This window comes from Pseudomonas sp. BF-R-24 (assembly GCF_019947335.1).
In the GTDB taxonomy this organism is placed as follows: Bacteria; Pseudomonadota; Gammaproteobacteria; order Pseudomonadales; family Pseudomonadaceae; genus Aquipseudomonas; species Aquipseudomonas jessenii.
Map to the genome: position 1 here is coordinate 1 of NZ_JAGYGG010000021.1, position 109,212 is coordinate 109,212.

General features: G+C 60.5%; 112 protein-coding genes and 1 pseudogene. 80 read left to right on the forward strand and 33 right to left on the reverse strand.

What is annotated here, in order from left to right:
* Positions 1 to 150: 150 nt before the first annotated feature.
* The 4 genes from lapD to KGA98_RS17340 form a co-directional block, all read right to left on the reverse strand.
* Entirely contained in the window at positions 151 to 2,097 is a 1,947-nt protein-coding gene (gene lapD, locus KGA98_RS17325) for a cyclic di-GMP receptor LapD (RefSeq protein ID WP_223502905.1), read from the reverse strand.
* Between the two features lie 22 nt (positions 2,098 to 2,119).
* Positions 2,120 to 2,827: a cysteine protease LapG gene (gene lapG, locus KGA98_RS17330; protein WP_218497002.1), complete on the reverse strand. Its 708-nt coding sequence runs from the start codon at positions 2,825 to 2,827 to the stop codon at positions 2,120 to 2,122.
* A 271-nt stretch (positions 2,828 to 3,098) separates the two neighbouring features.
* On the reverse strand, positions 3,099 to 3,494 hold the full coding sequence (locus KGA98_RS17335; RefSeq protein ID WP_223502906.1) for a YbaN family protein: 396 nt from the start codon (positions 3,492 to 3,494) through the stop codon (positions 3,099 to 3,101).
* Positions 3,495 to 3,504: 10 nt separating this feature from the next.
* Positions 3,505 to 4,092, reverse strand: coding sequence for a YecA family protein (locus tag KGA98_RS17340; RefSeq protein WP_057715949.1), 588 nt, complete (start codon positions 4,090 to 4,092; stop codon positions 3,505 to 3,507).
* A gap of 427 nt (positions 4,093 to 4,519) precedes the next feature.
* Here KGA98_RS17340 and recQ point away from each other — a divergent pair, with 427 nt between their 5' ends.
* From recQ to KGA98_RS17360, 4 genes are all read left to right on the forward strand, one after another.
* Entirely contained in the window at positions 4,520 to 6,646 is a 2,127-nt protein-coding gene (recQ, locus tag KGA98_RS17345) for a DNA helicase RecQ (protein WP_057715948.1), read from the forward strand.
* A gap of 119 nt (positions 6,647 to 6,765) precedes the next feature.
* Positions 6,766 to 7,200 (forward strand): MarR family transcriptional regulator, encoded by a 435-nt coding sequence (locus tag KGA98_RS17350; protein WP_007984163.1) that lies wholly within the window; start codon positions 6,766 to 6,768, stop codon positions 7,198 to 7,200.
* Between the two features lie 127 nt (positions 7,201 to 7,327).
* Positions 7,328 to 8,575 (forward strand): FimV family protein, encoded by a 1,248-nt coding sequence (locus KGA98_RS17355; protein ID WP_223502907.1) that lies wholly within the window; start codon positions 7,328 to 7,330, stop codon positions 8,573 to 8,575.
* A gap of 33 nt (positions 8,576 to 8,608) precedes the next feature.
* Entirely contained in the window at positions 8,609 to 8,896 is a 288-nt protein-coding gene (locus KGA98_RS17360; RefSeq protein ID WP_223502908.1) for a SelT/SelW/SelH family protein, read from the forward strand.
* On the opposite strand, the gene KGA98_RS17365 is transcribed toward KGA98_RS17360, so the two are convergent.
* Positions 8,890 to 9,783: a DMT family transporter gene (locus KGA98_RS17365; RefSeq protein ID WP_223502909.1), complete on the reverse strand. Its 894-nt coding sequence runs from the start codon at positions 9,781 to 9,783 to the stop codon at positions 8,890 to 8,892. The genes KGA98_RS17360 and KGA98_RS17365 overlap by 7 nt on opposite strands.
* A gap of 77 nt (positions 9,784 to 9,860) precedes the next feature.
* Positions 9,861 to 10,619: a helix-turn-helix transcriptional regulator gene (locus KGA98_RS17370; RefSeq protein WP_090453771.1), complete on the reverse strand. Its 759-nt coding sequence runs from the start codon at positions 10,617 to 10,619 to the stop codon at positions 9,861 to 9,863.
* Between the two features lie 134 nt (positions 10,620 to 10,753).
* Here KGA98_RS17370 and KGA98_RS17375 point away from each other — a divergent pair, with 134 nt between their 5' ends.
* A complete protein-coding gene (locus KGA98_RS17375; RefSeq protein WP_223502910.1) occupies positions 10,754 to 11,569 on the forward strand; it encodes a UDP-2,3-diacylglucosamine diphosphatase in 816 nt (271 codons plus the stop codon).
* A 147-nt stretch (positions 11,570 to 11,716) separates the two neighbouring features.
* Here the strand turns inward: KGA98_RS17375 and KGA98_RS17380 are convergent, their stop codons facing one another.
* On the reverse strand, positions 11,717 to 12,307 hold the full coding sequence (locus KGA98_RS17380) for an HD domain-containing protein (protein ID WP_223502911.1): 591 nt from the start codon (positions 12,305 to 12,307) through the stop codon (positions 11,717 to 11,719).
* Positions 12,308 to 12,334: 27 nt separating this feature from the next.
* Complete coding sequence (locus KGA98_RS17385; RefSeq protein ID WP_057715941.1) at positions 12,335 to 12,646, reverse strand: DUF962 domain-containing protein; 312 nt, start codon at positions 12,644 to 12,646, stop codon at positions 12,335 to 12,337.
* 159 nt (positions 12,647 to 12,805) lie between these two features.
* Here KGA98_RS17385 and KGA98_RS17390 point away from each other — a divergent pair, with 159 nt between their 5' ends.
* Entirely contained in the window at positions 12,806 to 13,867 is a 1,062-nt protein-coding gene (locus tag KGA98_RS17390) for an AraC family transcriptional regulator (RefSeq protein WP_079246791.1), read from the forward strand.
* Here the strand turns inward: KGA98_RS17390 and KGA98_RS17395 are convergent.
* Positions 13,824 to 15,278, reverse strand: coding sequence for a TrkH family potassium uptake protein (locus KGA98_RS17395; RefSeq protein ID WP_057715939.1), 1,455 nt, complete (start codon positions 15,276 to 15,278; stop codon positions 13,824 to 13,826). The genes KGA98_RS17390 and KGA98_RS17395 overlap by 44 nt on opposite strands.
* Positions 15,279 to 15,399: 121 nt before the next feature.
* Here KGA98_RS17395 and KGA98_RS17400 point away from each other — a divergent pair, with 121 nt between their 5' ends.
* Positions 15,400 to 15,966, forward strand: a complete 567-nt coding sequence (locus KGA98_RS17400; RefSeq protein ID WP_090453776.1) for an NAD(P)H nitroreductase — start codon at positions 15,400 to 15,402, stop codon at positions 15,964 to 15,966.
* Positions 15,967 to 16,104: 138 nt separating this feature from the next.
* Here the strand turns inward: KGA98_RS17400 and KGA98_RS17405 are convergent, their stop codons facing one another.
* The 6 genes from KGA98_RS17405 to KGA98_RS17430 all read right to left on the reverse strand — a co-directional run bounded on the left by KGA98_RS17405 (position 16,105) and on the right by KGA98_RS17430 (position 20,456).
* Positions 16,105 to 17,448 carry a sensor histidine kinase gene (locus KGA98_RS17405; protein ID WP_057715937.1) on the reverse strand — a complete coding sequence of 448 codons (1,344 nt, stop codon included), beginning with the start codon at positions 17,446 to 17,448 and terminating at the stop codon, positions 16,105 to 16,107.
* A 187-nt stretch (positions 17,449 to 17,635) separates the two neighbouring features.
* Positions 17,636 to 18,094 carry a Spy/CpxP family protein refolding chaperone gene (locus KGA98_RS17410; protein ID WP_223502912.1) on the reverse strand — a complete coding sequence of 153 codons (459 nt, stop codon included), beginning with the start codon at positions 18,092 to 18,094 and terminating at the stop codon, positions 17,636 to 17,638.
* Between the two features lie 244 nt (positions 18,095 to 18,338).
* Positions 18,339 to 19,016, reverse strand: coding sequence for a response regulator transcription factor (locus tag KGA98_RS17415; RefSeq protein ID WP_007984138.1), 678 nt, complete (start codon positions 19,014 to 19,016; stop codon positions 18,339 to 18,341).
* Positions 19,017 to 19,023: 7 nt separating this feature from the next.
* Positions 19,024 to 19,437: a hypothetical protein gene (locus KGA98_RS17420; protein WP_057715935.1), complete on the reverse strand. Its 414-nt coding sequence runs from the start codon at positions 19,435 to 19,437 to the stop codon at positions 19,024 to 19,026.
* A gap of 121 nt (positions 19,438 to 19,558) precedes the next feature.
* Positions 19,559 to 19,858 carry a YciI family protein gene (locus KGA98_RS17425; RefSeq protein ID WP_057715934.1) on the reverse strand — a complete coding sequence of 100 codons (300 nt, stop codon included), beginning with the start codon at positions 19,856 to 19,858 and terminating at the stop codon, positions 19,559 to 19,561.
* 1 nt (position 19,859) lies between these two features.
* Positions 19,860 to 20,456 (reverse strand): septation protein A, encoded by a 597-nt coding sequence (locus tag KGA98_RS17430; RefSeq protein WP_090453780.1) that lies wholly within the window; start codon positions 20,454 to 20,456, stop codon positions 19,860 to 19,862.
* Between the two features lie 87 nt (positions 20,457 to 20,543).
* Here KGA98_RS17430 and KGA98_RS17435 point away from each other — a divergent pair, with 87 nt between their 5' ends.
* The 7 genes from KGA98_RS17435 (at position 20,544) to arfB (ending at position 28,226) form a co-directional block, all read left to right on the forward strand.
* The gene (locus KGA98_RS17435) at positions 20,544 to 21,407 is read left to right on the forward strand and encodes a PHP domain-containing protein (RefSeq protein ID WP_057715932.1); all 864 of its coding nucleotides are present in this window, start codon (positions 20,544 to 20,546) and stop codon (positions 21,405 to 21,407) included.
* A gap of 13 nt (positions 21,408 to 21,420) precedes the next feature.
* Positions 21,421 to 22,050 carry an L-threonylcarbamoyladenylate synthase gene (locus KGA98_RS17440; protein ID WP_223502913.1) on the forward strand — a complete coding sequence of 210 codons (630 nt, stop codon included), beginning with the start codon at positions 21,421 to 21,423 and terminating at the stop codon, positions 22,048 to 22,050.
* Positions 22,051 to 22,110: 60 nt separating this feature from the next.
* Positions 22,111 to 22,869, forward strand: coding sequence for a segregation and condensation protein A (locus KGA98_RS17445; RefSeq protein ID WP_223502933.1), 759 nt, complete (start codon positions 22,111 to 22,113; stop codon positions 22,867 to 22,869).
* A gap of 11 nt (positions 22,870 to 22,880) precedes the next feature.
* Entirely contained in the window at positions 22,881 to 23,852 is a 972-nt protein-coding gene (scpB, locus tag KGA98_RS17450) for an SMC-Scp complex subunit ScpB (protein ID WP_223502914.1), read from the forward strand.
* A gap of 296 nt (positions 23,853 to 24,148) precedes the next feature.
* Positions 24,149 to 25,369: a 23S rRNA pseudouridine(2605) synthase RluB gene (rluB, locus tag KGA98_RS17455; RefSeq protein ID WP_057715929.1), complete on the forward strand. Its 1,221-nt coding sequence runs from the start codon at positions 24,149 to 24,151 to the stop codon at positions 25,367 to 25,369.
* 863 nt (positions 25,370 to 26,232) lie between these two features.
* Positions 26,233 to 27,654, forward strand: a complete 1,422-nt coding sequence (locus tag KGA98_RS17460; protein WP_223502915.1) for an amino acid permease — start codon at positions 26,233 to 26,235, stop codon at positions 27,652 to 27,654.
* A 158-nt stretch (positions 27,655 to 27,812) separates the two neighbouring features.
* A complete protein-coding gene (gene arfB / locus KGA98_RS17465) occupies positions 27,813 to 28,226 on the forward strand; it encodes an alternative ribosome rescue aminoacyl-tRNA hydrolase ArfB (RefSeq protein WP_057715927.1) in 414 nt (137 codons plus the stop codon).
* Here the strand turns inward: arfB and KGA98_RS17470 are convergent.
* From KGA98_RS17470 to phhA, 5 genes are all read right to left on the reverse strand, one after another.
* A complete protein-coding gene (locus KGA98_RS17470; RefSeq protein ID WP_223502916.1) occupies positions 28,223 to 29,422 on the reverse strand; it encodes an MFS transporter in 1,200 nt (399 codons plus the stop codon). The genes arfB and KGA98_RS17470 overlap by 4 nt on opposite strands.
* A 99-nt stretch (positions 29,423 to 29,521) precedes the next feature.
* Positions 29,522 to 29,707 carry a hypothetical protein gene (locus KGA98_RS17475; RefSeq protein WP_057715925.1) on the reverse strand — a complete coding sequence of 62 codons (186 nt, stop codon included), beginning with the start codon at positions 29,705 to 29,707 and terminating at the stop codon, positions 29,522 to 29,524.
* A 474-nt stretch (positions 29,708 to 30,181) separates the two neighbouring features.
* Positions 30,182 to 31,375 carry an amino acid aminotransferase gene (locus KGA98_RS17480; protein WP_223502917.1) on the reverse strand — a complete coding sequence of 398 codons (1,194 nt, stop codon included), beginning with the start codon at positions 31,373 to 31,375 and terminating at the stop codon, positions 30,182 to 30,184.
* On the reverse strand, positions 31,375 to 31,731 hold the full coding sequence (locus tag KGA98_RS17485; protein WP_007938547.1) for a 4a-hydroxytetrahydrobiopterin dehydratase: 357 nt from the start codon (positions 31,729 to 31,731) through the stop codon (positions 31,375 to 31,377). The genes KGA98_RS17480 and KGA98_RS17485 overlap by 1 nt, the downstream gene beginning before the upstream one ends.
* Positions 31,732 to 31,836: 105 nt before the next feature.
* A complete protein-coding gene (gene phhA / locus KGA98_RS17490; protein WP_057715923.1) occupies positions 31,837 to 32,622 on the reverse strand; it encodes a phenylalanine 4-monooxygenase in 786 nt (261 codons plus the stop codon).
* Positions 32,623 to 32,929: 307 nt separating this feature from the next.
* On the opposite strand from phhA, the gene KGA98_RS17495 reads away from it, so the two are divergent.
* The 54 genes from KGA98_RS17495 to KGA98_RS17760 all read left to right on the forward strand — a co-directional run bounded on the left by KGA98_RS17495 (position 32,930) and on the right by KGA98_RS17760 (position 87,575).
* Positions 32,930 to 34,489 (forward strand): sigma-54-dependent transcriptional regulator, encoded by a 1,560-nt coding sequence (locus tag KGA98_RS17495; RefSeq protein WP_223502918.1) that lies wholly within the window; start codon positions 32,930 to 32,932, stop codon positions 34,487 to 34,489.
* 157 nt (positions 34,490 to 34,646) lie between these two features.
* A complete protein-coding gene (locus KGA98_RS17500; protein WP_173677902.1) occupies positions 34,647 to 34,814 on the forward strand; it encodes a periplasmic nitrate reductase, NapE protein in 168 nt (55 codons plus the stop codon).
* Between the two features lie 37 nt (positions 34,815 to 34,851).
* Complete coding sequence (locus KGA98_RS17505) at positions 34,852 to 35,118, forward strand: chaperone NapD (protein WP_223502919.1); 267 nt, start codon at positions 34,852 to 34,854, stop codon at positions 35,116 to 35,118.
* Complete coding sequence (gene napA, locus KGA98_RS17510) at positions 35,109 to 37,613, forward strand: nitrate reductase catalytic subunit NapA (protein ID WP_090453787.1); 2,505 nt, start codon at positions 35,109 to 35,111, stop codon at positions 37,611 to 37,613. The genes KGA98_RS17505 and napA overlap by 10 nt, the downstream gene beginning before the upstream one ends.
* 41 nt (positions 37,614 to 37,654) lie before the next feature.
* Entirely contained in the window at positions 37,655 to 38,116 is a 462-nt protein-coding gene (locus KGA98_RS17515; RefSeq protein ID WP_371318478.1) for a nitrate reductase cytochrome c-type subunit, read from the forward strand.
* Positions 38,117 to 38,125: 9 nt separating this feature from the next.
* Positions 38,126 to 38,722 carry a cytochrome c3 family protein gene (locus tag KGA98_RS17520; RefSeq protein ID WP_085723386.1) on the forward strand — a complete coding sequence of 199 codons (597 nt, stop codon included), beginning with the start codon at positions 38,126 to 38,128 and terminating at the stop codon, positions 38,720 to 38,722.
* A 203-nt stretch (positions 38,723 to 38,925) separates the two neighbouring features.
* Entirely contained in the window at positions 38,926 to 39,666 is a 741-nt protein-coding gene (locus KGA98_RS17525) for a flagellar basal body rod protein FlgF (protein ID WP_223502920.1), read from the forward strand.
* A gap of 45 nt (positions 39,667 to 39,711) precedes the next feature.
* Entirely contained in the window at positions 39,712 to 40,497 is a 786-nt protein-coding gene (gene flgG / locus KGA98_RS17530; RefSeq protein ID WP_056721513.1) for a flagellar basal-body rod protein FlgG, read from the forward strand.
* 52 nt (positions 40,498 to 40,549) lie between these two features.
* The gene (flgH, locus tag KGA98_RS17535) at positions 40,550 to 41,245 is read left to right on the forward strand and encodes a flagellar basal body L-ring protein FlgH (protein WP_057715915.1); all 696 of its coding nucleotides are present in this window, start codon (positions 40,550 to 40,552) and stop codon (positions 41,243 to 41,245) included.
* Positions 41,246 to 41,272: 27 nt separating this feature from the next.
* On the forward strand, positions 41,273 to 42,361 hold the full coding sequence (locus KGA98_RS17540; protein ID WP_057715914.1) for a flagellar basal body P-ring protein FlgI: 1,089 nt from the start codon (positions 41,273 to 41,275) through the stop codon (positions 42,359 to 42,361).
* A gap of 11 nt (positions 42,362 to 42,372) precedes the next feature.
* Positions 42,373 to 43,656, forward strand: a complete 1,284-nt coding sequence (gene flgJ, locus KGA98_RS17545) for a flagellar assembly peptidoglycan hydrolase FlgJ (protein ID WP_223502921.1) — start codon at positions 42,373 to 42,375, stop codon at positions 43,654 to 43,656.
* A gap of 10 nt (positions 43,657 to 43,666) precedes the next feature.
* Positions 43,667 to 45,679, forward strand: coding sequence for a flagellar hook-associated protein FlgK (gene flgK, locus KGA98_RS17550; protein WP_223502922.1), 2,013 nt, complete (start codon positions 43,667 to 43,669; stop codon positions 45,677 to 45,679).
* 13 nt (positions 45,680 to 45,692) lie between these two features.
* Positions 45,693 to 47,282 carry a flagellar hook-associated protein 3 gene (locus KGA98_RS17555; protein ID WP_223502923.1) on the forward strand — a complete coding sequence of 530 codons (1,590 nt, stop codon included), beginning with the start codon at positions 45,693 to 45,695 and terminating at the stop codon, positions 47,280 to 47,282.
* Positions 47,283 to 47,582: 300 nt separating this feature from the next.
* On the forward strand, positions 47,583 to 48,512 hold the full coding sequence (locus KGA98_RS17560; RefSeq protein ID WP_223502924.1) for a ketoacyl-ACP synthase III: 930 nt from the start codon (positions 47,583 to 47,585) through the stop codon (positions 48,510 to 48,512).
* A gap of 249 nt (positions 48,513 to 48,761) precedes the next feature.
* Positions 48,762 to 50,171 (forward strand): flagellin, encoded by a 1,410-nt coding sequence (locus tag KGA98_RS17565; protein ID WP_223502925.1) that lies wholly within the window; start codon positions 48,762 to 48,764, stop codon positions 50,169 to 50,171.
* A gap of 73 nt (positions 50,172 to 50,244) precedes the next feature.
* Positions 50,245 to 50,595 (forward strand): flagellar protein FlaG, encoded by a 351-nt coding sequence (locus KGA98_RS17570; RefSeq protein WP_223502926.1) that lies wholly within the window; start codon positions 50,245 to 50,247, stop codon positions 50,593 to 50,595.
* A gap of 81 nt (positions 50,596 to 50,676) precedes the next feature.
* Positions 50,677 to 52,065 (forward strand): flagellar filament capping protein FliD, encoded by a 1,389-nt coding sequence (gene fliD, locus KGA98_RS17575; RefSeq protein WP_223502934.1) that lies wholly within the window; start codon positions 50,677 to 50,679, stop codon positions 52,063 to 52,065.
* Positions 52,066 to 52,220: 155 nt separating this feature from the next.
* Positions 52,221 to 52,610, forward strand: a complete 390-nt coding sequence (fliS, locus tag KGA98_RS17580; protein ID WP_154910930.1) for a flagellar export chaperone FliS — start codon at positions 52,221 to 52,223, stop codon at positions 52,608 to 52,610.
* 24 nt (positions 52,611 to 52,634) lie between these two features.
* Complete coding sequence (gene fliT, locus KGA98_RS17585) at positions 52,635 to 52,931, forward strand: flagellar protein FliT (RefSeq protein WP_154910931.1); 297 nt, start codon at positions 52,635 to 52,637, stop codon at positions 52,929 to 52,931.
* Positions 52,932 to 53,102: 171 nt separating this feature from the next.
* Positions 53,103 to 54,578 (forward strand): sigma-54 dependent transcriptional regulator, encoded by a 1,476-nt coding sequence (locus KGA98_RS17590; RefSeq protein ID WP_150813413.1) that lies wholly within the window; start codon positions 53,103 to 53,105, stop codon positions 54,576 to 54,578.
* Between the two features lie 128 nt (positions 54,579 to 54,706).
* The gene (locus KGA98_RS17595) at positions 54,707 to 55,900 is read left to right on the forward strand and encodes a sensor histidine kinase (RefSeq protein ID WP_223502935.1); all 1,194 of its coding nucleotides are present in this window, start codon (positions 54,707 to 54,709) and stop codon (positions 55,898 to 55,900) included.
* 5 nt (positions 55,901 to 55,905) lie between these two features.
* Entirely contained in the window at positions 55,906 to 57,291 is a 1,386-nt protein-coding gene (locus KGA98_RS17600) for a sigma-54-dependent transcriptional regulator (protein ID WP_223502927.1), read from the forward strand.
* Positions 57,292 to 57,525: 234 nt separating this feature from the next.
* On the forward strand, positions 57,526 to 57,852 hold the full coding sequence (gene fliE / locus KGA98_RS17605; RefSeq protein ID WP_057715889.1) for a flagellar hook-basal body complex protein FliE: 327 nt from the start codon (positions 57,526 to 57,528) through the stop codon (positions 57,850 to 57,852).
* A gap of 16 nt (positions 57,853 to 57,868) precedes the next feature.
* Positions 57,869 to 59,656 (forward strand): flagellar basal-body MS-ring/collar protein FliF, encoded by a 1,788-nt coding sequence (fliF, locus tag KGA98_RS17610; RefSeq protein ID WP_154910934.1) that lies wholly within the window; start codon positions 57,869 to 57,871, stop codon positions 59,654 to 59,656.
* Positions 59,649 to 60,668 carry a flagellar motor switch protein FliG gene (gene fliG / locus KGA98_RS17615; protein ID WP_150813417.1) on the forward strand — a complete coding sequence of 340 codons (1,020 nt, stop codon included), beginning with the start codon at positions 59,649 to 59,651 and terminating at the stop codon, positions 60,666 to 60,668. Before fliF ends, fliG begins: the two co-directional genes overlap by 8 nt.
* A 4-nt stretch (positions 60,669 to 60,672) precedes the next feature.
* A complete protein-coding gene (fliH, locus tag KGA98_RS17620; protein WP_154860756.1) occupies positions 60,673 to 61,470 on the forward strand; it encodes a flagellar assembly protein FliH in 798 nt (265 codons plus the stop codon).
* Positions 61,460 to 62,818 (forward strand): flagellar protein export ATPase FliI, encoded by a 1,359-nt coding sequence (gene fliI / locus KGA98_RS17625; RefSeq protein ID WP_057715886.1) that lies wholly within the window; start codon positions 61,460 to 61,462, stop codon positions 62,816 to 62,818. Before fliH ends, fliI begins: the two co-directional genes overlap by 11 nt.
* Before the next feature lie 6 nt (positions 62,819 to 62,824).
* Positions 62,825 to 63,274 carry a flagellar export protein FliJ gene (gene fliJ, locus KGA98_RS17630; protein ID WP_057715885.1) on the forward strand — a complete coding sequence of 150 codons (450 nt, stop codon included), beginning with the start codon at positions 62,825 to 62,827 and terminating at the stop codon, positions 63,272 to 63,274.
* A 157-nt stretch (positions 63,275 to 63,431) separates the two neighbouring features.
* Complete coding sequence (locus KGA98_RS17635) at positions 63,432 to 63,731, forward strand: STAS domain-containing protein (RefSeq protein ID WP_150813419.1); 300 nt, start codon at positions 63,432 to 63,434, stop codon at positions 63,729 to 63,731.
* Positions 63,732 to 63,736: 5 nt separating this feature from the next.
* Entirely contained in the window at positions 63,737 to 65,443 is a 1,707-nt protein-coding gene (locus tag KGA98_RS17640) for a fused response regulator/phosphatase (protein WP_223502928.1), read from the forward strand.
* 30 nt (positions 65,444 to 65,473) lie between these two features.
* Positions 65,474 to 65,824, forward strand: coding sequence for an Hpt domain-containing protein (locus KGA98_RS17645; protein WP_223502929.1), 351 nt, complete (start codon positions 65,474 to 65,476; stop codon positions 65,822 to 65,824).
* 100 nt (positions 65,825 to 65,924) lie between these two features.
* Positions 65,925 to 67,253 (forward strand): flagellar hook-length control protein FliK, encoded by a 1,329-nt coding sequence (locus KGA98_RS17650; protein ID WP_223502930.1) that lies wholly within the window; start codon positions 65,925 to 65,927, stop codon positions 67,251 to 67,253.
* A gap of 229 nt (positions 67,254 to 67,482) precedes the next feature.
* Complete coding sequence (gene fliL, locus KGA98_RS17655) at positions 67,483 to 67,986, forward strand: flagellar basal body-associated protein FliL (protein ID WP_150813423.1); 504 nt, start codon at positions 67,483 to 67,485, stop codon at positions 67,984 to 67,986.
* Between the two features lie 9 nt (positions 67,987 to 67,995).
* A complete protein-coding gene (gene fliM / locus KGA98_RS17660; RefSeq protein ID WP_046037701.1) occupies positions 67,996 to 68,964 on the forward strand; it encodes a flagellar motor switch protein FliM in 969 nt (322 codons plus the stop codon).
* A gap of 65 nt (positions 68,965 to 69,029) precedes the next feature.
* A complete protein-coding gene (fliN, locus tag KGA98_RS17665; RefSeq protein WP_150813424.1) occupies positions 69,030 to 69,476 on the forward strand; it encodes a flagellar motor switch protein FliN in 447 nt (148 codons plus the stop codon).
* A gap of 30 nt (positions 69,477 to 69,506) precedes the next feature.
* The gene (fliO, locus tag KGA98_RS17670; RefSeq protein ID WP_223502945.1) at positions 69,507 to 69,920 is read left to right on the forward strand and encodes a flagellar biosynthetic protein FliO; all 414 of its coding nucleotides are present in this window, start codon (positions 69,507 to 69,509) and stop codon (positions 69,918 to 69,920) included.
* Positions 69,920 to 70,678, forward strand: a complete 759-nt coding sequence (gene fliP / locus KGA98_RS17675; RefSeq protein ID WP_150813425.1) for a flagellar type III secretion system pore protein FliP — start codon at positions 69,920 to 69,922, stop codon at positions 70,676 to 70,678. The genes fliO and fliP overlap by 1 nt, the downstream gene beginning before the upstream one ends.
* Positions 70,675 to 70,944, forward strand: a complete 270-nt coding sequence (gene fliQ / locus KGA98_RS17680; RefSeq protein ID WP_008058625.1) for a flagellar biosynthesis protein FliQ — start codon at positions 70,675 to 70,677, stop codon at positions 70,942 to 70,944. Before fliP ends, fliQ begins: the two co-directional genes overlap by 4 nt.
* A 3-nt stretch (positions 70,945 to 70,947) precedes the next feature.
* Positions 70,948 to 71,733: a flagellar biosynthetic protein FliR gene (gene fliR, locus KGA98_RS17685; RefSeq protein WP_150734894.1), complete on the forward strand. Its 786-nt coding sequence runs from the start codon at positions 70,948 to 70,950 to the stop codon at positions 71,731 to 71,733.
* 3 nt (positions 71,734 to 71,736) lie between these two features.
* Positions 71,737 to 72,876, forward strand: coding sequence for a flagellar biosynthesis protein FlhB (flhB, locus tag KGA98_RS17690; RefSeq protein WP_223502931.1), 1,140 nt, complete (start codon positions 71,737 to 71,739; stop codon positions 72,874 to 72,876).
* Between the two features lie 225 nt (positions 72,877 to 73,101).
* Positions 73,102 to 75,231: a flagellar biosynthesis protein FlhA gene (flhA, locus tag KGA98_RS17695; protein ID WP_102669722.1), complete on the forward strand. Its 2,130-nt coding sequence runs from the start codon at positions 73,102 to 73,104 to the stop codon at positions 75,229 to 75,231.
* Between the two features lie 11 nt (positions 75,232 to 75,242).
* Positions 75,243 to 76,571 (forward strand): flagellar biosynthesis protein FlhF, encoded by a 1,329-nt coding sequence (gene flhF, locus KGA98_RS17700; RefSeq protein ID WP_150813429.1) that lies wholly within the window; start codon positions 75,243 to 75,245, stop codon positions 76,569 to 76,571.
* 116 nt (positions 76,572 to 76,687) lie between these two features.
* Entirely contained in the window at positions 76,688 to 77,518 is an 831-nt protein-coding gene (gene fleN / locus KGA98_RS17705; RefSeq protein ID WP_008001746.1) for a flagellar synthesis regulator FleN, read from the forward strand.
* Positions 77,515 to 78,255 carry an RNA polymerase sigma factor FliA gene (gene fliA, locus KGA98_RS17710; RefSeq protein WP_150813430.1) on the forward strand — a complete coding sequence of 247 codons (741 nt, stop codon included), beginning with the start codon at positions 77,515 to 77,517 and terminating at the stop codon, positions 78,253 to 78,255. The genes fleN and fliA overlap by 4 nt, the downstream gene beginning before the upstream one ends.
* Positions 78,256 to 78,422: 167 nt before the next feature.
* Positions 78,423 to 78,794, forward strand: a complete 372-nt coding sequence (locus KGA98_RS17715) for a chemotaxis response regulator CheY (RefSeq protein WP_003183998.1) — start codon at positions 78,423 to 78,425, stop codon at positions 78,792 to 78,794.
* Positions 78,795 to 78,815: 21 nt separating this feature from the next.
* Positions 78,816 to 79,604 (forward strand): protein phosphatase CheZ, encoded by a 789-nt coding sequence (locus tag KGA98_RS17720; RefSeq protein ID WP_150813431.1) that lies wholly within the window; start codon positions 78,816 to 78,818, stop codon positions 79,602 to 79,604.
* Positions 79,605 to 79,650: 46 nt separating this feature from the next.
* Complete coding sequence (locus KGA98_RS17725) at positions 79,651 to 81,915, forward strand: chemotaxis protein CheA (protein ID WP_218542772.1); 2,265 nt, start codon at positions 79,651 to 79,653, stop codon at positions 81,913 to 81,915.
* A gap of 48 nt (positions 81,916 to 81,963) precedes the next feature.
* Positions 81,964 to 83,088, forward strand: a complete 1,125-nt coding sequence (locus KGA98_RS17730; RefSeq protein ID WP_154860752.1) for a chemotaxis response regulator protein-glutamate methylesterase — start codon at positions 81,964 to 81,966, stop codon at positions 83,086 to 83,088.
* The gene (locus tag KGA98_RS17735; protein ID WP_057715870.1) at positions 83,088 to 83,828 is read left to right on the forward strand and encodes a flagellar motor protein; all 741 of its coding nucleotides are present in this window, start codon (positions 83,088 to 83,090) and stop codon (positions 83,826 to 83,828) included. Before KGA98_RS17730 ends, KGA98_RS17735 begins: the two co-directional genes overlap by 1 nt.
* A 12-nt stretch (positions 83,829 to 83,840) precedes the next feature.
* Positions 83,841 to 84,731: a flagellar motor protein MotD gene (motD, locus tag KGA98_RS17740; protein WP_154910943.1), complete on the forward strand. Its 891-nt coding sequence runs from the start codon at positions 83,841 to 83,843 to the stop codon at positions 84,729 to 84,731.
* 43 nt (positions 84,732 to 84,774) lie between these two features.
* Entirely contained in the window at positions 84,775 to 85,563 is a 789-nt protein-coding gene (locus KGA98_RS17745) for a ParA family protein (RefSeq protein WP_008000390.1), read from the forward strand.
* 126 nt (positions 85,564 to 85,689) lie between these two features.
* Positions 85,690 to 86,619, forward strand: coding sequence for a CheW domain-containing protein (locus KGA98_RS17750; protein ID WP_154947179.1), 930 nt, complete (start codon positions 85,690 to 85,692; stop codon positions 86,617 to 86,619).
* 77 nt (positions 86,620 to 86,696) lie between these two features.
* Positions 86,697 to 87,182 carry a chemotaxis protein CheW gene (locus KGA98_RS17755; protein ID WP_007980742.1) on the forward strand — a complete coding sequence of 162 codons (486 nt, stop codon included), beginning with the start codon at positions 86,697 to 86,699 and terminating at the stop codon, positions 87,180 to 87,182.
* On the forward strand, positions 87,183 to 87,575 hold the full coding sequence (locus tag KGA98_RS17760) for a DUF2802 domain-containing protein (RefSeq protein WP_150813436.1): 393 nt from the start codon (positions 87,183 to 87,185) through the stop codon (positions 87,573 to 87,575).
* A gap of 314 nt (positions 87,576 to 87,889) precedes the next feature.
* Here the strand turns inward: KGA98_RS17760 and KGA98_RS17765 are convergent, their stop codons facing one another.
* Positions 87,890 to 88,219: an EscU/YscU/HrcU family type III secretion system export apparatus switch protein gene (locus KGA98_RS17765; protein WP_218542774.1), complete on the reverse strand. Its 330-nt coding sequence runs from the start codon at positions 88,217 to 88,219 to the stop codon at positions 87,890 to 87,892.
* Positions 88,216 to 89,790, reverse strand: coding sequence for a flagellar hook-length control protein FliK (locus KGA98_RS17770; RefSeq protein WP_218542775.1), 1,575 nt, complete (start codon positions 89,788 to 89,790; stop codon positions 88,216 to 88,218). Before KGA98_RS17770 ends, KGA98_RS17765 begins: the two co-directional genes overlap by 4 nt.
* 199 nt (positions 89,791 to 89,989) lie before the next feature.
* Between KGA98_RS17770 and ccmA the strand changes: the two genes are divergently transcribed.
* From ccmA to phnN, 11 genes are all read left to right on the forward strand, one after another.
* Positions 89,990 to 90,625, forward strand: coding sequence for a cytochrome c biogenesis heme-transporting ATPase CcmA (ccmA, locus tag KGA98_RS17775; protein ID WP_057715865.1), 636 nt, complete (start codon positions 89,990 to 89,992; stop codon positions 90,623 to 90,625).
* A complete protein-coding gene (ccmB, locus tag KGA98_RS17780) occupies positions 90,622 to 91,290 on the forward strand; it encodes a heme exporter protein CcmB (RefSeq protein WP_007983326.1) in 669 nt (222 codons plus the stop codon). Before ccmA ends, ccmB begins: the two co-directional genes overlap by 4 nt.
* A 73-nt stretch (positions 91,291 to 91,363) precedes the next feature.
* Positions 91,364 to 92,119, forward strand: coding sequence for a heme ABC transporter permease (locus KGA98_RS17785; protein WP_102669713.1), 756 nt, complete (start codon positions 91,364 to 91,366; stop codon positions 92,117 to 92,119).
* Entirely contained in the window at positions 92,116 to 92,292 is a 177-nt protein-coding gene (ccmD, locus tag KGA98_RS17790) for a heme exporter protein CcmD (protein WP_057715863.1), read from the forward strand. The genes KGA98_RS17785 and ccmD overlap by 4 nt, the downstream gene beginning before the upstream one ends.
* Positions 92,289 to 92,744 carry a cytochrome c maturation protein CcmE gene (ccmE, locus tag KGA98_RS17795; protein WP_008052305.1) on the forward strand — a complete coding sequence of 152 codons (456 nt, stop codon included), beginning with the start codon at positions 92,289 to 92,291 and terminating at the stop codon, positions 92,742 to 92,744. Before ccmD ends, ccmE begins: the two co-directional genes overlap by 4 nt.
* A gap of 3 nt (positions 92,745 to 92,747) precedes the next feature.
* A complete protein-coding gene (locus KGA98_RS17800; protein WP_218542776.1) occupies positions 92,748 to 94,736 on the forward strand; it encodes a heme lyase CcmF/NrfE family subunit in 1,989 nt (662 codons plus the stop codon).
* Positions 94,733 to 95,269 (forward strand): DsbE family thiol:disulfide interchange protein, encoded by a 537-nt coding sequence (locus KGA98_RS17805; RefSeq protein WP_218542777.1) that lies wholly within the window; start codon positions 94,733 to 94,735, stop codon positions 95,267 to 95,269. The genes KGA98_RS17800 and KGA98_RS17805 overlap by 4 nt, the downstream gene beginning before the upstream one ends.
* Entirely contained in the window at positions 95,266 to 95,739 is a 474-nt protein-coding gene (locus tag KGA98_RS17810) for a cytochrome c-type biogenesis protein (protein WP_102669711.1), read from the forward strand. The genes KGA98_RS17805 and KGA98_RS17810 overlap by 4 nt, the downstream gene beginning before the upstream one ends.
* A complete protein-coding gene (ccmI, locus tag KGA98_RS17815) occupies positions 95,732 to 96,934 on the forward strand; it encodes a c-type cytochrome biogenesis protein CcmI (RefSeq protein ID WP_218542778.1) in 1,203 nt (400 codons plus the stop codon). The genes KGA98_RS17810 and ccmI overlap by 8 nt, the downstream gene beginning before the upstream one ends.
* Positions 96,935 to 96,948: 14 nt before the next feature.
* On the forward strand, positions 96,949 to 97,356 hold the full coding sequence (locus tag KGA98_RS17820; RefSeq protein WP_218542780.1) for a hypothetical protein: 408 nt from the start codon (positions 96,949 to 96,951) through the stop codon (positions 97,354 to 97,356).
* 523 nt (positions 97,357 to 97,879) lie between these two features.
* Positions 97,880 to 98,431 carry a phosphonate metabolism protein/1,5-bisphosphokinase (PRPP-forming) PhnN gene (gene phnN, locus KGA98_RS17825; protein WP_154910955.1) on the forward strand — a complete coding sequence of 184 codons (552 nt, stop codon included), beginning with the start codon at positions 97,880 to 97,882 and terminating at the stop codon, positions 98,429 to 98,431.
* Positions 98,432 to 98,445: 14 nt separating this feature from the next.
* Here the strand turns inward: phnN and KGA98_RS17830 are convergent.
* The 3 genes and pseudogenes from KGA98_RS17830 to KGA98_RS17840 all read right to left on the reverse strand — a co-directional run.
* Positions 98,446 to 98,640 (reverse strand): annotated as a pseudogene (locus tag KGA98_RS17830) (LysR substrate-binding domain-containing protein); the annotation flags it as partial.
* Positions 98,628 to 98,744, reverse strand: a complete 117-nt coding sequence (locus tag KGA98_RS17835; RefSeq protein ID WP_218542783.1) for a LysR family transcriptional regulator — start codon at positions 98,742 to 98,744, stop codon at positions 98,628 to 98,630. The pseudogene KGA98_RS17830 and the gene KGA98_RS17835, both read right to left, overlap by 13 nt.
* A 421-nt stretch (positions 98,745 to 99,165) precedes the next feature.
* Positions 99,166 to 100,371 carry an MFS transporter gene (locus tag KGA98_RS17840; RefSeq protein ID WP_150813444.1) on the reverse strand — a complete coding sequence of 402 codons (1,206 nt, stop codon included), beginning with the start codon at positions 100,369 to 100,371 and terminating at the stop codon, positions 99,166 to 99,168.
* Between the two features lie 139 nt (positions 100,372 to 100,510).
* Between KGA98_RS17840 and KGA98_RS28450 the strand changes: the two genes are divergently transcribed.
* Positions 100,511 to 100,636, forward strand: a complete 126-nt coding sequence (locus KGA98_RS28450; RefSeq protein ID WP_256355609.1) for a hypothetical protein — start codon at positions 100,511 to 100,513, stop codon at positions 100,634 to 100,636.
* A 129-nt stretch (positions 100,637 to 100,765) separates the two neighbouring features.
* Here the strand turns inward: KGA98_RS28450 and KGA98_RS17845 are convergent, their stop codons facing one another.
* The 8 genes from KGA98_RS17845 to KGA98_RS17880 all read right to left on the reverse strand — a co-directional run.
* Positions 100,766 to 101,764, reverse strand: a complete 999-nt coding sequence (locus tag KGA98_RS17845) for a sulfate ABC transporter substrate-binding protein (protein WP_150813445.1) — start codon at positions 101,762 to 101,764, stop codon at positions 100,766 to 100,768.
* A gap of 91 nt (positions 101,765 to 101,855) precedes the next feature.
* Positions 101,856 to 102,680 carry an ion transporter gene (locus KGA98_RS17850; RefSeq protein ID WP_150813446.1) on the reverse strand — a complete coding sequence of 275 codons (825 nt, stop codon included), beginning with the start codon at positions 102,678 to 102,680 and terminating at the stop codon, positions 101,856 to 101,858.
* Positions 102,681 to 102,701: 21 nt separating this feature from the next.
* A complete protein-coding gene (locus tag KGA98_RS17855; protein WP_090457776.1) occupies positions 102,702 to 103,616 on the reverse strand; it encodes an urea transporter in 915 nt (304 codons plus the stop codon).
* 150 nt (positions 103,617 to 103,766) lie between these two features.
* On the reverse strand, positions 103,767 to 105,182 hold the full coding sequence (gene pyk / locus KGA98_RS17860) for a pyruvate kinase (RefSeq protein WP_090453871.1): 1,416 nt from the start codon (positions 105,180 to 105,182) through the stop codon (positions 103,767 to 103,769).
* A complete protein-coding gene (locus KGA98_RS17865; protein WP_223502932.1) occupies positions 105,172 to 106,452 on the reverse strand; it encodes a glycerate kinase in 1,281 nt (426 codons plus the stop codon). Before KGA98_RS17865 ends, pyk begins: the two co-directional genes overlap by 11 nt.
* A gap of 158 nt (positions 106,453 to 106,610) precedes the next feature.
* Positions 106,611 to 107,504 carry a 2-hydroxy-3-oxopropionate reductase gene (locus KGA98_RS17870; protein ID WP_057715850.1) on the reverse strand — a complete coding sequence of 298 codons (894 nt, stop codon included), beginning with the start codon at positions 107,502 to 107,504 and terminating at the stop codon, positions 106,611 to 106,613.
* Positions 107,505 to 107,660: 156 nt separating this feature from the next.
* A complete protein-coding gene (gene hyi, locus KGA98_RS17875) occupies positions 107,661 to 108,443 on the reverse strand; it encodes a hydroxypyruvate isomerase (RefSeq protein ID WP_090453874.1) in 783 nt (260 codons plus the stop codon).
* A 48-nt stretch (positions 108,444 to 108,491) separates the two neighbouring features.
* Positions 108,492 to 109,212, reverse strand: a 721-nt coding sequence (locus KGA98_RS17880) for a thiamine pyrophosphate-dependent enzyme (protein ID WP_263287886.1), incomplete at its 5' end; no start/stop codon positions are given.

A 109,212-nucleotide genomic window follows, 5' to 3' on the forward strand; every position in this document is an offset into this window, starting at 1 on the left:
GGGCATGACACGGGGACCATTATCAACGGCATGCTCAACGATCATTCGTTGAAGGTGGATACCGTGTGACCTGAAACCCGCTAAAAAACCCGCCATCCCTGTGAAGGGGAGGCGGGTTCTTTGTTGCCCGGGACAATGGTCGATGCCCGGTCAGTGGTTAGAAAACCTGGGCGCCCCGATCAATCGACCCATGGCCCCGAATATTCCCAGCTCCCTGATTACCTCCAGCTCCCCACGCGTCTCGACCATTTCCGCAATCAGCGGCAAATCTATGCTGTGGGTCGCCCGAAAGATCGCGTCGATGAACAGCCGTTTGTCAGGCTGCTCGTCGATGTTGCGAATGTAGGCTCCATCGATTTTCAGGTACGCCAAGCCCAATTGGGTCAGGTTGCCGATCTGGCTGAAGCGCCCGCCAAAGTGTTGCAGGCCGACTCGATAACCGGTCTTGAGCAATGTGCTGCAAAGGTTCTGCAGCACTTCGGGAGATGGCAACTGGCGTTCGTCGATTTCCAGGGTCAACAGCGGCGCCAGTTCGGGAAGGGATTCGAGCAGGTCGAGAATTGTTCTCCATTGCACCGGATCGCGCAGGGTGCTCCCGGACAGGCTCAATGCCAAGGGGCTGCGGTTGACCACCAGCTCGTCCAGCGTGGCTTCGAGCATCGCCAGGTCGAACCGTCCCGACCAGCCGAGACGTTCGATCCACGGCAGGAAATGCCCCGCGGCAATCGCTTCGCCCTGCGGGTCGAGCAGGCGTGCGAGCACTTTGTGATGCAGCATCTGGCGGGTGTCGGCGCATTGCACGACGGGCTGAAAGTACAGCTGCACATTGCCATGGGTCAGGGCGTCGTCGATCCAGGTGCGCCAGTCGTGCTGGGAGTGATTGGGTGCCGTGTCACGATGGCTCAAATGAACCCAGGGGCGTTCGGGATGCTGCCGGGACTCCGTCAGCGCCTGATCAAGGCGCAGGAGAACGGTGCTGATCGGCTCACCGGGGCGGTAGGCGACAACGCCCAGATGAGCGACCGGCATGCAATCGCTGGCGCCGGTCAGGCGCAGGTTCTCCAGGCTGACGCTGACATCGGTGGCCAGGCGCGCGGCACTTTCAGCATCCAGACCCGGTGTCAGCAGGCTGAATTCGCCGCCACGATTGCGCGCCGCCAGCCAGGTTCGACGCTCCGGCAATTGAGTCAGGCGCTTGAGCAATTCGCCGACGGCAGTGATCAGCGCATCAGTCCGTTGGCCACCCAGGCGCTGGTTGAGGCCGTTCAGGTCGTTGATTCGCAACATCAGCAAATGGCCATCACGGCTCTGTTCGCACACGCGTAAATGGTCGGCCAGTTGCTCGTCGAGCAGGCGTCGGTTGGCCAGGCCGGTGAGGCTGTCCAGATAGGATTCGGCCCGCAGTTTTTCGCTGCGTGCAGCCTCCTCGACGAACAGTGCCTTGAGCTTCTCGACCATCTGGTTCATCGCCAGCACGACCCGTTTCAATTCCGGTGTGCGCGGCAGTTTGGGCAGACTGAGAAATTCGCGTTTGCTGATGGCCTCGGCTTGTCGGACCATGCTGTCGAGTGGGCGAAATTGCCGGCGCAGCATCCATCCTCCAATCACGGCGCTGAACAGCCCGCACAGTAGCAGCCAGATCAGGCTGCCAAGGGTGCTTTCCCAGAGCTTGGCCAGGGCGAATTGCGGATTGCTCAGCACTTCGACCCGTGCCAGTTGTTCCCAGCCGCGCATGATCAGCGCATCGCCGCCTTCCGGGCGCAGGTCGACCAGGTTGACGAACCAGTCAGGTACACCGTCGATTTTTGTCGGTGCGGAGCGTTGCACCAGGGTTTGCTGATCCTTGAGCCTGATGACGCGGATGCTGCTGAAATAGCCGCTGTCGAAAATCGAACTGACCATCAGTTCCATCATTGCCGGGTCATCGACCTGTGCGGTCAGCGACAGCCCCAGCGCGGTGGCCGCGTCCTGGGCGTGGGCGCGCAGTTGGCTGAGCGTTTGTTCGCGGGAGCTTTCCAGGCTGGCAAAAAAACTGCCGCTGAACGCCACCAGCAGGAACAGGCAGATTGCCAGGAACAACTGTTTACGCAGTGTCATGCTTTGCTCCTTGCCAAGGCGGTTAGCCGTCGCCGATGTCGAACCCTTCGGCCTGCATCTTTTTCAACACGTCCTGCCAGCGCGACAGCTTTTTCGAGTCGCTGCTGCGCTGGCCGCCGTTTTTGCCCGGCAGGTACAGGCCTTCGGCATTGAAGGCGTACACCGGCAGCAAGTCTTTGCGTTGGGAGGCGGGGCGGATATCGCCGATCAGGTTGTCCAGCACCAGTGGTTCGCTCGTGGGGGTGCTGTAGAACGTCAACACCATGTGCGCCTGGTTCTGGCTCAAGGCCTTGACGTAGGTGATGCGCAGTTTTTCGCTGGGAATACCAAGCCGGCGCAGGCTGAAATACTTCGCCAGAGCATAGTCCTCGCAATCGGCGGCGCCCTTGATCAGGGCTTCGACGGGGGTGGCCCAGTAATCGGTCTGTTGCCAGATGCGCGTGTCGTCCTGGAAGTTCAGCTGTTGATCGAAGAAGCGGTTCACCGCGTTGAGCTGCTCGCGTTCGGGGGCGCCGCGTGCACTTTGCAGCATTTGACTCCAGGCCTCGATCCGACCTCGCGCCGGTCCAAGGGGGCCGTAGCGTTTTTCAACGGTTTGCAGGATCTGCGCAAAATCCCAGTCGGCCCGGACCCCGTTGCATACAGTCAGTACCAAACCAGCCAGCAGCAACCAGCCGCCGAGCCGAAGTCGGAGCGTTGGCCATCCTGGACTACGCAGACTGCGGGCCATGTCTGGCTGCTCGAGTGTAGGTTTGTGAAGTTTAGGTGGAGTTTTGGGCGCGGTAGGTCAGGTCGTCGGCCGAAGGACGCTCGCTGAGTTTTTTGTGGCGAGGGGGCTTGTCGGAACGCCGCACCGCCCCGTTCGGTGGCGAAGCCGCCGTGAACCTGTGAGCGCGATCTATCTGGTGATCTGCGGTGAATGGCTTTAGGGCTGCTGCGCAACCCAACGGGGCGGTGCGGCGTTCCGACAAGCCCCCTCGCCACCATGGTCGCGGGAAATTTCAGAATTTGCGCAGGGTTTTCTGCTTGAGGATGTAAATCGTCACCAGCACCGCACTAGTCAGCATGAAACACCGTGCCCAGTACAGCGGCACCAGGTAGCAGGAGAACAGGATACTCGGCCACATCAGGCCAATGGCGTAGACCTTGCCCTTGAGCGGAATGCCGTTGCCGTTGAGGTAATCGCGAATCCACGGGCCAAGCCGTGGATGCTCGACCAGCCATTGATAAAAGCGCGGCGAACTGCGGGCGAAGCAGGCGGCCGCCAGCAGCAGGAAAGGGGTGGTGGGCAATACCGGCAGGAAAATCCCGATCACCCCCAGCGCCACGCTCAGCCAGCCGATGGCCAGCAGCACATAGCGCAACATCAGGGGGCGGTTGCCTATGGGGTTGTCCATAGGCAGAACCTTAGTGGTGGCGGGGCTTGAGAATCGCCGGTTTTTCGTCTGGCGCGTTGCACAGCAGGTACAGCGCGGTCAGGGCTTCCGGGATCTGTACGATCATGTCGTCCATCAGGTTGGCATCTTTGGCGATGTCTTCGAACTCCGGCTGCTCGTCGAACAGGCCCGAACCGACCATGATCGGCAGCAGCATTTCGCTGACTTCGTCTTCGGCGCTTTCGAACCAGGCCGCTTCGCGCAGGAATACGCCTTCCATGAAGCCGATGCACCAGCCGCGCAGGTCGGAATCGTCCGGCTCGTCGCCCAGGTCCAGGTCGCATGGCAGTTCGAATTCTTCATCGGAGGCCAGCTGGCGAGCGATGTGGGCCTTGAGGCCGATCAGGGTGGCTTCGATCTCTTCGCGCTGGGCTTCGCTGCTGTAATGCGGCTCCTCGGCGAAAAGTGCATCGATCCACTCACGATCAGGAACGACTTCGGAACAGATCGACAGCGCGGTGAGGTAGCCGTGGGCGGCCACGTAGTCCAGCGCCTCGTCATGCAGTTCATCAGCGTCGAGGAAGACTTGCAGGCGGGTTAGTTGCTCAGCGAAGGACATTAAAGGACTACCTTGGGGAATGTTCGATGCGGGAATTCTAGGCCTTCTTGAGCACTTGGGCCAGCCGCACGGCATATTTGCCCGTTTGTGGGAGCTGCTCCCCTTACGGTTCGGTCAAGCACTACCCCTGTGGGAGCGAGCTTGCTCGCGATAGCGATGGTTCAGGCGAAATCAATGTTGACTGTGATGGCCTCATCGCGAGCAAGCTCGCTCCCACAGTTTTTATGTACATCGGGTTTGCCGGTGTCTTCTCAGCGGTGCCCTTTGCCGGACGGGGCTCGGGTATACTCGCGCGTTTTGTGATGCCCTGCTGGCGTCACGGCTGAAATGTGAAGCGTCATGCAATGCGCACTTACGATTTATCGGTGCAGCGTCGCGGGTTCTGAACCAGCCTTGCAGGGATGTTTCGGTGATTTTTGGAGTTTTTATGCTCGAACAGGCTCAACGCGTCCTCAAGGACATCTTCGGCTACGACAGTTTCCGTGGCCGCCAGGGTGCAATCATTGAGCGCGTGGCCAGCGGCGGCGATGCCCTGGTCCTGATGCCTACCGGCGGCGGCAAGTCCCTGTGCTTCCAGGTTCCGGCGCTGTTGCGCGAAGGCCTGGCCGTGGTGGTCTCGCCGCTGATCGCACTGATGGACGATCAGGTCGCTACCCTCGAAGAACTGGGTGTGGCCGCCGCCGCGTTGAACTCCACCCTCAGTGCCGAGCAGCAACGCGACCTCGCCGCCCGTATCCGCCGCGGTGAAGTGAAAATGCTCTATCTGGCGCCGGAACGCCTGGTCCAGCCGCGTATGTTGTCCTTCCTGCAGGGCCTGGACATCTCCCTGTTCGCCATCGACGAAGCGCACTGCGTGTCGCAATGGGGCCACGATTTCCGCCCGGAATACCTGCAACTGGGCCAGTTGGCGGAAATGTTCCCCGACGTGCCGCGCATCGCCCTGACCGCCACGGCCGACAAGCGCACCCGGGAAGAAATCGTCACCCGGCTGCACCTGCAAGACGCCGAGCGCTTCCTGTCGAGCTTCGACCGACCGAACATCTTTTATCGCATCGTGCCCAAGGAACAGCCGCGCAAGCAGTTGCTGGCGTTCCTCGCCGAGCGCCGTAGCGATGCGGGCATCGTGTATTGCCTGTCGCGCAAGAAAGTCGAGGAAGTCGCCGCGTTCCTCAGCGAGCAAGGCTTCCCGGCGTTGCCGTACCACGCCGGGCTACCCAATGATCTGCGGGCCTACCATCAGAAGCGCTTCCTCAATGAGGAAGGCCTGATCATGGTCGCGACGGTGGCGTTCGGCATGGGCATCGACAAGCCCAACGTGCGTTTTGTCGCGCACCTCGATTTGCCGAAATCCCTTGAGGCCTATTACCAGGAAACCGGTCGTGGTGGCCGTGACGGTCTGCCGGCGGATGCCTGGATGGCCTACGGCCTGCAAGACGTGGTGATGCTCAAGCAGATGCTGCAGAACTCCGAAGGCGACGAACGCCACAAGCGTCTGGAGCAGCACAAGCTCGACGCCATGCTCTCGCTCTGTGAAGAAACCCGCTGCCGTCGGCAAACGCTGCTGGCCTACTTCGACGAAGACATGCCCGAGCCCTGCGGTCATTGCGACAACTGCGTCGACGGCGTGCAGACCTGGGATGCCACGGAGCCTGCGCGTCAGGCGCTGTCGGCGATCTACCGCACCGGTCAGCGCTACGGCGTCGGGCACCTGGTGGATGTATTGCTGGGCAAGGACAACGAGAAGGTCCGCAGCTTCGGCCATCAGCACCTGTCGGTGTATGGTGTTGGCAAGACGATGGCGGAGGGCGAATGGCGTTCGTTGTTCCGCCAACTGGTGGCCCGTGGTCTGGCGGACATCGACCTCGAAGGCTACGGTGGCCTGCGCCTGAGCGACAGCTGCCGGCCGCTGCTCAAGGGTGAAGTGACCCTGGAACTGCGCCGCGATCTCAAGGCGCAAACCGTGGCGAAAAGCAGCAAGAGCCAGGCGAGCCAGCTGGTCCGTGGCGAGGAGCGCGAACAATGGGAAGCCTTGCGCGCCCTGCGTCGCAAGCTCGCCGAAGAACATGGCGTGCCGCCGTATGTCATCTTCCCCGACTCGACCTTGCTGGAGATGCTGCGCAGCCAGCCGACCTCGCTGGCGGAAATGGCCACGGTCAGCGGCGTCGGCGCGCGCAAGCTGGAGCGTTACGGCGAGGCCTTCCTCGAAGTGCTCGGCGGCCAGGTCGAGGCGCCGAAACCGGTGGCCGACGTACGTCACGAACTGATCACGCTGGCGCGGGCCGGGATGACGCCGGTGCAGATCGCCGGTCAGTTGCAGTGCTCGGAAAAGAACGTCTACACCATGCTGGCCGAAGCGATCGGCAAGCAGCAGTTGTCGTTGGAGCAGGCGCTGGATCTGCCTGAAGACCTGATGGGTGAAGTCCAGGACGCCTTCCTTGACGGCGAAGGCGAGTTGCCGCCGGTTTCCGAGATCGCCGCGCTGTTCGCGGGCCGGGTGCCGGAAGGGGTGTTGTACTGCGTTCGCGCTGCCTTGCAGTCGGAGTTTGAGATTTGAGACATCCGTAGTGCTGATGTAACGATTCACTACAGATCAAGCCTTGCCTCAAGTCGAGGCTCATGCTTAGCTGACTAATAATTAGTTTTTATTTATTTCAGTCTAATCATGAGTGTTTTATGCCGTTAACCGATCAACACCGCTTTGGCATGCAATTGGCCCAGATGTCCCGTGGCTGGCGTGCCGAACTGGACCGCCGACTGGCGGGCATGGGCTTGTCCCAGGCGCGCTGGCTGGTGCTGCTGCACCTGGCCCGTTTCGAAGAAGCACCGACCCAGCGTGAGCTGGCACAAAGCGTCGGCGTCGAAGGTCCGACCCTGGCCCGTTTACTCGACAGCCTGGAAAGCCAGGGCCTGGTGCAACGCCAGGCAGTGCTGGAAGACCGTCGGGCGAAGAAAATCGTGCTCTGCGCGCCAGCGCGTCCCCTGATCGAACAAATTGAAACCATTGCCACGCAACTGCGTCACGAACTGTTCGAAGGCGTCGATGAGGCGGATTTGAAGGTGTGCATGCGGGTTCACGGGCACATCCTGGGCAACCTTGAAAAGTCTTGAGGCATAACCGAACGCCAGGTTTTTGAGAGACCGCATTGGACAGACTATAAGAACTACTCGGCAATATCGTGTTCGTAACGGATGTACGAACCCGTGCGGATGGTTTCTGTAGATCTCAAGGATGCTCATGCTCAAGTGTTGGCGATTGGTTTTACGCGGTGGTTTTCTGTGGTTGCTGACCGGGGCCGCGGTCACTTATTCGGCATGGGCGGCTGCGCTGGGCTTGGGTGAAATCACCCTGCATTCGGCGCTGAATCAACCGCTGCGTGCCGATATCGCACTGGTGGATGCTGCTGGCGTGGAGGAAGACCAGCTGTCGGTGAGCCTGGCAACGGCAGACGAGTTCAGCCGTGCCGGGGTCGACCGGGCGTTTTTCCTCAGCAACCTGAAGTTCACCCCGGTGTTGCGCGGTAATCGCAGCGTGATCCAGGTGACCTCCAACAAACCGGTGAGTGAGCCGTTCCTGAATTTCCTCGTGCAGCTCAATCAGCCTAATGGGCGATTGCTGCGTGAGTACACGTTACTGATCGATCCGCCGGGTGCGCATGGGGTTGTTCCCGCTGCTGATGAAGCGGCATCCGGTTCCCCGGTGTCCGCATTCCCCCGTGTTAAACCGGTCGTGGCGCCGTCACCCGTGGCCAGGACGACGCCAGAAACGGACGTCGCAATGGTTGATCCCGATGTCGAACAACTGGCCGCCAGCGCCCTGCAAAACCACCAGTTGCAAACCACTGTCGATGAGCTCAACGCGAAGCTTCAAGACCAGGATGAGCTGATCGCCGGCCAGAAAAAACATTTGGCCGAACTGCAAACCCAACTCGCGGAGCTCAAGAAGGTAAAGGCCCAACCGGTTGCTTCCGACGTGGCGACGCCAGCCCCCGTTATTGCTGAAAACCCCGGGATTGGCTGGCTGCCGATTGCCGGTTTGTCGGCGCTGATAGCGTTGCTGGCGCTGGGCTGGTTTGTTCGCCGCCAGCAGCATCAAGCCACAGCGTCAGAGACGCTGCCGTCGCAGCATGAACCGCTGACTGAGCTCTTTACCGAGCCAGTGATGTGGCCCTCCGTCATGCAACCATCCACTGTGCATCGCGACGGGGTATCGGCCAACGATGAGCTTGAGCGGGTCGATAGCCATCATTCCATCCCGGTTGCTGTTGCCATGGCGGTGGTTCCGGGTTTGGCGATATCCGGCGAATCCGCTACTGACGATGAGTACCGGCTCAACCTGGAGGAGCTGTCCATGGCGTCGAGTTGGGACGTGATCAGTCTGACCGAGAACCCGCAGCCGGCGGCTCTGGCCATGATCGAGCCTGAGTACGAGTTGGAGATGCAACCCGTTGCGCCGTCTCGACAGCCTCCGGTCGGGCTATCATAGCGGCGTCGTCAAACTCTGGAGTCAGGTCCCATCATGACCGTCAGCAAACCGGAAATCATCATCACCTACTGCACGCAATGCCAATGGCTGTTGCGTGCGGCCTGGCTGGCCCAGGAACTGCTCAGCACCTTTGGTGATGACCTGGGCAAAGTCTCCCTGGTGCCGGGCACCGGCGGGGTCTTTCAAATCTACTGTGACGCCGTGCAGATCTGGGAGCGCAAGGCGGACGGTGGCTTCCCCGAGGCCAAAGTGCTCAAGCAGCGGGTCCGCGACCAGATCGACCCGGACCGCGACCTGGGGCACAACGACCGCACTCAGTGAGATGTGGCCTCGGCTGCAACGGCCTTCTTGCTCGTGCCACTTGAGAACCGGCTGGAGACCACAATCGCCACAATGATCAGCGCACCCCCCAGCAACATGCGCAGGGTCGGGTTTTCGTTGAACAGCAGCCAGGCGACGGTGATGCCGTAGACCGGCTCCAGGGCGAACACCACGGCGGCAGTGCGTGCTTTGATCACCGCGAGGCTGGCGACGAACAGGCTGTGGGCGACACCGGTACAGAACACACCGAGCAGACCGATCCACAGCCAGTCGATGGCGCGCACTTCGCTCAATTGAGGCGCCGCCACCGGCAGCAGGCACAGGGCAACCACCACGTTCTGGCACAGCGCCGCCTGTACCGGCGGAACTCGCCCGGAGCTGGCACGGTTGGTCAGTGACAGCAGGGCGAACAGCAATCCGGAACCCACGGCCCACAGCAGGCCGGTGGTGGCGCCGCTGGCGAGGTCAAAATCGGGCGTGACCAGCACCAGGCCGACACTCACCAGCAGCACCAGCACGATCTCATTGGCGCGGATGCGCTCGCGGAAGATCAACCCTTCGAGGATCACGGTAAAGGCCGGGAAACTGGCGAAACCGAGCGTCGCAATCGCCACGCCTGCGACTTTCACCGCAATGAAGAAGCTCACCCAGTGTCCGGCCAGCAACAAGCCGCTGAGCAACAGGCGACGCCAGTCCATGGCCTCGAGTTTCTGCCAGCGCGTCTGGCTGGCGAACCGTGCAAAAAACGCCAGCGCGAGTACGGCGAAAGCGGCACGGCCGAAAACGATGATCGCCGGGGACGCAGCGGCCAGTTTGCCGAACACACCGGTCAGGCCGAACATCAATGCGCCTATATGCAAGGCGCCAAGGGCGGTACGGGGAGTCATTGCAATCCTTAACGACAAACGAACAGAGGCCTCATTGAAGCGCGTAATGGCCCATCAAGTCTGTCGGCAAACTCGCGTTATTTGTCGCCAGCCTCGCGCCGCAGTTTTCCGGGGGATGCCCCGAACTCGCGCAGCACCGCCGCCGCAAAGGCACTCTGGGAGCTGTAGCCGACGCGGCTGGCAATCTCGCCGATGGGCAACGCCGAATTGCGCAGCAAGCCCACCGCGATGTGCAGGCGTCGGCTGCGGATGTAGTCCATCGGCGTCTGCCCGCATTCGGCCACGAACCGCGCATGCAAACGGGCACTGGAAAGGCCGGCGACCCGGGCCAGGTCAGCCACTTGCAACGGGTACGCCGCGTACTGATCGATGTGTGCGTTCAGCGCTGCATAGGGCAGGCGCCGACCGCCGACGGCCTCGGGCCTGGCGTTGTTGAGACTGGCCAGCAAAAGCACCGCGCCTTGTTGAGCGATCAGCGGATCATCGACCGGACTGTTCGCCAGCCAACTGACCAATTGGCTTTGCCCGGCGTCCAGAGGCAGGCGCCCGGCGTTGTCGAGCAGGCGTCGGCTGGAGTCGGCGTGATCGCCCAACGACTGGGCAACCCATTGTTCGCTGGGGACATCCAGCACCAGGCAACGGCTGCCATTGGTGCTGCCACACGCGTGATGCGCTCCGGAGGGCACCACCACGAAACTCTGCTGGACCACCTGGCTGCCACGGCCGTCGACCTCGAAATCCAGGGCGCCCGAGAGCCCGAACACCAGTTGCGCGTGTTCGTGGCTATGGACGATCAGGTCGTGGCTGTATTGGCGAAGCGTGAGGATCGGTCTCATCGCGGGTCTCCCGGTTCAGGGCGTCAGTCTACACCGAGCGGGCCGACAAGCGCTGTCACAGGACTGACTTGACGCTGTCATGGACCATTAACCGGGCCGGGGCAGACTTGGCAAAACTTGTCAGAGGGTTGCCCATGACCAGCGCCGAGCTCGCCAAACCCACCCGTAAGCAACGCGTACGGACTTTATGGATTTCCGACGTGCATTTGGGCACCCGGGATTGCCAGGCTGAACACCTGTCGCAGTTTCTCAAGAGCTACCACGCAGACAAGATCTACCTGGTCGGCGACATCATCGACGGCTGGAAACTGCGCGGCGGCATGTATTGGCCACAAGCGCATACCAACGTGATCCGGCGCCTGTTGACCATGAGCAAGCGTGGCACCGAGGTGATCTACGTCACCGGCAACCACGACGAATTCCTGCGCCGCTATTCGAAGCTTATCCTGGGCAACATCCAGTTGGTCGACGAAGCCGTGCACGTCACCGCCGACGGCCGGCACCTGCTGGTGATACACGGCGACCAGTTCGATGTGATCACCCGTTACCATCGCTGGCTGGCGTTTCTCGGTGACTCGGCCTACGAATTCACCCTGACCCTCAACCGCTGGCTCAATCATTGGCGCGCGCGATATGGCTACGGCTACTGGTCGCTGTCGGCCTACCTCAAGCACAAGGTGAAAACCGCGGTCAGCTTCATCAGCGACTTCGAAGAAGCCATCGCCCATGAATGCGTCAAGCGCGAGCTGCACGGAGTGGTGTGCGGGCACATTCACCATGCCGAGATTCGCAAGGTCGGCGAGGTGGACTACCTCAATTGCGGCGACTGGGTGGAATCGTGCACCGCGCTGATCGAGCACTGGGATGGCTCGATCGAGTTGTATCGCCTGGCGGATGCCCAGGCGCGCGAGGCACAGATGAAGGCGGCCAGGGTTGCGGAGTTGGTCTGATAATCATTCGGTGTTTGTACTGGCCTCTTCGCGGGCAAGCCCGCTCCCACAGGGTTAACTGGCGGTCACAAGTGCTGCGTTCACCTTCGCCCATTGTGGGAGCGGGCTTGCCCGCGAATGGAGCGCGAAGCGGTCCCGCTGGATCTGTCAGGTTGGCGAATGTTCTTCCATCGCCGCCTTGTAGATCGAATTCCTGGGGTGCGCAAACAGGCGCTCCATCATCGGCTCGAAAAAGCTCAACGGCAGCGTGTCGTACGCCGGATCAAACGCTGCGGCATCGTATTTGGCGCAGAACTCGACGGTCGCCTGGTACTGCGGATGGTCCTTGAATTGCTCGCGCAAGTGCCGATCCATACCCAAGTGATGGAAGAAGTAGTAGCCTTGGAAAATCCCGTGCTTTTCCACCATCCACAAGTTCTCGGCGCTGACGAACGGCTTGAGGATCGCCGCCGCGATGTCCGGGTGATTGTAGGTGCCCAGGGTGTCGCCGATATCGTGGAGCAGGGCGCAGACCACGTACTCTTCGTCGCGACCATCACGCCAGGCGCGGCTGGCGGTTTGCAGGGAGTGGGTCAGGCGATCCACCGGGAACCCGCCAAAATCCCCCTCCAGCAACTTCAGGTGCGCCACGATCCTTGTCGGCAATTGTCGCGCGTAGGCACTGAAGTCCGCGGCGATGATCGCCCAGTCTTCCTGTGTGCCGTCCTTCATGTGGGTGAAGCGGGCATTGGCATTCATCGGTAACTCTCTTGTGACGCAAGTCAGCTAGAACGGAACGCGCCCCAGGACCATGTCCCGGTACATGACAAAATCGCCGAGCAGGCTATAGAAGGGGTGTTGGAACGTTGCCGGGCGGTTTTTCTCGAAGAAGAAATGCCCGACCCAGGCAAAGCTGTAGCCTGCCAGTGGCAGGGTCCACAACAGCATCCAGGCTCCGCGACCAATGGTCAGCGTCAGAATCAAGATAACCAGGGTCGTGCCGATAAAGTGTAAACGGCGGCAGGTACTGTTGCTGTGCTCACTGAGGTAGTAAGGATAGAACTCAGCGAAGCTGTTGAATCGTTTGACGTTTTCCACGACAGCGATCTCTGTGGTTATTGTTCTTGCTGCAAGTTGTTCTGCGGGTAGCTTATTTGAGTCTAGAGTGATCAATGGCATCAGCCACTGACAATAGGCGCCACTTTAGTATCCTTCGGTCAATAGCCGTAGCATGCGGCCACCATGTAAGAAAACGCCATGAGCGAACGAACGACTTCTGCAAGCTGGGCGATGGGGATTGTCAAAGCGCTGGAGATGGACGGCCTGGATTGCCGGGCTCTGTTCAAGCAGTTGGGGCTCGACTACGCGGCACTGGATGATCCGGACGCACGCTTCCCCCAAGATTCCATGACCCGGTTGTGGCAACGCGCGGTCGAGCTGTCCGGGAACCCGGCCATCGGCCTGAACATGGGCAAGGTGCTGCGACCGGCTCAGTTTCATGTGGCCGGTTACGCCTTGATGTCCAGCCGGACCCTGGCCGAAGGCTTTCAGCGCCTGGTGCGCTATCAGCGGATCATCGCCGAAAGTGCCGACCTGAGTTTCCAGCTGCTGGAAGAAGGCTACGGGCTGATTCTGACGGTGCATGGCGATCATCTGCCGCCGACCCGGCAAAGCGCCGAAGCTTCAATGGCCTGTGCCTTGGCGCTGTGTGGCTGGTTGACCGGGCGTACATTGCAACCGCGCAAAGTGTTGTTGCAAGGTACCGAGCCGGTCAATCTGGAACCCTATAAACAAGCTTTCCATGCACCGCTGGTGTTCAACGCACCTTACGATGCACTGATTTTCGAACCCGCCGATATGGAAGCGCCGCTGCCGACGGCCAACGAGGCCATGGCGTTGCTGCATGACCGCTTTGCCGGCGAGTACCTGGCGCGTTTTTCCGAAAGCCGCGTGACCCACAAGGCGCGGCAGGTGTTGTGCCGCCTGTTGCCCCAAGGCGAACCCAAGCGCGATACCGTGGCGCAGACGCTGCATCTGTCCCAGCGCACCTTGCAGCGGCGCTTGCAGGAAGAGGGTACGAGTTTTCAGGCGCTGCTGGACGATACCCGGCGCGAACTGGCCGAACAGTACCTGGCACGACCGAACATGACCTTGCTGGAAATTGCCTACTTGCTGGGGTTTGCCGATCCGAGCAACTTCTTCCGTGCTTTCCGGCGCTGGTTCGATGCCACACCCGGCGAGTACCGGATGCGGCTGATGCAAGCACCTGACGCGGTCAATGACGCCAAAATGCCGGAATACACAGCACAAACACCGTAATGATCTCCAACCGGCCCAACAGCATGCCGAACGAGAGAATCCACTTGGCGGCATCCGGCAGGGTGGCGAAGTTGCCCGCCGGGCCGATGGTTTCGCCGAGCCCCGGGCCGACACCGGACACGGTGCTGGCCGCGCCGGTGAGCGCGGTCATCCAGTCCACGCCGAGCAGCGACAGCAGCAGCGCGATCACACAGATGGTGATTGCAAAGAAGAACGAAAAGGTCAGGATCGACCGCACGATTTCTTCGTCGAGGCGGTGACCGTTGTACTTCTGCTTGATCACCGCCCGCGGGTGAATCAGTTGGTTAAGGTTGGCCTTGAGCAGGATATAGGCCACCTGGAAGCGGAAAATCTTGATCCCGCCCGCGGTCGAGCCGGAACAACCGCCGATAAACCCCAGGTAGAAGAACAGCATCAGCGAGAAATTGCCCCAGAGGCTGTAGTCCCCCAGCGCGAAACCGGTCGTCGTCACCACCGATGTCACGTTCAGCGCCACATGCCGCAACGCCTCCAGCCAATGCAGCTGGGTAGTCCACCAATACCAGGTGCCGAGCACCAGCCAGGTCACCAGCAGCATGCCGAGCAGGCCTTGAACCTGTTCGTCCTTGATCAGTGCCCGACGGTTTCCACGCAACGTGGCCACATACAGGGTGAACGGCAGGGCACCGAGAATCATGATGACGATCGCTACCCAATGCACCGCCGGTTGCGGCCACTTGGCCAAAGACTGGTCGGAGGTCGAGAAGCCGCCGGTGGAAATGGCCGACATCGCATGGTTGATGGCGTCGAACGGGCTCATCCCGGCCCACCAGAACGCCAGGCTGCCGACAATGGTAATGCCGACGTAGGCCGCCACGATCAGCCGCGCCACCATGTGTGAGCGGGGCATGACCTTTTCCGAGCGGTCCGACGATTCGGTCTGGAACAGCCGCATGCCGCCGATGCGCAACAGCGGCAGGATCGCCACCGCCATGCCGATGAAGCCGATGCCGCCGATCCAGTGCAGCAACGAGCGCCACATCAGGATGCCGGGGGACATGTTGTCCAGGCCGTTGAGCACGGTTGCGCCAGTGGCCGTGATGCCGGACATGCTTTCGAAGAATGAATCGGTGTAGCTGATGTGCTGGGTCAGCAGGAATGGCAGCGCGGCGAAGATGCACACCACCAGCCAACTGCTGACGGTCAGCAGGTACATGTCCCGGGGGCGCAGGTGAACATGTTCGGGGCGCCCTGGAATCACCAGCGCCAAACCGGCGACAAAGGTGATCATGCTGGCCCAGAGGAACGACGGCAGATCGCTGGTGCGCTCGAAAATGACCAGCGTGGCCATGGGCACGACCATGGAGATCGCCAGCGTGATCAGGAAGATGCCGATGATGAAACCAATGATCCGTAAGGTCGGCAACGCCATGAGGTCCGCTCGGCTGATAGTGGAAAGGGCGCCATTCTACCTGCGGGGCAGGGCATGTAAACCGGCACTGCTGCGACAGTTACAGCTAGAATAGCCGCACAAATTTTTCAGGAGGTGGCCGATGCAGGCTCTCGACGCTTTGCTCAACCGTGTTTCCGTTCCACGACTGATTGACCCTGCACCCACTGCCGAGCAGCGCGAGGTGCTGTTTGGCGCCGCCATGCGCGCTCCGGATCACGGTCACTTGCAGCCTTGGCGTTTCCTGACGGTGGAAGGCGCAGCGCGTGAGCAGATGGGCGAGTTGCTGGCCGAGGCGGCGAAACTGCAAGACAGCGAAGTCGGCGAAGCGGCCATCGACAAGGCGCGCAATAATCCACTGCGTGCACCACTGGTGGTGGTGGTGATTGCGCGGTTGCAGGATCACGTCAAGTATCCGAAGTCAGAGCAGTTGCTCGCGGCGGGCTGTGCAGCCCACGGGATTTTGCTGGCGGCGTATGCGCAGGGCATTGGTGCGGTGTGGCGTACCGGTGACCTGGCCTACTCGCCGCATGTGGCTAAGGGTTTGGGCCTGGCGGAGGGGGAAGAGGTGATTGCTTTCCTGTATCTGGGCACACCGCAGAAAGAACCGCGCGTGGCCGAGAAAGTTGACCTGGCCGAGTTCGTCAGCGCCTGGCCTGGCAAGGTCTGACACCGCAAAACCTGTGGGAGCGAGCTTGCTCGCGATAGCGGCCGGTCAGTCAATTTGATTGTTGAGAGTGCCGCCGTCATCGCGAGCAAGCTCGCTCCCACAGTAGATCCAGGTAGCTCATATCGAAGGGTGTCCGTTTCAGGGCTGTACGACAGCCCCCGGCACCAACGGCAATTCCAGGCTGGCAATGAACCCGCCTTCCGGGTGATTGGCCAGCACCAGGCTGCCGCCATGTCGCTCCGCCGCGCGCCGGGCGATGGCCAGGCCCAGGCCGTGTCCGGCCGCAGTCTGCCCCGGCGCCCGATAGAACGGCTCACCGAGCTGGCTCATGTATTCGGCACTGACCCCGGGCCCATGATCGCGCACAGTCACGACGATCCGCTCACCCTGACGCAGCGCCTGCATTTCGATCGGTAGGCCACCCACCGGATTGAAACGCTGTGCGTTGCGCAGCAGATTGTCGACGGCCCGTTCGATCATGGTCGGCCAGCCCTTCAGATTCAGTTGCGATTCGGCTTCGAGGTGGACCAGTTGCTCGGGTGAACCGAGTTGCGCATCCTTTTGCAGGGTATTGAGCAAGGCGTTCAGGTCCACCTCTTCCGCACTGGCGTTATCGGAGTCGACCCGCGCCAGTACCAGGATTTCGCTGATCAGCGCTTCCAGTCGGTCGCACTCGCGGGTCAGGCGCGGCCACAGCTGTTCCCGTTCTTGCGGGGTGGCCCGTTCGGCCAGTGCCAGCGCGATACGCAGGCGGGCGAGGGGCGAGCGCAGTTCATGGGACACATCCCGCAGCAGTTGCCGCTGACTGCCAATCAGGCTTTGCAGGCGCGCGCCCATGCGGTTGAAGTCGTTGGCCAGGACGCCGAACTCATCGCGACGGTTGGCCAGCTTGACCAGGCTGTTCTGTTGATACGTGGTTTGTCCCAGGTCATGCACCGCGCCGCGCAGACGGCTGAGCGGGCGAGTGATGGAGAAGGTCACCAGCAGGCTGAACAGGGTCAGCACCACCAGGGCGATCCCCAGCGCACTGAGCGGCCAGAGCAGGCTCTCGCGGTGCCAGGCGTCCAGTTCCGGGTGCGCGATGCGGTAGATGAACAGGTAGGTGTCACCGGTTTTTTCGCTGGTGAACTCATCGGTCAGACGCCGCCACGGCAGGCGCCGGTCCTCATTGTTCTGGCGCGCCTCAAAGGCCGCCGCACGTTTGGGGAAAGTGCCGCGCACTAGCGGATCGCCGCTTTCGTTAAGCACCTGAACGTCGATGTGATACTGGCGTTTGCGTTGCTGGAGAATGTCCTGGGCGGCGTCTTCACCCTGGCTTTCGTAGGTTTGCGTCCACTCTTCGGCCAGCGTGTTGAGGCCCGGGTGGCGGCTGAGAATCCATGCGTCCTGGTTGAGCATGTGCCCGAGCAGGATGGAAAGCCCTGCAACCAGGGCGATGGCCAGCCAGAAGCTGGCCAGGATACGCCAGAACAATGAACGCACAGGAAATCCTCAAACAAACACAGAATCCCATGTAGGAGCGAGCTTGCTCGCGAAAAACGCATAGATAACACGGGCTGCCTGATGCCGCGCGTTATCGTTGACGTCCATCGCGAGCAGGCTCGCTCCTACAGTAGATCAAAAGCATCAGACCCAACGGTGTTCAGCCGTCGGGTCCGGGGTCAGCGCATTATTGCGCCTTTTGCGGTTGTTGCGCTTTCCAGGCCTTGAACTCGGCCCACTCGGCGCGACGTTCAGCCTGTTTTTTCTGGATCTCGTCGAATTTCTTCTGTTGATCCGGTTTCAGCAAGGCGCGCACATCCGCTTCCGCTTTCTTGTGGTTGGCGGCCATCTCGTCCTCCATGGCTTTCTGGTCGGCTGGCGAGAGTTTCTCCAGGTACTTGTCGACCAGTTGCTTACGCTCGTGCATCTGCTCGCCCATGATCTTGCGGATCTGCTCGCGCTGTTCGCGGCTCAGGTCCAGTTCACTGTACGGGCCTTTGCCGTGCATGCCGTGCATGCCGTGCATCTGACCGCCGTGGCGCGAGCCGTCCATCGACCCACCCATGGGGCCCGTGCCTTCAGGCATGGCCATGGCAACGGTCGGCAGGGCAGCAGCGAACATCAGAGCGATAAGAGTCTTGCGCATGGTGTATCTCCTTGTCTCGTTCCCGGTACGTTCCGGATGAGTACAGATTACGCAGATCAAAGTCAGCGGCGGTCAGCGGTACGTAAAGCTTGGGTAAAGATGATTTTGCGCCGACCTGACAAAACGTCCAGGTGCCTTGCTGTAGGAGCGAGCTCGCGATGGAGTTGAACGATTACGCGTGCTGTCTGGAAAAGCGCGTTGACTGTGAGACCATCGCGAGCAATCGAGCGTCGACCGGCTGCTCCTACAGGCTGTAGTAGTAACCGCGGCTGCGCAGGGCCACGATGCGCGGTCGACCATCGGGGTGTGGGCCGATCTTCTTGCGCAGGTTGCTGACGTGCATGTCCAGGCTGCGGTCGTACAGGGTCAGCTTGCGGCCGAGGGCGATCTGCGCCAGTTCCTGTTTGTCCAGGGGCTCGCCCGGTTGCTTGAGCAAGGCTTCCAGCAGGCGGCTTTCGGAGACGGTGAGGGTGAATTCCTGTTCGTCGATGCTGACCACGCCGCGCACCGGGCTGAAACACAGGTCGCCCAGTTCCATCTGGCTGGACACCGCCGCCGGGTGGCTACGGCGCAGGACTGCGCGCAAGCGGGCGGTCAGTTCCCGTGGGTCGCAGGGCTTGGCCAGGTAATCGTCGGCGCCGAGTTCCAGGCCGAGGATACGGTCCAGCGGTTCGCCCCGGGCCGAGAGCATCAGTACGGGCAAATCCGGGTGATCGCTGCGCAACTGCTTGAGCAGTTCCAGGCCGCTGCCATCGGGCAACATCACATCCAGCACCACGGCCGCCGGGGCGGTTTCAGCCAGCGCGCGGCGTGCGCTCTGGCCGTCGTGACAGGCCCGAACCTGAAACCCTTCCTGGCTCAGCCAACTGCTCAGGAGCTCACACAGCTCCTGGTCATCATCAATAAGTAACAGCTCGCTCATGACTCACTCAATTTAGCCATTGTCGACGTTTTCGACTTGCTCCACTGGCGAAGATACCGCAGAGCAGAGCCAATAGCGCTACCCCGGCGCCAATGACGAACCATTGTTGCTGGTCGGTCAGCAGGCGCGGCAGCGGACTGCTGGCCTGGGCTTCCTTGAGTTGCAGCTTCAAACGCTGGTTCTCCTGGCGCAACCGGGCCAGGAGCGGGCTTTCGCGTTCGCCATCGGCAGTTTGCAATTGTTTGTTCAGTTCTTCCCGTTGCCGTTCGCTTTCTTTCAAGCGTTGCTGCAGCTCGGTGATCTGGCTTCCGGCGCTCAAGGAAAGCGGCGTCGAGTTGCCCCCCTCGGCGTTTTCTTCACCGTGGGCGGGCGCCACGATCGACAACGTGACCAACATCAGGCACAACGGACCCTTGCGCATGGCGACTCCTGGTTCCAATACGAGTATTGGGAAAGTTGTCGGCCGGCAAACGAGAATAATGAGCGATTGAGAACGCGATGAACCGATATGGTTCACCGCGTGGGGCATTGCGAGAAGAAAGTTACGGCAGGACTTGCTTGAACGGCTTCACCAGAACGTTGGCGTAGACGCCTGCGGCGATGTACGGATCAGCGTCGGCCCAGGCCTGGGCGGCGCTCAGGGAGTCGAATTCGGCGACGATCAGGCTGCCGGTGAAACCCGCCGCGCCCGGATCATTGCTGTCGATCGCCGGATGTGGGCCGGCCAGTACGATGCGACCTTCGCCCTTGAGCACTTGCAGGCGCTCGAGGTGTGCAGGCCGAGCGGCCAGGCGGGCTTCCAGGGAGTTGGCGACGTCTGTGGCAATGATTGCGTAAAGCATGTCAGTCCTCGGTTTTTGGCGTTGTGGTGTCGGCATCGTGCAGATGACGGGACAGGTAGATGCCCTGGCCGATCAGGAACAGCAAAGTCATGCCCAGGCTGCCGAAGACCTTGAAGTCGACCCAGTAGCTCTGGAAGGTAAACGCGACAAAGAGGTTGGCGGCACCGCAAAACAGGAAGAAGGCGATCCAGGCGATGTTCAGGCGCGTCCAGACCGGCTCCGGCAAGCTCAGCGCATGGCCCATGATGCGTTTGATCAGCAGGCTGTCACCGACGAAGTGGCTGCCGATGAACGCAAGGGCGAACAGCCAGTTGACCACCGGGGCTTTCCACTTAAGGAACGTCTCGCTGTGGAACGCGAGCGTCAGGCTGCCGAAGACCAGGCAGGCGATCAGGGTCAGCCACTGGCTCTTCTCCAGCTTGCGCTGCTTGATGAACAGTGTGCCGTAGACCACCAGGGAACTGACGATCAGCATCGCGGTGGCGCTGTAAATACCGCCTACAGTGATCTCATGACCGGCGATGTCGACGACCTGTGGGTCGATTTTGAAGACGATGAAAAACAGCAGTAGCGGGATGAAATCGATGAATTGTTTCACAGTGGCAGCCAGAAGCAGGATGTGGCGGCATAATAACAAACATATGGGCGCGCGATAGCGCCAGCTTATTTGAGGTTACAAAGCCCTGTGAATGTTGATTTGCACTGCCATAGCACGGCCTCCGATGGCGCCCTGGCGCCTGCGGTTCTGGTGGCGCGGGCGTTCGAGAAAGGCGTGCGAGTCCTGGCCTTGACCGATCACGACACCCTCGAGGGCCTCGACGAGGCCCGGCACGCGGCTACCGCGCTGGGGATGCAACTGGTCAACGGCGTCGAATTGTCCTGCACCTGGGGCGGCGCGACCATTCATATCCTGGGCTACGGTTTTGACGTCAACGCCGCGCCGTTGGTCGAGGCCATCGCCAGATTGCATGATGGCCGCTGGCTACGCTCCGAGGAAATCAGCCGCAAACTGGCGCTCAAAGGCATGCCGGGGGCGCTTGAAGGCGCCCGGGAGATCCAGCAGGAGCTGGGCGACAGCGGTAACGCGCCGGCCCGCCCGCATTTCGCCGACTGGATGGTGCGTGAAGGTTTCGTCAAGGATCGCGCCGAGGCGTTCCGCAAATGGCTGGGCGCCGGCAAGCTGGGCGACGTCAAGCAACACTGGCCGACCCTGGAGGAAACCGTCGAAACCCTGCGCGCGGCCAAGGCCTGGGTGAGTCTGGCACACCCCTGGCACTACGAATTCACGCGCAGCAAGCGACGTCGCCTGATTGCCGACTATATTCAAGCAGGGGGCCACGCCATCGAAGTGGTCAATGGTTACCAGCCTGCCGAGCAAGTGGGCAGCCTGGCCATTCTGGCCCGCGAGTTCGGTCTGCTGGTCAGTGCCGGCAGTGATTTTCATGGCCCCGGAGGCTGGTCGGAGATCGGTGAATACCGGCCACTCCCGGAGGATCTGCCACCGCTATGGTGTCGATTCAAACATGACCCAATTATTGCCGCCGTCTGAACAGGTAGAGAATGTGAGTCAATTTTTCCAGATTCATCCGGAAAACCCGCAAGCGCGCCTGATCAAACAGGCGGTCGAGATCATCCGCAAGGGCGGGGTGGTGATTTATCCCACGGACTCTTCCTACGCCATAGGTTGCCAGATCGGCGACAAGGTAGCCGTGGAGCGCGTTCGGCGTCTGCGGCAGCTGGATGAAAAGCACAACTTCGCGCTGATTTGCAGCGACCTGTCGCAACTGGGGCTGTTCGCCAAGATCGACACCGGCACTTTCCGCATTCTCAAGGCCCATCTGCCGGGGCCGTATACCTTCATTCTCAACGCCACCCGCGAAGTGCCGCGGCTGTTGTTGCACCCGAAGAAACGCACCATCGGCCTGCGTGTGCCTAGCCACCCGATTGCCCTGGCGCTGCTGGCTGAACTGGGCGAGCCGTTGATGAGCGTAACCCTGATCATGCCAGGCGATGACGATCCGTTGAGCGATCCGCACGAAATGCGCCAGTTGCTCGAACATCAGGTCGATCTGATCATCGACGGCGGTTTCGGCGGGATCAAGGCGTCCACCGTGATCAGCCTCGCCGACGGCGAGCCGGAAGTCATTCGCGTTGGTTGCGGCGATCCTGCGCCGTTCATGGTCGAGGCCTAGATGTCCGCAGTAGAACCCGTCGACAGTCAGGCCGGAGCCCAGCAGGAACTGCCCTTCGCCATGGTCTATGGCCAGGCGGTCATGGAAATGCCGCTGGACCTGTACATCCCGCCGGATGCCCTCGAAGTCTTTCTCGAGGCGTTCGAAGGCCCGCTCGACCTGCTGCTGTACCTGATCCGCAAACAGAACATCAACATCCTCGACATCCCGGTGGCGGAAATCACTCGCCAGTACATGGGCTACGTCGAGTTGATGCAGTCGGTGCGCCTCGAGCTGGCCGCCGAATACCTGGTGATGGCCGCGATGCTGGCCGAGATCAAGTCGCGGATGCTGCTGCCACGGGCCGAAACCGTCGAAGACGAAGAGGAAGATCCGCGCGCCGAACTGATCCGCCGCTTGCAGGAATACGAGCGTTTCAAGGCTGCCGCCGAAGGCATCGACGGCCTGAGTCGCGTCGGTCGCGACGTGGTGGTGCCCAAGCTTGATGCCCCGGAGGCCCGGGCGCGCAAGCTGTTGCCGGATGTGCGCTTGTCAGAGCTGCTGTTGTCCATGGCCGAGGTGTTGCGTCGTGGCGACATGTTCGAAAGCCATCAGGTCAGCCGCGAAGCGCTGTCGACCCGCGAACGCATGAGCGATGTGCTGGAGCGCCTCAAGGGCGGCGGTTTCGTACCGTTTATCGAGCTGTTCACCGCTGAAGAAGGGCGCCTGGGGGTGGTGGTGACCTTCATGGCGATCCTTGAATTGGTCAAGGAATCCCTGGTCGAGCTGGTGCAGAATGAGCCATTTGCCGCGATCCACGTGCGAGCCCGAGCCGAATAACGAGTCGAAACATGAACCTGACTGAACCCCGTGATCTGGCACCCTTGCTTGAAGCCTTTCTGTTGGCCTCGGGAAAGCCGCAATCTTTGGAAAGCCTGTTCGAACTCTTCGAGGAAGGCGAACGCCCGGAACCACCGGTCTTCAAGAAGGCCCTGACGATTCTCGCCAAGTCCTGCGATGGCCGCGCGTTTGAACTCAAGGAAGTGGCCTCGGGATATCGCCTGCAAATTCGCGAGAAATTTGCGCCTTGGGTCGGGCGTCTGTGGGAAGAGCGCCCGCAGCGTTACTCCCGGGCCATGCTGGAAACCATGGCGCTGATTGCCTATCGCCAGCCGATCACCCGCGGTGAAATCGAAGACGTGCGGGGCGTGGCGGTCAACAGCAATATCGTCAAGACCTTGATGGAGCGCGAGTGGATCCGCATCGTCGGCTACCGCGACGTGCCCGGCAAGCCGGCGATGTTCGCCACCACCAAGGCGTTCCTCGATCACTTCAACCTGAAGAACCTCGACGACCTGCCACCGCTGGCGGAACTGCGCGAGCTGGAACCGGATCCGGTGCTCGACTTCGATGATGCCCCGGTACCGGCAGCCCTGCAGGAACTGGCCGACGCCAGTGCCGAACCGGAAGAACCCAAGGAAGAAACCAGTTTCCACACGCTGCTGCTGGAACTGGACAGCATGGAGGAGGGGATCAAGACCGATTTCGACGATTTGCTGCGTGATGGGGCGTCGTCTGAACTCGATCCGGAACAGTCGGTCATCGAGCCAGAAGTCGAAGCGGCACAGCCCGAGCCTGAACCGGAAATTGAACCGGAGCAAGAAGAAGACATCCTCGGTGTCGCCGAAGCCCGGGAAAAGCTCCTGGCCGCCGTTGCCGCTCTCGAACAACCGAAACCCGAGCCCGAACTGTCGGACGAAGAAGCCGAAGCCCAAGCCCTGGCCGAAGCCATCGAGGCCGAACGCCGCCAGTTCGAGGACTGATGCGATTTTTGAGAACTGTGGAGATCCATTGTGGGAGCGGGCTTGCTCGCGAAGAGGGCGTGTCAGTCGACATCTTTGTTGGCTGACCTGACGCATTCGCGAGCAAGCCCGCTCCCACAGGGGGAATTGTGTTCCCCGGAAAGCTGCGAGCCACCGGTCGGCGGAAAAACAAATAACCTTGCCTTGATCAGCTAGTCTCTGATGCGCAAACGCCCTCATGCGCGTATGATTCGCGACCCTTCGGCGATCCCTTCGCCCAAGTACCCAGTTTTCAGACCACACCGGGAGGTGCCCAGATGAGTATCAAAGACCAGCAAGACGACCAGCCAATCGGCCCAGCAGGCGAAAAACTGCAGAAAGTCCTCGCCCGTATCGGCGTCGGCTCGCGCCGTGACGTGGAAGCCTGGATCAGCCACGGCCGCATCAAGGTCAACGGCAAAGACGCCACCCTTGGCCAGCGTGTCGACATGCACGACGCCATCACCATCGATGGCAAGGTGATCAAGCGCGAAGAGGCTGCCGAGTCGGTGCGCCGCGTAATCATGTACAACAAGCCCGACGGCGAGATCTGCACCCGTGTCGACCCGGAAGGCCGTCCGACCGTGTTCGACAAGATGCCGCGCCCGAAAGAAGGCCGCTGGATCAACATCGGTCGTCTGGACATCAACACCACCGGTCTGCTGATGTTCACCACCGACGGTGAACTGGCCAACCGCCTGATGCACCCTTCCTACGAAATGGACCGTGAATATGCGGTACGTGTGCGTGGCGAAGTCGATGACGAGATGATCGAGCGTCTGAAGGCTGGCGTTGTCCTTGAAGACGGCCCGGCCAAGTTCACCGACATCAAGCAGGCGCCAGGCGGTGAAGGTTTCAACCACTGGTATCACTGCGTGGTGATGGAAGGTCGTAACCGCGAAGTTCGTCGCCTGTGGGAATCCCAGGGCCTGGTGGTCAGCCGTCTGAAGCGCGTGCGTTTCGGTCCGGTGTTCCTCAACTCCGATCTGCCGATGGGCCGCTGGCGCGAAATGAGCCAGTACGAAGTCGACATCCTGAGTGCCGAGGTCGGCCTGACGCCGGTCGCGATGCCGCAGATGAACGCCAAGAGCAAGGACAAGCTTGACCGGATGCAGCGCAAGTCGTCGCGTCCGATGGCCAAGACCGAGCGCGTTCGTACCCTGCGTCCAGCCACTGGTGCAGCCGCCGCACCTGCCGCGCCTCGTGCCAGCCGCGAGCCGCAGATCGAAGGCGAGCGTCCAGGGCGCAAGCCTGCTGCCCGTCAGGACGGCGAACGCGGTCCACGTACGCCACGTCCGGCCAACGGCCGTACCGAGCGTGGCGAAGGTCGTGGTACGCCGGTAGCCGATCGCCCGGCTGACACCAAGCGCCCGGCCAAGCCTGCGCCGAAGCGTCCGGGGATCAAACTGGTCGACGGTGACACGCCATCGGGCAAGCGCCGTGGTGCACCGGCCGGTTCCGGTCAGCGTCCAGGCTTCGGTCGTCGCAAGCCGGAGTGAGGCAGCGGTAAGCTGTTAGCGGCAAGTGAAAAACGCCAACCTTCGGGTTGGCGTTTTTTTTTGCCTGGCTTTATGTCCGTATTGTTTTTGAGGGCGCCATCGCGAGCAAGCTCGCTCCCACAGGGTGATGAGTTTGCTCGGAGAATCGCGATTAAAATGTGGGAGCGAGCTTGCTCGCGATGGCGTCAGTCGTCGCGCTGAGACCTCCAATATGGAAACCATGGTTTACGCCATGTAAAGAAATCCTGACAAAAACCACGGATTAACCCCGTGGATTCGCCATTCCCTGGATACCGTAAGAAAACGCTTACGCTTCAGCGTCTTCCTTCCTCCTTCCGACCCTCTGGCCCGCTTGTTTCACCGCTCCATGCAGGGTGTTATGCGCGCCATGCCTGTCGTGCAGGTGCATAACAAAAAGGAGGCGCAATGAACGCCGCAATCCGTTTTCATCTCTCCGCGAGTGGCGTGTTTGGCGCCGTCTGCGTCGATGATCCGCAAGGATCTGCCCCATTTTTTGCAGCCGCCCGAGCCTCTCGGGGCGGACACAGGCAATCCCGGCCATAGACACGCTTGTCCAGCGGGTCTGGCAGCAGGGGGTTACAGGTGTACAATGCGCCGCGTTTTACCTGTGACCTCCTGCGCATCTGCGCAAACCTCAAGGCTATCCGCCTTGTTCACTCCGTCGCGTCACGAGCGTGTCGGGTTCGATTTCGTCACAGATAAAAACAAACAGGTGACGCATGACCGTTGTAATTACGCTGAACTCCTGGTGCCTGCGCTGGGGTTTGATCGGTGCCGCTTAACGCCTTTCTTGAGCAGCAACGTCTACTGAACATCATCAAACCTTGCGTGAGACCCTTTTCATGAGTGGACAAAACCCGCAATCAGGCGAGCTGAAACGCGGCCTGAAAAATCGCCACATTCAATTGATCGCCCTCGGTGGCGCGATCGGTACCGGCTTGTTCCTCGGCTCGGCCGGGGTGCTGAAATCCGCCGGCCCGTCGATGATCCTCGGCTACGCCATCTGCGGCTTCATCGCCTTCATGATCATGCGCCAACTGGGCGAAATGATCGTCGAAGATCCGGTGGCCGGCTCCTTCAGCCACTTCGCGCACAAGTACTGGGGCGGCTTTGCCGGCTTCCTGTCGGGCTGGAACTGCTGGATTCTGTACATTCTGGTGGGTATGTCCGAGCTGACCGCGGTCGGCAAATACATCCACTACTGGGCGCCGGACATCCCGACCTGGGCCTCCGCAGCTGCCTTCTTCGTGCTGATCAACGCCATCAACCTGGCCAACGTCAAAGTCTTTGGCGAGGCCGAGTTCTGGTTTGCGATCATCAAGGTCGTGGCGATCGTCGGCATGATTGCTCTGGGCAGCTACCTGCTGGTCAGTGGCAATGGCGGCCCGCAAGCTGCGGTCAGCAACCTGTGGTCCCACGGTGGCTTCTTCCCGAACGGTGTCACGGGTCTGGTGATGGCCATGGCTTTCATCATGTTTTCCTTCGGTGGCCTGGAAATGCTCGGTTTCACCGCTGCCGAAGCCGACAAGCCGAAAACCGTGATTCCGAAAGCGATCAACCAGGTGATCTACCGGATCCTGATTTTCTACATCGGTGCATTGGTGATCCTGCTGTCGTTGACGCCGTGGGACAGCTTGCTGACCACCCTGAACGCTTCCGGTGATTCCTATAGCGGCAGCCCGTTCGTGCAAGTGTTCTCGATGCTGGGCAGCAATACCGCTGCGCACATCCTCAACTTCGTGGTCCTGACCGCTGCGCTGTCGGTGTACAACAGCGGCACCTACTGCAACAGCCGCATGCTGCTGGGCATGGCCGAGCAAGGCGATGCGCCAAAGGCATTGGCGAAGATCGACAAGCGCGGTGTGCCGGTGCGCTCGATCCTGGCCTCGGCCGCCGTGACTCTGATCGCGGTACTGCTGAACTACCTGATTCCGCACAGCGCGCTGGAACTGCTGATGTCGCTGGTGGTGGCCACCCTGGTGATCAACTGGGCGATGATCAGCTACTCGCACTTCAAGTTCCGCCAGCACATGACCAAGACAAAACAGACGCCGCTGTTCAAGGCCTTGTGGTATCCGTACGGCAACTACATCTGCCTGGCGTTCGTGTTGTTCATCCTTGGTGTGATGTTGTTGATTCCGGGGATCCAGACATCGGTGTACGCGATTCCGGTGTGGCTCGTGTTCATGTGGGTCTGCTACGGCATCAAGAACAAGCGCAGTGCGCAACATGCACTGCAGGTTGCCGGCTCTACGGCGAAGTAAACGCAGAGCGCAGAAACAACGAACCCGGCCATGTGCCGGGTTTGTTGTTTTTGGGGTTCACATAAATCCCTTTGTGGGAGCAAGCTCGCTCCCACAAGGTCCGGATTCCTCCCATCTATTCGCGGTATCCTGCACACTCTGAATACGGACGCTTTTCCATGCTGGTGATTTCCAACAACGTGCAGCTGCCGGATGCCGAGATCGAGTTGACGGCCATTCGCGCCCAGGGCGCGGGTGGGCAGAACGTCAACAAGGTTTCCAGCGCCGTGCACCTGCGCTTCGACATTCCGGCGTCGTCCTTGCCCGAGTTCTACAAGGAGCGGCTGCTGGCGCTGCGCGACAGTCGCATCACCAGCGACGGTGTGTTGATCATCAAGGCCCAGCAGTACCGGACGCAGGAGCAGAACCGCGCCGATGCGCTGTTGCGGTTGACCGAGTTGATCCTCAGCGCCACCAAGGTCGAGAAAAAGCGCCGTCCGACCAAGCCGACCCTCGGCTCGAAGACCCGTCGCCTCGAATCCAAGAGCAAGCGCGGTAACATCAAGGCCGGGCGCGGTAAGGTCGACTTCTAGCGGGTGTCCCGTGCTTCGCGTTGCTTCGGCGCCTGCCGGTACAGGTATAGGCTCAGCATCAAACCGCTGAGCGCGGCGAGGGCGGCGAACAGGAAGATCGAAGCGAACCCGAACCCGGCAGCAATCGCCCCTGCCAGCGGCCCGGTGATCCCCAGCGACAAGTCGATGAACAGCGAATAGGCGCCGACCGCTGCACCACGGCTGGAGGCCGGGACCAGGTTGACCGCCTCCACGCCCAGTGCCGGAAACACCAGCGAAAAGCCGAACCCGCTCAGCGCCGCACCCGCCAGTGCCCAATGAGCATCCGGTGCCAGCCACAGCAAGAGCAATCCCAGGGTTTCCACTGACAGGCAGGCAATGGCCACGCGAAAGCCGCCGAGGCGGTTGATCAGGTTGCCGAACAGCAAGCGCGCGCCGATGAAGCTGGTGCCGAACAGGCTTAGGCACAGCACCGCGTTGTCCCAGTGTTGCGTGGCGTAATACAAGGTGATGAAGGTGGCGATGGTGCCGAAGCCGATGGAGCCCAGGGCCAGGCCGCAACCGTGGGGGAAGACTCGCCCCAGCACATGCATGAACGGCAGGCGCTCACCGGCAACAATCGGTGCGGCGGTTTTCGGCCAGGCCAGCAGCAGGCCGAGAACGGCCAGCAATACAATGCTCACCCCCATGCTCCACAAGCCCAGTTGATGGACGAGCAGCACGCCCAGGGGCGCGCCGACAGCCAGTGCGCCATAGCTGGCGATACCGTTCCAGGAGATGACCTTGGCGGTGTTCGCCGCACCGACCCGGCCGATGCCCCAGCCAATCGAGCCCGAGCCCACCAGGCTTTCGGCGCTGCCGAGCACCAGACGGCCGATCAACAGGCTGATCAGGCTCAAGGTCGGCAGGCTCTGGGTCCAGGCCGAGACCAGCATGAACACACCGCTCAAGCCGCAACCGGCCAGGCCATACATCACAGCCAGTTTGCTGCCCTTGTTGTCGATGATCTTCCCGGCATAGGGGCGGCTGAGCAGGGTGGCCAGGTATTGCACGCTGATCACCAGACCCGCGATCACCGCGCCGAAGCCCAGGTCGCTGTGGACGTAACCGGGCAATACGGCCAGGGGGATGCCGATGTTCAGGTAGCCAATGAAGGTGAAAAGGACGATGGAAACGACTTGCAGCGTGACCGCCAGGGGGCGCTGGTTTTCAGGCATGGGTTAAGGTCCACGGTAAAGCAGGATAGATAGGCTGCTTATGATAGCGGTGTGGACGGTCGGCGGTTGTGAAAAAGTAAAACTATTTACCGGGCGGTGTCATTCAGCTTTGACGGGGGCGACCAGTTGCGTGGTGACCAGGGCGGCCAGCGCATTTTCCTGGGTGCCGAAGCGGGCGAGCAAAGCGGCTTGTTTCTCGGGAGAGAGGCGATTCCAGATCTCGATCATTTTCTCGGCGGTGCCGATCAGGACGCTGGCCTGCGCTTCGCTGAATTCATCGGTCATGGAAAGTCTCGTTTCAGGCAGTGTGGAAAGCGCATGGTAGCGCTTTCCACACGGTCTGTACGGCGGGTGTTTCAGTCTTCTCTGTCAGCCTGGCGGCTGTCAGTGGCTTCTTTCGGCTCGGGCTGTTGGGCTCCGGCTTGCTGCGTGGTCGTCTGCTCAGGTACGTGCAGGCTTGGGAAGGGGAGATTAGGAATCTCGTGCATGGTTGCGCTCCTCGCTAAGTCTGTTGATAGATCTGGTAGATCCGCGCTTTAAAAAAAGCCTGGGCAGGATACAGCACTGAAAATGACAAACGGACTTTTATATCCATTTGTTTCGACGGATGGGGTTGTCTAGACAGGTTGAAACAACTGTAGGAGCGAGCTTGCTCGCGAAAAACGTCAACGATAACGCAGGGGTGCTTGACACCCCGCGGTGTTCTGGCGTCCATCGCGAGCAAGCTCGCTCCTACAGGGGGTTTGCAGTGTTTGTGAGTTATTTGCAGACCTTGGCAATCGCCTTGGCCAGCAAATCCAGGCGCGTGGCATCAATGCCGGCCACGTTGGCCCGGCCCGAGCTGACCATGTAAACGCTGTGATGATCACGCAGGTTCTTCACTTGCTCAGGCGACAGGCCGGTGTAGGAAAACATCCCGCGTTGCACGCCAATATGGGCAAAGCGCTCGCGCAAACCGTGAGGCTCCAGCGCTTCCACCAAACCGCTGCGCAGTTGGGCGATACGCAGGCGCATCGCTTCAACTTCGTCGGCCCACAGACGTTTCAGCTCTGGATCACCGAGGATGGTCGCTACAACGGCAGCGCCATGATCCGGCGGCGTCGACCACAGGTTGCGGGCGATGTTGGCCAGTTGGCTGCGGATATCCACCAGCTTGTCGGCGGTTTTCGCGCAGACAATCAGCGCGCCGGTGCGGTCGCGGTAGAGGCCGAAGTTCTTTGAGCAGGAACTGGTGATCAGCAGTTCCGGCAACTCGGCGGCGAACAGCCGGGTCGACCAGGCATCCTGTTCCAGCCCATCGCCGAATCCTTGATACGCGAAGTCGATCAGCGGCAGCAGTTCGCGACGGCGCACCACGTCCAGCACCCGTTGCCAGTCATCCTGGGACAGGTCGAAACCTGTCGGGTTGTGGCAGCAGGCGTGCAGCAAGACCACGTCACCCTTGGGCGCTTCGTTGAGCGCCGCCAGCATGCCGTCGACGTCGAGACGGTTGTCGCTGCCCACGTACGGGTAGTGGCTGACCTTGACCTTGGCTGCCGCAAAAATCGTTTCGTGGATCGGCCAGGTCGGGTTGCTCAACCACACGCCACGCCCTGGCAGGCACTGGGCGATGAAGTCCGCGCTCAGGCGCAACGCCCCGGTGCCGCCCGGAGTCTGGGTGGCGCCGGCGCGTTGTGCGCTGATCAGCTTCGAGTCGGCACCCAGCACCAGCTCATTGATCGCTTTGCCGAACGCCGGCTCGCCGTGACCACCGATGTAGGTCTTGGTGGACTGGTGATCCACCAGGCGCTGCTCGGCTAGCTTCACCGACTCGAGAATCGGCGTCAGGCCCTGGGCGTCCTTGTAGACACCCACGCCCAAATCGAATTTGCGCGGGTTCGGGTCCTGCGCGTAGGCCTCCATCAGGCCCAGAATCGGGTCGCCAGGCACTCGACCGATGGCGTCGAAATGCATTACTTGCGCCCCTCAGCGTCCTTCGCCACTTCGTCAGTGCGCGCGGCCATGATGAAATCGTTGCGGTGCAGGCCCTTGATCGAGTGGCTCCACCAGGTCACGGTCACTTTGCCCCACTCGGTCAGCAGGCCCGGGTGATGGCCTTCGGCCTCGGAGATTTCGCCGACGGCGTTGGTGAACGCCAGGGCGTGCTTGAAGTTCTTGAACAGGAAGACCTTTTCCAGCTGCATGACGCTGTCACGTACTTCGATGTTCCAGTCCGGGATCTGCTTGATCAGGATCGGCAGTTCTTCGTCGCTGACTTGTGGGGCGTCGGCGCGGCAGGCTTCGCAATGGGCTTGGTTCAAAGTGGACATGGTGTGTTTCCTGTAATCGAGTGTTTTTATATCGGTCGACAGTGCCGTCACGCTAAACCAAAGCGACGGTGACTGACAGACTCACTTGTCAGCAAAAGTCGCGGTTCACGCGGCCTTTGGCGGAAATTTCGGTGTGTGCAGACCCATCTGCATCGCTTGCTTGACCATGCCCATGATGTCTTCGTGGGCCAGGTCGAACAGGCGCTTGAGGTTCGGCAGAACGAAATACAGGGGTTGCAGGATGTCGATGCGGTAAGGCGTGCGCATGCATTCCAGCGGGTCGAAGGCTTGGTGTTCAGGCTCGTTCGACAGGCTGTAGACGGTCTCTTTCGGTGAGGACAGGATGCCGCCGCCGTAGATGCGCTGGCCTTGCGGGGTGTCGAGCAGGCCGAACTCGATGGTCATCCAGTACAGGCGCGCCAGGTACACGCGTTCTTCCTTGGACGCCTTGAGGCCGAGCTTGCCGTAGGTGTGGGTGAATTCGGCGAACCACGGGTTGGTCAGCAGCGGGCAGTGACCGAATATCTCGTGGAAAATGTCCGGCTCTTGCAGGTAGTCCAGTTCTTCGCGGGTACGAATAAAGGTCGCCACCGGAAACTGCTTGCTGGCCAGCAATTCGAAAAAGGTCTGGAAGGGAATCAGTGCGGGAACCCGGGCAACCTGCCAGCCGGTGGTTTCAGCGAGGACCTTGTTGATTTCGCCGAGTTGAGGAATGCGGTCGTGGGGCAGACCGAGTTTTTCGATACCGTCCAGGTACTCCTGGCACGCACGCCCTTCGATCACTTTCAGTTGACGAGTGATCAGCGTGTTCCACACCGCGTGTTCTTCGGCGGGGTAGTCGATAAAACCTTGCGCATCGGGCTCGCGAGCCACGTATTGCGTCTGCTTCATGCTGCTCTCCTGCTAGGGGATTTCGTTCTTGTTATGTACTGCTATGGACCTAGAAATACCTCAAGAATTGCACTGTTGCAGCAGCTGCGGGGCGTTACGCGCAGGAAAATCCCTCGACATTCGTAAAATTTTCGTTACGAATTGGTCGCGGTCGCGCAGCTACTGGGATTTCCTGGTTTGAAAAACGCTTTGCCTGTCACATAATCTTGACGACTATCTGGGTGCCTCGAAAGAAAAATGCGATCGAACGCGCACCGCAATACCCACAGGACCTCAACCTCACTCACTGCATTTTCGGGCCTTTAATATGCGTATCAAAGTCCACTGCCAGAACCGCATCGGCATCCTGCGCGACATTCTCAACCTGTTGGTGGAGTACGGGATCAACGTGGCCCGCGGTGAGGTGGGGGGGGAGCATGGCAATGCCATCTACCTGCATTGCCCAAACCTGATCAACATTCAGTTCCAGGCCTTGCGTCCGAAATTCGAAGCGATTGCCGGGGTCTTTGGCGTCAAGCGTGTAGGGCTGATGCCCAGCGAGCGTCGGCACATGGAACTCAATGCACTGCTCGGTGCGCTGGAGTTTCCGGTGCTGTCGATCGACATGGGCGGTTCCATTGTCGCGGCCAACCGTGCGGCGGCGCAGTTGCTCGGGGTGCGCGTCGACGAGGTGCCGGGGATTCCCCTGTCGCGGTACGCCGAGGATTTCGATTTGCCGGAACTGGTGCGCGCCAACAAGTCGCGGATCAACGGGCTGCGGGTCAAGGTCAAGGGGGATGTGTTCCTGGCCGACATCGCGCCACTGCAATCGGAGCATGACGACAGCGAGGCCATGGCCGGTGCGGTGCTGACATTGCACCGCGCCGACCGGGTGGGCGAGCGCATCTACAACGTGCGCAAGCAGGAGTTGCGCGGCTTCGACAGCATCTTCCAAAGCTCGAAAGTCATGGCCGCCGTGGTGCGCGAAGCGCGACGCATGGCGCCATTGGATGCACCGCTGTTGATCGAAGGGGAAACCGGCACCGGCAAAGAGTTGCTGGCGCGGGCCTGCCACTTGGCCAGTCCTCGAGGGCAGTCGCCGTTGATGGCGCTCAATTGCGCCGGTCTGCCGGAGTCCATGGCCGAGACGGAACTGTTCGGTTACGGCCCGGGCGCCTTTGAAGGGGCGCGGGCCGAAGGCAAGCTCGGGCTGCTGGAGCTGACGGCGGGCGGCACGCTGTTTCTCGATGGCGTCGGGGAAATGAGCCCGCGCTTGCAGGTGAAATTGCTGCGTTTTTTGCAGGACGGTTGCTTCCGTCGTGTGGGCAGTGATGAAGAGGTCTACCTCGACGTGCGAGTGATCTGCGCGACCCAGGTCGACCTGTCCGAATTGTGCGCTCGCGGTGAGTTCCGCCAGGACCTCTACCACCGCTTGAATGTGTTGTCGCTGCACATCCCGCCGTTGCGCGAATGCCTCGACGGCTTGACGCCGCTGGTGGAGCACTTCCTCGATCAGGCCAGCCGGCAGATTGGCTGTCCGCTGCCCAAACTCGCCCCGGCGGCCATGGAGCGGCTCAGCCACTACCATTGGCCAGGTAACGTGCGTCAACTGGAGAACGTGCTGTTCCAGGCGGTTTCCCTGTGCGACGGCGGCACGGTCAAGGCCGAGCATATTCGTCTGCCGGATTATGGCGTGCGTCAGCCCCTTGGCGATTTTTCGCTGGAGGGCGGGTTGGACGAGATCGTCGGGCGTTTCGAGAAGGCGGTACTGGAACGGCTTTATTCGGAACATACCAGCAGCCGATTGCTCGGCAAACGACTGGGTGTTTCCCACACAACGATTGCCAACAAGTTGCGTGAATATGAAATAGGCAAACTGGAGCGTTAAAAACTCACTCAAATAATAACTCTTCTCGAGTGTCAATACTTGTCCAGTGCTGTCAGTTCGCATTTAAAGCGCTAAAGCTTCTGCTATTGATCTGAATCATGGAACTTATAGAGGAAGCCATCTAGGCTCCTCTCAAAGTTTGGCAGGAGTGCTGACCATGCCATCAATGGATGACTCTACCCAGCGAGTTCGCAAAGAAACTCGCCTCTTCTATTTCCTGATCATTGTTCTGTTTCCACTGTTATCGGTGGCGATAGTCGGTGGTTACGGTTTTTTTGTCTGGTTCCTGCAAATGCTCCTCGGTCCGCCAGGCCCCCCCAACTGATCGCCATCTATCTCTAATTCAGCAGGGAGTACGGGACATGGGAAAGACGCTGCACATTGCCAGTCTGGTAGTACATGCCCGTCCGGCCCTGTTCGAGGCGGTGAAAGCCAACTTGCGTTTGCTCACGGGCGTTGAACTTCATCAGGAAAGCCCTGCCGGCAAACTGGTGGTTGTGCTGGAAACCGAACACGAAAGCCAGATTCTTCAGCGAATCGATCAGATCAATCGCCTGCCAGGCGTGCTCAATGCCGCCCTGGTTTATCACGAGATTCTCGATGTAACGGGAGAAAGCACATGCCTATGACGCGGCGAGAGTTTGTCAAAGCCCAGGCTGCCGGGATCGCGGCAGCGGCTGCGGGCCTCCCGGTGTTTACCTCTGCCAGCAACCTGATTACCGAACAAGACATGGTTGCCCTGGACTGGAACAAGGCGCCCTGTCGTTTTTGCGGCACCGGTTGCAGCGTCATGGTGGCGACCAAGGACAACAGGGTTGTTGCAACCCACGGCGACGTAAAAGCCGAGGTCAATCGCGGGTTGAACTGCGTCAAAGGCTACTTTCTATCCAAGATCATGTACGGCGTTGATCGGCTGACTCAGCCACTGTTGCGCATGACCAATGGGCAATATGACAAACAAGGCGAGTTTCACCCGGTGTCCTGGAAACAGGCGTTCGATGTGATGGAGTTGAAGTACAAGGAGGCGCTGAAGAACAAGGGCGGGGAGTCTATCGCCATGTTCGGTTCCGGACAGTGGACGATCTGGGAAGGGTACGCGGCCAACAAATTGATGAAGGCGGGGTTTCGCTCGAACAACATCGATCCCAATGCACGCCATTGCATGGCCTCGGCGGTCATGGGCTTTATGCGCACGTTCGGTATCGATGAGCCAATGGGCTGTTATGACGATATCGAAGTCACCGATGCATTCGTCTTGTGGGGTTCGAACATGGCGGAAATGCATCCGATTCTGTGGAGTCGGGTCACCGATCGCCGTCTAAGCCAGCCGAATGTGAAAGTGGCCGTGCTCTCTACTTTCGAACATCGCAGTTTTGAACTGGCCGACATTCCGATGGTGTTCAAGCCGCAGACGGACCTGCTCATTCTCAACTACATCGCCAATCACATCATTGAAAGCGGTTCGGTCAACAAAGACTTCGTCAGCAAACATACCAAGTTCGCAAAAGGCACGGATGACATCGGCTACGGTTTGCGTGCCGATAATCCGCTGGAGATGAAAGCCAAAAATGCCGACAAGGCGAACACCTGGACCGACATCGACTTCGAGCAATTCGCCGCTTTTGTAAAACCCTACACCCTTGAGCGCACCGCGAAAGAAACCGGTGTGCCGGCCGAGCGCCTCAAGGCATTGGCCGAACTGTACGCCGACCCCAAGCGCAAGGTGGTTTCGTTCTGGACCATGGGATTCAACCAGCACACCCGGGGTGTGTGGGCCAACAACCTGATCTACAACATTCACCTGCTGACCGGGAAAATCAGCGAGCCGGGCAACAGTCCTTTCTCCCTGACGGGTCAGCCTTCGGCCTGCGGGACGGCACGTGAAGTGGGCACGTTCTCCCATCGTTTGCCGGCCGACCTGGTGGTCACCAATCCGGCGCACCGCGCCACCGCGGAAAAAATCTGGAAGCTCCCGGCGGGCACCATCAAGGAAAAGGTCGGGTTCCATGCCGTGCAGCAGAGTCGCATGCTCAAGGACGGAGTGCTCAATGTGTATTGGACGATGGCCAGCAACAACATGCAGGCCGGGCCCAACATCATGCAGGAAGTGCTGCCGGGGTGGCGCAACCCCGAGAACTTCGTGGTGGTGTCGGATGTGTATCCCACCGTCTCGGCACAGGCGGCTGATCTGATTTTGCCGACGGCGATGTGGGTCGAGAAAGAGGGCGCTTACGGCAACGCGGAGCGGCGTACGCAGTTCTGGCATCAACTGGTCTCGGCGCCGGGTGACGCCAAGTCGGACCTTTGGCAATTGGTCGAGTTTTCCAAGCGCTTTAAAACCGACGAGGTCTGGCCGCAGGAACTGTTGGACGGCTCACCGCAATACAAGGGCAAGACCCTGTATGAGGTGCTGTTCAAGAATGGCCAGGTCGATCAGTTCCCTGTTGAACAAATGGCGGCGGGCTATCAGAACGACGAAGCCCGGGATTTCGGTTTCTACCTGCAAAAAGGTCTGTTCGAAGAATATGCCCAGTTCGGCCGTGGACATGGTCATGACTTGGCGCCCTTTGATCGTTATCACTCCGAGCGCGGGTTGCGCTGGCCTGTCGTCGAAGGCAAGGAAACGCTTTGGCGCTTCCGCGAAGGTTACGATCCGTATGTCGAGAAGGGCAGTGGCGTGCAGTTCTACGGCTACCCCGATAAGAAGGCAATCATCTTCGCGCTGCCTTACGAGCCTCCTGCGGAAGCCCCGGACGCGGACTTCCCGTTCTGGTTGAGCACCGGTCGGGTGCTTGAGCATTGGCACACCGGGACTATGACCCAGCGTGTCGAAGAACTTTATAAAGCGGTCCCCGATGCGCTGGTCTACATGCACCCGGCCGATGCCAAGGCCTTGAATGCCCGGCGTGGCAGCGAAGTAAAGCTGATCAGTCGGCGCGGCGAGATGCGTGCACGGATTGAAACCCGGGGGCGCAACAAGCCGCCCCAAGGCCTGGTGTTCGTGCCGTTTTTCGATGCCAACAAGCTGATCAACAAAGTCACGCTTGATGCGACGGACCCGATCTCCAAACAGACCGATTACAAGAAATGCGCGATCAGGATTGAGTTGATCAAGACGGCATAAGGAGAGCTTTCATGAATTATCGTTCGCTGTCCTTGCTTGTCATGCTGCTGATGTGGCTGCCCGCGACATTTGCGGCAGAACCCGGTTACCCACTGGATGCGCCGGCACCGGATGGGCGGCGAGTCGGCGGGACCCTGACCCAGGAGCTGCCGGCACCGCCCATTGCCGAAGACGAGAACAAGGACCTCAAGCGTGAGCGTAATTACCCCGATCAACCACCCACCATACCCCACAGCATTCGCGGGTATGCCATCGACATGAACAGCAACAAGTGCCTGACCTGCCACAGTCGCGCCAACAGTGCGCGTACCCAGGCGCCGATGATCAGCATCACTCACTACATGGACCGTGACGGCCAGGCATTGGCGGCGGTGTCGCCGCGCCGATACTTCTGCAACCAGTGTCACGTGCCGCAAAAGGATGTGAAGCCACTGGTGAACAACAGCTTCAAGAACATCGACCAGGTCTTGCAAGACGAAATCAACCACCAGCCGAAACCTTGAGGAAAGGCCATGAAATCTTTGCTTGCCTTGCTCAAGGATTATTGGGGTGTGCTGCGTCGGCCCAGCGTGCATTACAGCCTGGGTTTCCTGACCCTCGGCGGGTTTATCGCCGGGGTGATTTTCTGGGGTGGGTTCAACACCGCGCTGGAAGCGACCAACACCGAGAAGTTCTGCACGTCCTGCCATGAAATGCGTGACAACGTTTTTGTCGAGTTGCAGGAAACCATTCACTACACCAACCGCTCGGGCGTGCGCGCCACGTGCCCGGACTGTCACGTCCCCCACGAGTGGACGCACAAGATCGCCCGCAAGATGCAGGCTTCCAAGGAGGTCTGGGGCAAGCTGTTCGGCACTATCAGTACCCGGGACAAGTTTCTGGGCATGCGCCGGGAGCTGGCCGAACACGAGTGGGCACGGCTCAAGGCCAACGATTCCCGAGAGTGTCGCAACTGCCATAACTTCGAGTTCATGGACTTCACACGCCAGGGTAAACGCGCCGCCAACATGCACTCCACCTCCTTGGCCAGCGGCCAGGCGACCTGTATCGATTGCCATAAAGGCATTGCCCACAAATTACCCGACATGAGCGGCGTGAAAGGTTGGTAGCCGGCTTTTCACGGCATTGCCGCCAAGCGGCATAACCGCGCCGGTTTTTCGTCTTCGATACATCGTTCGATTCCCTTCTGATTAGCCTCCAGCCCCTTGTTTAAAGGGGGTTGGAGCCGCTGCGCAAAAGTTGGTCTGCAAATTGCTACAGCCTGCGCAACACAGCAGTGGGCGGCAAACGTCCGGCAGGCAGAGGAAAGAGTGTGGACAAGTACCTTTATGTGGCAATGACCGGCGCCAGCCAGAATGCACTGGCGCAAAAGGCTCATGCCAACAACCTCGCGAACATCTCCACCAACGGCTTCCAGAAAGACCTGGAGCAGGCCCGTTCGATGCCGGTGTTCGGTGACAGCTTTCCGGCGCGTGCGTTTGCCATGTCCGAACGCCCGGCCACGGATTTCTCCCCCGGTTCACTGGTGGAAACCGGCCGCGACCTCGACGTTGCCGTGCAAGGCAACGGCTGGATTGCCGTACAGAATCCCGATGGCGGTGAAAGCTATGTGCGCACCGGCAGCTTGAACGTTGACGCCCTGGGTGTGCTGCGCGCCGGCAACGGCATGCCGGTCATGGGCAATGGCGGGCCGATTGCCGTGCCGCCGGAGCAGCAGATCGAAGTCGGCGAGGACGGCACCATCAGCATCCGCGCGATGGGCGAAGGTCCCCGGGTGATGGCGGAAGTCGATCGAATCAAGCTGGTCAACCCGGACTTCAAGAACATGACCAAGGGCCTGGATGGTTCGATCCACACCAAGGACGGCAAGCCGGCACAGGCCGATGCCAACGTCAAGCTGGTGTCCGGGTTCCTCGAGTCGAGCAACGTCAATGCCGTGGAGGAGATGACCTCCGTTCTGGCCCTGGCCAAGCAGTTCGAGCTGCACATCAAGATGATGAACACCGCCAAAGACGATGACCAGGCCATGGCTCGGGTCTTGCAGATCAGCTAATTACCAGAACGTCGCGCCGTAAAACAGGCGCACGAGGAGAATCGAATGCTTCCGGCTCTATGGGTTGCCAAGACAGGTCTGTCCGCCCAGGACACCAACCTGACCACCATTTCCAACAACCTGGCCAACGTGTCGACCACGGGTTTCAAGCGTGACCGCGCCGAGTTCCAGGACTTGCTCTACCAGATCAAGCGCCAGCCAGGCGCCCAGTCGACCCAGGACAGCGAACTGCCGTCGGGTCTGCAACTGGGTACCGGTGTGCGCATCGTCGGTACCCAGAAAAACTTCACCGCCGGCAGCCTGCAAACCACCGAGCAGCCGCTGGACATGGCCATCGACGGCCGTGGTTTCTTCCAGATCCTGCAACCGGACGGCACCACGTCCTACACCCGTGACGGTACGTTCCACCTGGACTCCAACGGCCAGATCGTCAACGCCAGCGGCTTTGCCCTGGAGCCGGCCATTGTCATTCCGAACGAAGCGCAGACCTTCACGGTCGGCCGCGATGGCACCGTGTCCATCACCGTTGCCGGCAACCCGGCAGCCCAGGTGATCGGCAACCTGCAAACCGCCGACTTCATCAACCCGGCCGGCCTGCAGGCGGTGGGCAACAACCTGTTCCTGGAAACCGCCGCCAGTGGCGCGCCGCAAGTCGGCACTCCGGGCCTGAACGGTTTCGGCTCCACGCTGCAGAACACCCTGGAAACGTCCAACGTCAGCACCGTTGAGGAGATGGTCAACATGATCACCACCCAGCGCGCCTACGAGATGAACTCCAAGGTGATCTCCACCGCCGACCAGATGCTCTCGTTCGTAACGCAGAATCTGTAATCAAGTCTATGTGGCGGCCATTGGGTCGCCTGCAACACCGTGAGGTAGGGTCATGAATCGCTATGTATCTGTTCTGGCACTGAGTGGGATCACCGCGCTCGCAGGTTGCGTGCCTGCGACGCCCAAGCCCAATGACCCTTACTACGCTCCGGTGTTGCCGCGCACGCCGTTGCCGGCGGCCGCGAACAATGGCTCGATCTATCAGGCCGGTTTCGAACAGAACCTCTACAGCGACCGCAAGGCGTTCCGGGTCGGTGACATCATCACCATCACCCTGAACGAAAGGACCCAGGCCAGCAAAAACGCCAACTCGCAAATTGGCAAGAACAGCAAGGCCAACATCGGCCTGAGTTCGCTGTTCGGCAGCAGCGCCACCACCAACAACCCGTTCAGCGATGGCGACCTGAGCCTGAGTGCCAGCTACGAAGGTGACCGCGCGACCAAGGGGGACAGCAAGGCGGCTCAGGGCAACACCCTGACCGGTTCGATCACTGTCACCGTCGCCGATGTGTTGCCCAACGGCATTATCGCGGTACGCGGCGAGAAGTGGATGACCCTCAACACCGGCGACGAGCTGGTGCGGATTGCCGGCCTGGTTCGCGCCGATGACATCGCCACCGACAACACCGTGCCGTCGACCCGTGTCGCCGATGCGCGCATCACCTACTCGGGCACCGGCTCGTTTGCCGATGCGAGTCAGCCAGGCTGGTTCGACCGTTTCTTCCTCAGCCCGCTGTTCCCTTTCTAGGTGGCTACGTTGAATTTCAGAAGTCTCATGATGGCTGCGTTCCTGATGTCCGCAGCGTTCAACGTTCAAGCCGAGCGCCTGAAGGACATCGCCAGCATTTCCGGCGTGCGTTCCAACCAATTGATCGGCTACGGCCTGGTGGTCGGGCTGAACGGCACCGGCGACCAGACGACGCAGACCCCGTTCACCCTGCAGACCTTCAACAACATGCTCTCGCAGTTTGGCATCAAGGTGCCGCCGGGTTCGGGCAACGTGCAGTTGAAGAACGTCGCGGCGGTGTCGATCAGTGCCGATTTGCCGGCGTTCGCCAAGCCGGGTCAGCAGGTTGATATCACCGTTTCGTCCATCGGTAACTCCAAGAGCCTGCGTGGCGGCACCTTGCTGCTGACGCCACTCAAGGGTATCGATGGCAACGTCTATGCGGTGGCCCAGGGCAACCTGGTGGTCGGCGGTTTCGACGCGGAAGGGCGAGACGGCTCGAAGATTACCGTCAACGTTCCGTCGGCCGGTCGCATCCCCGGTGGTGCGTCGGTGGAGCGTGCGGTGCCGAGCGGTTTCAACCAGGGCAACAGCCTGACGCTGAACCTCAACCGTTCCGACTTCACCACCGCCAAGCGCATCGTCGACAAGATCAACAACATGCTCGGTCCTGGCGTGGCCCAGGCCATCGACGGCGGGTCGATTCGCGTCACCGCGCCGCTCGATCCGAGCCAGCGCGTCGACTACCTGTCGATCCTGGAAAACCTCGAAGTCGATCCGGGCCAGGCAGTCGCGAAAGTCATCATCAACTCCCGTACCGGCACCATCGTGATCGGCCAGAACGTCAAGGTTTCCCCGGCCGCCGTGACCCACGGCAGCCTGACCGTGACCATTACCGAAGACCCGATCGTCAGTCAGCCCGGCCCTCTGTCCAATGGCACGACGGCGGTGGTACCGCGTTCGAAGGTCAACGCCCAGCAGGAAGCCAAGCCGATGTTCAAGTTCGGACCTGGTACCACCCTCGACGAGATCGTGCGGGCGGTGAACCAGGTCGGCGCGGCACCGGGTGACTTGATGGCCATCCTCGAAGCGCTGAAGCAGGCCGGCGCCCTGCAAGCCGATCTGATCGTGATCTGAGGACGGCCATCGTGGATATGCGCAAGAGCGGTCTGGTCAGCAGCAGCGATTCGGGCTCCTATTCGGACCTCAATCGTCTGAATCAGCTCAAGGTCGGCGACAAGAACAGCGACGGCAACATGCGCAAGGTGGCGCAGGAGTTCGAATCGCTGTTCCTCGGTGAGATGCTCAAGTCCATGCGCTCGGCAACCGAAGCGCTGGGACAGGACAATCCGATGAACACGCCGGCGGCCAAGCAGTACCAGGAAATGTACGACCAGCAACTGGCCGTTTCCATGTCCCGCGAGGGCGGTGGTATCGGTCTGGCGGACGTGCTGATGCGCCAGATGTCGAAGAACAAGCCATTGGCGCCGGGCGAGGCCGCTGCTGCATCGCTGGCCAGGCAAGAGGCTGCCAAGGCCGCCGTGCAAACGCCGGTGGCGGCGGGCACGGTTGCGGTCAATGGGCCGCTGTCGCGGGTCAATGGCCAGCGTCCATTGTGGGCTTCGCGATCGGTCCAGGCGCCGCAAGAGGCGGGCGAGGGTGGTCATCGCAATGACATGGCTCTGATCAATCAGCGACGCCTGGCATTGCCGCCGAAGCTGGCTGATCGTTTGTTGGCCGGGCTGGTGCCTTCGGCGACGGCCGCAGCCACGACGATCAACAAGACACCGTTGCCTGAGCGCGCGACAAGCACTGGCGCCGGTCCTTTGTATAACGGCGACTGGCTGGCCAACGCGCAGAAAACCTCCGGTGGCGGCATGCAGATCTACGGTCGCGCCATGGCGCAGATTCCGCTGGCGCCGGCGAAGAAAGCCTTCGGTTCCGCCGACCAGTTCGTCAACACCATGTTGCCGATGGCCAAGGAAGCGGCGGCCCGCATTGGTGTCGATCCGCGTTACCTGGTGGCGCAGGCGGCCCTGGAAACCGGCTGGGGCAAGTCGGTCATGCGTGCTCAGGACGGCAGCAGCAGCCACAACCTGTTCGGCATCAAGGCCGGCAATAGTTGGCAGGGCAATTCGGCGCGGGCGATCACCAGCGAATTCAGGAGCGGGCAGATGGTCAAGGAGACGGCGCAGTTCCGCTCCTACGACTCCTACAAGGACAGTTTCCACGACCTTGTAACTTTGCTGCAGACCAACAATCGCTATCAAGATGTCGTGAAGTCGGCCGATAACCCGGAACAGTTTGTACGCGAGTTGCAGAAGGCCGGTTACGCAACCGATCCGAACTACGCGAGCAAGATTTCGCAGATAGCCAAGCAGATGACGAGTTACCAGAACTACGCTGCGGCGGGCGTTTCAACGAATTTATAAGGTTTGAACCATGAGTTTGCTCAACATCGGAATGTCGGGTTTGTCCGCTAGCCACGCATCGTTGGTGACTACCGGTAATAACATTTCCAACGTCGATACCATCGGGTACTCGCGCCAGCAAACTGTGCAGGGCACCAAAAGCTCTATTCAGAATGGCAATGTGTTCATCGGCACCGGTACGACCCTGGCGGATGTGCGCCGGGTGTACAACAGCTACCTTGACGCGCAACTGCAGACCACCACTTCGCTCAATGGCGATGCGCAGGCTTATCTCGGCCAGGCCACGCAAGTTGACAAGCTGCTGTCCGACAGCGGCACCGGCATTACCAAGACTTTGCAGTCTTTCTTCTCGTCGCTGCAAACCTTGTCCGGCAACTCAAACGACAACGCTTCGCGTCAGGCCTTGCTGACCAACGCCCAGGGCTTGAGCAGCCGCTTCAATGCCATGTCCCAGCAATTGAAGCAGCAGGGCACCTATATCAATGATCAGTTGGGCTCGATGGCCGATCAGGTCAACAAGCTGGCGTCGACCGTCTCCGCCTACAACAAGAAAATTGGCGAAGTCATTGGTTCGGGTGGCACCCCCAACGAACTGCTGGACCAGCGTAATGAAGCCATCCGCCAGCTCAACGAACTGGTCGGCACCCAAGTCACCGAAACCGACGGCCGGCTGGATATTTACCTGGGCAGCGGCCAGCCGCTGGTGGTCGGCGACACCGTCAACAAGTTGCGCGTGGCGGCAGATCCTGCTGACCCGACCCGCTCATCGATCATCATGGATCGTGGCAGTTCGTCGATCGACATCACCCGCGTGATCAGCGGTGGCCAGATGGGTGGGTTGTTGCGCTATCGCAGTGAAGTGCTGACACCTGCCGTCAACGACTTGGGGCGTATTGCCATGGTCGTGGCCGATCAGGTCAATAAACAACTGGGCCAAGGCCTGGATCAGAATGGCAACTTCGGCGCGGCACTGTTCAACAACATCAACAGTGTGGCGGCCATCAGCCAGCGCAGTATTGCCAATGCCAACAACAATCCGGCGTCCGGCAATCTGAATGTCACCATCAAAGACACCAGTAAGCTGCAAGCCAGCGATTATCAGGTGACGGTCACTGCTTCGGGCTACAACGTGCGTCGACTGTCGGATAATACCGACATGGGTAACTTCGCTTTCGCCACGCCTCCTGCGGCCGATCCGGTCATCGATGGATTCAGCCTGAGCTTGAACAGTGGTTCGGTCGCCGTCGGGGATTCTTTCAAAATTACCCCGACCCGCAGCGGTGCTGCGGACATGACCACGGTCATGACCGATACCAAAACCCTGGCTACCTCCGCACCGCTGACCTCCACCAAGGCCTCGGGGAATGGCGGCACCGGTGCTGTCAGCCAGCCGAACCTGACCACCACTCTGGATATCTACGATCCGGTCCAGCGCCTGGAAGTGCAGACGGCGGTCAAGGCATCGATGCCCGTGCGCATGCTGATGACCAGTGCCACCGCTTATGAAGTGTTCGATTCCAAGGGCAACAGCATCGGTACCGGCAACATCGTACCAGGTCAGAACAACGACCTGAGCATTGCAGTGCCCTACACCGATGCCGGTGGCAACGCCAAAACCTTCAATGTGGGAATGACCGTCAGCGGCAGCCCTGCTTCGGGGGACGGCTTCAACATTTCCATGACTGCGGCCGACAGCACCGACAACCGCAACGCCCAGGCCTTGCTCGGTCTGCAAACCAAGGCGACAGTCGGTGCAACTGCGACCAGTCCGGGTGTGAGTTTTACCGATGCGTATGGAGGTCTCGTATCGACTGTCGGCTCCCTGACCAAGCAGGGGCAACTGGACGCAACGGCTACCGATACCATCTTGACTGGCGCCCGAAACGCCCGCGACTCGCTGTCCGGTGTCGATCTCGATGAAGAGGCTGGCAACCTGACCAAGTTCCAGCAGTACTACACGGCCTCTTCGCAGATCATCAAGACTGCGCAGGAAATTTTCAGCACCCTGATCAATGCCCTTTAAGGAGCCGTAGAACATGCGAATTTCTACTGCACAGTATTATGCGACCACGGCCATCAACTATCAGCGCAACCTCAACAACGTGATGAAGACTGCCGAGCAGGCCAGCAGTGGCATCAAGCTTGAGACTGCGGCGGATGATCCGGTCGGTGCGGCACGCTTGCTGCAACTCGAACAGCAAAAGGCCATGTTGGGTCAGTACACTTCCAATATCAACGCGCTGAACACCGCTCAGGCGCAGGAAGAAAGCGTGCTGGACAGTATCAACACTGTGCTGCAGAAAGTCAGCGAGTTGGCGGTGCGTGCCGGCGGTGCATCGTTAAATGACGACGATCGCAAATCCATTGGAGAGGAAGTCGGGCAGGCCGAAGAGCAGTTGCTGAATCTGATGAACAGCAAAGATGCTAACGGCAGATACATCTTTTCCGGCGCCAGCAGTAACACGCAGCCATTTTTGCGCAACAGTGACGGTACCTACAGTTATCAAGGTGACCAGACCCAACTGGAACTGAAAATCGGCGACTCGATGTCGCTGGGGCTCAACGACACTGGTTGGGATGTTTTCCAGCAGGCGATCAACGCCGCCCGCAGTTCGACAACCATGACCGCGCCGGCCGTTGATGACGGGCGCGTGTCATTGACTCAAGGTCTGGTGAGTTCCGGCCCGGCGTTTGATGCGAGCTTCCGCAATGGACAGCCATACACACTGTCCTTCACCAGCAGCACACAGTTTGTGATCACTGACGCCTCAGGCAACGACGTGACTGCCGAGGCAAGTGGTGGTGGTAAGTTCGATCCGAATAACAAGGATGGTTCCGACATCAATTTCCGCGGGGTGTCCTTTGCACTGGATATCACGTTCCAGGCAAGTGATAACCCAGCGAATGCGGACGCGGTCATCGCGGGTCACAGTTTCCAGTTGGCGGCAAAGCCAGACAGTTTCACCAGCACACGTGCTCCGGGTAACAGTTCGACGGTACAGATTGGTCAAACCTCTGTGACCAACGCTACCGATTACAAGAGCTTTTTCCCTGAAGGCGGAGCGGTCCTGAAATTCACGGGACCAGGGACGTTTGAGTTGTATTCCCGCCCCTTGACCAGCAGCAGTACACCGATAACCTCCGGGACAGTGGTAGCTGGCGTGGCGACAGCGGCCGGTGTCAGCTTTACCCTCGCCGGAGGCACACCTCCAGCGACCCCCGCTACAGGTGATCAGTTCAATATCGCGGTCAATACACACCAGACCCAGAATGTACTCGATACCGTAAGTCAGCTGCGTCAGGTGCTTGAAATACCTACTTCAGAAAATCCGGCCGCCCAGCGCAATCTGGGCAGTGTGCTCGCGTCGTCCATTGCCAACCTGAGCAATGCCAAAAACCAGGTCGACCTTGCGCGTGGCGCAATCGGTGCCCGGGGTAACGTAATGGATATGCAGCGTGATCAGATCCAGAGCACGAACCTGATCAATACTTCCACGCAATCTTCAATCAAAGATACTGACCCTGCGGAAGTACTGACCCGCCTGACCCTGCAGCAAACCATGTTGCAAGCCGCGCAACTGGCATTCGCAAAGGTTTCCCAGTTGAGTCTGTTCAACAAGCTTTAATTCGGTCTTGACCGCCTGAAGCCAGCCCTTGTTACAGGAGGCTGGCTTTTTTTTGCATTTTTTTCAGGTGTATACAGAGCAGGATGGCGCGCGATCCGGACCACAAAATCAAATAAAGCAGCGATCTCTGAGTGACCCGTCGGTCAAAACGCGCATCTTCACTGTATCCTGTCTGCGGGCGGTGACGGTGGCGGGCTGTTTGAGCCCCGACAATGCCTCCTCTGTGGGGCGGGCCCCGACTGTAGACGCCCTCGATTCAGCGAGCGGCGATGTTCAGCTGTTTATTATTGGGAAGCCATAATGATTGGCATAAAAAATATAGCGAGTTACGTGCCGGCAGCCGGGATTGATAATTACGCCCAGGGTGCAAAGTTCGACAAGGACGAAACCTTTATTCTCGGCAAGATTGGTTCTGCGTTTTTGCCGCGCATGGATGCCGATCAAGAAACTTCCGATCTGTGTGTCGAAGCAGCCAATGCGCTGTTCACCGCTAGCCCCGAGCTCAAGCGTGAATCCATCGATTGCTTGATCGTCGTCACCCAGAACGGTGATGAAGAAGGCTTGCCGCACACCGCCGCGATCGTTCAGGACAAGCTGGGCTTGCCGACCCATGTCGCCGCGTTCGATATTTCCCTGGGCTGTTCCGGCTACGTCTATGGCATCTATGCGATCAAAGGTTTCATGGAAGCAGCAGGGCTGAAAAACGGCCTGCTGATTACTGCCGATCCATATTCCAAGATTGTCGATCCGGAAGACCGTAACACCACCATGCTGTTTGGCGATGCCGCAACCGCGACCTGGATGGGCGAGAACGCTGTCTGGCAACTGGGCAAGTCGAAGTTCGGTACCGACGGTTCCGGCGCGCCGCACCTTAAGGTCAGCGACGGTGTGTTCTTCATGAATGGTCGCCAGGTGTTCAACTTTGCCTTGTTGAAAGTTCCTGCGCATTTGCACGAGTTGTTGGACGAGTCCAATTTGCAGGCGAGCGATATCGATGCCTTCTGCATTCACCAGGGCAGTGCGGCCATCGTCGATGCCGTGGCGCGCCGCTTCGAAGAAGGTGAGCCGGAGAAATTCGTCAAGGACATGCTCGAAACCGGCAACACGGTCTCCTCGAGTATTCCGCTGCTGTTGCAGAATCACGTCTTCGACTCCAAATGGACCCGAGTTGCCATCAGCGGCTTTGGCGTGGGCCTCTCGTGGGGTTCGGCGATTCTCTATCGCGGTTGATTGACTGACTCGACGCTACAAAAAAACGCCCGGAAACTTAAACTTCCGGGCGTTTTGCGTTTTTCTGACGCCGACTTTCTGGCTCTAAAGCCTTGAAAATAAAGGGCTGGCACCCTGCCACTAAAAATATCAAAAAAACCGCTCAAGCAAAGCCTCTTCACGACGATAACTATTACGTAGGTTCTCTAGGCCACACCAGGCGGTTGCCAGGGCCGGAAGCCGCAGTATCCATCCAACGAGGATTTCGTCATGGCTTTAACCGTAAACACCAACACCGCGTCGATCACTACTCAGGTTAACCTGAACAAAGCTGGCGGCGCCCTGGCTACTTCCATGCAGCGCCTGTCTTCCGGCCTGCGTATCAACAGCGCTAAAGACGACGCTGCCGGCCTGCAGATCGCCAACCGCCTGACCAGCCAGATCAACGGCCTGGGCCAGGCAGTGAAGAACGCCAACGACGGTATCTCCATCGCGCAAACCGCTGAAGGCGCAATGCAGGCTTCGACCGACATCCTGCAGAAAATGCGTACCCTGGCTCTGTCCTCGGCTACCGGCTCCCTGAGCGCCGATGACCGTAAGTCGAACAACGACGAATACCAGGCTCTGACTTCGGAACTGACCCGTATCTCCCAGACCACCACTTTCGGTGGCCAGAAGCTGCTGGACGGTTCGTACGGCACCAAGGCTATCCAGGTTGGCGCCAACGCTAACGAAACCATCAACCTGAGCCTGGACAACGTTGCAGCCAACAACATCGGCTCGCAGCAGATGAAAAGTGCTGCCATCGCTCCGGGCGCCGGTATTGTTGGTGGTGCGGTTGTTGTCACCGGCAACGGCCAGACTGCAAACGTTACTCTGGCAGCTGCTTCCTCGGCTAAAGATACCGCTCAGCTGCTGAACGGTGCCGTTGGTGGTCTGAGCGCTACTGCCAGCACTGAAGCTCAGTTTGTAGTCGGCGCAGCTGCTGCAACCACTCCTGCTTCCTTCACCATGACTGTAGGTACCTCGGCCGTTGCGTTCGTCGGCGTAACCGACACCGCCAGCCTGGCTGACCAACTGAAGTCCAACTCCGCGAAGCTGGGTATCAGCGTCAACTACGATTCGGTCAAAGGCACTCTGTCGATCAAATCCGACTCGGGTGAAAACGTTGCTTTCAGTGCCTCGACTGCTCCTGGTTCGATCACCATCGCAACCAAAGACGGTACCGGCGCATACGGCGCAGGTATTGCCCTGGCTAACGGCATCATCGCTACCGGTGCTGTGAACGTGGACTCCGCCAAAGGCTTCTCGCTGACTGGTGCCGGCGTTGCTGGTGTGTTCGGTGCTGCTACCAGCTCCGTCAAAACCACCATCGCTCAAACCGACGTGACCGACTCCACCAAAGCGCAAAACGCTCTGGCTGTAATCGACAAGGCAATCGGTTCGATCGACAGCGTTCGTTCGGGTCTGGGTGCTACCCAAAACCGTCTGACCACTACCGTAGACAACCTGCAGAACATCCAGAAGAACTCCACCGCTGCTCGCAGCACCGTGCAAGACGTGGACTTCGCTTCTGAAACTGCTGAACTGACCAAGCAACAGACTCTGCAGTCGGCTTCGACCGCAATCCTGTCGCAAGCCAACCAGCTGCCATCTGCTGTACTGAAGCTGCTTCAGTAATAGCGGCGCTCGTTAGCTGACGGAAGGGCGCGTATACGTGCCCTTTCGTTTTTTCGCGATGAGGAGATTTAGCATGGACATGAGCGTCAAGTTGAACCTGTCTTATCCGGCTGTTGCTCCTCAGAGTGCGACGCCGATTGTCATAGCCAAGCAGGAACAGCCCAAGGCTGAAGTCGTTGAGTCATCGGGCTCCGAGCCCAAGCGCGACGATCTGGAAAAAGCTGTGACCGATATTCAGGAATTCGTCCAGTCTGCCCAGCGCAAACTGGATTTTTCCATTGATGATTCCACCGGCCGGGTCGTGGTCAAGGTCATTGCCACCGAAACAGGTGACGTGATTCGCCAGATCCCTTCGGAAACCGCACTGAAACTGGCGCAAAGTTTGTCGGATGCCAGCAGCTTGTTGTTTGACGATAAGGTCTGAGCTGGCATGATTTTTGTTGCTGTATGTGTTCGAGACGCACTTTGTCAAGAAAGCAGCGGCCACTGAACAAGGAGATAGATGATGGCGGGTACAACGGTAAGCGGTATTGGGTCGAACATCGATACCCAAGCGATCGTGACGTCTTTGGTCAACGCCGAAAAAGCGCCGAAGCAAACACAGATCAATACTCAGAGTGCGAAAGCAACCACCTCGCTGTCATCGATCGGCAAGATTCAGGCGGCGCTTGATGCATTTCGCGGGGCTCTGACCTCGATGGGTGCGGATAACAGCTTCAGCGGGCTGACCAGCACGTCTTCGGATGAAAAGGTCGCGACCATCACGACGGGTAATGGCGCTTCCAATGGCACCTACTCATTGTTGGTCACCCAGTTGGCATCGGCATCGAAGTTGTCCACCCGGGTTTTTGCGGGTGGCGCCTCCACTGTGGTCAATAGCGGTACGTCACCGACCACGCTGACAATTTCGCAGTCCGGCAAAAATTACGATCTCAGCATTCCCGCCGGGGCAACGCTGCAGCAAGTGCGTGAGTCAATCAACTCGCAGTTTGGCACGTCCGGGTTGAGCGCGAACATTCTGACGGACTCAACGGGTTCGCGCCTGGTGTTGACCTCGACAACGATGGGGGTGGGCTCGGATCTCACGCTGTCGGGTAATTCGGGCCTGAATACGGGGTCAACTGTGATTGAGGCGCCGAAGGATGCGAAGTACCGCATCGATGGCGGCGCTGAAATGATCTCCAAGAGCAACTCGATTGCTGACGCAATCAGCGGCATTAACATCAAGTTGTTGTCTATTTCGCCGACCGCTGCTGGTGCCAGTGCGCCCACACCAACCACCATTTCAGTGACAACCAGTACGCCGGCGCTCAAGTCTGGGGTCAAAGGTTTCGTCGATACCTACAACGCTTTGATGAAGGCGATCAACGCTGAAACCAAGGTGACTAAAGCGGCCGACGGTACTTCTATTGCTGCGACGCTCACGGGCGATGCGACGATGCGAAGCCTGGTGAACTCGATTCGCAGCGAGCTGAACGCGCTATCGGGTACCGGGACAATGAAGTCGTTGGCTCAGTTTGGCATCAGCACTTCTGCCGACACTGGTTTGTTGACTATGGACGACAAGAAATGGGACAAGGCTGTGGCCACCAATGCGGCGGACCTCAGCAGTATTTTCACCGGGAGCAGCGGTTTGCTGGCTCGGATGGCAACTGCTACTGATAGCTATGCGAAGGCGAGCACAGGGATTCTGGCGGAACGTACCAAGTCGTTGAGTGAGAGTCTGACGGATCTGCAAAAACAGCAGGATTCTCTTGATGAGCGAATCGCAGCGTTGCAGACCAGTCTGACTGCCAAGTACACGGCCATGGACGGTCTGGTGGCCAGGCTTCGCGCACAAAGCGACAGCATCATGACCACGCTCAATGCGCTGAACAATCAGAAAGACGATTGATCCGTATCGGTCAAAAAAAACCCAGGCAAGCTGTAATGACAGTGCCTGGGTTTTTTCTTTGGTGACGACTCTGGGTTAAAGTTCTCCGTCGCCCGGTCGACATAAAGATCAGAGCCTTCCCAATTTCAAGTTGTTGTCTGTCACGAGGTAGAAACATGAACCCCATGAGAGCCCTTCGCCAATATCAGAAGGTCAATTCCCATGCCCAGATCTCTGAAGCCAATCCTCATCGCCTTGTGCAAATGCTGATGGAGGGCGGCCTGGATCGCATGGCTCAAGCCAAGGGTGCTCTGGAGCGTGGTGATATCGCACTCAAGGGATTGATGTTGGGTAAGGCCGTTGACATCGTCATTGGCCTGCGTGACGGTCTGAATCCGGAAAAGACAGAGGATCCTGCATCGATAGAGCAGTTGGACAGCTTGTACGCCTACATGACGTCGCGTCTGACTGAGGCCAACCTCAATAACGATACGAGGATCATCGACGAAGTTTCGGGTTTGCTTGAAACCCTGAAAAGCGGTTGGGATGCAATTGCCAATCAATAGGCCTGCGGGTCTGAGGATGACGTCATGAGTCTAGCGCTGCGGCGGATTGAAGAAACGCGTGAAGCCCTGGTAGACGCGCTGGCGGCGCGCAATTGGGACGCGATTGGCGAACTGGATGCGGCTTGTCGTGAGTGTGTCGATGAGGTGTTGAGCGAAGCGCCAATCGATGAGGACGCGGTGCGCAGCAATCTGGAGGGATTGTTGGCGGTGTACAAAGAGTTGCTGACCGCGACCATGGGGGAGCGGCAAGCGATAGTCGAAGAGATGTCGCAGATCAACCAAGCGAAGAGCGCGGCAAAGGTTTACCATCTGTTTGGTTAATTAAACCCGGTTAATCCAAACAAGTGCGCCATAAATTTGACTGTGCACGGTTTTTTGACTTAACTAGTGGCTGTTCCAGATTTCAGTCGTCTTCAGGCATATTTGTGCCTGCAAGCGTTTAGCTTGCCCCAGCATTTTGGGCATTGAGTTGACTAGGGAAGTTGCTATTGCATGTGGCGTGAAACCAAAATTCTGCTGATTGATGACGATAGCGTCCGCCGCCGCGACCTGGCGGTGATTTTGAATTTTCTCGGCGAAGAAAATTTACCCTGCGGTAGCCATGACTGGCAGCAGGCTGTCGGCTCTTTGTCGTCAAGTCGTGAAGTAATCTGTGTCCTTATCGGGACGGTCAATGCTCCTGGTGCACTTCTGGGCTTGCTTAAGACACTCTCGACCTGGGATGAGTTCCTTCCGGTTTTGCTGATGGGCGAAAATTCTTCCATTGACCTGCCGGAAGACCAGCGTCGGCGAGTGCTTTCGACCCTCGAAATGCCGCCCAGCTATAGCAAATTGCTCGATTCGCTGCACCGTGCCCAGGTCTATCGCGAGATGTACGACCAGGCCCGTGAGCGCGGTCGTCATCGCGAGCCCAATCTTTTCCGCAGTCTTGTCGGCACCAGCCGGGCGATTCAACACGTCCGCCAGATGATGCAGCAAGTCGCCGACACCGATGCCAGTGTGCTGATCCTCGGTGAGTCCGGCACCGGCAAGGAAGTGGTTGCGCGCAACCTGCATTACCATTCCAAGCGCCGCGAAGCGCCGTTCGTGCCGGTCAACTGTGGGGCGATCCCGGCCGAGTTGCTGGAAAGCGAATTGTTCGGCCATGAGAAGGGCGCCTTCACCGGGGCGATCACCAGTCGCGCCGGTCGATTCGAGCTGGCCAACGGCGGCACTCTGTTCCTCGATGAAATCGGCGACATGCCGCTGCCGATGCAGGTCAAGTTGTTGCGCGTGTTGCAGGAGCGCACCTTCGAGCGCGTGGGCAGCAACAAGACCCAGAGCGTCGACGTGCGCATCATTGCGGCGACCCACAAGAATCTCGAAAGCATGATCGAGATCGGCACCTTCCGCGAAGACCTGTACTACCGCCTGAATGTGTTCCCGATCGAGATGGCGCCGCTGCGTGAGCGCGTCGAAGACATTCCGCTGCTGATGAACGAGCTGATCTCGCGCATGGAGCACGAGAAGCGCGGTTCGATCCGTTTCAACTCGGCGGCCATCATGTCGCTGTGTCGTCATGGCTGGCCGGGCAACGTCCGCGAATTGGCCAACCTGGTGGAGCGCATGGCGATCATGCACCCATACGGCGTGATCGGCGTGGTCGAGTTGCCGAAGAAATTCCGCTACGTCGACGATGAAGACGAGCAAATGGTCGACAGCCTGCGCAGCGATCTGGAAGAGCGCGTGGCCATCAACGGCCATACCCAGGACTTTACCGCCAATGCCATGTTGCCTCCGGAAGGTCTGGACCTGAAGGACTACCTCGGTGGTCTGGAGCAGGGGCTGATCCAGCAGGCGCTGGATGATGCCAACGGCATTGTGGCGCGCGCGGCCGAGCGCCTGCGTATTCGTCGTACCACGCTGGTGGAAAAGATGCGCAAGTACGGCATGAGCCGTCGTGATGGAGACGAGCAGGCGGATGATTGACGCCTGTTTTTCAACTCATTCATTTTTAAGAAGTTTTTTTTAGGCACGGGTATTGCTACGTCCCTCGCAACGTTCCGTTTCACTGACGGTCAGCCAAGCGAGATTGCACGATGCCCCAAGCCGCCCAGATGTCTCCTGTCCTTGATGCTTCGGGACAACCGTCGTCCGTAGAGCTGGCGAGCCGGCTTGGCCTTGAGCAGGCATTTGCGCTGTTCAACCAGATGTCCAGTCAGTTGACCGATTCCTACAGCATGCTTGAAGCCCGGGTAACCGAGCTCAAGGGTGAATTGGCAGTGGTCAGTGCCCAGCGCATGCAGGAGCTGGCGGAAAAAGAACGCCTGGCCAATCGCCTGCAAAACCTCCTTGATCTCTTGCCCGGCGGAGTCATCGTCATTGACGCCCAGGGCATCGTGCGCGAAGCCAATCCGGCGGCGTGCGAGTTGCTGGGGTTGCCGCTGGAAGGTGAATTGTGGCGCCACGTCATTGCCCGCTGTTTTGCGCCGCGCGAAGACGATGGTCATGAAGTCTCCCTCAAGGATGGTCGGCGCCTGTCGATCGCCACGCGCTCGCTGGACGCAGAGCCTGGCCAGTTGGTGTTGCTCAACGACCTGACTGAAACCCGTCACCTGCAGGATCAACTGGCCCGACATGAGCGGCTGTCGTCGTTGGGGCGCATGGTCGCTTCGTTGGCTCATCAGATACGCACGCCGTTGTCCGCTGCGTTGCTGTATGCCAGTCATTTGACCGAGCAAGAGCTGCCGGTCGCTACCCAGCAGCGCTTTGCCGGACGCCTCAAGGAACGCCTGCACGAGCTGGAGCACCAGGTGCGCGACATGCTGGTGTTCGCCCGGGGCGAGTTGCCGCTGACTGACCGCGTGACGCCCGGTCAGCTGATGCAATCGTTGCAAGCGGCGGCGCTGACCCACGTTCAGGATCTGCCGATCCGCTGGCAGTGCGACAGTCATTCGGGGGAGTTGCTGTGCAATCGCGACACCCTGGTCGGTGCGATCCTCAATCTGATCGAGAACGCCATTCAGTCCAGTGCCGGTCCATTGCGCCTCAAGATTCACCTCTACACCCGCGGCAATTACCTGCGCCTGTGCGTCAGCGACAGTGGCTCCGGTATCGATGCCACCGTTCTGGCGCGATTGGGCGAACCCTTTTTTACCACCAAGGCCACTGGCACAGGTCTTGGCCTGACCGTGGTCAAGGCAGTGGCGCGTGCTCATCAGGGACAATTGCAGTTGCGCTCGCGACTCGGTCGCGGCACTTGCGCGCAGGTTATCCTGCCGTTGTTCAGCAGCGCTCAAGGAGCGGAGTGACACAGATGGGTATCAAGGTTCTGCTGGTCGAGGACGATCGCGCGTTGCGCGAGGCGCTGGCCGATACGCTATTGCTCGCGGGGCACGATTACAAGGCGGTGGGTTCGGCAGAGGAGGCGTTGCTTGCCGTCGGCGGCGAGGCCTTCAGCCTGGTGATCAGCGACGTCAACATGCCGGGTATGGACGGCCACCAGTTGCTGGGCCTGTTGCGAGCGCGGCAGCCGCAATTGCCGGTGTTGTTGATGACGGCTCACGGCGCGGTCGAGCGTGCGGTCGATGCGATGCGCCAAGGTGCGGTGGACTATCTGGTCAAACCATTCGAGCCCAAGGCGTTGCTCGATCTGGTGGGGCGTCATGCCCTGGGCAGTCTCGGCCTGGCTGAGGGTGAAGGGCCGATAGCATTCGAGCCGGCGAGCGCGCAGTTGCTCGAATTGGCAGCGCGAGTCGCACGCAGCGATTCCACGGTGTTGATCTCGGGTGAGTCGGGCACGGGCAAGGAAGTGCTGGCGCGCTACATCCATCAGCATTCTCATCGCGCCAATCAGCCATTCATTGCGATCAACTGTGCGGCGATCCCGGACAACATGCTCGAAGCGACCTTGTTCGGGCACGAGAAGGGCTCCTTCACCGGTGCCATTGCCGCGCAAGCCGGCAAGTTCGAGCAGGCCGACGGCGGCACCATTCTGCTCGACGAAATTTCCGAAATGCCCTTGGGGCTCCAGGCCAAACTGCTGCGCGTACTGCAAGAACGTGAGGTCGAAAGGGTTGGGGCGCGAAAACCGATCACACTGGACATTCGCGTGGTCGCCACCACCAATCGCGACCTGGCGGGTGAGGTGGCGGCGGGGCGCTTCCGCGAAGACCTTTACTATCGCCTGTCGGTGTTTCCCCTGGCCTGGCGTCCGTTGCGCGAGCGCACCGCCGACATCCTGCCGCTGGCCGAGCGTCTGCTGGCCAGGCACGTCAATAAAATGAAGCATTCACCGGCCAGATTGTCCCCCGAGGCCCAGGCGTGCCTGATCGCTTATCCGTGGCCGGGTAACGTGCGTGAACTGGACAACGCGATTCAGCGTGCGTTGATTCTGCAGCAGGGTGGCTTGATCCAGCCGCAGGATTTCTGCCTGGCCGGGCCGGTGGCTTGTGCGCCACTGCCAGCGTTGGCGCAGGCGCCGGTGTGTCCCGTGGAAATCGAGTCCGAGTCGGCCGGTGCGCTGGGCGATGATCTGCGTCGCCGAGAATTTCAGATGATCATCGATACCCTGCGCGCCGAACGCGGCCGTCGCAAAGAGGCGGCCGAGCGCTTGGGTATCAGCCCGCGGACCCTGCGCTACAAGCTGGCGCAAATGCGCGATGCCGGCATGGATGTGGAAGCCTATCTGTTCGCCACCTGATCCTGTTCCTGTAGGCGCGAGCTCTGCTCGCGATGGTCGTTAACGATAATGCGGGGCGTCAGGATAAACGCGGCGTTCTTTAGTTCATCGCGAGCAAGCTCGCTCCTACAGGGGCTAGCGGCGATGAGAAGGGCTTTTGTGAAACAAGGCCATGGAGCTGGCACCCTTGTTGCTAACACCTCATGACCCGCCGAGTGAGTGTCAAAAAATTGCGGGTCGTCAAAGAGAGAAACCATGAGCCAAGGTATTGAATTCAATCGGTTGATGCTGGATATGCGCGCCATGCAAATGGATGCCATGTCTGCGCCGAAATCGACTGCCGTTCCTGAAGTGTCGGGCAGCAGCTTTTCCGACATGCTCGGTCAGGCCGTCAATAAAGTGAACGACACCCAACAGGCTTCCACGCAGTTGGCCAGTGCGTTCGAAATCGGCAAAAGCGGCGTCGATCTTACAGACGTGATGATCTCATCGCAGAAAGCCAGCGTGTCCTTCCAGGCATTGACCCAGGTGCGCAACAAACTGGTTCAGGCCTACCAAGACATCATGCAGATGCCGGTTTAAAGGGCGAGATTGAGTCATGGCAGAAGCAGTCGCCGATAACGTTCCGGCCAAGGCCACTCCAATAGACGGCAAACCGCCGCTGTTCGGGTTGTCCTTCCTGGAAAACCTCTCCGAGATGACCATGTTGCGTCAGGTGGGCCTGTTGGTCGGCCTGGCGGCGAGCGTGGCGATTGGTTTTGCCGTGGTGTTGTGGTCCCAGCAACCGGACTACCGGCCTCTGTACGGCAGCCTTGCCGGCATGGACGCCAAGCAGGTCATGGATACCCTGGCCTCCGCCGATATCCCGTACACCGTCGAACCCAATTCCGGTGCCTTGCTGGTCAAGGCCGATGACCTGTCCCGAGCGCGGCTCAAGCTCGCGGCCGCTGGTGTCACTCCCAGCGACGGCAACATCGGTTTTGAAATCCTCGACAAGGAGCAGGGGCTTGGCACCAGCCAGTTCATGGAAGCGACCCGCTACCGTCGCGGCCTCGAAGGCGAACTGGCCCGCACCATTTCCAGCCTGAACAACGTCAAGGGCGCCCGCGTACACCTGGCGATCCCGAAAAGTTCGGTGTTCGTGCGCGACGAGCGCAAGCCGAGCGCTTCGGTTCTGGTTGAACTCTATTCCGGTCGCTCCCTCGAGCCCGGCCAGGTCGTGGCCATCATCAACCTGGTGGCGACCAGCGTTCCCGAGCTCAGCAAGTCGCAGATCACCGTGGTCGACCAGAAGGGCAACCTGCTCTCCGATCAGGCGGAAAACTCCGAACTGACCATGGCTGGCAAGCAGTTCGACTACAGCCGTCGCATGGAAAGCATGCTCACTCAGCGCGTGCACAACATCCTGCAGCCGGTGCTGGGCAACGACCGTTACAAGGCCGAAGTCTCGGCCGACGTGGATTTCAGTGCGGTCGAATCGACTTCCGAGCAATTCAACCCGGATCAACCGGCGTTGCGCAGCGAGCAGTCGGTCAACGAACAACGTACCGCCAGCAATGGCCCGCAAGGCGTGCCGGGTGCCTTGAGCAACCAGCCTCCAGCGCCGGCCTCCGCGCCGCAAACCACCGGCGGTACTCCAGGGGCAGCCGGCATGGTGCAGCCGGGCCAGCCGCTGGTTGATGCCAATGGCCAGCAAATCATGGACCCGGCCACCGGTCAGCCGATGCTCGCTCCGTACCCGGCGGACAAGCGTCAACAATCGACCAAGAACTTCGAACTCGACCGATCCATCAGCCACACCAGGCAGCAGCAGGGCCGGTTGAATCGCTTGTCGGTGTCTGTAGTGGTCGATGATCAGGTCAAGATCAACCCGGCCAACGGCGAAACCACCCGTGCGCCATGGAGCGCCGATGAATTGGCGCGCTTCACTCGCCTGGTTCAGGACGCGGTCGGCTTCGATGCCAGCCGTGGTGACAGCGTCAGCGTGATCAACATGCCGTTCTCCGCCGAGCGCGGTGAAGTGATTGCCGAAATTCCGTTCTACTCCCAGCCGTGGTTCTGGGACATCGTCAAACAAGTGCTGGGTGTGCTGTTCATTCTGGTGCTGGTGTTCGGTGTGCTGCGTCCGGTGCTCAACAACATCACCGGTGGTGGCAAGGGCAAGCAGCTGGCCGGTATCGGCAGCGACGTCGAGTTGGGTGGCATGGGCGGTCTGGATGGCGAACTGGCCAACGACCGTGTCAGCCTCGGTGGCCCGACCAGCATCCTGTTGCCGAGCCCGAGCGAAGGCTATGACGCTCAGTTGAACGCAATCAAGAGTCTGGTGGCAGAAGACCCGGGTCGTGTGGCCCAGGTCGTGAAAGAGTGGATTAACGCAGATGAGTGATAACCGAGCCGTTGCCGCCAAACTGTCCAAGGTCGACAAAGCCGCAATCCTGTTGCTGTCCCTGGGGTCCACCGACGCTGCCCAGGTGCTGCGCCACATGGGCCCCAAAGAGGTTCAGCGCGTGGGTGTGGCCATGGCCCAGATGGGCAATGTGCACCGCGAGCAGGTCGAACAGGTGATGAGCGAGTTCGTCGATATCGTCGGCGACCAGACCAGCCTGGGCGTCGGCTCCGACGACTATGTGCGCAAGATGCTCACCCAGGCCCTGGGTGAAGACAAGGCCAACGGCCTGATCGACCGCATCCTGCTCGGTGGCAACACCAGCGGCCTCGACAGCCTGAAGTGGATGGAGCCGCGCGCCGTCGCCGACGTGATCCGTTACGAGCACCCGCAGATCCAGGCGATCGTGGTGGCGTATCTCGATCCGGACCAGGCCGGTGAAGTGCTCGGTAACTTCGACCACAAGGCGCGACTGGATATCATCCTGCGGGTTTCCTCGCTGAACACCGTACAGCCAGCGGCCCTGAAAGAACTCAACCAGATTCTCGAGAAGCAGTTCTCCGGCAACTCGAATGCCTCGCGCACCAACCTGGGTGGTATCAAGCGTGCTGCGGACATCATGAACTTCCTCGACAGCTCGATCGAAGGCCAGCTCATGGACTCGATCCGCGAAGTCGACGAAGACCTGTCCGGTCAGATCGAAGACCTCATGTTCGTGTTCAACAACCTGGCCGATGTCGACGACCGCGGGATTCAGGCGCTGCTGCGCGAAGTGTCCTCCGATGTGCTGGTGCTGGCCCTCAAGGGGTCGGACGAAGGCGTCAAGGAGAAGATCTTCAAGAACATGTCCAAGCGTGCGGCCGAACTGTTGCGCGACGACCTGGAAGCCAAGGGCCCGGTGCGCGTCAGCGACGTGGAAACCGCGCAGAAGGAAATCCTCACCATCGCCCGCCGTATGGCCGAAGCCGGGGAAATCGTTCTCGGCGGCAAGGGCGGCGAGGAAATGATCTAACACCATGGTCAAGAATGATGATGCACCCACTGACCTGATCCGGGCCAGGGATGTCAGTGGCTTCGATACCTGGGCGCTGCCCAGTTTCGACCCGCCGGAACCCGAGCCGGAACCTGAGCCTGAACCCGAACCGCCGGAAATGGAGGAAGTGCCGCTGGAGGAAGTCCAGCCACTGACCCTCGAAGAGCTCGAAAGCATTCGCCAGGAAGCCTATAACGAAGGCTTCGCGGTGGGTGAGAAGGAAGGTTTCCACAGCACCACGCTCAAGGTCCGCCAGGAAGCCGAAATGGCCCTGACCGCCAAGATTGCGGCGTTGGAGCAACTGATGACGCACCTGTTCGAGCCCATTGCCGAACAGGACACCGAGATTGAAAAGTCCCTGGTCGACCTCGTGCAGCACATCACCAGACAGGTGATCCAGCGCGAACTGGCCATCGACTCGACGCAGATCGAACACGTCATGCGCGAAGCCCTCAAGCTCCTGCCGTTGGGCGTGGGCAATGTGCGGCTGTACATCAATCCGCAGGACTTCGCACAGGTCAAAGCCCTGCGCGAGCGTCATGAGGAAACGTGGCGCATCGTCGAGGACGAAGCGCTGTTGCCTGGCGGTTGCCGGGTCGAGACAGAACACAGCCGCATCGACGCCACGGTCGAAACCCGTGTCGCGCGGGTGATGGACAAGCTGTTCGATCAGTTGCACGAGCAGGCCTTGCACCCGGCCGCGCCGGACCTGAGCCTTGAACTGCCGATCGAAGGTAAGCCTGCGGTCGCGCCGGCTCAGGATGTTCCCGATGCGCCTTGAACGCACCAGTTTCGCCAAGCGCCTGGGCAGCTATGCCGAGGCCACGGGACTGGAGGGCGCACCGATCCTCGAAGGCCGCTTGCTGCGCATGGTCGGCCTGACCCTCGAAGCCGAAGGCCTGCGCGCCGCCATGGGCAGCCGCTGCATGGTCATCAATGACGACAGCTATCACCCGATGCAGGTCGAAGCCGAGGTGATGGGCTTCTCCGGCAGTAAAGTCTTCCTGATGCCAGTCGGCAGTGTCGCCGGCATCGCGCCCGGTGCCCGAGTGGTGCCCTTGGCCGATACCGGTCGCCTGCCCATGGGCATGAGCATGCTCGGGCGGGTGCTGGATGGCGCCGGTCGTGCGCTGGACGGCAAGGGCGGGATGAAGGCCGAAGACTGGGTGCCAATGGACGGCCCGACCATCAACCCGCTCAAGCGCGAACCGATCAGCGAACCGCTGGACGTGGGCATCCGTTGCATCAATGGCATGTTGACGGTCGGCCGCGGCCAGCGGCTCGGCCTGTTCGCCGGTACCGGTGTCGGCAAATCCGTGCTGTTGGGGATGATGACGCGCTTTACCGAGGCCGACATTATCGTCGTCGGGCTGATCGGTGAGCGGGGGCGTGAAGTTAAAGAATTCATCGAGCACATCCTCGGTGAAGAAGGGCTCAAGCGTTCGGTAGTGGTGGCGTCCCCGGCGGACGATGCGCCGCTGATGCGACTGCGCGCCGCCATGTACTGCACGCGCATCGCCGAATATTTCCGCGACAAGGGCAAGAACGTCCTGTTGCTGATGGATTCGCTGACCCGTTTCGCCCAGGCCCAGCGGGAAATCGCCTTGGCCATCGGTGAGCCGCCGGCGACCAAAGGCTATCCGCCGTCGGTGTTCGCCAAGTTGCCGAAGCTGGTAGAGCGGGCCGGTAATGCCGAGAAGGGCGGTGGTTCGATCACCGCGTTCTACACCGTGCTGTCCGAAGGCGATGACCAGCAGGACCCGATTGCCGACTCGGCGCGGGGCGTGCTCGACGGGCACATCGTGCTGTCCCGGCGACTGGCCGAGGAAGGTCATTACCCGGCCATTGATATCGAGGCATCCATCAGCCGGGTGATGCCGGCGGTGGTGTCGCCGGAGCACATGATGCGAGCGCAGTATTTCAAGCAATTGTGGTCGCGCTATCAGCAGAGTCGCGACCTGATCAGCGTCGGCGCCTACGTCGCTGGCGGCGACCGCGAGACCGACCTGGCGATTTCCTTGCAGCCGCAGCTGGTCAAATACCTGCGCCAGGGGCTCAACGACAGCATCAGCCTGGGCGAAAGCGAAGCTTACCTCGCGTCGATCTTCGCGCCCGCGGCGGGCGGCTAACCGGCCATGGCCCAGACTCGGGCAGGGCGCCTGGCCCCCGTGGTGGAAATGGCCGAAAAGGCCGAGAAAACCGCAGTCCAGCGCCTGGGGCACTTTCAGGGGCAGGTGCGTTTGGCCGAAAGCAAACTCGCCGACCTCGAAGCCTTCCGTCTCGATTATCAGGAGCAATGGATCGTGCGCGGCAGCGGCGGCGTCTCGGGCCAATGGTTGCTGGGCTATCAGGGCTTTCTCGCGCAGCTGGGCACGGCCATCGACCAGCAGCGGCAAAGCCTGGCCTGGCATCAGAACAACCTGAACAAGGCCCGGGACACCTGGCAGCAGGCGTTTGCCCGGGTCGAAGGCTTGCGCAAGCTGGTTCAGCGCTATGCCGATGAGGCTCGGGCGCTTGAAGACCGGCGCGAACAGAAACTGTTGGATGAATTGTCCCAGCGCCTGCCACGGCAGGATCACCTGTAGGAGCGAGCTCGCTCGCGATGAACCTGTGAGTGCACGGGGATGTCAGGCTTACAGCGATAACGATTCGACAGTCACCACAACCTGCCGCCTTGCTCCAACCTCTACCAAATGCTAAACCTTGTGCAAGCGGGTTTACCAATGACAAGGAAGCCATGAAATGTCAGTCGTTACAGAAGTCTCTCCGGATGGGCAAAAACTCACGATATCGGTCAAGGGACGATTCGATTTCGCCAAGCATCAGGAATTTCGTCAGTCCTACGAAAATAAAGAGATATCGGCGGTTGTGGTCGACCTGAAAGACGCCACTTACCTCGATAGCTCTGCCCTGGGCATGTTGCTTTTGCTGCGTGATCACGCCGGTGGCGACGAATCCGATATCCGTGTCGTCAACAGCAGTACCGACGTGCGCAAGATCCTCGCTATCTCCAACTTCGACAAGCTGTTCGACATCAGTTGATTGCCATGCAGCCACTGGAGTCGCTGACGATCCTGATTGCCGAGGACAGCGCCGCCGATCGCCTGCTGTTGTCGAGCATCCTGCGCCGCCAGGGGCACAACGTGCTGACGGCGGCCAACGGCGCGGAAGCGGTCGACGTGTTTGGCCGGCAACGACCGCACCTGGTGTTGATGGATGCGATGATGCCGGTCATGGACGGCTTCGAGGCGGCCCGGCAGATCAAGGCTCTGGCCGGGGAAACCCTGGTGCCGATCATCTTCCTCACGTCGTTGTCCGAAAGCGAAGCCTTGGCCCGTTGCCTGGAAGTCGGCGGTGACGACTTTCTGGCCAAGCCCTACAACCAGGTGATCCTCGCAGCCAAGATCAAGGCGATGGATCGCTTGCGGCGCTTGCAGGACACCGTGCTGCAACAGCGTGACCAGATCGCCCGGCACCACGACTACCTGCTCAACGAACAGCGTGTGGCCAAGGCCGTTTTCGACAAGGTGGCGCACTCCGGCTGCCTGAATGCCGCTCCGAATATCCGTTATCTGCAATCGCCCTATGCGCTGTTCAACGGCGACCTGTTGCTGGCCGCGTTCACCCCGGCCGGAGACATGCACGTGCTGCTGGGCGATTTCACCGGCCACGGTTTGCCAGCGGCAGTGGGTGCGATGCCCTTGGCCGAAGTCTTCTACGGCATGACCGCCAAGGGCTACGGCCTGGCGGAAACCCTGCGCGAGATGAATGCCAAGCTCAAGCGCATCCTGCCGGTGGACATGTTCTGCTGTGCCACGTTGCTGTGCCTGAGTTTTCAGCGTCGTTCGGTGGAAGTCTGGAATGGCGGCATGCCGGACGGTTACCTGCATCGCGTTGCCAGTGGCGAGCGAACGCCTCTGCCGGCGCGGAACCTGCCTTTGGGTGTGCTGAGCCCGGAATCCTTCGATGAGCGTACCGACGTGTATCCCATGGCTCTCGGGGATCGGGTGTTTCTGCTGTCCGATGGGGTGATCGATACCTGCGACGCCAATGATCAACTGTTTGGCGTGCAGCGATTGCAGCAGGTGTTTGCCGCCAATCGGCATCCGGATGTGCTGTTCGAAGAGATCGAGCAGGCGCTGCGTCATTTCGGCGGTGAAGCGCGTGACGATGTCAGCATGGTCGAAGTCAGCCTGCTGGAGTCGACGCAAATCACTCCACCGGCGTTGGTCTACTCCGACAGCGGCCAGTCCTGCCCGCTGGACTGGTCGGTAAGTTTCGAGTTTCGCGCCGCCACGCTCAAACGCTTCAATCCGTTACCCTATCTGTTGCAGTTGTTGCTTGAGGTCCATGGTCTTCGGGCTCAGAGCGGTGCGCTCTACAGCGTGCTGGCGGAGCTCTACTCCAATGCGCTGGAGCATGGCGTGCTGGGGCTGGATTCGAGTCTCAAGCGCGATGCCTCGGGTTTTGCGCGATATTATCAAGAGCGCAATACCCGGCTGGACGAGCTGCTGGATGGCTATGTACGGTTGCATTTGCAGGTGACGCCAACGGACGATGGCGGTTGCCTGACCATTCACATCGAAGACAGCGGCAAGGGTTTCGATGTCGAGCGGGTTATCGCAAGACCTTTGGAAGACGTCCGCCTGTCGGGGCGAGGGGTCAGTCTGATCCGCCAGTTGGGGCGTAATGCCCGCTGGAGCGACAATGGTCGAAGTGCACGCGTGGAGTTTATCTGGGAGGCTCTGGCATAATCCGCGCATTCTTGATCAAGGAGTGAGCAAGTGGACGACACACATGTGGATCGCGACGTGCTGAGCGTATTGCAGGAAGTGATGGAAGGGGGCTATCCGGATCTGCTGGATATCTTTCTTGCGGACTCCGAAGAGCGCCTGAAAGTCTTGAGAACGGCTGACAGTGCTGCACTGCTGGTTGAAACCGCCCATAGCTTCAAGGGCAGCAGCAGCAATATGGGCGCCCTGAGGCTGACCGAGCTGTGCCATCAACTTGAGCTGCAGGCCAGAAGTTTGCCATGCACCGCCGTTCAGGACCTGGTCGGCGAAATCGATCGCGAGTTCGCCGGTATCCGGCCTCTGTACGAAGCTGAACGACAGCGTTGCCCGGCGAAAATCTGAGCACACGCTGCATTTGGTCCTCTTCGAGTGAAACTGGCTCGACCTTTGCAGTCAACTCATCCAACTGTACTTACGAGCCCCGTGCAGCGGAGACCGTTTCATGCCCGTTACCCCCGATATTCTGCTTCAGGCCTCCAGGCAGGCCAAGACTCAAGCTGGCTCCGCCAATCCTCCGGCGCAGACCGCTAAGCCCGGGGGCAAGGCCGCAAGCTTCGCTCATGTCTACGCCAGCCAGGCCCAGAGCAAGCCCAATGCATTGGCCGATACCTCGGTCAAGCCCGGTCGCGACAAAACCAGCCATGTTGCCGGAAGGAACGACGCTGATGACGACAAGTCTGCCGCCGAGGAACCGCTGGTTGCCGATGGCGGCAAATCCTTGCCTGTCGACAATTCGGTGCCGGTTGATGACAAGACCGTTGGCGATGATGCGTCAGATGCCGACCCGGCTCCGGTCGTCGATGCCGCACCGATTGATCCCGTTGTACTGGCACCGGTAGCCTCTTGCGTAGTCGACACAGTGCAACCTGTCGTTGATGCGCCGGTTGCTTCCGCGGCTACGGCTACGGCTGCACTCGCTCCAGCGCTGGCCACTGCCGACGGCGATTTCGATCCCTCGACCGATCCGCTCGACGCATTGCCGGCGGTGCGCCTGGCGATGGAGCAGGGCGGTCACGTATCGGCTTCCAGCCAGGCGCAGCCCAAGGCTGCGCCGACACAAGCGCAAGCCCAGGCTGACGGTGAGCTGACGTCGGCGCAAAACTTTGCCGCCGGCATGGCGACCATGCTGGAGGTTCAGGGCGACAACAGCGGCACCGGTCAGGGGGGCGACAAGGCTTTCAGCGGCTTGATCGATGACGGCCTGAAGGACCTCAAGTCCGCCAGCAGCGACACCCGTGTCGATGATTTCGCCAACCGTCTGGCAGCGCTGACCCAGGCGGCCACACCGAAGACAGCCAATGCCTTGCCGGTGAACCAGCCGATCGCCATGCACCAGAGCGGGTGGACCGAAGAGGTGGTGAACCGGGTCATGTACCTGTCCAGCGCCAATCTCAAGGCGGCGGACATCCAGTTGCAGCCCGCTGAACTCGGGCGTCTGGACATTCGGGTGAACATGGTTCCCGATCAACAGACCCAGGTCACGTTCATGAGTGCGCATCCGGGCGTCCGTGAGGCGCTGGATGGGCAGGTCCATCGCTTGCGCGACATGTTCGCGCAGCAGGGCATGGGGCAGGTCGATGTCAACGTTTCGGACCAATCCCGTGGTTCGCAGCAAGGGCAGGAGCAGGCTCAGCAAAGCCAGAGCGGGCGAACGAGCGCCAGTGGTGGTCGTCTTGAAGCCATGGATGACGAAATAGCCCCGAGCATCACAGAAGTTGCCGCAACGGCTACCAGTGTGATCGGCTCCAGCGCCGTCGACTACTACGCCTGATCAGACACAAACCCTGTGGGAGCGGGCTTGCTCGCGAATACGGTTTAACATTCAACATTAATGTTGACTGTCACAACGCATTCGCGAGCAAGCCCGCTCCCACATTTGTTTGGCGGCGCTCTTCAAAAAGGCGTCTGTCCACCCATCTCCCTCCCAACCGTTCTGGCATAACACTTGCTCTTGCCTTGCCGTGCGACTGTGAAAACCCGATTAGTGACGGATTATTGGCATGGCGAAGAGCGACGCAGCAGTAAAAGACCCCGCAACCAAAGGCAAACTCAAGCTGATTATCGTGATCGTGGTGGCCCTGCTGCTGGCGATCGGTGTGTCCGTGGGGGCGACCTGGTACTTCATGCACAGCGCTCAGAGCAAGCCTGCCGCCGCAGTGGAGCAAACCGCTCCTGTCGGCAAGCAGCCAGCGATTTTCGAGTCGATGGCGCCGGCTTTCGTGGCCAACTTCAACCAGAACGGTCGCCAGCGCTACATGCAAGTGAGCATCACCATGCTCGCGCGCAACCAGGCGGATCTGGAAGCACTCAAGGTCCACATGCCGGTGATCCGCAACAACCTGGTCATGCTGTTCTCCGGGCAGGACTTCGCGACCCTCGCCTCGCCGGTCGGCCAGGAAATGCTGCGGCAGAAAGCTACCGCCAGTGTCCAGGAAGTGGCGCAGAAAGAGCTCGGCAAAGTGGTGATCGAACAGTTGCTTTTCACTAATTTCGTACTGCAGTAGGAACACGACATGGCCGTGCAGGACCTGCTGTCCCAGGATGAGATCGACGCGCTGTTGCATGGCGTCGACGATGGTCTGGTACAGACCGATAACGCTGCCGAGCCCGGCACCGTCAAAAGCTATGACCTGACCAGCCAGGATCGCATCGTCCGTGGACGCATGCCGACCCTGGAAATGATCAACGAGCGTTTCGCCCGTTATACCCGCATCAGCATGTTCAACATGCTGCGTCGCTCGGCAGACGTGGCGGTCGGCGGCGTGCAGGTGATGAAGTTCGGCGAATACGTGCACTCGCTGTACGTGCCGACCAGTCTCAATCTGGTCAAGATCAAACCCCTGCGCGGCACCGCGCTGTTCATCCTCGACGCCAAACTGGTGTTCAAGCTGGTGGACAACTTCTTCGGCGGCGACGGCCGCCACGCCAAGATCGAAGGGCGTGAATTCACGCCGACCGAACTGCGCGTGGTACGCATGGTGCTGGAGCAGGCGTTCGTCGATTTGAAGGAAGCCTGGCAGGCGATCATGGAAGTCAACTTCGAGTACATCAACTCGGAAGTGAACCCGGCCATGGCCAACATCGTCGGCCCGAGCGAGGCCATTGTGGTGTCGACCTTCCACATCGAACTCGATGGCGGTGGCGGCGACCTGCACGTGACCATGCCGTACTCGATGATCGAGCCAGTGCGCGAAATGCTCGACGCCGGCTTCCAGTCAGACCTCGACGATCAGGACGAGCGCTGGGTCAACGCCCTGCGCCAGGACGTGCTGGACGTCGACGTGCCGATCGGTGCGACGGTGGCTCGTCGTCAGTTGCGCCTGCGCGACATCCTGCACATGCAGCCGGGGGATGTGATCCCGGTCGACATGCCGGAAGAAATGATCATGCGCGCCAACGGCGTGCCGGCCTTCAAGGTCAAGATGGGCTCGCACAAGGGCAATCTGGCGTTGCAAGTGATCGAGCCGATCGAGCGCCGTTGACCGGCGCTCGTACCCATTCGCGATTAAACGAATTCTGAATTTTTGCTCGCCGAGGACACTGACAAATGAACACGCAAGACGACCAGGCTCTGGCCGATGAGTGGGCAGCAGCCCTGGAAGAAACCGGTGATGCCGGGCAGGCCGATATCGATGCCTTGCTGGCCGCCGACGCCGGCAGTTCCGCGTCCAACCGCCTGCCAATGGAAGAGTTCGGCAGTGTGCCGAAAAACAACGATCCGGTAAGCCTCGAAGGCCCGAACCTGGACGTGATCCTCGATATCCCGGTGTCGATTTCCATGGAAGTGGGCAGCACTGAGATCAACATCCGCAACCTGCTGCAACTGAACCAGGGTTCGGTGATCGAGCTTGATCGCCTGGCTGGCGAGCCGCTGGACGTGCTGGTCAATGGCACGCTCATCGCCCACGGCGAAGTGGTGGTGGTCAACGAGAAGTTCGGCATCCGCCTGACGGACGTGATCAGCCCAAGCGAACGCATCAAGAAGCTGCGCTGAGTGAAAAGGGTTCTCGGGTTTGTATTGGCGATGCCGTACAGCGTACTGGCGGCCGAGCCGGTCGCAACGGCGACCTCGGCTGCTGCGCCGGCGGTGAGCAGCGGTGTGGCTGGGCAACTGACGCAACTGGTGTTCGGCTTGCTGCTGGTGCTGGGGCTGATCTTCCTCCTCGCCTGGTTGCTGCGTCGGGTCCAGCAGGCCGGTCCGGCTGGCAAGGGGCAGGTGATCGAGATTGTCGGTTCCCGCGCGTTGGGGCCTCGCGACCGCCTGATGCTGGTGCAGATCGGCAACGAGCAGATCCTGTTGGGCCTGAGCCCCGGCAACATCACTGCGCTGCATGTGCTCAAGGAGCCGGTGCAAGTGCCGAGTACCGAGAAGCCGACGCCGGAATTTGCCCAACGCCTGTTGGAGATGCTGGGTAAAGATCAGAAGGATAAGAAGTAATGGGTGCGCTGCGCATCGCCTTGACGCTGACCCTGATGCTGGCCGCGCCGCTGGCATTCGCCGCCGACCCGTTGTCGATCCCGGCCATCACCCTGGGCACCAATGCGCAGGGTGCGCAGGAATACTCGGTCAGCCTGCAAATCCTGCTGATCATGACCGCGCTGAGTTTTATCCCCGCGTTTGTCATGCTGATGACCAGTTTCACCCGGATCATCATTGTCTTCTCGATCCTGCGCCAGGCCCTGGGCCTGCAGCAGACACCGTCGAACCAGATCCTCACCGGCATGGCACTGTTCCTGACCCTGTTTATCATGGCGCCGGTGTTCGACCGGGTGAACCAGGACGCCTTGCAGCCGTATCTGGCAGAAAAACTGACGGCCCAGGATGCGGTCGCCAAGGCCCAGGTGCCGATCAAGAACTTCATGCTCGCCCAGACCCGCACCAGCGATTTGGAGCTGTTCATGCGCCTGTCCAAGCGCACTGACATCGCGACGCCGGATCAGGCGCCGTTGACCATCCTGGTGCCGGCCTTCGTGACCTCCGAGCTGAAAACGGCATTCCAGATCGGCTTCATGATCTTCATTCCGTTCCTGATCATCGACCTGGTCGTGGCCAGCGTGTTGATGGCCATGGGTATGATGATGCTGTCGCCGCTGATCATTTCCCTGCCGTTCAAGATCATGTTGTTCGTGCTGGTCGATGGCTGGGCGCTGATCATCGGCACGCTGGCCAGCAGCTTCGGCGGTGTCTCGCCATGACCCCGGAAGTTGCGGTCGACATCTTTCGCGAAGCGCTGTGGCTGACAACGTTGATGGTGGCGGTGCTGGTGATTCCGAGCCTGCTGGTGGGCCTGATCGTGGCGATGTTCCAGGCCGCGACACAGATCAACGAACAGACCCTGAGCTTCCTGCCGCGCCTGCTGGTGATGCTGGTGACGCTGATCGTCGCCGGGCCGTGGCTGGTGCAGACTTTCATGGAGTACATCCTGCAGTTGTACGGCAGTATTCCGCAGGTCATCGGCTAAACCATGTCGTCGCTACTGCAGCTGACGGACACCCAGATCAGTACCTGGGTGGCGACGTTCATGTTGCCGCTGTTTCGCGTCGGCGCCTTGCTGATGGTCATGCCGGTGTTCGGCACCTCACTGGTGCCTAAACGTATCCGCCTGTATTTCGCCCTCGCCATCACCGTGGTCATCGCACCCAACCTGCCGCCGATGCCGCCAGTGAATGCGCTGGATTTAAGCGGCCTGCTGCTGATTGCCGAACAGATCCTCGTCGGCGCAATCCTCGGTTTCTCCTTGCAGTTGTTCTTTCAGGCGTTCGTGGTGGCGGGGCAGATTGTCGCGATCCAGATGGGCATGGGTTTCGCCTCGATGGTCGACCCCACCAACGGCGTGTCAGTGGCGGTGATCGGGCAGTTCTTCACCATGCTGGTGACGCTGATGTTCCTGGCGATGAACGGCCATCTGGTGGTGTTCGAGGTGCTGACCGAGAGCTTCACCACGCTGCCGGTCGGCAGCGGCCTGATGGTCAATCATTACTGGGAGCTGGCCGGCAAGCTGGGCTGGGTGCTTGGCGCGGCGCTGCTGTTGGTGCTTCCGGCGATCACCGCGCTGCTGGTGGTCAACATCGCGTTTGGCGTGATGACCCGGGCGGCGCCGCAACTGAACATTTTCTCCATCGGCTTCCCGCTGACCCTGGTGCTCGGCCTGTTTATCGTCTGGGTCGGGCTGGCGGACATTCTCAATCAGTATCAACCACTGGCCACCGAGGCCTTGCAGTTTTTACGCGAACTGGCACAGGCGCGCTGAGTCATGGCTGAGAGCGAAAGCGGTCAGGACAAAACAGAAGACCCCACGGAGAAAAAGAAAAAGGACGCCCGTGAGAAGGGTGAGATTGCCCGTTCCAAGGAGCTCAATACCCTGGCAATCATGCTCGCCGGGGCTGGCGCATTGCTGGTGTTCGGTGGGGCGCTGGCCCAGGAAATGATGGACCTGATGCGCCTGAACTTTTCCCTGTCGCGAGAGGTGGTGCTGGATCAGCGCTCGATGGGCACCTACTTGCTGCACTCGGGACAGATTGCCTTGCTGGCGATTCAACCGGTGATGATCACCTTGCTGCTGGCCGCGTTGATCGGCCCGATTTCCCTTGGCGGCTGGCTGTTTTCTGCCGGCACCATGGCGCCCAAGTTCAGCCGGATGAACCCCGGCGCCGGGCTCAAGCGCATGTTCTCCACCAAGGCCATTGCCGAACTGCTCAAGGCTCTGGCGAAGTTTTTCATCGTGCTGTTCGTGGCGCTGCTGGTGTTGGCGGCGGACATCGACGATTTGCTGCGCATCGCTCACGAACCGCTGGACCGCGCGATCATTCACAGCGTGCAAGTGGTCGGTTGGAGTTCCCTGTGGATGGCTTGCGGATTGATCATCATCGCTGCCGTGGATGTGCCGATCCAGCTCTGGGAGAGCATCAAGAAACTCAAAATGACCAAGCAGGAAGTGCGTGACGAGCACAAGGATCAAGAGGGGCGGCCGGAGGTCAAGCAGCGAATTCGACAGCTGCAGCGCGAGATGTCCCAGCGGCGGATGATGGCCGCCATTCCCGAGGCCGACGTGGTCATCACCAACCCGACGCACTACGCCGTGGCCCTCAAGTACGACCCGGACAAGAGCGGCGCGCCGATGCTGATCGCCAAGGGCAGCGACTTCCTGGCCCTGAAGATCCGTGAGATCGCGGCGGCCAACGAGATTCTGTTGCTGGAGTCTCCGGCGCTGGCGCGATCGATCTACTACTCGACGGAGCTTGAGCAGGAGATCCCGGGTGGGTTGTATCTGGCGGTGGCGCAGGTGTTGGCTTACGTCTACCAGATTCGACAGTACCGGGCGGGCAAGGGCAAGCGGCCTGATCCGCTGAAGGATGATTTGCCTATTCCGCCGGATTTGCGCCGCGACTCCTGAGCCGGGCGCGGCTCCTTTGTGGGAGCGAGCTTGCTCGCGATAGCGCCAGCACAGGCACAATGTGTGTCGACTGACACATCGCCATCGCGAGCAAGCTCGCTCCCACAGAATCCTTCAAAACCCCTCTGTTTCTTGCCTTTGCAAAAGTTGGAAAGCTTCTTGCAGTAGCCGCCCTGCGCCCGCTTCAGGCGTCAAAAGTTTGCTTTAAAGGAACGGGGAAAACCGGTGGATCGCTCTCAGTTAATCAACAGTGCCCGCACAAACGTTGCCGACCTCAGTCGAGGCAATCTGGGCGTGCCGCTGTTGCTGCTGGTCATGCTGGCGATGATGATGTTGCCGGTGCCGCCGTTCCTGCTGGACGTGTTCTTCACCTTCAACATTGCCCTGTCCATCGTCGTGCTGCTGGTGTGCGTCTACGCCCTGCGCCCGCTGGATTTCGCGGTGTTTCCGACCATTCTGCTGGTGGCGACGTTGTTGCGCCTGGCGCTGAACGTGGCTTCGACGCGGGTGGTGATGCTCCACGGCCAGGACGGTCATGCGGCGGCCGGCAAGGTGATCCAGGCCTTCGGCGAGGTGGTGATCGGCGGTAACTACGTGGTCGGTATCGTGGTCTTCGCGATTTTGATGATCATCAACTTCGTCGTGGTGACCAAGGGCGCGGGGCGGATTTCCGAGGTGAGCGCGCGTTTCACCCTCGATGCGATGCCCGGCAAGCAAATGGCGATCGACGCCGACCTCAACGCCGGCCTGATCGATCAGGCCCAGGCCAAGGCCCGTCGTTCGGAAGTGGCCCAGGAAGCCGAGTTCTACGGTTCCATGGACGGTGCCAGCAAATTCGTCCGCGGTGACGCCATCGCCGGTCTGTTGATCCTGTTCATCAACCTGATCGGCGGCATGGCGGTCGGTATCTTCCAGCACGGCATGACCTTCGGCGACGCTGGCAAGGTGTATGCGCTGCTGACCATCGGTGACGGTTTGGTGGCGCAATTGCCATCACTGTTGTTATCGACAGCAGCGGCAATCATGGTGACCCGTGCGTCCGGTTCGGAAGACATGGGCAAGCAAATCAATCGCCAGATGTTCGCCTCGCCCAAGGCGCTGGCGGTGGCAGCCGGTTTGATGGCGGTCATGGGCCTGGTGCCCGGCATGCCGCACTTCTCGTTCCTGAGCATGGCGGCCCTGGCGGCCGGTGGCGCTTACCTGTTCTGGAAGAAGCAGAACGTCGCCAAGGTTCACGCCCTGCAAGAGGTCAAGCGCCAGCAGGAGTTGCTGCCGTCGCCTGCCCGCGCCCAGGAAACCAGGGAGCTTGGCTGGGATGACGTGACGCCGATCGACATGATCGGCCTGGAGGTGGGTTATCGCCTGATTCCGCTGGTGGACCGCAACCAGGGCGGCCAGTTGCTGGCGCGAATCAAGGGCGTGCGCAAGAAGCTGTCCCAGGATCTCGGCTTCCTGATGCCGACCGTGCATATCCGCGACAACCTCGACCTGGCGCCAAGTGCCTATCGCCTGACCCTCATGGGGGTGATCCTGGCCGAGGCGGAGATTTACCCAGATCGCGAGCTGGCGATCAACCCGGGGCAGGTCTACGGCACGCTCAATGGCATTACCGCCAAAGATCCGGCTTTCGGCCTGGAGGCGGTCTGGATCGAAATCAGCCAGCGCGCCCAGGCGCAATCCCTCGGTTATACGGTGGTCGATGCCAGTACAGTAGTGGCTACTCACTTGAACCAGATACTCTACAAGCATTCCAGTGAGCTGATCGGTCACGAAGAAGTGCAGCAACTCATGCAATTGCTGGCCAAAAGCTCGCCGAAACTGGCCGAGGAGCTGGTGCCGGGCGTGGTTTCGCTGTCGCAGTTGCTCAAGGTGTTGCAAGCGCTGTTGGCCGAACAAGTGCCTGTTCGCGATATCCGCAGTATTGCCGAGGCGATCGCCAACAATGCCGCCAAGAGTCAAGATACCGCCGCGCTGGTGGCCGCCGTGCGGGTTGGCGTATCCCGCGCAATCGTCCAAAGCATTGTAGGCACTGAGTCGGAGCTGCCGGTTATCACGCTGGAGCCAAGGTTGGAACAGATATTGCTCAATAGTCTGCAAAAGGCAGGACAAGGCTCTGAAGAGGGCGTTCTGCTGGAGCCAAGCATGGCTGAGAAGCTGCAACGTTCGTTGATCGACGCGGCGCAGCGTCAGGAGATGCAAGGTCAGCCGGTGATTCTGCTGGTGGCCGGTCCGGTTCGCGCGATGCTCTCGCGATTTGGCCGGCTCGCAGTCCCGGGTTTGCATGTGTTGGCTTACCAGGAAATCCCTGACAACAAGCAAGTGACCATCGTTGCGACAGTAGGGCCCAACGGCTGAGGTAGTGGTTTATGCAAGTTAAGCGTTTTTTCGCCGCCGATATGCGTCAGGCCATGAAGCTGGTTCGCGATGAGCTGGGCGCTGATGCCGCCATCATTGGCAACCGCCGGATCGCCGGGGGGGTCGAACTGACGGCTGCGCTGGACTACAAGTTGTCGGCGCTGGCGCCGCGGGTTCCGAACATGGAGCTCGAAGACGAATTGCGCAAGACTCAGTCGCGGATCGTCACCGCCCAGGCCGAATTGAGCCTGCGTGGCGATGGCGAGAGCGACAATGCAACCAATCGCCAGCTGTTCGCCGGATTGCCGTTGACTGCCGCCGAGCCGCTGATCGAACCGACCTACGCCGAACCCCGTCGCCCCGCGCCGGCCGCTGCGCCAGCGTCCGGTGGCGTGGATCCACGTGCGTTCGACTCGATGCGTTTCGAGCTCAACAGCCTGCGCGAACTCATGGAAGTACAACTCGGCTCCCTGGCCTGGAATCAGCTGCAAGGCAGCCGTCCGGACCAGGCCAACCTCTGGCGTCGCCTGCAACGTATCGGCCTGTCTGGCCCGCTGTCGCGCGACCTGCTGGCAATGATCACCGAAATCGAAGAGCCTCGTCAGGCCTGGCGCATGTTGCTGGCGCACCTGGCGCGCATGATCGTTACTCCGGAGGTCGAGCCGCTGGAAGAGGGCGGCGTGATCGCCATGGTCGGCCCTGCCGGCATGGGCAAGACCACCACCCTGGCCAAGTTGGCTGCCCGTTATGTGCTCAAGTACGGCGCGCAGAACATTGCGCTGGTGAGCATGGACAGCTTCCGCATCGGTGCCCAGGAGCAGCTCAAGACCTTGGGGCGCATTCTCAATGTGTCGGTGACCCACGTCGACCCTGGCCAGTCCTTGGTGCAGGCGCTGGAGCCATTGCTGCGCAAGCGCGTGGTGCTGATCGATACCGCGGGCCTGCAGGCCAGCGATCCGGCGCTGCGCATGCAGCTCGAAAGTCTGGCCGGTCGCGGCATCCGTTCAAAAAATTATCTGGTTCTGGCAACCACCAGCCAGAAACAGGTTCTAACGGCCGCTTATCACAGTTACAAGCGCTGCGGGCTCGCCGGCTGCATTCTGACTAAACTGGATGAAACGGCTAGTCTGGGCGAGGTGTTGAGCCTTGCCATCAGTCATGAACTGCCGGTGGCTTACCTGACCGATGGCCCGCGGATCCCGGATGATTTGCATCTGCCGCGCCGTCATCAATTGGTCAGCCGCGCCGTGAGTGTGCAAATGCAGGAAGAACCCAGCGAAGAAGCCATGGCTGACATGTTCGCTGACATCTACCACAGCCCGACCAAGCAGGTTGGCTGAGGTAAAAATGAACAGTTTTTATACCTACATCGATGGTCTGCCATGCATTGTTCCGTTTGTGAACGCGCAGCCAGTAATGTGGCCTCCGTCTATGCAAGACAAGGTAAAGAAATAACATGGGCAGCATGCATCCCGTACAGGTGATCGCGGTGACCGGCGGCAAAGGTGGCGTCGGGAAAACTAATGTGTCAGTGAACTTGTCCCTGGCTTTGGCCGAACTTGGCCGGCGCGTCATGCTGTTGGACGCCGACCTGGGGCTGGCGAACGTCGACGTTCTGCTGGGCCTGACACCCAAACGTACCCTGGCCGACGTGATCGAAGGCCGCTGCGAACTGCGCGATGTATTGCTGCAGGGGCCCGGCGGCATCCGTATCGTTCCGGCCGCATCCGGCACTCAGAGCATGGTGCATCTGAGTCCCGCGCAACACGCCGGCCTGATCCAGGCCTTCAGTGATATCGGCGACAACCTCGACGTACTGGTGATCGACACCGCTGCGGGCATTGGTGACTCGGTAGTCAGTTTCGTCCGTGCAGCCCAGGAAGTGCTGCTGGTGGTGTGCGACGAGCCGACCTCGATCACCGATGCCTACGCCTTGATCAAGTTGCTGAACCGCGATTACGGCATGAACCGCTTCCGCGTCCTGGCCAACATGGCCCAGAGCCCGCAGGAAGGACGCAACCTGTTCGCCAAGTTGACCAAGGTCACGGATCGCTTCCTCGACGTCGCCTTACAATATGTCGGCGCGGTGCCCTACGACGAAAGCGTGCGCAAGGCCGTGCAGAAGCAGCGCGCCGTCTACGAGGCCTTCCCGCGTTCCAAGTGCTCGCTGGCGTTCAAGGCAATCGCACAAAAGGTTGATACCTGGCCGCTGCCTGCCAACCCGCGCGGGCACCTGGAGTTTTTCGTCGAGCGCCTCGTGCAGCAGACAGCAGGACCTGTTCTATGACAGCCAGCGGCTACAACCTCTACAAGAGATCGGCGCGTGATGCGCAGTACGAGCTGATCGAGCGTTACGCGCCGCTGGTTAAACGCATTGCCTACCACTTGCTGGCGCGTTTGCCGGCCAGTGTCCAGGTCGAAGACCTGATCCAGGCCGGGATGATTGGCCTGCTTGAAGTGTCGACCAAATATGACGCCGGCAAAGGCGCCAGTTTCGAGACGTACGCGGGCATACGAATCCGCGGCGCCATGCTCGATGAAGTGCGCAAGGGGGACTGGGCGCCACGTTCGGTCCACCGCAATACGCGCATGGTCAGCGATGCCATTCGCTCGATTGAAGCTAAAACCGGCCGTGACGCTAAAGATCACGAAGTTGCGGCCGAACTCCAATTGAGTCTCGACGATTACTACGGGATTTTGAACGACACCCTGGGCAGCCGGCTGTTCAGTTTCGACGACCTGTTGCAGGACGGCGAACACGAAGGGCTGCACGAGGATGGCGCGAGTGCTCATGTCGAGCCGTCACGCGACCTGGAGGATGAACGCTTCCAGGCTGCGCTGGCGGATGCGATTGCCAATTTGCCGGAGCGTGAGCGACTGGTGTTGGCGCTGTACTACGACGAAGAGTTGAATCTCAAGGAAATCGGTGAGGTCCTGGGGGTCAGCGAATCGCGGGTCAGCCAGTTACACAGCCAGTGCGCGGCCCGTTTGCGGGGGCGTTTGGGGGAGTGGCGAGCGCGCTGAAGGCAGTGTGGGGACACTGCGAACGAGGCCGGTGTGGTGTTGAACTGCGCCGGTCGCGATCTGTTGTGCTCCAGACAGTCATTGAGTGCTTTGCCGGATTGATTGAAATGGCGTGTCCAGGTGCTGGGCGCGTTTAAGACTGCTTGGAGGTCGAATTGGACAAGAACATGAAAATCCTCATCGTTGATGACTTCTCAACGATGCGGCGGATCATCAAGAACCTGCTGCGTGACCTTGGGTTCACCAACACCGTCGAGGCCGACGATGGCACTACCGCCATTCCGGTGCTCAACAGCGGAAGCATCGACTTTCTGGTAACGGATTGGAACATGCCTGGCATGACCGGTATCGATCTGCTGCGTCACGTGCGTGCCGATGAAAAGCTCAAGCACCTGCCGGTGCTGATGGTGACCGCTGAAGCCAAGCGCGAGCAGATCATCGAAGCGGCCCAGGCCGGCGTTAACGGCTATGTGGTCAAGCCCTTCACGGCCCAGGCGTTGAAAGAAAAAATCGAGAAGATTTTCGAACGCATTGGTTGATGAGTGCGCCACGGGGGAGCTATGGGCAATAACGAAACTTCATTGGGCGATTTTGAATCGACCCTGAAAAAACACGCCCTCGAATTGGTCGAGAGCCTTGAAAAAGGCAAGTTCGGCGACGCGGTGCAATTGATCCATGAGCTCAACCAGACCCGTGACCGCGGCCTGTATCAGGAAGTGGGCAAGCTCACCCGCGAACTGCATAGCGCGATCGTCAATTTCCAGATTGACCCGCACATGCCGCAGGCCGAAGAAGTGTCGCAGATCACCGACGCCACCGAGCGCCTGGGGTATGTGGTCAAGCTGACCGAGGCTGCGGCCAACCGCACCATGGATCTGGTGGAAAGTGCCACGCCGCTGGTCAATGGCCTGGCCGATGAAGCCAAGGTGTTGAGCGCGGACTGGGGGCGCTTCATGCGTCGCGAAGTCGGCGCCGAAGAGTTTCGTGAACTGGCCCGACGGGTCGACGGGTTCCTGACGCGCAGCGGCACGGACAATCGCGCGGTGTCGGGCAACCTGAACGACATCCTGCTCGCCCAGGATTACCAGGACCTCACAGGCCAGGTGATCAAGCGGGTGACCCAGTTGGTCACCGAAGTTGAAAGCAACCTGCTCAAGCTCGTGCTGATGGCCAGTCAGGTGGACCGCTTTGCGGGCATCGAACATGACCGTGAAGCGATGCTTGCTGAAAAAGATCCACAAAAACATCTCTCTCAGGGTGAAGGTCCGCAGATTCATGCCGATAAAAGAGAAGACGTTGTGTCCGGTCAGGACGATGTGGACGATTTGCTATCCAGCCTAGGGTTTTAGAATTTTAGGCATTTTAGGTTTTTAGACCTTTAGGAGCACCCCCTTAATGAGCTTCGGCGCCGATGAAGAGATCCTTCAGGATTTCCTGGTTGAGGCCGGCGAGATTCTAGAGCAACTGTCCGAGCAACTGGTCGAGCTGGAAAGCCGTCCGGATGATGCGGATTTGCTCAATGCAATTTTTCGCGGTTTTCACACTGTAAAAGGGGGCGCCGGCTTCCTCCAGCTCAACGAGCTGGTGGAGTGCTGCCACATCGCCGAGAACGTGTTCGACATCCTGCGCAAGGGTGAGCGTCGCGTCGACTCGGAACTGATGGACGTGGTTCTCGAAGCGCTGGACGCGGTGAACAGCATGTTCAGCGAAGTCCGCGAACGCAGCCCGATCACGGCTGCGACACCGGAACTGCTCGCGGCGCTGGCCCGTCTGGCCGAGCCGCAATCGGCTGACGAGGCGGCTGCCGCACCTGTCGTCGCCGTGGTCCAAGCGCCTGTGGCTGAAAGCGAGTCGGGCGATATCACCGACAATGAATTCGAACAACTGCTGGACTCGCTGAACGCCGTCAAGGCCCAGGCCGAGGCCCCGGCGGCTGTTCCAGCGCCTGCTGGCAATGCCGCTGGCAGCGACGAAATCACCGATGCCGAGTTCGAGTCGTTGCTCGATCAACTGCACGGCAAAGGCCAGTTCGCCGTTGACGCGTTGGTCCCGGCACCGGCTGCGCCAGAAGCCCCGAAAGCGACTGGCGACAGTTCCGATATTACTGACGACGAATTCGAAGCACTGCTCGACCAGCTGCACGGCAAGGGTAATTTTGCTGTCGAGGCGCTGGAGTCGGCCATTGCTTCTGTGCCTGCACCCGCGGCACCAAGCGCGGTGGCGGCCGGCAGCGATCTGATATCCGATCACGAGTTCGAAGCGCTGCTCGACGAATTGCACGGTAAAGGCAAGTTCACTGAGGTGGGCGTGACGGTTGGAACGGCAACCGGCGCCAACGCCTCGGTTGCGGCACCTGCCGCCAAGGCAACCGCGCCGAAACCGGTGGCCAGGGCCCCCGAGCCAAAAGCCGAAGTGTCGGCCCCGGCAACTGCTGCACCGGCATCGTCCCGTGCCCCGGCCGCGCCACTGGCGGAAAAGCCGGCGAGCGAAGCCGAGACCACCGTACGTGTCGATACCGCGCGTCTGGACGAGATCATGAACATGGTCGGCGAGTTGGTGCTGGTGCGTAACCGCCTGGTCCGCCTGGGCCTCAACAGCGGCGACGAAGCCATGTCCAAGGCCGTGTCGAACCTCGACGTGGTCACCGCCGACTTGCAAACCGCGGTCATGAAGACCCGGATGCAACCGATCAAGAAAGTCTTCGGGCGCTTCCCGCGCCTGGTTCGCGACCTGGCCCGCCAGCTCAAGAAAGAGATCAACCTGGAGCTGGTCGGCGAAGAAACCGACCTCGACAAGAACCTCGTCGAGGCCCTGGCCGACCCGCTGGTCCACTTGGTGCGCAACGCGGTTGACCACGGCATCGAGTCGCCGGAAGAACGCGAAGCCTCGGGCAAGGCCCGTGGCGGCAAGGTGATCCTGGCGGCGGAGCAGGAAGGCGACCACATCCTGCTGTCGATTTCCGACGACGGCAAGGGCATGGACCCGAACGTGTTGCGTTCCATCGCGGTAAAACGCGGTGTGATGGACAAGGATGCCGCCGATCGCCTGAGCGACACCGAATGCTACAACCTGATTTTCGCCCCGGGTTTCTCGACCAAGACCGAGATTTCCGACGTATCGGGTCGTGGCGTGGGCATGGACGTGGTGAAAACCAAGATTTCCCAGCTCAACGGCTCGATCAACATCTACTCGGCCAAGGGCCAGGGTTCGAAGATCGTCATCAAGGTGCCGCTGACCCTGGCGATCATGCCGACGCTGATGGTCATGCTCGGTAACCAGGCGTTCGCGTTCCCGCTGGTGAACGTCAACGAGATCTTCCACCTCGACCTGTCGACCACCAACGTCGTGGACGGCCAGGAAGTGGTGATCGTGCGGGACAAGGCGCTGCCATTGTTCTATCTCAAACGCTGGCTGGTCAGCTCCGCCGCTCACGAAGAGCAGCGCGAGGGCCATGTGGTGATCCTTTCGGTGGGCACGCAGCGGATCGGCTTTGTCGTCGATCAACTGGTGGGCCAGGAAGAAGTGGTCATCAAGCCATTGGGCAAAATGCTCCAGGGAACCCCGGGCATGTCCGGCGCCACCATCACCGGTGACGGCCGCATCGCGCTGATTCTCGATGTTCCGAGCATGCTCAAGCGTTACGCCACACGGCGTATTTGATTCTGGTGGAGCGAGGCGCCTGGCCTCGCTCCATCTAATGGAGTGTTTATGGCAGTCAAAGTCCTGGTGGTGGACGATTCGGGGTTTTTCCGCCGCCGCGTCTCGGAAATTCTTTCAGCGGATTCCAATATCCAGGTCGTCGGCACGGCGACCAACGGCAAAGAGGCGATTGATCAGGCGCTGGCCCTCAAGCCGGATGTGATCACCATGGACTACGAGATGCCGATGATGGACGGCATCACCGCCGTGCGGCACATCATGCAACGCTGTCCGACCCCGGTCCTGATGTTCTCCTCGCTGACCCACGAAGGCGCCCGGGTCACCCTCGATGCGCTGGATGCCGGCGCAGTGGACTTCCTGCCGAAGAATTTCGAAGACATCTCGCGCAACCCCGAGAAGGTCAAGCAACTGTTGTGCGAGAAGATCCTGAGCATCTCGCGCAGCAATCGTCGCGTCAGCACTTACAGCGCTCCGGCCCCTGTGGCCGCACCTGCTCCAACAGCTGCGCCTTCGAGCGTCGGCGGTTACGGCAGCAGCGCGCCCGTGCGTCCGGCACCGATCCCTGCGCGTACGCATGCGGCCACTGCGTCGTCGCCCGCGCCGAAACGCAAAGCCTTCAAACTGGTGGCCATCGGTACGTCCACCGGCGGCCCGGTCGCCCTGCAGCGAGTGTTGACCCAATTGCCGGCCAACTTCCCGGCCCCGATCGTGCTGGTTCAACACATGCCGGCGGCCTTCACCAAGGCCTTTGCCGAGCGCCTGGACAAGCTCTGCCGCATCAGCGTCAAGGAGGCCGAGGATGGCGATATCCTGCGTCCGGGCCTGGCGCTGCTGGCGCCGGGTGGCAAGCAGATGATGATCGACGGCCGCGGCGCGGTGAAAATCCTCCCGGGTGACGAACGTCTCAATTACAAGCCGTGCGTGGATATCACCTTCGGTTCGGCAGCCAAGACCTACGGTGACAAAGTTCTGGCGGTGGTCCTGACCGGCATGGGCGCCGACGGCCGCGAAGGCGCGCGCCTGCTCAAGCAGGGCGGCAGTTCGATCTGGGCGCAGGACGAAGCCAGTTGCGTGATCTACGGCATGCCGATGGCCATCGTCAAAGCCGAGCTCGCCGACGCGGTGTACAGCCTGGACGACATTGGCAGGCACCTGGTCGAGGCCTGTATCTGATGGATGTTCTAAGCCTGATTGGCATCATCATGGCCTTTGTCGCGATCATCGGCGGCAACTACCTTGAAGGCGGTCACCTCGGCGCCCTGGCCAACGGCCCGGCAGCGCTGATCGTGCTCGGCGGCACCATTGGCGCCGCGCTACTGCAATCGCCGATGAGTGCCTTCAAGCGCGCCATGCAGATCCTCGCCTGGATCCTGTTCCCGCCCCGTGTCGATCTGGCCGGTGGCATCGACCGCGTGGTGAACTGGAGCCTGACCGCCCGCAAGGAAGGCCTGCTGGGCCTTGAAGGCATCGCCGATGCCGAGCCCGATAACTACGCACGCAAAGGCCTGCAACTGCTGGTGGATGGCGCCGAGCCGGAAGCGATCCGCAGCATTCTGGAAGTGGACTTCTACACCCAGGAAAGCCGCGACATCGAAGCGGCCAAAGTCTTCGAAAGCATGGGCGGTTACGCGCCGACCATCGGCATCATCGGTGCGGTCATGGGCCTGATTCATGTCATGGGCAACCTCGCTGATCCATCGCAACTGGGCAGCGGTATTGCCGTGGCGTTCGTCGCCACTATCTACGGCGTGGCCAGTGCCAACCTGGTGCTGCTGCCGATTGCCGCCAAACTCAAATCCATCGCGTTACGTCAGTCGCGTTATCGCGAGATGTTGCTGGAAGGGCTCCTGTCGATCGCCGAAGGTGAAAACCCTCGCTCCATTGAGTTGAAGCTTCAGGGCTTCATGGATTAAGGGAATAAGCTCATGGCACGTCGTCGCCAGCATGAAGAGCATGTAAACCATGAACGTTGGCTGGTTTCCTATGCCGACTTCATCACCTTGCTGTTCGCCTTTTTCGTGGTGATGTACTCCATCTCGTCGATCAACGAAGGCAAGTACAAGGTCATTTCCGAGGCATTGATCGGGGTCTTTACCGACTCCGACCGTTCGCTCAAGCCGATCCCCATCGGAGACGAGCGGCCGAAGACCGTGACCCCGGCCAAGCCGCTGGTCAAGGACAGTGACCAGGTCGATGCCGGCGTCTCCGGCACCAGCGATCCCCTCAAGAGCATCGCCGACGACATCAGTGCGGCGTTCGGTGACCTGATCAGCTCCAACCAGATGACCGTGCGCGGCAACGAGTTGTGGGTCGAGATCGAGCTCAATTCCAGCCTGCTGTTCGGCAGCGGCGACGCCATGCCCAGCGACATCGCGTTCAACATCATCGACAAGGTCGCGGCGATCCTGAAGCCGTTCGACAACCCGATCCATGTCGAAGGTTTCACCGACGATCAACCGATCCGTACCGCGCAGTACCCGACCAACTGGGAGCTGTCCTCGGCACGCTCGGCGAGCATCGTGCGCATGCTGGCGATGCAAGGGGTGAACCCCGGTCGCCTGGCTTCGGTGGGCTACGGCGAGTTTCAGCCGGTGGCCAACAACGCCACCGCCGAAGGCCGCGCCCGCAACCGTCGCGTGGTGCTGGTGGTGTCGCGCAACCTCGATGTTCGCCGCAGCCTGACCGGCACCGGAACCGCCCATGCGCAACCGGATGCCGCTTTGAAGCGTGCTGGCACACAAACTGCACCGACCCCGGTCAAGTCGCCGGTACGAGAGAACGCCGTCAATTCTCCGTCACCCGCATTAACACGTTGAGCTATTTCTCGGTCGATCCGTTCGGCCGGGAGGAACAATCCGAATGAGAGTCTGGGCAGTCGCCAATCAAAAGGGTGGTGTCGGTAAAACCACTTCCTCCATCGCTTTAGCCGGTTTACTGGCGGAGGCGGGCAAGCGTGTGGTCGTGGTCGATCTCGACCCCCACGGCTCCATGACCAGCTACTTCGGCTACGATCCCGACGCCCTGGAGCACAGCAGCTACGACCTGTTCCTGCACAAGGGCAACGTGCCCCAAGGCCTGCCGGGTCAACTGCTGCTGTCGACCAGTGACGAACGCATCTCCCTGTTGCCCTCCAGCACCGCACTGGCCACCCTTGAGCGCCAGTCGCCGGGGCAGAGCGGTTTGGGCCTGGTGATTGCCAAGAGCCTGGCGCAACTGTGGCAGGACTTCGATTACGCCGTGATCGACAGCCCGCCATTGCTCGGCGTGCTGATGGTCAATGCCTTGGCGGCGAGCCAGCAACTGGTGATCCCGGTGCAGACCGAGCATCTGGCGGTCAAAGGCCTTGAGCGCATGGTCAACACCCTGGCGATGATCAATCGCTCTCGCAAACAGGCGCTGCCCTTCACCATCGTGCCGACCCTGTTTGACCGCCGCACCCAGGCGTCCCTCGGAACGTTGCGCGTGCTGCGCGACAAATTCCCCGACGAAATCTGGCAAGGCTATATCCCGGTGGACACGCGCCTGCGCGATGCCAGCCGCGCCGGTCTGACGCCTTCGCAATTCGACGGCAAGAGCCGTGGCGTTCTCGCTTACCGTGCGTTGCTCAAGCATTTGCTGGCGGCGCAACTTGTGCCGCAGGTGGCGTGACATGAGCCCAATTCCTGTAGGAGCGAGCTTGCTCGCGATGGTCGTCAACGATGACGCGGGAAACCTGACACCCCGTGGCGCTCTCAGGTTCATCGCGAGCATGCTCGCTCCTACAGGTGCGTGCTCATGAACCGGCCATTGAAGACCACTTCGCGCCCGCAACTGGCATTGCAGTCCTACCTGGACAGCTTGCTGCAGGAAGTGACCGAAGAATTGACGCTGCCCGTAGAGGCAGTGGCCGAGGAGATCGCCGCAGAAGCGGTGCTGGACGAGTTTCAGGCAGCGGTGCTCGAAGAGCAGGCCCGCGACGCCGCAGCCGCTGTGACGGTCGTCCCGGTGCAGGCATCGGTGGCGCCAGTGTTCAAGGCGCCGGTGATCGAAGCTCCGGTCCCTGTTATGGCGCCGGTCTCGACCATCGCGCCGCTGCTGCAAGCCTTGGTGCCACCACCTGTCGAGGCGCAGCCAGCAGTCGTCGAAGTGCAGCAAATCCTGGTGCCGCCGGTCGTCGATGTGCATCTACCACCGAGCAACACGCCGCCCCCGGTTGAGTCCGATGGTCGTCCGTCCTGGGCTGCCGAACCCTTCGAATGCCTGCTGTTCGATGTCGCCGGCTTGACCCTGGCGGTGCCGCTGGTGTGCCTGGGGTCGATTTACTCCCTGGCCGGTCACGAGTTGACCCCATTGTTCGGCCAGCCCGAATGGTTCCTGGGCATCCTGCCGAGCCAGGCCGGCAATCTCAAGGTGCTCGATACCGCGCGTTGGGTCATGCCCGACCGTTACCGCGACGATTTCAAGCAAGGCCTGCAATACGTGATTTCGGTGCAAGGCTACGAGTGGGGACTGGCGGTGCATCAGGTCAGCCGCTCGTTGCGTCTGAACCCGAATGAAATCAAATGGAGAAGTCACCGAGGTCAGCGGCCATGGCTGGCCGGCACGGTAATAGAACACATGTGCGCCTTGCTCGATGTCGCCTCACTGGCCGAGTTGATCGCCAGCGGCGGAGCCCGGCACATGTCCGGCGGCAAGCCGGGCCACAAACCGACATCAGTCAAATAAACAAAACAGGCGACGTCACATCTGATGATGTTGCACAGAACACACACCGCCAGGGCGGTTTTTTGAGGGGGCAGGGTATGAATGACAAGGCAACGGCGGCAAAAGGTTCCGAAGATCCGATCCTGCAATGGGTCACCTTCAAGCTGGACAACGAGACCTACGGCATCAACGTGATGCGCGTCCAGGAAGTCTTGCGTTACACCGAAATCGCCCCGGTCCCGGGTGCCCCGAGCTACGTGCTGGGCATCATCAACCTGCGCGGCAACGTCGTGACCGTGATCGACACCCGCCAGCGCTTCGGCCTGATGAATGCCGAGATCAGCGACAACACCCGTATCGTCATCATCGAAGCCGACAAGCAGGTGGTCGGGATCATGGTCGACAGCGTGGCCGAAGTGGTTTACCTGCGTCAGTCGGAAATCGAAACCGCGCCGAACGTGGGTAACGAAGAGTCCGCCAAGTTCATTCAAGGCGTATGCAACAAGAACAACGAATTGCTCATCCTGGTCGAGCTCGACAAGATGATGAGCGAAGAAGAATGGTCGGAACTGGAGAGTATCTGATTGATTCTCGAGGTTGCGGTCATTGTCCTGTTCCTGTTCTGGGCAGGTACGCTGGCAATGTTCCTGGCATACATTCGCGGTCAAAAGCAGATCGCCGCGCAACAGGCCCAGGGTGATGCGCTGCGCGATCAGCGCATCAAGGACCTGGCCAGGCGCGTCGAGGATTACCAGAACGGCAACGTGCGCATGGGCGAGGACCTGTATGAACTGCGGGCGATCGTCGCGCCCTTGCCGGACAAACTCGCCCAGCTGGAACAACGCGACCCCTCAAGCCTGTCGTTCGCCCAGGCGGCGCGACTGGTCGGGATGGGCGCCAGCGTCAACGAACTGACCCAGTCCTGCGGCTTGACCCAGGCTGAGGCGGAGTTGATGAGCAAGTTGCACAAGAACTGACAGCCTGTAGGAGCGAGCTTGCTCGCGATGGTCGTTAACGATGACGCGGGCTTCCTGAAGAAACGCGGCGCTCATACCTCCATCGCGAGCAGGCTCGCTCCTACAATGGTTCTATGTCGGACACAGAACATGTGTTCACCTGTAGGAGCGAGCCTGCTCGCGATGGACGTTAACGATGACGCGGGCTTCCTGGAGAAACGCGGCGCTCATGCCGCCATCGCGAGCAAGCTCGCTCCTACAGTGGTTCTATATCGGACATGGAACATGAGTTCACCTGTGGGAGCGAGCTTGCTCGCGATGGCGTACTCGAAAACTCAATAATCATCCCCTCGCTCGGTAATGTCTTTCTCCACCGTCAGCGCATCCGGACCGATCCCCGCCGGAAACTTCCCTTTCAAACTCCACGCAAACGCAATGATCTCGGCAATCGTCAGATAGAGTTCCTGCGGAATGCTGTCCCCCAGTTCCATGCGCGCCAGCAGTCTCACCAGTTCGGCGTTTTCGTAGATCGGCACTTCGCAGTCGCGGGCAATGCGCAGGATTTCTTCCGCCAGCTCTTCGTCGCCTTTGGCGGTGAGGGTGGGGGCGTGGGTGCCGTCGTATTTGAGGGCGATGGCCTGGCGTGGGGTGTTGGGGGTGTTCATGCGGTTTCGTCCACCCAGCGTTGTTCGAGGCGGGTTTGCGGGCCTTGGGGCGGTGTACCGAGGTGGCAATCGAGGTCGCCGACGTTCAGACCGACGGACAGCAGGCGATCACGCAGCCCGGCCAAATTGCTTTCGATCAGGCTGGCGGTGTATGGCCGCTCGGCCCAGAGCTGGCCGCAGAGGCTGCCCTTGATCAGTTGCGCCTGGATTTGCAGCGGCCCCAAAGGCTCCATGGCGAAGGCCAGCTCCACACGCCACAGTTGTTGCTTGGGTTCGTGTTCTTCGCGACGTTCCTTTGGCTGTTGTTTTTCGGCGGCGTCTTCGCGCTGGAACTTGACCTGCAAGGGCACGATGTCCTGCATATTGCGCATCGGGATTTCCAGCTGCCAGGTGCTCATCAGCCGTCCGTCGGCGGTTACGCCGGTCTGTTCCAGGCCCGACAGTTGATGGCTTTGCAGGCGTGAAACCGCGGCGGCGGCCAGGCGAAGCAGGTGTTCGAGGTCGTTTTCACCGTCGGCGCCTTTTAACAGACGTTCGGGCAGCGGGAAACCGGTCGGCGACGGCTTGGCACTGACCTGACCGAGCATGCCCAGGGCATTGCGGACAAAATTCGGCATGGCCTGGACCAGGGTATTGGCGGCGATGATCGCGCCGAGGCTGGTGTTGGCCGGCAAGCCCTGACTCAACTGCGCAACCAGTTTGAGCAAATCGCCTTTCATGTCCGGCGCGAGCGTCGGGTTTTGCCCGGTCAGCAGTTTGCTTTCGAGAAACATGCCGCTGCTGGCCAGGGCCTGGGCCAGGCCCTTGGGGGTGCTCAACTGTTGAACATCCGGCAAGCCGGCGAGCAAACGGGCAGCAGCGCTGCGCAATTCAACGGATGTCTGGTCCGAGGTCGGAAGATTCTGCAGGCGCTTGAGCAAGCTATCCAGCGAGCCCTGGCGGCTTTGCTGGTCGACCAGTTGCCGGGTCACCGCCAGTTGTTCCTGTCGGCTGCTCAGGGGCACGAACTTCACTGTCTGGGCGTCCTGCACCTGTGCGCTCAACAAGGTGCCGATGCGCAAGGGTTGCGGGCTGTCGATACTCAGTGTGCTGCCGCTCAGTGCGGTGTTGAGCAGGCCCACCATCGAGCGAAACACCATGGGCTGGCCGGGCACCTGGGGCAGCATTTGCGAGGTCAGCACTTTGCCCTGCAGCAGGGTGCCAACGGGCAGTTGCGCGGTGTCGAGGTGGGTGAGGGTGGCGACGTTGGAAGCAATGGCCTGTTGCACCGTCACGGCCAGGCTGCCGGCCGAGGGTTGGGTGACGACCAGCGTGGTGCCCTGGGTCAGCGGTTGATTGCTGGTGGTCTGGACCGTGGTCTGACGACCGCTGTCGAGGGTGACCTTGAGCAGAAGCTGGAAAGTCTGGTCCGCCTGCTTGAGCGACAACACTTCGGCCTGGGCGGTTTGACCGACGTTGATCAGCCCCTCCACCGGCGTCAGCAACTTGAGCAACTCACCGCTGACCACCTGCGGGCGAGAAGTCGCCGGGAGGGTTTGCGGTAGCGGGAGGATGTTCATTTCGCCTGTCATACGCGGTCACAACCTGAGGAAAATGCACTCTTTAGAGTAAGGTATGGCATGTATAATGCCGCGCCGTTGTATCCAATAATGGCGAAAACTTTGCAATTCTTTGACGCAGCTCTCTAGAACAAGACGCCATTGCATCTATGCTGCATCTCTTTAACGGCCGCGCCAGAGCCGACTTGAACCGTATAAGGCCCGTGATCCCTTGACCAGTCCTGTCCTGCAAACCGTTGCCCTTGCCTGTGAGCGAGACCTTCGGCTGCTCTTCGAAAATCTCGATTTGAGACTGGCCAGTGGCGAAATGATGCAAATCAGTGGCCCCAACGGCAGCGGCAAGACCAGCCTGTTGCGCCTGCTCTCCGGGCTGATGCATCCGACCGCCGGTCAAGTGCTGCTCAACGGCAAGCCCCTTGATGAGCAGCGCGCTGAGCTGGCGCGCAATCTGCTGTGGATCGGCCATGCGGCGGGAATCAAGGATCTGCTGACACCGGAAGAGAACCTGAGTTGGCTCTGCGCCCTGCATCAACCGGCCTCCCGTGAGGCGATCTGGCAAGCCTTGGCGGCGGTCGGATTGCGCGGATTCGAAGATGTTCCCTGCCACACTCTGTCCGCTGGGCAGCGGCGTCGCGTCGCACTGGCGCGTTTGTATCTGGACAGCCCGCCGTTGTGGATTCTCGATGAGCCGTTCACCGCTCTCGACAAGCAAGGCGTGGCGCAACTCGAAGAACACCTGGCCGGCCACTGCGAACGTGGCGGCATGGTGGTGTTGACCACCCACCACACGCTGAGCCGGATGCCGGCCGCTTATCGCGACATCGATCTGGGGAATTGGGCCGTATGAGTGTTTTTGGCCTGTTGGTCGCCCGTGAGGCCCGTCTGCTGTTTCGCCGTCCCGCGGAGCTGGCCAATCCGCTGGTGTTTTTCGCCATTGTCGTTTCCCTGTTCCCGTTGGCGGTCGGACCCGAGTCTCAATTGTTGCAAACCTTGTCTCCGGGGTTGGTCTGGGTCGCGGCACTTTTATCGGTTCTGCTCTCGCTGGACGGGCTTTTCCGCAGTGATTTCGAAGACGGATCCCTTGAGCAGTGGGTCCTTTCGCCGCACCCCCTGCCTCTTCTGGTTTTGGCCAAAGTGCTGGCACACTGGGCTTTTTCCGGTCTGGCACTGGTTTTGCTCGCACCCTTGCTGGCGCTGATGCTCGGTTTGCCTGCCGCCTGTCTGCCGGTGTTGCTGCTTTCGTTGCTGCTCGGTACACCGGTACTGAGCCTGCTCGGTGCGGTGGGTGCGGCGCTGACAGTAGGTTTGAAGCGCGGCGGCCTGTTGCTGGCACTGCTGATTCTGCCGTTGTACATCCCGGTATTGATCCTTGGCAGTGGCGCCTTGCAGGCGGCCTTGCAGGGAATGCCGGCGACCGGTTATCTCCTATGGCTTGGCAGCCTGACCGCCTTGGCGATAACCCTGACACCTTTTGCAATAGCCGCTGGCTTGAAGATCAGCGTCGGCGAATAATGAGGTCTGGTCAAAAATTGATCAGTAAAGGCCCTGGCTCTTCACAGTAAAGAGCAACCGTGATGGAAACAGTATGAACTGGACGTGGTTTCACAAGCTTGGCTCGCCCAAATGGTTTTACGGCATCAGCGGCAAAATGCTGCCCTGGCTGAGCGTTGCGGCGTTGCTGCTGATCGGCGTTGGCGTGGTCTGGGGCCTGGCCTTCGCGCCGCCGGACTACCAGCAGGGCAATAGCTTTCGCATCATCTATATCCACGTTCCGGCCGCCATGCTGGCGCAGTCCATCTACGTGATGCTGGCCGTGTGCGGCATCGTCGGCCTTGTGTGGAAGATGAAACTGGCCGACGTCGCCCTGCAATGCGCGGCGCCCATCGGCGCCTGGATGACCGCCGTGGCGCTGGTCACCGGGGCGATCTGGGGCAAGCCGACCTGGGGCTCGTGGTGGGTCTGGGATGCACGCCTTACGTCCATGCTTATCCTGCTGTTCCTGTACTTCGGTCTCATTGCATTGGGCAACGCCATCAGCAATCGTGACAGCGCGGCCAAGGCCTGTGCGGTGCTGGCGATCGTTGGTGTGATCAACATCCCGATCATCAAGTACTCGGTGGAGTGGTGGAACACCCTGCACCAGGGCGCGACCTTCACCCTCACCGAAAAACCGGCGATGCCAGCCGAGATGTGGCTGCCACTGCTGCTGACGGCGCTGGGTTTCTACTGTTTCTTCGGCGCGGTCCTGCTGCTGCGCATGCGTCTTGAAGTGCTCAAGCGCGAAGCCCGGGCCAGTTGGGTCAAAACCGAAGTCGAAAACAGCCTGGAGGTCGCTCGATGAGTTTTGCTTCATTCGGCGACTTCGTCGCCATGGGTCATCATGGCCTGTATGTCTGGTCAGCCTATGGCATCTGCCTGGCGGTATTGGCCCTCAACGTGGCGGCGCCGATCCTGGCCCGCAAGCGGTATCTGCAACAAGAGGCGCGCCGTCTGCGCCGGGAGAACGGCAAGTGAATCCGCTGCGTAAAAAGCGTCTTATCATCATTCTCGCGATCCTGGTCGGGGTCGGCGCTGCCGTTGGCCTGGCCCTGAGTGCCCTGCAGCAGAACATCAACCTGTTTTACACACCGACCCAGATCGCCAACGGCGAAGCCCCGCAGGACACGCGTATCCGTGCCGGCGGCATGGTCGAAGCCGGTTCCTTGCAGCGCTCCGGCGACTCGCTGGACGTGAAGTTTGTCGTCACCGACTTCAACAAATCCGTGACCATCACTTATCGCGGCATCCTGCCGGACCTGTTCCGCGAAGGGCAGGGCATTGTTGCCCTGGGCAAACTCAACGCTGACGGCGTCGTGGTGGCCGATGAAGTGCTGGCCAAGCACGATGAAAAGTACATGCCGCCGGAAGTGACCAAGGCGTTGAAAGACAGCGGCCAGTCGGCACCCACTCCCGCGAAAGAGGGCTAACTGATGACAGCTGGAATCTTCATTCCCGAATTGGGCCACCTGGCCATGATCCTGGCGCTGTGTTTCGCGCTGGTTCAGGCCGTGGTGCCATTGGTCGGTGCCTGGCGCGGTGACCGTTTCTGGATGAGCCTGGCCCAGCCGGCCGCGTGGGGGCAGTTCGCGTTCTTGCTGTTCGCCTTCGGTTGCCTGACCTACGCTTTCATGGTCGACGACTTCTCCGTGGCCTACGTGGCCAACAACTCCAACAGTGCCTTGCCGTGGTACTACAAGTTCAGCGCCGTGTGGGGTGCCCACGAAGGTTCCCTGCTGTTGTGGGCCTTGATTCTCGGTGGCTGGACCTTTGCGGTGTCGGTGTTTTCCCGGCAGTTGCCGCAGGTCATGCTGGCCCGCGTGCTGGCGGTGATGGGCATGATCAGCACCGGTTTCCTGCTGTTCCTGATCATGACCTCCAACCCGTTCAAGCGCATCCTGCCGCAAATGCCCACCGACGGTGCCGACCTCAACCCGCTGCTGCAAGACATCGGCCTGATCGTTCACCCGCCAATGCTGTACATGGGCTACGTCGGCTTCTCGGTGGCCTTCGCCTTCGCCATCGCCGCGTTGATGGGCGGTCGCCTGGACGCCGCCTGGGCGCGCTGGTCGCGTCCGTGGACCATCGTGGCCTGGGCGTTCCTCGGCATCGGCATCACCCTCGGTTCGTGGTGGGCGTACTACGAACTCGGCTGGGGCGGCTGGTGGTTCTGGGACCCGGTGGAAAACGCCTCGTTCATGCCATGGCTGGTGGGCACCGCACTGATTCACTCGTTGGCGGTCACGGAAAAACGTGGCGTGTTCAAAAGCTGGACCGTGTTGCTGGCCATCGCCGCATTCTCCTTGAGTCTGCTGGGCACCTTCCTCGTGCGTTCCGGCGTGCTGACCTCGGTGCACGCCTTTGCGTCCGACCCGGAGCGCGGGGTGTTCATCCTGATTTTCCTGCTGTTCGTGGTCGGTGGTTCGCTGACGCTGTTCGCCCTGCGCGCGCCGGTGGTCAAGAGCCAGGTGGGCTTCAACCTCTGGTCCCGGGAAACCCTGCTGTTGGGTAACAACCTGGTGCTGGTGGTGGCCGCGTCGATGATCCTGCTCGGCACCTTGTATCCGCTGATTCTGGACGCCATGACCGGCGCCAAGCTGTCCGTCGGCCCGCCATACTTCAACGCGCTGTTTATTCCGTTGATGGCATTGCTGATGGTGGTGATGGCGGTCGGCGTGATCGTGCGCTGGAAAGACACTCCGGTGAAATGGCTGGTAAGCATGCTCACCCCGGTCCTGCTCGGCAGTGCCGCGCTGGCCGTAGTGGCCGGCGTCGCTTACGGCGATTTCAACTGGGCCGTGCTCGCGACCTTCATGCTTGCTGCCTGGGTGTTGCTGGCCGGCGTGCGTGACATCTTCGACAAGACTCGCCACAAGGGCCTGATCAAAGGACTGCCAACCCTGACCCGCAGCTACTGGGGCATGCAGATCGCGCACCTGGGCATCGCCGTGTGTGCGCTGGGTGTCGTGCTGTCGAGCCAGAACAGTGCCGAGCGCGATCTGCGCCTGGCGCCCGGCGAATCCATTTACCTGGGTGGCTATCAGTTCGTCTTCGAAGGCGCCAAACACTTCGAAGGCCCGAACTTCACCTCCGACAAGGGCACCGTGCGGGTGATCCGCAACGGCAAGGAAATCAGCGTGCTGCACCCGGAAAAACGCCTCTATACCGTGCAGAACTCGGTGATGACCGAAGCGGGCATCGACGCCGGTTTCACCCGCGACCTCTATGTCGCCCTCGGTGAACCACTGGGTAACGGCGCCTGGGCCGTGCGCGTGCACGTCAAGCCGTTCGTGCGCTGGATCTGGTTCGGCGGCTTGCTGACAGGCGCAGGCGGGTTGCTGGCGGCGCTGGATCGGCGTTATCGGGTCAAGGTCAAAAGCCGCGTGCGCGAAGCACTGGGCATGTCGGGAGCCACTGCATGAAGCGTTGGTTGATGTTGTTGCCACTGGCGATTTTTCTGGTGGTCGCGGTATTCCTTTACCGTGGGTTGTACCTGGATCCGGCCGAGCTGCCTTCGGCCATGATCAACAAGCCGTTCCCGGAGTTTTCCCTGCCGTCGGTGCAGGGCGACAAGACCCTGACCCGCGCTGACATTCTGGGCAAACCGGCGCTGGTCAACGTCTGGGGCACCTGGTGCATTTCCTGCCGGGTCGAGCACCCGGTGTTGAACAAACTGGCCCAGCAGGGCGTGGTGATCTACGGCATCAACTACAAGGACGTCAACGCCGATGCCTTGAAGTGGCTGAAGGACTTCCACAACCCGTATGCGCTGGACATTCGTGACGACGAAGGCTCGCTGGGCCTGAACCTCGGCGTGTACGGCGCACCGGAAACCTTCTTCATCGACGCCAAGGGCATCATCCGTGACAAGTTCGTCGGCGTGATCGACGAGCAGGTCTGGCGTGAAAAACTGGCGCGCAAGTACCAGGCGCTGGTCGACGAGGCCAAGCCATGAAGCGCTGGATCGCTGCCGTTGTCCTGGGCTTGAGCCTGGCGGGCGTGGCCCACGCGGCCATCGACACCTACGAGTTCGCCAAGGAAGAAGATCGCGAGCGTTTCCGCGAGTTGACCAAGGAGCTGCGTTGCCCCAAGTGCCAGAATCAGGACATCGCCGATTCCAACGCACCGATTGCCGCCGACCTGCGCAAAGAGATTTTCCGCATGCTCGGCGAGGGCAAGGACAACCAGCAGATCATCGACTTCATGGTCGATCGCTACGGTGATTTCGTCCGCTACAAGCCTGCGCTGAACGCCAAGACCGCCTTGCTCTGGTTCGGCCCCGCCGGCCTGCTGCTGGGCGGTGTCGTGATCATCGCGGTGATCGTCCGCCGTCGTCGCGTGCAACGCGCCGGCACCCCGGACTCGCTTTCTGCCGAGGAGCGCTCGCGCCTCGACCACCTGTTGGATAAAACCAAGAATGATTGATTTCTGGCTCGCTGCAGGTCTGCTGCTTCTGGTTGCCCTGAGTTTTCTGTTGATCCCGGTGCTGCGCAGTCGTCGCGCCCAGCTCGAAGAGGATCGTACCGCCCTGAACGTCGCGCTGTATCAGGAGCGCGTGACTGAGTTGCAGGCTCAGCAGGAAGAGGGCGTGCTCGATGCCGCGCAAATGGACGCCGGTCGCGCCGAAGCTGTCCGTGAATTGCTGGCGGACACCGAAGGCGCTGAAGCGCCGCGGGTGTCGCGTCTGGGCAAACCCTTGCCGTTGCTGGCGGCCATTCTGGTGCCGGTGCTGGGCTTGGGCCTGTATTTGCATTTCGGTGCCAGCGACAAGGTCGAACTGACCCGCGAATTCTCCCAGGCACCCCAGTCGATGGAAGAGATGACGCGGCGCCTGGAACGTGCGGTCGCCGCTCAACCGGATTCCGCTGAAGGCATGTATTTCCTCGGTCGCACCTACATGGCTCAGGATCGCCCGGCGGACGCGGCGAAAATGTTCGAACGTACCGTGAGTCTGGCCGGTCGCCAGCCCGAGTTGCTCGGTCAATGGGCCCAGGCCCAGTACTTCGCCGATGGCAAGAAGTGGTCGGACAAGGTCCAGGCCCTGACCGACGAAGCGCTCAAGACCGATCCGAAAGAAGTCACCAGCCTTGGCCTGCTTGGCATTGCCGCATTTGAAAGCGAGCGTTATCAGGACGCCATTGATTACTGGAATCGCCTGTTGGCGCAGCTGCCGCCGGAGGACAAGTCCCGCGAGGCGCTGGAAGGCGGAATTACCCGGGCCACGGAGAAGCTGGTGGCCAGTGGCGGCAAGGTTGCACAAGCACCGGCGGCCAAGGCCTCGGCGTTGCTAAAGGTCAGTGTCGATCTGGCCGCGGACCTCAAATCCAAGGTCCAGCCTGGCGACAGCGTGTTCATCTTCGCCCGTGCGATCTCCGGTCCTCCAGCCCCGCTGGCGGTCAAGCGCATGACCGTGGCCGACCTGCCGGTAACCGTCGAACTGGGCGATGCCGACGCAATGATGCCGCAATTGAAACTGTCGAACTTCCCTGAAGTCCAACTGGTTGCGCGCATTTCCCGTGCCGGCAAACCGACCGCCGGCGAATGGATTGGTCGCAGCCAGCCCCTGGCCAGCAGCACCACCGCGCCGCAGACACTGACCATCGACAGCCCGGATAAATAACAGGAAACGCCACCATGACCGCCATTGCTCGTATTGCCCTGCTCAGCGCTGTTTTGGGGTTAAGCGCTTGTGCGGTCCAGCAACCAACGGAACATCAGGCACCATCACCGTTCCCGCCGTCGCAGCCCAGCCCCACGCCATCGACGTCGCCTGTACCGAGCAAGCCGACCATCCCGGCCAAACCCTCCAAGCCGTTGCCACGCACTTCTGCCAGCTTCGCGCCACCACCGGGGGGCAATAGCCATTGGGATCCGAAGCTTGGGGTGTATGTACTTGATGACCAGCCCAATACCTTTTATCGCCAACGTACCTATTACCGCTGGGATAATGGTTGGAGTCGGTCGATTAGTCCGCAAGGGCCGTGGGAAGATACTGACATCCAGGGTGTACCGGGTGGCTTGGGGCGAAAATTCGGGCAGTAACGCAAAAAGGCGACCTTCGGGTCGCCTTTTTTGTGCCTGCTGGAATGTGATGGGTGGGTCACTGCTGAATTCTGTGGGAGCGAGCTTGCTCGCGATGGACGTCAACGATAACGCGGGCTGTCTGAATCCCCGCGGTGTCCCGGCGTTTTTCGCGAGCAAGCTCGCTCCTACAGGGGGAGCGCGTTCAATTGCGATCAGGCCGGCCAGTAGGCTGCCTCGCTTTTGCTTTGGCTTTTGATCTTCTTGCCCCCTCGAGAGGCCGAACGTGAGGGGCAAGAGCCCTTGGTTACTTGGGGATTTGCCAAGTAACCCGCCGTAATTGGATGGACTCGCCCGCGCCGAGGCGTCAATGCACTGCGAGGACACCCTTGGCGTATACCGAGACCCGCTGGAAAACCCGCTGGTGCAACCGGTGTCGGTGATGGATCATACGCCGGGCCTGCGGGCTGATCTGGCGCAAGCGCAATCAGGACGGTCTGCCGTGGATCCGGCAAACAGGGCGACAAATGAAGAGGGTGGTTTGATGGCGGGCAGGTTGATCTATCTCATCGGGCCTTCAGGTTCGGGCAAGGACAGCCTGCTGGATGCCGCGCGAACACGGTTGGCCGAAAGCGGCTGCCGTATCGTGCGGCGGGTCATCACGCGCTCGGCGGAAGCCGTGGGCGAAGCGGCGCTGGGCGTCAGTGAACAGCAGTTCGCCGAAATGGAGGCCCAGGGCGCGTTTGCCCTGAGCTGGCACGCCAACGGATTGTCCTATGGCATCCCACGGGAAATCGACAATTGGCTGGCCGCCGGGCAGGACGTGCTGATCAATGGCTCTCGCGGGCATTTGCAGAACACGCGCCAGCGCTATCCGAACGCGTTGGTGCTGTTGTTGACTGTGGATCAGGCAGTACTGCGCCAGCGCTTGCTGGAACGCGGGCGGGAATCGCCGATCGAGATCGACCAGCGGTTGGCACGCAATGCCAGATTCAGCGAGCAATTGCTGGTGGAGGACCCGGCCGTGCACGTGCTCGACAACTCAGGGCCGCTTGAGCAAACGGTCGAACGGTTGCTGGTCTGCATTGACGAGTAACTCCCGGCTACCTGTCAGGCCTTCCTGGCCAACAACCCCTGCACATACTCGACGAACGCCCGAGCCTTGGCACTGGCCATTCTCCCCGTAGGGAAAACCGCCCACAAATCCAGGTCCGGCAGTGCCCAGTCCTTCATCACTTCCCGAACCGAACCGTCAGCCAGTTCAGGCGCGAACATCCATTGCGAGGCCATGGTCAGCCCTTGGTTTTCGACACGGCTGGCTGGCCGATGTTCAGGCGCCGGGCTGCGGCGGAAAACGAACCGGCTTCCACCACGAAGACGAAGGTCTCCATTGCGCCGAGGCGATCCATTGAAGGTCCTTGTGCAAAGCCTGGAAGTTATCGCAAGCCCCTGTAGGAGCGAGCCTGCTCGCGATGGCGGTTTAACATTCAACATTGATGCTGACTGTCATGCCGCTATCGCGAGCAAGCTCGCTCCCACAGTGGATGGGTGTTGTTTGGTTAGAAAGCGGCCTTGCCCACGCAAACACCACCATCGACAAACAGCGTTTGCCCGGTGATGAGAAAGGTACGTCGGGTCATGGCAACTCCTTGTAAGGGCATGCCGCCGGCCGGGCGGCGCTTGAACGGGTCAGCCGCGAATCACATCCAGCATCGCTTCAGGCTCTGGACGCTGAGTGTAATCGGGGTTGACTTCGGCGTAACGGATCATCGTCGATCTTGAGCAGGCACGAACTGAACGGCGGGGCATAACATTCATGCTTCTAGCGATTTACGCCGTCGCCAGCGAAGCCTTCTGCGAAACACTCAGGAACCGCAACAACGCCAACAGCGGAAACGCGCTGCCGACGATCACGATCCACAACCAGCCACCGTGTTCGTACACCGCGCTGGCCACCGAAGAGCCGAAGGCGCCGCCGATGAAGATGCTGGTCATGTACAGCGCATTCAGGCGGCTGCGGCTTTTGCCGTCGAGGGCGTAGACCGCGCGCTGGCCGAGGACCATGTTCATCTGCACGCAGAAGTCGAGCACCACGCCGGTCACCGCCAGGCCGATGACGCTGTAGACCGGATGGATAAACGCCGGCATGAAACTCAAGCTGGCAAACAACAGAGCCAGCAACGAGGCGATACGAGTGTGACCGGCATCGGCCAGGCGACCGGCGATCGGGGCAGCAATGGCGCCGATGGCCCCGACCAGGGCGAAGATCGCGATCTCGCTTTGCGACAAACCGTGATTGCGCGCCAGTTCCAGCGGCACGGCGGTCCAGAACAGGCTGAAGGTGGCAAACATGCAGCCTTGGTAAAACGCACGCTGGCGCAGGACCGGTTGCTTGCGCAAAAGCGTCCACAGAGAGCCCAGCAACTGGCCATAGGAGGCGCTGTGATCAGGCTCACGCTTGGGAATGGTCACGGCCAGCACGATGCTGATGGCCGCCATCAACACCGCGGCAATCACAAACATCGCCCGCCAGCCGAAGTGGTCGGCCACCACGCTGGACACCGGTCGGGCCAGCAGAATGCCGAGCAACAACCCACCCATGATCCCGCCCACCACACGGCCACGGGTTTCTTCCGGTGCCAGGTGCGCGGCCAACGGAATCAGGATTTGCACCGAAACCGAACTGAAGCCCACCAACAGCGAAATCAGCAAAAACACGTTCGGCTGGTCGGTAAACGCCGCACCTAGCAGGCTGACAATTGCCACCAGCGTGGTGATGATCATCAACCGGCGGTTCTCCAGCAGATCCCCCAGCGGCACCAGGAAAAACAGTCCCAGCGCATAGCCGATCTGAGTCAAGGAAACGATCAGGCTGGCCATGGTGTTGGTCAGGCCAATGTCCGGCGCGATCAGGCCGATGATCGGCTGGGCGTAGTAGATATTGGCGACAATGGCGCCGCAGCAGAAGGCGAACAGCAGCACCATGCCTCGGGTCATTGTCGCGGTGCCGTGGGACACCTGGGTCGCTGGGTTCATAACGGGTCTCGCTGTACGGAAAGGAATGCGCGCAGGCTAATGGGCTGACTGAAACGGCGGAAGTGGGATTGGAGTGATAGCAATCATTCCATTGCGGAATGACTGACGAACGCGTGTGTCTTGCGTCAGAACATCGAGGGTGAATGATACATTCACTTACATCTTGTTCGTGAAGATCGTGACCTTTGTGACGCCGGGCGCTGACGGCACGCTCACCGCCCAATCCATTTCGGCGGGCAAGGATGACGTGACGCCGCCGATGTAGCGGGATGTCGCAGAACCTGTGGGAGCGAGCTTGCTCGCGATAGCGTAATGGCAGTCAACGACGATGCTGACTGTTCAATTGTCATCGCGAGCAAGCTCGCTCCCATAGAAGTTGCAGTGTTTCAGTCGATTACTTGCCGCTGTAGATCTGGTCGAAAACCCCGCCATCATTGAAGTGGGTCTTCTGCACGGTGCGCCAGTCGCCGAAGGTCTTCTCGACCGACAGGAAGTCTACTTTCGGGAAACGGTCGGTGTACTTGGCCAGCACGGCTGGGTCACGCGGGCGCAGGTAGTTTGCCGCGGCAATTTCCTGACCTTCCGGCGACCACAAGTACTTCAGGTATTCCTCGGCTGCTGCACGGGTGCCTTTTTTGTCGACGGTCTTGTCGACCACCGACACCGGTGGCTCGGCTTCGGCGGAAACGCTTGGGTAGATGACTTCGAACTGATCACGGCCGAACTCGCGGGCGATCATTTCCGCTTCATTCTCGAACGTCACCAATACGTCGCCGATCTGGTTGGTCATGAAAGTAGTCGTCGCGGCGCGGCCACCGGTATCCAGCACCGGCGCTTGTTTGAACAGCTTGCCGACGAAATCTTTGGCCTTGTTCTCGTCGCCGCCGTTTTTCAGCACGTAGCCCCAGGCCGACAGGTAGGTGTAGCGACCGTTGCCGGAGGTTTTCGGGTTCGGGACGATGACCTGAACGCCGTCCTTGAGCAGGTCCGGCCAGTCTTTCAGGGCTTTCGGGTTGCCCTTGCGCACGATGAACACGGTGGCCGAGGTGAACGGCGCGCTGTTGTTCGGCAGGCGCGTGACCCAGTTGTCCGGGACCAGTTTGCCATTGTCCGCCAGGGCGTTGATGTCGGTGGCCATGTTCATGGTGATGACGTCGGCCGGCAAGCCGTCGATGACCGAACGCGCCTGTTTGCTGGAGCCGCCGAAGGACATTTGCAGGGTGATGTTTTCGTTGTGCTCGGCTTGCCAGTGTTTCTGGAACGCAGTGTTGTAGTCCTTGTAGAAATCGCGCATCACGTCGTAGGAAACGTTGAGCAGGGTCGGTGCAGCCTGGGCGATGTTGCCCAGGACCAGGCCAGCGGCGATAAGTGAGGCGCCAAAGAGTTTTTTCACTGCGCATTCCTTGTTCTATTAAAAGTGGGGCAATTTGCCAGCGACTATAACTGGGCTCGTATAGTCCTTTAAAGATTAAAAAGCTCTTTGCTTATTCCCGTTTCCTGAACAGCGCATTACCGCAACGGGAGCAGAACGACGCCTCCGGCTCATGGCTGTCCTTGGCGCACACCGGGCAGTGGTGCTGCAACTGGCCGCCACGCATGGCCGTGGCCAGTTCGGCGGTGAAGATCCCGGTGGGCACGGCGATGATCGAGTAACCGGTGATCATCACCATCGACGAGATGACCTGACCCAGTGCGGTCTTGGGCACGATGTCGCCGTAACCGACGGTGGTCAACGTCACGATAGCCCAGTAAATGCCCTTGGGAATGCTGGTGAAGCCATGTTGCGGGCCTTCGACCACATACATCAGGGTGCCGAACACCGTCACCAGGGTGCAGACGCTGAGCAGGAAAACAAGGATCTTTTGCTTGCTGCCGCGCAGGGCATCGAGCAGGTAATGAGCTTGCTTGAGGTACGGGCCGAGCTTGAGCACGCGGAAGATCCGCAGCATCCGGATCACCCGGATGATCAGCAGGTACTGGGCATCGCTGTAGTACAGCGCGAGGATGCCGGGCACGATGGCCAGCAGGTCCACCAGCCCATAGAAACTGAAGGCGTAGCGCAGGGGCTTGGGCGAGCAGTACAGGCGCAGGATGTACTCGCCGAGGAAGATCGCCGTGAAGCCCCACTCGATGTACGCCAGCAGGTTGGCGTAGTGCTGGTGAACGTCATCGATGCTGTCCAGAATCACGACTACCAGGCTGGCGAAGATGATCAGCAGCAGGGTGGAGTCAAAGCGTCGACCGGCGACGGTGTCGGTCTGGAAAATAATCACGTACAGGCGATTACGCCACGTGTCGTTGCTGATCATGCACATCGCCTTGGCCGCAAATCAGCGCAGCCTAGGTTGATTCTCCCCGGGAGCGCAAGGCGCGCTTTCGACTGTGGCTTTGCCGAGCATTTGAATAACACTGCGAATCAGCCAGCCGGCAAGAATGAACGGCGCGGTCAGGGTGGGCAGACCGATGGCGGCAAACAGCGGCGTCAGCAGCAGCGCCAGGCCGATGCCAACCAGCGGCAGCCACGGTTGGCGACGCTGCGAGCTGAAGGCGAGGGCGGCCAGCACGGCGTTATAGCCACCGAGGCCGAGCAGTGCGGTATAGAAATCGTGGTTCAGCAGGCTCCAGCCCATGCCCGCGACTGAGGCCAGCAACGCCCAGCAGAATGCGCGGCGATCAGCGATCAGCAAACCGGCGGCAATCATCGCACCGGCCAGCGGATGACCGAGGAACATCACCTGGCCGAGACCTTTGAGTGGCGCGGCGAGCATGTTCAGGGTGCTGACTTCGATCAAATGCGGCTCTGTCGAGGGCGTGGCGAAGCACAGCAGCAACCAGCCCAGCCCAACGAAGGGCGCGGTGTAGGCCGGCAGGTATTGGCTGAACCGGACGCGCTTGAGCCACTGTTGGGTGACCATCGCGCTCAGGCCACCGGCGGCCAGAATCAGTGGCGGCATCATCGCCGACCAGGGGAAATACAGGCTCAGCAACAGTCCGAGCAGCACGCCGTTGTAGCTGAACAACCCGGCCTGACGATCAGCCTTGGCATAGTTTCGGCGTTGCGCGGTGAGCAGCCCGGCAACACCACCGAGCAAGGCGCCGCCGAGCAAGGCGGGCGCAGTGAACAGGATGGCCAGGACGCACAGCAGACCGCACAGCGGATTGCGCTGGAGAAAGATCTGGCTGAAGCCGTTGAGCAAGGCTTCGGCCCAGTCGGGGCAGTGGGTGTTGAAGTGATTGGCAGGCATGATGAAATCTGTGGTGTTTCCAGTGAATCGTGTCGCCTGCTTCGCGAGCAAGCCCGCTCCCACACTGAATCTTTATTCAGTCATTGATTCTGTGGTGCACATAGATCAACTGTGGGAGCGGGCTTGCTCGCGAAGAGGCCAGTTCAGGCGCTAGATCAACGTCTCAATGCGCAAAGAGTTAGTCGATCCCGGCTGCCCAAAGGGCACACCGGCGGTGATCAATAACGTGTCGCCACGCTGCGCCATGCCTTGGGCCTGGGCAATTTCCAGTGCCGTCGAGCAGACTTCATCGACCTGACGCAGGCGGTCGTTGACCACCGAGTGCACACCCCACGCCACGCTCAGGCGACGGGCGGTCTGCAGGTTCGGTGTCAGGTTGAGGATTGGCACCGTCGGCCGCTCCCGCGCCGCACGCAGGCTCGACGCACCGGACTCGCTGTAGTTGACCAGCACCGCCACCGGCAGCACGTTGCTGATACGGCGAATGGCGCAGCTGATCGCATCGGAAACAGTCGCCTCGGCTTTCGGCCGGCTGACGTCGAGTTGAGTCTGATAGTCCGGACCGTTTTCCACCTGGCGGATGATCTTGCTCATCATCTGCACGGCTTCGAGCGGGTATTCGCCGGATGCGGTTTCCGCCGACAGCATCACCGCGTCCGCACCTTCGGCCACGGCGTTGGCCACATCGGTGACTTCGGCGCGGGTTGGCGCGGGTGAGAAGCGCATCGACTCCAGCATCTGAGTGGCGACCACCACCGGTTTGCCGAGCTGGCGGCAGGTGCTGATGATGTTCTTCTGGATCTGCGGCACGCTTTCGGCCGGCACTTCCACACCCAGGTCACCCCGGGCGACCATGATCGCGTCGCTCAATTCGGCGATCTCGCGCAGTTGCTCGACGGCCGAGGGCTTCTCGATCTTGGCCATCAGGAACGCCTTGTCGCCGATCAGGGTGCGGGCTTCGCGGATGTCATCGGGACGTTGCACGAACGACAGCGCCACCCAGTCCACACCCAACTCCAGACCGAAGGCCAAGTCGCGGCGATCCTTGGCGGTCAGCGGGCTCAGGTCGAGCACCGCTTGTGGCACGTTCACGCCTTTGCGGTCCGACAGTTCGCCGCCATTGAGCACGGTGGTGTCGATGGCGTCGGCGTACTTGGTCACCACCCGCAGACGCAACTTGCCATCGTCCAGCAGCAGGTCCATGCCCGGCTCCAGCGCGGCGATGATTTCCGGGTGGGGCAGGTTGACCCGGCGCTCATCGCCCGGTGTGGCATCGAGATCCAGGCGCAAGGCCTGGCCGCGAACCAGTTGCACCTTGCCTTCGGCGAACTTGCCGACCCGCAGTTTCGGCCCTTGCAGGTCCATCAGGATGCCCAATGGATAATTGAGCTGACGCTCGACTTCACGAATCCACTGGAAACGCTGGGCATGGTCAGCATGATCGCCATGGCTGAAGTTCAGGCGGAAGATGTTGACCCCGGCCAGCACCAGTTCACGGATGGCATCGATGCCGTCGATGGCCGGGCCGAGCGTGGCGAGGATTTTGACCTTTTTATCAGGCGTCATGTTTAGTGCTCTCAAGGATCAGAATGGCGCGGAAGTCGTTGACGTTGGTTCGGGTCGGCTCGGTGACGATCAGGGCGTCCAGCGCCTCGAAGTAGCCGTAACCGTTGTTGTTATCCAACTCGTCGCTGGCGCTCAGGCCCTTTGCCGCGGCGAGGGCGTAGCTGTCCGGGGTCATGATCGCGCCGGCGTTGTCTTCGGAACCGTCGATGCCGTCGGTGTCACCGGCCAGTGCGTAGACGCCGGGCAGGCCCTTGAGGCTGTCGGTCAGGCTGAGCAGGAACTCGGCATTGCGCCCGCCACGGCCATTGCCGCGCACGGTGACGGTGGTTTCACCGCCCGAGAGAATCACGCAGGGCGCCGCCAGCGGCTGACCGTGCAGGACGATCTGCCGTGCGATGCCGGCGTGGACTTTCGCCACCTCGCGGGATTCGCCTTCAAGGTCGCCGAGGATCAGCGGACTGAACCCGGCCTGACGGCATTTCACCGCCGCCGCTTCAAGGGATTGTTGCGGGCGGGCGATCAACTGGAAATGGCTGCGCGCAAGGCTCGGGTCGCCGGGTTTGACGGTTTCCGATTCGGGGCTTTGCAGCCAGGTGCGCACCGAAGCCGGAACCTCGATGGCGTAGCGCTTCAGGATCGCCAGCGCTTCGGCCGACGTGCTCGGGTCTGCCACGGTAGGGCCGGAGGCGATGACCGTGGCGAGGTCGCCCGGCACATCGGAAATAGCATAGGTATAAACCGTGGCAGGCCAGCAGGCTTTGCCCAGACGCCCACCCTTGATCGCCGAGAGGTGCTTGCGCACGCAGTTCATCTCGCCGATGGTGGCGCCGGACTTGAGCAGGGCTTTGTTGATCGACTGCTTGTCGGCCAGGGTGATGCCTTCGGCCGGCAGTGCCAGCAGGGCAGAGCCACCGCCGGAGAGCAGGAAGATCACGCGGTCGGATTCGTTCAGGTCGCTGACCAGTTCCAGCACACGCTTGGCCACCGCCAGACCAGCAGCGTCCGGTACCGGATGTGCGGCTTCGACCACTTCGATTTTTTCGCAAGGTGCGCCGTGACCGTAGCGGGTCACCACCAGGCCGGACACTTCACCCTGCCAGCAGCGCTCGACCACCTGGGCCATGGCGGCTGCGGCTTTGCCGGCGCCAATGACGATCACGCGGCCGCTGCGGTCGGCAGGCAAATGGGCTTCGAGGACTTGTTGCGGATGCGCCGCATCGATGGCTGTGGCAAACAGCTCGCGCAGCAATTGTTGCGGATCGACCGACATGGCGGGCTCCCGGAATTCTTGTTATTGGGGTTGTCGCGGACCTTGTGGGAGCGGGCTTGCTCGCGAAAGCGGTGGTTCAGTCAGTATCCATGTCGACTGACACTCCCTCTTCGCGAGCAAGCCCGCTCCCACAGGTTTGATGCAGGGTGGGACAGGGCTTACTTCTTGTCGCGAATCGAGAAGTTCGCCATGTGTTCCAGGCCCTTGATCAGCGCCGAGTGGTCCCAGTTGCTGCCACCGATGGCCGCGCAGGTGCTGAACACTTGCTGGGTGTTGGCGGTGTTCGGCAGGTTGATGTTCAGCTCCTTGGCGCCTTGCAGGGCCAGGTTCAGGTCCTTCTGGTGCAGGCTGATGCGGAAGCCTGGATCGAAGGTGCCCTTGATCATGCGCTCGCCATGCACTTCGAGGATCTTGGAGGATGCGAAACCGCCCATCAGTGCTTCACGCACCTTGGCCGGATCGGCACCGTTTTTCGAAGCGAACAGCAGGGCTTCGGCCACGGCCTGGATGTTCAGGGCCACGATGATCTGGTTGGCCACCTTGGCGGTTTGACCGTCGCCGTTGCCACCGACCAGGGTGATGTTCTTGCCCATGGCCTGGAACAGTGGCAGGGCGCGCTCGAAGGCGTCGGCATCGCCGCCGACCATGATGCTCAGGGTCGCAGCCTTGGCGCCGACTTCACCGCCGGAGACCGGGGCGTCGAGGTATTGCGCGCCCTTTTCGTTGATCTTTGCTGCGAAAGCCTTGGTGGCGGTCGGCGAGATCGAGCTCATGTCGATCACCACTTTGCCTTTGCCAACACCGGCGGCAACGCCATCAGCGCGGAACAGTACATCATCGACCTGTGGGGTATCCGGCACCATGACGATGATGAATTCGGCTTCCTGGGCGACTTCCTTCGGGTTCGCCAGGGCAACGGCGCCAGCGGCGACCAGGTCGGCAGGCGCAGGGTCGTGGTGGGCCGACAGGAACAGGCTGTGACCGGCTTTCTGCAGGTTCAACGCCATTGGGTGGCCCATGATGCCGGTGCCGATAAATCCGATTTTAGCCATGAGAAAATCCTCTTGTTTTTATTGCTGCTTCAAGCAAATAGGGGAGTACTGCTCTTTGTGGGAGCGAGCTTGCTCGCGATGGGGCCATAACATTCAGCATCGATGTCGACTGTCCCACCGCTATCGCGAGCAAGCTCGCTCCCACAGGGATCTACATCAGATTGCGTTATGGGTCTTGAGCCAGCCCAGTCCCGCTTCGGTGGTGGTCAGCGGCTTGTATTCGCAACCGACCCAGCCCTGGTAACCGATGCGGTCCAGGTGTTCGAACAGGAAGCGGTAGTTGATTTCACCGGTGCCTGGTTCGTTGCGCCCCGGGTTGTCCGCGAGCTGCACGTGGTTGATCTCGCCCAGGTGCGATTGCAGGGTGCGGGCCAGATCGCCTTCCATGATTTGCATGTGATAGATGTCGTATTGCAGGAACAGGTTGGCGCTGCCGACCTGCTCGCGAATCGACAGGGCTTGCGCCGTGTTGTTCAGGTAGAAACCTGGAATGTCACGGGTGTTGATCGCTTCCATCACCAGTTTGATGCCCGCCGCTTGCAGCTTGTCGGCTGCGTACTTGAGGTTGGCGACGAAGGTTTTCTCCACGGTGGCATCGTCAAAGCCCTGCGGACGAATACCGGCCAGGCAGTTGACCTGGGTGTTGCCCAGCACTTGCGCGTAAGCGATGGCCAGGTCGACACCGGCACGGAACTCTTCGACCCGGTCCGGCAGGCAGGCGATACCGCGCTCGCCCTTGGCCCAGTCGCCGGCCGGCAGGTTGAACAGCACTTGGGTCAGACCGTTGGCATCGAGCTGGGCCTTGATTTCGGCGGAGCTGAAGTCGTACGGGAACAGGTATTCGACACCACTGAAGCCGGCTTTGGCGGCCGCTTCGAAACGGGCAAGAAAGTCCTGTTCGGTGAACAGCATGGACAGGTTGGCTGCGAAACGCGGCATGGTGGTCTCCCAAATATGAGTGTGCTTCCCTGTGGGAGCGATCAACAGTTAATCGAGCAACGAAATCGCAGTCGGTGCGTCGTCGCCGACCAGCGCCAGGTCTTCGAATTCGTTGACGGCGTTGATCTCGGTACCCATGGAAATGTTGGTCACGCGCTCCAGGATGATCTCGACGATCACCGGAACCTTGAACTCTTCGATCAGCTCCTGGGCCTTGCGCAGGGCAGGCTGGATCTGAGCCGGTTCGAACACACGCAGTGCCTTGCAGCCCAAGCCTTCGGCAACTGCGACGTGGTCCACACCGTAGCCGTTGAGTTCCGGCGCGTTCAGGTTGTCGAACGACAGCTGTACGCAGTAATCCATGTCGAAACCGCGCTGCGCCTGACGGATCAGACCCAGGTACGAGTTGTTTACCACCACATGAATGTACGGCAGCTTGAACTGCGCGCCCACTGCCAATTCTTCGATCATGAACTGGAAGTCATAGTCCCCCGACAGGGCCACGACTTTACGGTTCGGATCAGCCTTGACCACGCCCAGTGCTGCCGGAATGGTCCAGCCCAGAGGGCCTGCCTGACCGCAGTTGATCCAGTGACGCGGCTTGTAGACGTGCAGGAACTGCGCGCCGGCAATCTGCGACAGACCGATGGTGCTGACGTAGCAGGTGTCTTTGCCGAACACCTGGTTCATTTCTTCGTAAACGCGTTGCGGCTTGACCGGTACGTTGTCGAAGTGAGTCTTGCGCTGCAGGCTGGCTTTACGCTGCTGG

What these genes read in the sequence shown, in the direction of transcription:
- scpB (WP_223502914.1), top strand. Translation starts at nt 22,881, where the DNA reads ATGAACCTGACTGAACCCCGTGATCTGGCACCCTTGCTTGAAGCCTTT.
- fleN (WP_008001746.1), top strand. Translation starts at nt 76,688, where the DNA reads ATGGGCAGCATGCATCCCGTACAGGTGATCGCGGTGACCGGCGGCAAA.
- KGA98_RS17395 (WP_057715939.1), bottom strand. Translation starts at nt 15,278, where the DNA reads ATGGCGTTGCCGACCTTACGGATCATTGGTTTCATCATCGGCATCTTC.
- KGA98_RS17805 (WP_218542777.1), top strand. Translation starts at nt 94,733, where the DNA reads ATGAAGCGTTGGTTGATGTTGTTGCCACTGGCGATTTTTCTGGTGGTC.
- KGA98_RS17520 (WP_085723386.1), top strand. Translation starts at nt 38,126, where the DNA reads ATGAAATCTTTGCTTGCCTTGCTCAAGGATTATTGGGGTGTGCTGCGT.
- fliM (WP_046037701.1), top strand. Translation starts at nt 67,996, where the DNA reads ATGGCCGTGCAGGACCTGCTGTCCCAGGATGAGATCGACGCGCTGTTG.
- KGA98_RS17495 (WP_223502918.1), top strand. Translation starts at nt 32,930, where the DNA reads ATGCGTATCAAAGTCCACTGCCAGAACCGCATCGGCATCCTGCGCGAC.
- KGA98_RS17840 (WP_150813444.1), bottom strand. Translation starts at nt 100,371, where the DNA reads ATGAACCCAGCGACCCAGGTGTCCCACGGCACCGCGACAATGACCCGA.
- KGA98_RS17445 (WP_223502933.1), top strand. Translation starts at nt 22,111, where the DNA reads ATGGTCTATGGCCAGGCGGTCATGGAAATGCCGCTGGACCTGTACATC.
- flgG (WP_056721513.1), top strand. Translation starts at nt 39,712, where the DNA reads ATGCTTCCGGCTCTATGGGTTGCCAAGACAGGTCTGTCCGCCCAGGAC.
- lapG (WP_218497002.1), bottom strand. Translation starts at nt 2,827, where the DNA reads ATGGCCCGCAGTCTGCGTAGTCCAGGATGGCCAACGCTCCGACTTCGG.
- KGA98_RS17755 (WP_007980742.1), top strand. Translation starts at nt 86,697, where the DNA reads ATGAATGACAAGGCAACGGCGGCAAAAGGTTCCGAAGATCCGATCCTG.
- KGA98_RS17820 (WP_218542780.1), top strand. Translation starts at nt 96,949, where the DNA reads ATGACCGCCATTGCTCGTATTGCCCTGCTCAGCGCTGTTTTGGGGTTA.
- phnN (WP_154910955.1), top strand. Translation starts at nt 97,880, where the DNA reads ATGGCGGGCAGGTTGATCTATCTCATCGGGCCTTCAGGTTCGGGCAAG.
- flhB (WP_223502931.1), top strand. Translation starts at nt 71,737, where the DNA reads ATGGCTGAGAGCGAAAGCGGTCAGGACAAAACAGAAGACCCCACGGAG.
- KGA98_RS17865 (WP_223502932.1), bottom strand. Translation starts at nt 106,452, where the DNA reads ATGTCGGTCGATCCGCAACAATTGCTGCGCGAGCTGTTTGCCACAGCC.
- flhF (WP_150813429.1), top strand. Translation starts at nt 75,243, where the DNA reads ATGCAAGTTAAGCGTTTTTTCGCCGCCGATATGCGTCAGGCCATGAAG.
- KGA98_RS17770 (WP_218542775.1), bottom strand. Translation starts at nt 89,790, where the DNA reads ATGACAGGCGAAATGAACATCCTCCCGCTACCGCAAACCCTCCCGGCG.
- fliH (WP_154860756.1), top strand. Translation starts at nt 60,673, where the DNA reads ATGGTCAAGAATGATGATGCACCCACTGACCTGATCCGGGCCAGGGAT.
- KGA98_RS17725 (WP_218542772.1), top strand. Translation starts at nt 79,651, where the DNA reads ATGAGCTTCGGCGCCGATGAAGAGATCCTTCAGGATTTCCTGGTTGAG.
- KGA98_RS17515 (WP_371318478.1), top strand. Translation starts at nt 37,655, where the DNA reads ATGCTGCTGATGTGGCTGCCCGCGACATTTGCGGCAGAACCCGGTTAC.
- fliA (WP_150813430.1), top strand. Translation starts at nt 77,515, where the DNA reads ATGACAGCCAGCGGCTACAACCTCTACAAGAGATCGGCGCGTGATGCG.
- KGA98_RS17355 (WP_223502907.1), top strand. Translation starts at nt 7,328, where the DNA reads ATGCTCAAGTGTTGGCGATTGGTTTTACGCGGTGGTTTTCTGTGGTTG.
- KGA98_RS17640 (WP_223502928.1), top strand. Translation starts at nt 63,737, where the DNA reads ATGCAGCCACTGGAGTCGCTGACGATCCTGATTGCCGAGGACAGCGCC.
- KGA98_RS17485 (WP_007938547.1), bottom strand. Translation starts at nt 31,731, where the DNA reads ATGTCCACTTTGAACCAAGCCCATTGCGAAGCCTGCCGCGCCGACGCC.
- hyi (WP_090453874.1), bottom strand. Translation starts at nt 108,443, where the DNA reads ATGCCGCGTTTCGCAGCCAACCTGTCCATGCTGTTCACCGAACAGGAC.
- KGA98_RS17335 (WP_223502906.1), bottom strand. Translation starts at nt 3,494, where the DNA reads ATGGACAACCCCATAGGCAACCGCCCCCTGATGTTGCGCTATGTGCTG.
- flgH (WP_057715915.1), top strand. Translation starts at nt 40,550, where the DNA reads ATGAATCGCTATGTATCTGTTCTGGCACTGAGTGGGATCACCGCGCTC.
- fliE (WP_057715889.1), top strand. Translation starts at nt 57,526, where the DNA reads ATGAGCCAAGGTATTGAATTCAATCGGTTGATGCTGGATATGCGCGCC.
- fliQ (WP_008058625.1), top strand. Translation starts at nt 70,675, where the DNA reads ATGACCCCGGAAGTTGCGGTCGACATCTTTCGCGAAGCGCTGTGGCTG.
- KGA98_RS17470 (WP_223502916.1), bottom strand. Translation starts at nt 29,422, where the DNA reads ATGCCTGAAAACCAGCGCCCCCTGGCGGTCACGCTGCAAGTCGTTTCC.
- fliT (WP_154910931.1), top strand. Translation starts at nt 52,635, where the DNA reads ATGAGTCTAGCGCTGCGGCGGATTGAAGAAACGCGTGAAGCCCTGGTA.
- KGA98_RS17340 (WP_057715949.1), bottom strand. Translation starts at nt 4,092, where the DNA reads ATGTCCTTCGCTGAGCAACTAACCCGCCTGCAAGTCTTCCTCGACGCT.
- KGA98_RS17810 (WP_102669711.1), top strand. Translation starts at nt 95,266, where the DNA reads ATGAAGCGCTGGATCGCTGCCGTTGTCCTGGGCTTGAGCCTGGCGGGC.
- KGA98_RS17390 (WP_079246791.1), top strand. Translation starts at nt 12,806, where the DNA reads ATGAGCGAACGAACGACTTCTGCAAGCTGGGCGATGGGGATTGTCAAA.
- KGA98_RS17635 (WP_150813419.1), top strand. Translation starts at nt 63,432, where the DNA reads ATGTCAGTCGTTACAGAAGTCTCTCCGGATGGGCAAAAACTCACGATA.
- KGA98_RS17745 (WP_008000390.1), top strand. Translation starts at nt 84,775, where the DNA reads ATGAGAGTCTGGGCAGTCGCCAATCAAAAGGGTGGTGTCGGTAAAACC.
- KGA98_RS17505 (WP_223502919.1), top strand. Translation starts at nt 34,852, where the DNA reads ATGGGAAAGACGCTGCACATTGCCAGTCTGGTAGTACATGCCCGTCCG.
- KGA98_RS17415 (WP_007984138.1), bottom strand. Translation starts at nt 19,016, where the DNA reads ATGAGCGAGCTGTTACTTATTGATGATGACCAGGAGCTGTGTGAGCTC.
- KGA98_RS17375 (WP_223502910.1), top strand. Translation starts at nt 10,754, where the DNA reads ATGACCAGCGCCGAGCTCGCCAAACCCACCCGTAAGCAACGCGTACGG.
- fliI (WP_057715886.1), top strand. Translation starts at nt 61,460, where the DNA reads ATGCGCCTTGAACGCACCAGTTTCGCCAAGCGCCTGGGCAGCTATGCC.
- KGA98_RS17460 (WP_223502915.1), top strand. Translation starts at nt 26,233, where the DNA reads ATGAGTGGACAAAACCCGCAATCAGGCGAGCTGAAACGCGGCCTGAAA.
- KGA98_RS17750 (WP_154947179.1), top strand. Translation starts at nt 85,690, where the DNA reads ATGAACCGGCCATTGAAGACCACTTCGCGCCCGCAACTGGCATTGCAG.
- KGA98_RS17565 (WP_223502925.1), top strand. Translation starts at nt 48,762, where the DNA reads ATGGCTTTAACCGTAAACACCAACACCGCGTCGATCACTACTCAGGTT.
- napA (WP_090453787.1), top strand. Translation starts at nt 35,109, where the DNA reads ATGCCTATGACGCGGCGAGAGTTTGTCAAAGCCCAGGCTGCCGGGATC.
- KGA98_RS17425 (WP_057715934.1), bottom strand. Translation starts at nt 19,858, where the DNA reads ATGCTTTACGCAATCATTGCCACAGACGTCGCCAACTCCCTGGAAGCC.
- KGA98_RS17570 (WP_223502926.1), top strand. Translation starts at nt 50,245, where the DNA reads ATGGACATGAGCGTCAAGTTGAACCTGTCTTATCCGGCTGTTGCTCCT.
- ccmD (WP_057715863.1), top strand. Translation starts at nt 92,116, where the DNA reads ATGAGTTTTGCTTCATTCGGCGACTTCGTCGCCATGGGTCATCATGGC.
- recQ (WP_057715948.1), top strand. Translation starts at nt 4,520, where the DNA reads ATGCTCGAACAGGCTCAACGCGTCCTCAAGGACATCTTCGGCTACGAC.
- fliF (WP_154910934.1), top strand. Translation starts at nt 57,869, where the DNA reads ATGGCAGAAGCAGTCGCCGATAACGTTCCGGCCAAGGCCACTCCAATA.
- KGA98_RS17735 (WP_057715870.1), top strand. Translation starts at nt 83,088, where the DNA reads ATGGATGTTCTAAGCCTGATTGGCATCATCATGGCCTTTGTCGCGATC.
- KGA98_RS17720 (WP_150813431.1), top strand. Translation starts at nt 78,816, where the DNA reads ATGGGCAATAACGAAACTTCATTGGGCGATTTTGAATCGACCCTGAAA.
- fliL (WP_150813423.1), top strand. Translation starts at nt 67,483, where the DNA reads ATGGCGAAGAGCGACGCAGCAGTAAAAGACCCCGCAACCAAAGGCAAA.
- fliG (WP_150813417.1), top strand. Translation starts at nt 59,649, where the DNA reads ATGAGTGATAACCGAGCCGTTGCCGCCAAACTGTCCAAGGTCGACAAA.
- pyk (WP_090453871.1), bottom strand. Translation starts at nt 105,182, where the DNA reads ATGACGCCTGATAAAAAGGTCAAAATCCTCGCCACGCTCGGCCCGGCC.
- KGA98_RS17480 (WP_223502917.1), bottom strand. Translation starts at nt 31,375, where the DNA reads ATGCATTTCGACGCCATCGGTCGAGTGCCTGGCGACCCGATTCTGGGC.
- KGA98_RS17410 (WP_223502912.1), bottom strand. Translation starts at nt 18,094, where the DNA reads ATGCGCAAGACTCTTATCGCTCTGATGTTCGCTGCTGCCCTGCCGACC.
- KGA98_RS17350 (WP_007984163.1), top strand. Translation starts at nt 6,766, where the DNA reads ATGCCGTTAACCGATCAACACCGCTTTGGCATGCAATTGGCCCAGATG.
- KGA98_RS17855 (WP_090457776.1), bottom strand. Translation starts at nt 103,616, where the DNA reads ATGCCTGCCAATCACTTCAACACCCACTGCCCCGACTGGGCCGAAGCC.
- KGA98_RS17590 (WP_150813413.1), top strand. Translation starts at nt 53,103, where the DNA reads ATGTGGCGTGAAACCAAAATTCTGCTGATTGATGACGATAGCGTCCGC.
- KGA98_RS17555 (WP_223502923.1), top strand. Translation starts at nt 45,693, where the DNA reads ATGCGAATTTCTACTGCACAGTATTATGCGACCACGGCCATCAACTAT.
- fliJ (WP_057715885.1), top strand. Translation starts at nt 62,825, where the DNA reads ATGGCCCAGACTCGGGCAGGGCGCCTGGCCCCCGTGGTGGAAATGGCC.
- KGA98_RS17420 (WP_057715935.1), bottom strand. Translation starts at nt 19,437, where the DNA reads ATGCGCAAGGGTCCGTTGTGCCTGATGTTGGTCACGTTGTCGATCGTG.
- motD (WP_154910943.1), top strand. Translation starts at nt 83,841, where the DNA reads ATGGCACGTCGTCGCCAGCATGAAGAGCATGTAAACCATGAACGTTGG.
- KGA98_RS17785 (WP_102669713.1), top strand. Translation starts at nt 91,364, where the DNA reads ATGAACTGGACGTGGTTTCACAAGCTTGGCTCGCCCAAATGGTTTTAC.
- ccmI (WP_218542778.1), top strand. Translation starts at nt 95,732, where the DNA reads ATGATTGATTTCTGGCTCGCTGCAGGTCTGCTGCTTCTGGTTGCCCTG.
- lapD (WP_223502905.1), bottom strand. Translation starts at nt 2,097, where the DNA reads ATGACACTGCGTAAACAGTTGTTCCTGGCAATCTGCCTGTTCCTGCTG.
- KGA98_RS17800 (WP_218542776.1), top strand. Translation starts at nt 92,748, where the DNA reads ATGACAGCTGGAATCTTCATTCCCGAATTGGGCCACCTGGCCATGATC.
- KGA98_RS17835 (WP_218542783.1), bottom strand. Translation starts at nt 98,744, where the DNA reads ATGGATCGCCTCGGCGCAATGGAGACCTTCGTCTTCGTGGTGGAAGCC.
- KGA98_RS17870 (WP_057715850.1), bottom strand. Translation starts at nt 107,504, where the DNA reads ATGGCTAAAATCGGATTTATCGGCACCGGCATCATGGGCCACCCAATG.
- KGA98_RS17500 (WP_173677902.1), top strand. Translation starts at nt 34,647, where the DNA reads ATGCCATCAATGGATGACTCTACCCAGCGAGTTCGCAAAGAAACTCGC.
- KGA98_RS17540 (WP_057715914.1), top strand. Translation starts at nt 41,273, where the DNA reads ATGATGGCTGCGTTCCTGATGTCCGCAGCGTTCAACGTTCAAGCCGAG.
- KGA98_RS17475 (WP_057715925.1), bottom strand. Translation starts at nt 29,707, where the DNA reads ATGACCGATGAATTCAGCGAAGCGCAGGCCAGCGTCCTGATCGGCACC.
- fliD (WP_223502934.1), top strand. Translation starts at nt 50,677, where the DNA reads ATGGCGGGTACAACGGTAAGCGGTATTGGGTCGAACATCGATACCCAA.
- KGA98_RS17600 (WP_223502927.1), top strand. Translation starts at nt 55,906, where the DNA reads ATGGGTATCAAGGTTCTGCTGGTCGAGGACGATCGCGCGTTGCGCGAG.
- flgK (WP_223502922.1), top strand. Translation starts at nt 43,667, where the DNA reads ATGAGTTTGCTCAACATCGGAATGTCGGGTTTGTCCGCTAGCCACGCA.
- KGA98_RS17370 (WP_090453771.1), bottom strand. Translation starts at nt 10,619, where the DNA reads ATGAGACCGATCCTCACGCTTCGCCAATACAGCCACGACCTGATCGTC.
- KGA98_RS17595 (WP_223502935.1), top strand. Translation starts at nt 54,707, where the DNA reads ATGTCTCCTGTCCTTGATGCTTCGGGACAACCGTCGTCCGTAGAGCTG.
- fliN (WP_150813424.1), top strand. Translation starts at nt 69,030, where the DNA reads ATGAACACGCAAGACGACCAGGCTCTGGCCGATGAGTGGGCAGCAGCC.
- phhA (WP_057715923.1), bottom strand. Translation starts at nt 32,622, where the DNA reads ATGAAGCAGACGCAATACGTGGCTCGCGAGCCCGATGCGCAAGGTTTT.
- KGA98_RS17400 (WP_090453776.1), top strand. Translation starts at nt 15,400, where the DNA reads ATGCAGGCTCTCGACGCTTTGCTCAACCGTGTTTCCGTTCCACGACTG.
- KGA98_RS17715 (WP_003183998.1), top strand. Translation starts at nt 78,423, where the DNA reads ATGAAAATCCTCATCGTTGATGACTTCTCAACGATGCGGCGGATCATC.
- KGA98_RS17360 (WP_223502908.1), top strand. Translation starts at nt 8,609, where the DNA reads ATGACCGTCAGCAAACCGGAAATCATCATCACCTACTGCACGCAATGC.
- KGA98_RS17730 (WP_154860752.1), top strand. Translation starts at nt 81,964, where the DNA reads ATGGCAGTCAAAGTCCTGGTGGTGGACGATTCGGGGTTTTTCCGCCGC.
- fliO (WP_223502945.1), top strand. Translation starts at nt 69,507, where the DNA reads ATGCCGTACAGCGTACTGGCGGCCGAGCCGGTCGCAACGGCGACCTCG.
- KGA98_RS17650 (WP_223502930.1), top strand. Translation starts at nt 65,925, where the DNA reads ATGCCCGTTACCCCCGATATTCTGCTTCAGGCCTCCAGGCAGGCCAAG.
- fliS (WP_154910930.1), top strand. Translation starts at nt 52,221, where the DNA reads ATGAACCCCATGAGAGCCCTTCGCCAATATCAGAAGGTCAATTCCCAT.
- KGA98_RS17560 (WP_223502924.1), top strand. Translation starts at nt 47,583, where the DNA reads ATGATTGGCATAAAAAATATAGCGAGTTACGTGCCGGCAGCCGGGATT.
- KGA98_RS17365 (WP_223502909.1), bottom strand. Translation starts at nt 9,783, where the DNA reads ATGACTCCCCGTACCGCCCTTGGCGCCTTGCATATAGGCGCATTGATG.
- KGA98_RS17765 (WP_218542774.1), bottom strand. Translation starts at nt 88,219, where the DNA reads ATGAACACCCCCAACACCCCACGCCAGGCCATCGCCCTCAAATACGAC.
- KGA98_RS17380 (WP_223502911.1), bottom strand. Translation starts at nt 12,307, where the DNA reads ATGAATGCCAATGCCCGCTTCACCCACATGAAGGACGGCACACAGGAA.
- arfB (WP_057715927.1), top strand. Translation starts at nt 27,813, where the DNA reads ATGCTGGTGATTTCCAACAACGTGCAGCTGCCGGATGCCGAGATCGAG.
- rluB (WP_057715929.1), top strand. Translation starts at nt 24,149, where the DNA reads ATGAGTATCAAAGACCAGCAAGACGACCAGCCAATCGGCCCAGCAGGC.
- ccmB (WP_007983326.1), top strand. Translation starts at nt 90,622, where the DNA reads ATGAGTGTTTTTGGCCTGTTGGTCGCCCGTGAGGCCCGTCTGCTGTTT.
- fliP (WP_150813425.1), top strand. Translation starts at nt 69,920, where the DNA reads ATGGGTGCGCTGCGCATCGCCTTGACGCTGACCCTGATGCTGGCCGCG.
- KGA98_RS17850 (WP_150813446.1), bottom strand. Translation starts at nt 102,680, where the DNA reads ATGATCAGCAACGACACGTGGCGTAATCGCCTGTACGTGATTATTTTC.
- fliR (WP_150734894.1), top strand. Translation starts at nt 70,948, where the DNA reads ATGTCGTCGCTACTGCAGCTGACGGACACCCAGATCAGTACCTGGGTG.